Genomic DNA, 115,343 nt, shown 5'->3' with positions numbered 1-115,343 from the left:
CATCATAGTTAAAAGCCATATTACATTCCTTTTACTTTTTCTATTATTTCAAGTGGTGAGAGTGGTCTTCCGTTTGCTTTTAAGAGTCTATCAAAATCTCTTCTTCCACTTACTCTTTCAATCTCTTGAGAGTATTGTCCCATATTAAGTTCAGCAACTAGTACTTTTTTAAATTTATTTACTAGTTCATTCAATCTTTTTTCAGGGCTTGGCCAAATAGTTTTTGGTCTAAATAATCCAGCTTTTATTCCCTCTTTTCTAAGACGATTTACTGCCTCTTTTGCTCCTAAAGATACAGAACCATAAGCTATTATTAAAATTTCTGCATCATCTATCATATACTCTTCATTTAACTCTAACTCATCTGTATGGTTTTCAACTTTTTTAAATAATCTATCCATTAAAGCGCTACAAGTTGCAGCATCTTCTGTTGGATGACCAGTTGGTCCATGGTGAAGTCCAGTAAAGTGGTATCTATAACCTTCAAACATTGGGTTTAAAATAGCCGGCTCATCAGCTTTTGTACCATAAGGAAGATAATCTTTTTTATCTCCATCAAATCTTTTTCTAAAAACTAAACTTTTTTTAACATCTTCTAAAGATGGAATTACAACTTTTCCAGCCATATGACCAATAGTTTCATCTAAAAGTACAAATATTGGTTGCATAAATCTATCTGCTAGATTAAATGCACGAACTACTTCTGTGTAACATTCTGTTAAGTTTCCTGGCATTAGAGTGATTGATTTTACATCTCCATGAGTTGGATTTTTTGCTTGAAGAATATCACCTTGTGCAACTCTTGTAGGAAGTCCAGTTGAAGGACCACCTCTCATTACATTTACAACTACTAGAGGAACCTCTGCAATATAACCTAATCCTAAATTTTCTGATTTTAGTGAAATTCCAGGTCCAGATGATGCAGTCATTGCTCTTTTACCACTCATCGAAGCACCAAGACTGGCACAAATTCCAGAAATTTCATCTTCCATTTGCATACAAACTCCACCAATACTAGGTAGTTTTGATGATAATACATGCATAATTTCACTTGAAGGTGTTATTGGATAACCACCAAAAAACTCACACTTTGAATCAATTGCAGCTAATGCAGCTAACTCATTTCCTGTAGATATTAACTCTCTTGACATAATCAAACCTTTTTATCTTCATCTAATATTTTATAATTATTACTTATTATTCTTTCTTGTCTCTCTTTTGCTTCATCACTTAATTTTGCAAATTTATACTCTTTTTTATCAGCAACAAAAATAGCAAAATCGGGGCAAGATAATTCACAATCATTACATCCAATACAAGCAGTAGGATGAATAACAGTTGCCATAGAACCTAAAGTTGAGTGAATATCTTGTCTCATTGCAAGAACTCCAGCTGGACAAACAGATACACATCTATCACAAGCTTTACATCTACTCTCATCAACCCATACTGGTGTATTTAAAGGAGCTTCAACATTTGACATAATTTTCCTTTATTAAAATATAATAAAAATTTATAAAATTTATAATTTTGGTGACAATACTACAATAATTTAGCTTATTTTATTAAAAGAAAACTATAAATATTTTAGATATAATCCAAAGAATTTAAAAAAGGAAGCTTTTTGGTACTATATCAACCGCAAAATGGGTATTGTTATAATAGTGATACACATTTTTTATATAATTTTATTTGCAAATCATTAGAAAAATATAAAAATATTAGTGGAGAAGTTCTAGATATTGGAAGCGGAAGTGGTATTTTGGGTCTTTTATTTGCAAAAAGATATAGTAAAATAAACCTAAATCAAGTTGAAATTCAAGAGACCTTTCAGTTTTTTTCAACAAAAAATGCAATTACAAATAAAATCAATTCAAAAATGAATAAGGGTTCATTTTTAGAAATAGAATTTGATATGAAATTTGATATTTGCCTATCGAATCCACCTTTTTATCATAGTGATGTAATAAAAAGTGAAATAGAAAATCTTAAAATTGCAAGATATAATGATTATATGCCTTTAAGAGATTTTATAAAAAGGGCTTCAGAAGTTTTAAAAAATGGTGGAAAGTTTTTTTTCTGCTACGATTGTAAGCAGTTAGATGATATTATATTGTATTTAAAAGAGTTTAAATTTAATATTGAAACCCTTCAATTTGTCTATCCAAGCACTTCAAAAGATGCTACTTTAGTTATGATTTATGCAAAAAAAGACTCTAAATCTTTACTTAAAGTTTTAACTCCTTTGATTGTTTTTGATGAAAAGAATGAGTTTACAAAAACAGTAAAAAACATTTATAATGAAGCACAAACGCATAGTATAAAGGCTTTGATTGAGTAGATTAATAAAAAAAAGTGGATATAATTTTTCATTTGATCCAAAAGCATGTGAAAGTTGTTCTGGAAATTGTTGCATTGGTGAGAGTGGATACATATGGATAAATATTGTAGAAATAGAGGCTTTAGCAAAGTATTTGGGACTTACTTTAGATAGTTTTAGAGAGAAGTATCTTTTTAAAGTAGGGTATAAATATAGTATAAAAGAGATAGAATTAGAGGATAATAGTTTTGCTTGTTCTTTTTTTGATTTAGAGAAAAGAAGATGTTCTATTTATGAGTATAGACCAATGCAATGTAGAACTTTTCCTTTTTGGGAATATTTTAAAAATAATGAAAAAGAGGTATACAAAGAGTGCCCAGCTATAAAAAATATCTAATATTATTAGTGATTATAAGCTTTTTTGTTTCATGTAGCTTAAAAGAGTTTAGTTTAGAAAATAAAGAAACTAGAAATTATGTAAAGGTTGAAGAGAAAAGTTTTGAACTAGAAGATTACTATATAATTTATGCTTTGGAGTTGGAGAATGTAAGAGTATATGATAGTGCAAAAGATGTATATTTAAAACTATTTATAAATACAAATAAATATGAATATCTAGTTGCTTATGTAACTCTAGCTACTCAACTGCAAGATTTTGTATCTATAAAAGAGCAAGTTTCTAAATATTTTATACCAAATATAAAAGAGGAAGAGATTCTTTTAAGATTATATAGTTTTGCACTTTTAAAGCTTCAAGAGTTTGATTTATCTTTGGAAACTGCTATTAAACTCACAGATTTATATAAAAGTAGTATAAATTATGAACTTTTAGGAACAGTTTATATTTCAAAAAATGAGTTTTTAGAGGCTTATGATAGTTTTAAGAAAGCTTTAAAATATGGTGTTTCTAACTCTTTAGTACAAGCAAAAGCTAGTTTAGAGTTTTTTCAACTTAATAGACAAAAACAAGCAATAGCAGATTTAAAAGAGTACATTTTAAAAAGTGATTATGATTTTAATATTGCACTTCAACTTCTAACTTTTTATAATAGTTTAGAAGATAAAGAAAATATAAAAGAGCTACTAAAAGAGATGTTTTTATACTACAAAAATAGTGAAGATGCTTTACAAATAAATAAGACTATAAGCTTAATGTTTCAAAATTTTGAAGTAAATGAGATTATTCTTTTTTTGGAAAAGAATCATATTGAAGATGATTTTTTATTAGAACTTTATAAAAATACAAAACAAGCAGAAAAGGCTTATAATTTACTTAAAAAACTATATACAAATAGTTCAAACCCTGATTATTTAGCACAACAAGCTATTATTGAGTTTGAATTAGCGGATAATAAAAATAGTATTTTAGCAAGTGTAATTGAGAAATTTAATATCTCTTTAAAAACATCTACAAACCCAATTTATCAAAATTTCTTGGCTTATTTATTGATTGATTATGATATTGATATTTCAAAAGGTCTAATTTTGGTGAAAAAAGCATTAGAACAAGATCCTACAAATATTGCATTTATTGATACTTTAGCATGGGGTCAATATAAGATTAATAATTGTAAAGAAGCATACAAAAATATGAAACTAATTGTAGATGAGATAGGATTAAATGATGAAGAGATAAAGCTTCATTGGGAAAAAATAAAGGAGTGTAGAGATGCAAATACTAGAAAAAATAAATAATAAAACTCTTATAGATGTAAAAGAGAGAGAAAGAGAGTTATCTTTAGATGAACTTGAAAACTTAATAGCAGATGGAAATTTTTCTACAAAAGATGTAAAAAAATTTTTAAAATCTTCAGAAAATGAACCTATACGAATAATTGCAGAAGTTAAAAAAGCAAGTCCTAGTAAAGGGGTGATTAAAGAGATTTTTAATCATTTAGAAATTGCTAAAGAGTATAATACTTTTGGTGCAAATGCAATATCTATTTTAACAGAACCACACTTTTTTTTAGGAAATTTAGAGTATTTAAAAGAGATAAGAGATATTACAGATATTCCTCTTTTAAGAAAAGATTTTATTCTTACAAAGTATCAAATTGCTGAAGCTTTAGTTTATGGAGCTGATTTTATACTTTTAATAGCTGCTTCTTTGGAACAAGAGCTTTTAAATGAACTTTATACTTATGCAAGAGGCTTAGATTTAGAGGTTTTAGTTGAAGTTCATGATAAAGAAGATTTGGAAAAAGCATTAAAAAGTGGTGCAACTATAATTGGAATAAATCATAGAAATTTAAAAACTTTTGAAATGGACATGAAATTATGTGAAACACTAATTCCACTCATTCCAAAAGATAAAATAATTGTTGCAGAATCTGGAGTTAGTGATATCGAAGTTATAAAAAGACTTCATAGTGTTGGAGCAGATGCTTTTTTAATTGGAGAGCATTTTATGAGAGTTCCTAGTATAAAAGAGGAACTTAAAAAGTTTAAAAACTCTCTAAACTAAAAGAATCTTAGAATTTAAAGTTTTCTAAGTAATCTTTAATTCTAGGAGTATAATCTCTTCTACAAACTAAAAAAGTTGGTATATTTACTACACTTTTTGCTATTTTTGTAATCTTTAAATCTTTTTCATAATTTAATTTTTCTATTATGCTAAGTGGCAAAATACTCCTTCCCATACCAGCTTTTATACAACCTAAAATTGTCTCATAGTTTCCAAATTCAAGATGTTTGAAATCTTCATTTAATATATTTTTTAAATAGTTTTGTCCAAATTCATTGTATGAACAACCATTTTTAAAAGATAAAAAAGTATTTGAACAGATTTTATCTTTTGGTTCAACTAAAACTATATCTTCATCTATTTTATTTAAAATGAGTAACTCTTCATTTTTTGGCTTTCCACTAATAAAAGCAATATCAACTTTATAATCTAGCAAATTTTTAATAGTATCTTTTGTTGTATTTGTGACTAGTTCTAAACTCATATTTGGGAAATCTTTATTTAGTTGTAGTAAAAAAGGGATTAATCTCGTACTTGCATTTGACTCTGTTGAGCCAATTATTAAATGTGTTTGTTGATTTAGATTTTGCATTTCATAAAGTGCAAGTTCTAACTCTTTTACAATTCTTATGGCATAAGCGTATAGTTTTTCTCCCTCTTTACTCAAAATAACACCTTTGGGCACTCTATGAAATAGTTGTGTTCCAATAGAGTTCTCTAACTGTTTTACTCTTGAAGTTACATTTGATTGGGCAAAACCTAAATTTATAGCTGCTTTTGAGATACTTTTTTCGTTTGCAACTTCAACAAAAACTTTTAGTAAATCTGAATTCATATCACTTCTCCTTATATCACTAATCTTTATTTTATATTTGACTTAGTATCATTTTTAATGATAATATAATTAAAATTTAAAAGGAGTAAAAATGCCAGTAATAAATGTAAAAATGACAAAAGAGGACGGTGGAGCAACTCTAAAGCAAAAAGAGGAGTTAGCAAAAGGAATAACAGAACTTTTTAGTAAAATATTTAATCGTTCTTCTTCAAATGCAGTAGTTTTAATTGAAGAGATAAATACAGACAACTATTATATAGGAGGAGAATCTATTACAAAATTACGTAAAAAGAAGTAAAATACTTCTTTTTATTTTCTAAAGTTCCATTCCATTATCTAGTAAAATCTTATTTCTTCCACTCTCTTTTGCTTTATAAAGTAAGGTATCTGCCTTCTGAAGAGCTATATCATATGTTGGATATTTATCTCTTATTGTAACACCTGCACTAAAAGTGATTTTTAACTTTTTATCTTTATATATAAAGTTATTTTCAGTTACTATTGTTTTTACTCTTTTAAGAAATTGTAAAAGTTCTCTATCTAAATTAAAGTGTATAGCGGCGATAAACTCTTCTCCACCATATCTTGCAACTAAATCTACTTCTCTAATGCTTTTATCTAGAATTTTTCCAAAAGTAGATAATATGACATCTCCACACTCATGTCCATAAGTATCATTTACTTTTTTAAAGTGATCTATATCAAAAAATATTATTGCATATTGAGTTTTTAATCTACTATATGAGTTTTCAATTTTGATTAGCTCTTCATTGAAAGCTTTTCTTGTAAGAACTTGAGTTAAAAAATCTTTTTTATTCTCTTGTTTCTCTTTATTTAACTCATTTTCTAGGCTAGTTATCTTCTCTTCTAGCTCTTCAACCTTTGATTTTCCATTTTCAAGTTTATTTGTAACATTTTTTATCTCTTGTTCTATAGAAGCTGCTGCAACAACTAGCTCTTTTTGTAAATTAGTTAAACTCTCAACTCCACCATTTGCTACATCAATTTTTTCTATTTTTTCTTTTATATTTAGAACTTTTTTAGAACCATTTCCACTACTAAAAATAGCTTCATTGAAGTACTCTTCCATAAGTAAAACAAGTTTTGATATATCTTCAGTTTTTTGAATAACTATTTTTTTGTCTTTTTCAAATCTTTCAAAAATTAATTTCTCTATTTTTGTTTGTATAGATTTTTCAAAAATATCTTTTGGATTTTTCTTAAGTTGTTCAAATAAAACATCTGTAGCACTATTTAGTTCAGAACTAATAGATGGCATAATAGAGTGCTTTAATATATCAATAATAACTTCAACATTTTTTGGATGAACTCTTTTTAATAATAGTTGTATCAATTTTTCAGGAGTATCTAATTTATTTGAAATTGCTTCACTATACTCTGTATCGTTTAATTGGCTTAAAAAATTTTTCATAGTTCTCTTTTTTAAAAATATTTTGGTTCGGATTATATCCAAAAAAATAATATAATATTTTTTATATCTTCTCTTCTTCTACTTTATCTAAGTCAATTTTGATATCTTCACTCTTAAGTGTCTCTTCAGATAAGTTTGTTTTTACTAAACTATTTCCTTCAAAAATTCCTTTTGCCTCAATTACAAGTTCTTCAGATTCAATCAAACCTGTAATCTTCCCTTTCTCTTTTATATCAACTCTTGAAGCACAAATTGAACCCTCTATTAATCCTTGAACAATAACTCTTTGAGCTGTTATTTCACCTTTTACTTTTCCATTCTTTCCAATATTTACCTCTTTTTCAGAGTTAATATTTCCTACAAAACAACCATCTATATAGAGATTACAAGATAGATTTATATCTCCTATTATTTTTGTTCCTGAAGTGATAATTGTGGTTGAGGAGTCGGATCTTGAACTTTGATATGACTTATTGCTGTTATTAAAGAATCCCATGATATTTCTGTTTCCTTTTCAAATATTTCTGTATAATTTTTCATACCCCACATCACAAAAGTAAGAGGGTCAAGTGATTTTGATAAAAATCTAATCTCATAGTGCAAATGAGGTCCACTACTTATGCCAGTATTTCCACTATATGCTATTAAATCCCCTTTTTTAACAAAAGAGCCTGATTTTACCATAGTTTTATTTAAGTGGGCATAATAAGATTTAAAGCCATAAATGTGCTGAATGATTACTAGATTTCCATTAAATCTATCAAAACTAGCTGTTTCAATAATCCCATCAGCAGTAGCATAAACAGGAGTTCCAATAGTTGCTTTTAAATCAACACCCATATGTAGAGCTTTTCTTTTTAAAACAGGGTGATGTCTATATCCAAAATAGCTATTTATAATACTATCTTCAAGTGGGGAACCACTTGGAATTAGTTGTAAAAGAGTTGTTCTTTGTTCTGTATCTAGTCTTGCAATATCAACTCTTTGTTTTAGAGGAAGCTCATTTTCAGTTGGAATTCCTATTATATTTTCTACTTTGTTAAAATAATCAGTAGCTTCACTTATCTCTTCATTTTTTTCATGTAGTTCTAGCTGAGTTTGACTAAGTAGATTATTTAACTCTTCATTTATTCTTTTTGTTTCTACAAGCTCAAGTTCAATATCTAATCTATCTTTGTCCATTTGAATTAATGAGAGATTTATAAAAACAAATGCTATAGAAAAAGCAAAAAATAGACCTAAAAGAGTATATAAAATATAAAATAGAGGTTTTTTTGAAACTCTTAGTTGTTTTATACCATTATCGTTATTTATAGTAAAGGTTATATATCTATTTGTATATTTATCCACTATTTCTCTTTGAAACTTTAGAAAATAGCTTTTAAGCTAAAAGTTTTTTTACCATTTCATTTATTCTTTTTCCATCTGCAACACCTGCAAATTTTTTTGAAGCTGCTCCCATTACTTTCCCCATATCTTTTATGCTTGTTGCTCCTACTTCACTTATAATCTCTTGCATTCCTTTTTCAAGCTCATCATTGCTTAATTGTTTTGGCAAATATTGTACAAATATATCGATTTGGCTTTGCTCTTTTTCTACTAAATCAGTTCTTCCTGCTGCACTATATTGAGAAATTGCCTCTTCTCTTTGTTTTATACCTCTTTGAACTAGCTTTATAATTTCACTATCATCAAGCTCTCTTCTTTCATCTACTTCTATTTGTTTTATCATAGTATTTATTGCTCTAATAGAGTCTCTTTTTACTACTTCTTTATCTCTCATAGCTTGTTTTAAATCTTCGTTTAATTTATCTTTTAAGTTCATATAAACTCCTTTTATTATTTTTTTGAAATAGATTATACTTTTTTAAGAGTTAAAACTCTCCACTAGAAGTTCTAGTTCCAAAAATCTATCTACTTTTTCGTTATAAAATTTTTGTTTCTCTTCAAGTTCACTTGAAAGTGTAATAATTCCTATTTTCTCATAGCAACTAGGGTTTGCTAAACAATCATTTAGCTCTTCTATTTTCTTTTCTAAATCTTCTATCTCTTTTGGCAAAGTGTCATACTCTCTTTGCTCTTTATATGATAGTTTTGTCTGTTTTTTTGTCTCTTTTTGCTCTGTTTTGGAACTTATATTTTTCTCTTTTTCAATCTCAACTTCTAAAGAGTTAAGCTCTTTTAACTCTTTTTCAATCTCTAAATATTCGCTATATGGCTGGAAACTCTCCATAATTTCGCCATTTCCTTTAAAAACAAAGAGTTTTTTTGCAATTTTATCTACAAAATATCTATCATGAGATACAAAAATTAGGGCTCCTTGAAAATTTTGTAAATACTCTTCTAAAATATTTATTGTAGGAATATCTAAGTCGTTTGTAGGTTCATCTAATATCATACAATCAACTCTTTTAGTAAATAAAAGGGCTAGTGCAACTCTATTTTTCTCTCCACCACTTAAAACAGCAACTTTTTTATCTAGATACTCTTTTGGGAATAAAAAGTTTTTTAAATATCCATAAACATGCATATTCCTTCCATCATCAAGGACTACTCTATCTCCACCATTTGGGCAAAAAATCTCCATAATTGTTTTATCATCATCAAGCATCTCTCTTTGTTGGTCAAAATATCCTATTTGAAAGTCCCCTTTTTTGAAACTTCCACTATCTATTTTCATTTTTTCCATAAAGATTTTAAGAAGAGTTGATTTTCCACTACCATTTGGACCAACTATTGCAATAGTATCTTTTTGTAAAATTCTAGTTGTAAAATTACAAATAAGCTCTTTTTCTCCTAAAGATTTATAAATATTATCTAGTTCATAAAGCATTTTCTTTCTATTTTGTTGATTCTCTTCACTATTAAAACTTTTTTGCTCTCTTTGAAGCTCTAAGCTCATTTTTTTAATATATGCTGGATTTGTTTTTGCTCTGTTTTTTAAATCAAAATATTCAGCTTTTCTTCTTTCATTTCTTTTTCTTCTTGCAGTTACACCATGTTGCATCCAGTGAGCTTCTTGTTTTACAAGTCTTAGAAGATTTTCATGCTCTTTTTGAAGATTTGATAATATTTGTGCTTTTTGCTCCAAATACATAGAATAGCCACCATTAAACTTTCTAAGTTCTCCACCATCAACTTCTATAACATTTGTAGCAATATTATCAATAAAATATCTATCATGTGAGATAAAAAGTAGGGTAAAGTTGTTTTTTAGTAAAAGCTCTTCTAAAAACTCGACCATATATACATCTAAGTGATTTGTAGGTTCATCAAGAAGTAAAACATCTGGTTTTTTCAAAATTAATCCAGCTAAGCTAACTCGTCTTTGCTCTCCACCACTAAGCAAATTTACATCTTTAAACTCATACTGTTTTAAATCAAACTCTTTTAGAACTCTCTCTATCATATTGTCTAAATCCCAAGCATTATGAAAATCTATAAATGTAGCAAGTTCACTCTGTCTTCTTAAAAGTTCTTTGTTTTCATACTCTGTTGCTAGACGATTTGTAATGTTTTCATACTCAGTTTTTGCAGCTTTTATCTCTACTAGTTGATTCTCAATTGCATTTCGTACATTTAAATTATCTTCAAATTTTGGTTGTTGGTCTAGCATCTCTATTTTTATGGATTTATCTATAGCTAGTTCACCACTATCTGGTTCTGTTAAACCCATTATTATTTTAAAAAGTGTAGATTTTCCTTGCCCATTTTGCCCAATTACCGCAACTCTTTGCCCCTCTTGTAGGGTAAAATTTGCATCTTTTAAAATAACTTTTATATCATATTGTTTTGAAATATTCTGAAGGTCTATTAGTGCCAATTAAAAATCCTTTAAATTTAAAAGCATATAGTGTATCAAAAAACCTTTTAATTTATTTAATATAAAGATTTGAATATAATCCCAAAATGAATAGAGAGTTAGAAAAATTTTATGAATTAGTAGAGGCTTTCGAATCTTTACCAACTATTGGGAAAAAATCGGCTTTAAGACTTGCTTATCACATTGTAATGAATGACAACTATTGCGGAATAAAACTATCTCATAGTATAGAAAATGCTTTGAAAACTATTAAAAAATGCAAAAGATGTAGAAGTATGAGTGAAAATGAGATTTGTGAGTATTGCTTAGATGAGAGTCGTGATGGTAGCAAACTTTGTATTGTTCAAAGTGCCAAAGATATTTTTATAATAGAAGATTCAAAAGAGTTTGATGGAAGATATTTTGTAATAGATGAATTGGAGTTAGATTTAATAATAAAACTTCAAGAGTATATAAAAAATAGTGGGGTAAGAAATATATTGTTTGCAATTACCCCTTCTATTGCAAATGATGCTTTTATTTTATATATTGAAGATAAACTAAAAGAGTTTGATATAATTTTTACAAAAATAGCTCAAGGAGTACCAACTGGAGTTAGTTTGGAAAATGTAGATTTACTCTCTTTATCAAAAGCTATTCAGAGCCAAGTTGGAGTTTAGTGTGGAGAAAAAAGTAATTTGCCAGAAATGTGTAAACTATTTTGTTACTTGGGAGCCAAATAAACCACATGGTTGTAAAGCATATGGTTTTAAGTCAATGATGATACCTAGTATTGTTGTAAAAAATAGTAGCGGTGAAGATTGTAGGCTTTTTGTTGAGAAAAAATTTGAAAATAGGAGTTAGTTTTGTTATATAAAGATTTTAAAGAGGCTGTAAAAGTTGTAGGTTTTGCTTCAGTTGATGAGTTTGTGAAATATGCAAAAATAAACTCTAGTGATGTTTTAAAATGGGAAGAAAAAGAGGAAATTCCATATTTAGTATCTTTACTTTTACATATTTTAAAAGGAGACAAAGAGGTTTTACCATCTAGTTTAAGCTTACAAAATATTGTAGAGGAGTGTTTACCACTTGCTAGTTTACTTGAAGAGGCTTCATCTTTTCCAGCTAAATTAGAAGAGATGTTTTTGCTACAAAAGCAACTAAACGATAGCACAAATGGTAAAAATTGGGAGCTAGGATTAAATAAATTTAATAAAGAGATAAATTGGCTTAGATGTATTCATATGGAAGTAGCAGAGTTAATAGATTCAACTCCATGGAAACACTGGAAAGATATAAATTCAAACCCAGATATGAACAATATTCATGTTGAACTTGTAGATATTTGGCACTTTTTAATGAGTTATATTTTACAAGAGACAAATGTTCCAAAAGCTGTATCTTTAGTAAATACTCACTGTATTTATGAAGCAGCACAAAATGTAGATATAAAACTTGTGGTAAAAGAGGCTGAAAAATTATCATACATAGCCTTAGCTATTGAGACAAAAAATATGCCAACTTTTAGTGGAATAGAAAGATTCATTGAGCAATTCTTTAGAGCTTGTAAAAGTGCTGGTTTATCTTTTCCTTGGCTTCAAAAACTATATATTGGAAAAAACTGTTTAAATCAATTTAGACAAGACAATGGATATAAAGAGGGAACATATAAAAAGGTATGGAATGGTAATGAAGACAATGTTGTGATGGTCGAATTGTTAAGAGAGATTGAAGATGTAAGCTTTGAAGAGCTTTATGCTCAATTGAAATTAAAATATAACTAAAACTAATTAAATAGTATAAGCTCATCTTATTTAATAATAGAGATAGATTAAATCTTTTTTGGCTAAGATTTTGTTTTAGGATTTAGTTTTGCCTTTAAGCTTTTTGGAAGATGAGCAAAAACCATAGAGCTATTTTTTACAAATTCTTTATTTTTGAAAATAGCTATCTCTAAACTCATCTTCTCTTTATCAAAACTTAGTAGTTTAATTGTTTCATCTTTTTGTGAGAACTCAAAATTTTGCTCTTTTAAATCTACTATTTTTCTATTTTTCAAAATTAAATCCTAAATATTTTTTAAAATTTTACTAAAATAGGATTAAAAATATGAATGAAGAAGAGATAAAAGCAATTCCTTCAAATAGATTGCAGTTTTTCCCGATTATGATGTTTGCTACAGTTATGGGACTTGGTGGACTTACTTTGGTTTTTGAAAGATTAAGCCATATCTTCTCTTTCCCTAGCTTTTTTGCTACAACTTTAATAGCTATTTCAACATTTATGTTTTTTTTAATAACACTTACATATTTATTTAAAATAGTAAAATATAAAGATGAAGTAAAAAAAGAGCTAAATCACCCAATAAGAATAAACTTTTTTGCAGCTTGTTCTATATCTATGCTTATTTTATCGGCTGCATTTAAAGAGTATAGTTTAGAAGTTTCTAGCTATTTTTTCTATTTTGGAGCTGCTTTACATATTTTTCTTACCTTTTATACTATAAGATTTTGGATAAATAATAATTTAGAGATAGTTCACTCAAACCCTGCTTGGTTTATTCCAATAGTTGGAAATTTGATAGTTCCAATTGCTGGAGTTGGATTTTTTGATAACTCTATTTTGACTTTTTATTTTGCAGTTGGGCTATTTTTTTGGATAATTTTATTTTCTATTATTCTAAATAGAGTTATTTTTCACAATCCATTTGCTCCAAAATTTATGCCTACAATGTTTATTTTAATTGCTCCACCAGCAATTGGATTTATCTCATATATAAAATTGACTGAAAGCTTAGATTTTTTTGCTCAGATTTTGTTTAGTTTAGGGCTATTTTTTACAATATTAGTTGCATTTTTATATAAAAACTTTTTAAAGATTAAGTTTTTTATCTCTTGGTGGGCTTTTACCTTTCCTATGGCTTCTATTACTCTTAGTGCTATTTTGATGTTTGAACTTACAAAAAATAGTTTTTATATGTTTTTGAGCTATATTTTGGCAACAATTACAAGCTTAATAGTACTTTTGGTTGCAATACAAACTGTGAAGCATATGTTTAAGAAAGAGATTTGTATAATGGAATAAACTTTTTTTAAAGGCTAAAAATGGAATACAGATATATTGGAAAAACGGGACTTAGAGTTAGCTCAATTTGTATGGGAACTATGACTTTTGGAAGTAGTACAGATAAGGTTGAGGCTTTTAAAATTCTTGATATGGCTTATGATAGAGGAATAAACTTTTTTGATACAGCAGAGCTTTATCCTGTTAGCCCAAAAAAAGAGACTATAGGAAATACAGAGATAATTGTAGGGGAGTGGCTTAAGACAAAACCACGAGATAGTGTAATAATAGCTTCAAAAATAGCAGGAGCTGCTTCTGGATGGTTTGTGCCACCTGTACGTCATGGACTTACAGCCATTGATAGTTTTCATATAAAAAGAGCTATTGAAGATAGTTTAAGAAGACTTCAGACTGAATATATAGACCTTTATCAGATGCATTGGCCAGATACTATTGTACCAATAGAAGAGAGTTTAAAAGCTTTCGATGAGCTTGTAAAAGAGGGAAAAGTAAGATATATTGGAACTTCAAATGATAGTGCATATGGTCTTACAAAGGCAAATGAAACAAGTAAAAATAAGAATCTTGCAAGATTTGAGTCTATTCAAAATAACTTTTCACTTTTAAATCCTAGATTTTTTGATGAATTAGCAAATGTATGTAGAAGAGAAAATATCTCACTTTTACCTTATAGTCCAATGGCTGGTGGGGTTTTGAGTGGAAAATATAATAACGATTTTGTTAGTGATGATGTGAGATTTTCTATATATTTAAAAGAGAAAAGTAAAAGAGTCCAAGCTATGGCTCATAGGTTTGTAAATAGTAAAACTTTAGAAGCAACTTCAAAATATATAGAGCTTGCAAAGGAGTATGGAGTAAGCCCAGTTACTTTAGCTGTTTCATACTCAAAACATTTTGATTTTGTTGCTTCAACTATTATTGGAGCTAGAAAACATGAGCAACTAGAAGAGAGCTTTAAAGCTTTTGATTTCAAAATAGATGATGAGCTTCTAAAAAAAATTGAAGTTATTCAAAAAGAGATTTTATACCCTATGGGGTGATATGATAGAGTTTTTTAAATTATGTATAATGAAGTCAATCAAGAGATATAACAAATGCACTTATAAAAAATAGTGCATTTAAAGAAATATTTGAACAAGCTGAAAATTTTAAGAAATATAGAGATATTTAAAGCTTTATTAATAGTTACTATATTTTGATTAATTACAATTTTTGTTCTATTTTGATAAAATCTTCACCTTATAAAGAATTGGGAGCAAAAGATGTTTGGATTTGGAATTAGTGAAATTTTTTTGATTGCAATTGTAGCAGTTATTGCACTTGGACCTGAAAAGCTTCCAGATGCTATGGTAAAAATAGCAAAAATGTTTAGTAGTGTAAAAAAAGGCTTAAATGATGCAAAAACAACTCTTGATAATGAGCTAAATATTGCTGAATTAAAAGAGGAAGCAAATAAATTTAAGGCTCAAATTGAAGATACAAAAGCATCTTTATCTATTGAAAACAAATTTGATTTAGGGCTTGATGATATTTTAAAAGATGACTTAGAACCTTCAAAAAAAGATAATGAAGTTGAAAAAATCAAAGAAAAATTTGCAAAAGTAAATGAAGAAAAAGAGAAAAAAAAAGATGAAAAATTCTCTTTAAAAAATAGTGAGGATATATAGTAATGTTTGAAGATTTAAAACCGCATATTGCAGACCTTAGAAAAAGGTTAGTTATATCTGCTATTACAATTACTGCTATGTTTTTTGTATGTTTTGCTTTTTATGAACCAATTTTAGAGTGGATGATGGCTCCTGTAAAACATGCACTACCAGCTGGAACTTCAATGATTGCAGTTGAAATTCAAGAGACATTTTTTACAGCTATGAAAGTTGCATTTTTTGCAGGATTTATTCTATCTTTACCAGTTATCTTTTGGCAATTATGGTTGTTTTTAGCTCCTGGATTATATGACCATGAGAAAAAACTTGTTGTTCCTTTTGTATTTTTTGCAACTTTAATGTTTTTGATGGGTGCCTCATTTGCTTACTATATAGTTGTTCCTATTGGATTTGATTTTTTAATTGCTTTTGGTAATAGTGTTGTTAGTGTATTACCTAGTATTGGTAAATATGTTGGGTTTTTTACAAAACTTATGATTGGGTTTGGTATCGCTTTTGAGTTGCCTGTAATTACTTTTTTCTTAGCAAAAATTGGTCTTGTAACAGATGAAACTCTAAAAGGGTTTTTTAGATATGCAGTTGTTTTAATCTTTGTTGTTGCTGCTGTTTTAACTCCACCAGATGTAATAAGTCAAGTTTTAATGGCATTACCACTTCTATTTTTATATGGAGTATCTATTTATATAGCAAAGGTATTTAATCCAGCAAAAAAAGAGGAAGAGGAAGAAGAGTAGTTTGAGAGATGTTTTAAAGACTTCCAGTTATGATTTTGAACTTCCTTCTAGTCAAATTGCAACTTTTCCAATAACTCCAGCAGATAGTGCAAAAATGCTTGTTTTTTGTAGAGAAAAAAATGAGATTTTTCACTCTACTTTTAGAGATATTTTGGAATTTCTTCCAGAAGAGTTATCTATATTTTTAAATGATACAAAGGTTGTAAAAGCTAGGGTTTTTGGTAAAAAATCTACAGGTGCTAATATAGAACTTCTTTTAAATAAACCTCTTTTTATGGATAGATATTTGGTTTTAATAAAAGGAAAAGTGAAAGTTGGGACTAAAATATTTTTTGATGAAGGTTTAATAGCTGAAGTTTTAGAGTTAAATGAAGATGGTACAAGAGTTGTAGAGTTTTTCCAAGATGAAAATAGTAAAAAGAGACTAAATTTTCTATCTTTGGTTGATATTTTAAATAAAATAGGGCATATTCCTCTTCCTCCATATATGAATAGAGATGATGAAAAAGATGATGAGACAAATTATCAAACACTATTTGCAAAAAACTATGGAGCAGTAGCGGCTCCTACAGCATCTTTACACTTCACTCCTTTGTTATTAAAAAAGCTAGAAGAGAGATATGGTTTAAATTATCTTACTTTACATGTAGGAGCTGGAACATTTAAACCTGTTGATGTTGAAGATATTTTATCTCATCCTATGCATAGTGAATATTTTGAGATAGGAATAGAGGCAAAAAAAAATTTGGATAATGCAAAAAAAGTTCTAGCTGTTGGAACAACTGTTACACGAACTATTGAGTATTATGAAAGAACAAATAAAATTCAAGGAGAGTGTGATTTATTTTTAAATCCTATGAATAAACCTATAAAAGTTGATTATCTACTTACAAATTTTCATCTTCCAAAATCTACTTTAATTATGTTGGTTGCTTCATTTATTGGATTAGAAAAGACTTTAGAGCTTTATGACATTGCTATAAAAGAGAACTATAGATTTTACTCTTATGGCGATGGAATGCTTATTATTTAAGGAGAAAAGATGATACATTATATACTTTTTGATACAGAAACTACAGGTGCACAAGAGGAGGATAGAGTTATTCAATTTGGAAGTATGATTTTAAATCAAAAAGGAGATTTAGAAGTTTTTGATGAACTTTGTATTAATCCAATCCCAATAAAGCTTGAAGCTATGGAAGTTCACAATATCACACCAGATTTGCTAAAAAATAAGCCAAATGCAGTTGATACAAACTTCTATAAAAGATTACAAGAGTTAAATAGAAGTGAAAACTTTTTGATAGCTCATAATATAAATTTTGATTTAGAGATGATAAAAAAAGAGGGGTTTGTAAATAATTATCAATTAATAGATACTCTAAGATGTGCTAGACATATTTTTAGTGAACTCCCATATCATAGATTACAATATTTAAGATATGCTCTTGAGCTATACAAAGATGAAGTTGCAGAGGCAAAAAAACTAAATATAACAATAAAAGCTCATGATGCAATAGGAGATGTGCTGGTTATGAAACTATTTTTATCAAAACTTGTGGCACAAGTAAAGATGAGTTTTCCAGATATAAACCCTATGAAAAAGCTGGTTGAACTAACTTTAACTCCTGTTTTTGTTCAAACTTTTAAATTTGGAAAATATAAAGGTGAAAGTATAGAAGATGTAGCAAAAAAAGATGCAAACTATCTAAACTGGATGATGAAAAATATGGATCTAGATGAAGATATGCAATATACTTTAAATAGAGTTTTGGAAAGATAATTTTTTACAAAAGAGATTGAAATTTATACTCTCAGTCTAAATTTGATAAAATAAAAGCTCAAATATATAAATCAAAATAGGAAATCTATGGAGTTAGTAGTTTTAGCTATAGTAATAGCAATACTGTTTTTTATAGGGAAAAATTATAAAACAGAAGAGTTTAAAAATATAAATTTAAATAAAAAAGAGTTTTTTCGTGGAGATTTATTAGGGCATGAAGCTGGTCTTTTAGTGGCTTTAATGTCAAAAGTAGCAAAGGCAGATGGCAAAGTAGGAGAGCTTGAAGCAGAGCTTATAAAACATACTTTAAATGATATTTCAAGTCATTTTGAAAATAATGAAGAGTTAAGAGAAAAACTTAAAAACCTATATAATCAAGAAAAAGAGAATTTCTCAAATCTAATTACTATTTGTGATAGATTATATCTTTTAACAAAAAATAATTATGAAAAAAGATTAAAATATATGGAGTATTTGCTAAATCTTGCATTTATAGATGGTGATTTTTCAAAACAAGAGCAAGAGATTACTGAAGATATTGCACAAGCTTTGAAAGTAGATCAAAAGGATTATTTTAATCTTATATCAAATTTTGAAAACTTCTACAAAAATAGAGCAAATGAAAAAGCTTTATCTCTTGAAAAAGCTTATGAAGTATTAGAAACAAATCAAAATGATAGTGATGAAATTTTAAAGAAAAACTATAGAAATTTGGTAAAGAAATACCATCCTGATATTATTACAGGGCAGGGTGCTACTCAAAATATTATAGATGAAGCTACAAAAAAACTTCAAGAGTTAAATGAAGCTTATGAGATTATAAAGAAACAAAGAGGTTTATAGTGGCAAGAAGTTTTTCTCACTCATATATAGTTTGTGAGTGTAAGCAAGTAAGTCTTGGTGAAATAATTTTTGCGATTAAAGAAAAAGGTGCAAAAACACTAGAAGATATCGAAGATATGACGGATGCAGGTGGTTCTTGTGGATGTTGTAAAAGTGCAAAAAATGATATAGGTGAACAAAAAATGCAACTTTATATAGAAGATATATTAAAAAAATTTAATAAAGAGTAAAATTGGTAGATATAAAAAAAGAGCTAATAGAAGAGATTAAATCTCTTCTAAAAATTGATGAAAATGAGAAGATAGATATTAATCCAAATTATCTAAACTATTTTGATGAAGATGAGTTAAAAGATATTGTTTTTAGATTAATTGATAAAAAAGTTGAGCAAAAAGAAGGAAACTCTACTTATTTAGATGAGATTTATCAAAAAACAAAGAAAGATGATATATAATCTTAAATTAAGGTTTAGGTATGAATGACTATAAAAATATTAAGCAAGAATTAATAAAGTTTCTAAAAGATGAACTTTTAAAAACTGGATTAAAAAGAGCTACTTTGGGACTTTCTGGTGGGCTTGATTCAGCAGTTGTTGCAGTTTTATGTAAAGAGTCCTTTGGTGATAATTTAAATTGTGTTTTAATGCCATCACAATTTTCTTCAAAATCATCTATTGATGATGCAGTAGAGCTTTGTGAGAAATTTGATATAAAATATGAGATAGTTAGTATAGAACCTATGCTTAGTGCTTATTTGGGAAATATGCAAGGTAGTAATTTACGAATTGGGAATTTTAGTGCAAGGCTTAGAATGTCAGTTTTATATGACATTAGTGCAAGAGAAAGCTCTTTAGTAATTGGAACCTCAAACAAGAGTGAACTGCTTTTAGGATATGGGACTATTTTTGGAGATTTAGCTTGTGCTTTAAATCCAATTGGAGATATTTATAAGAGTGACTTATTTGATTTTGCTAAGTATTTAGAAGTTACAAAAAATATTATAGAAAAAAAACCTAGTGCAGATTTTTATGAAGGTCAAAGCGATGAGGATGATTTGGGATATAGTTATAGTCAAATTGATGCTTTATTAAAAGATATGATAGATGAAAATAAGAGCAAAGACGAGTTATTAAAACATGGTTTTGAAGCCTCTTTTATAGATAAAATTTCAAAAAGAGTAAAACTAAATGAGTTTAAAAGAAGATTACCAATAATTGCCAAAATATAGAAAATATGGAGTTTAAGATGAGTAAAAAGATAGCAATATATAAAGCAACTTTAGATAGCGAAGAGATAAATCAATTAAAATCTGTTTTAGAGTCAAAAGATGATTTATCAAAGGTATTAGAGTTTGAAGAGAGAATTTGCGACTACATTGGTGCAAAATATGCTATAGCCACTGCTACATCAACAGCAGCTATTCATTTGGCTCTTAGTTCTATGAAGTTAAAAAGAGGAGATAAGATTTTAATGTCTGTAAACTCTTTTGTAAATCTCCCTGAAACTGTAAGACACTTTGATGCAGAGCCTATTTTTGTTGATATAAATTTAGAAAATATGAATTTAGATATTGAAAAGTTTGAAGAGACAATAATTGCTAATAAATCAAAAAAATTAAGAGCTGCAATTATCACTTTTATTGGAGGCCTAGCTCCAAACTTAGATAAGATTTATGAAATAGCAAAAAAACATAATATCTTAATAATTGAAGATTGTAGAGCAGCTTTAGGAAGTAGATATAAAGGAGAGAAAGTTGGAAATTTGACTGCTGATATGACAATATTTTCAACAAATCCATCTCCATCTAGATATGCTATTAGTCGTTCAGGAGTTTTAGTTACAAATAATGAAGAGTTAGCTTCAAGAGCAAAGCTTTTAAGAAATCATGCAATTACAACTGCTTATGATAGTTATGGAAACTTAGATTATGTTTATGATGTTGATGATATAGGACATAAATTTGATATTTCTGAGCTAGATGCTGCTTATGCAATAGCCCAACTTAAAAAAACAGATAGTTTTATAAAAAGAAGACAAGAGATAGCAAAACTATATGAAGATAGATTAAAAAATATAAAACATATAACTATTTTACCATATAATAATGAGCATATTTATACACAATATATTATAAAAATTCAAAGAAATAGAGATGCTTTTGCTAGAGCTTTAAAAGAGAGAGGAGTTTCAACTGCTTTAAATTATATTCCACTTCATCTTTTAACATACTATAAGAATAAATACTCTATAAAAATAACAGCATTTCCAAATGCTCTAAATAACTATCAACAAATTTTATCACTTCCTATTTATGCTGGGCTTACAAATGAAGAGGTAAATTATGTTTGCGATCAAGTTGTTCAAATTGCAAGTGATTGGATTTAATATTGAAGCAAAGAGTTATTTTATGGATTGAAGATTATCTATTTTTTCCAAATCCTTTTCAAAGAATAGTCTCTTTTTTACTTTTACCCTTTAGTTTTATATATATACTTGTTGTTCTTATAAAAAGAGCTACTTCTTCAAAAATAGATTTTGGTATTCCTATAATATCTATTGGAAATCTAACAATTGGAGGAAGTGGAAAAACCCCAATTACTATTTTGTTAGCAAAAAACTATGATGATGTTTGCATAGTTTTAAGAGGATATGGAAGAGCTTCGAAGGGACTTTTTATAGTTAGCTTAAAAGGTGTTATAAAAGAAGATATAAATATAAGTGGTGATGAGGCTATGCTTTTAGCTAAATCTTTAAAAAATGCAACTGTAATAGTTAGTGAAGATAGAGTAAAAGCTATCTATAAAGCTAAAGATTTAGGCTGTAAAGTTGTTTTTTTGGATGATGGATTTTCAAAATACAATATAAAAAAATTTGATATTTTGCTAAAACCAAAGGATGAACCAACAAATAATTTTTGTATTCCAAGTGGAGCATATAGAGAGCCAAAAAGTTTTTATAATAAAGCAAATATAGTTTTAAAAGAGGGGCTTGATTTTAAAAGAGTTGTAGAGATAAAAAAAGATGAAAAGAAGGTAGAACTTCCACAAAATATACTTCTTTTAACTGCAATCTCAAAGCCAAAAAGGCTCTTAGAGTTTTTACCAAAAAATATAGAGACTATTTTTTTTGAAGACCACCATACTTTTACAAAGTTTGAAATAGATACTATTTTAGAAAAATATAGAGATTTTGCAATAGTTACTACACAAAAAGATTTTGTAAAGCTAGAGAAGTTTGATTTAAATAATATTTATATTATGGATTTAAGTATAAAATTAGATAAAAAACTAAACTTAGAAGAAATGTATCTTTATATAGCCACAAATAGCTAATATTTATTAATTTTAGATATAATCCCAAAAAATTTATAAATCAAGGGTTTGTATTGAAACAAAAACCTCTCATATCTTATTTTTACAGTTTTTTTGCTGTTTGGCTTATAGCTTCTGTGTTACTTTTTATTTATGGTGGCTTTTTTGCTCTTTATCAAGGAACTATTTTATCTGTTTTAGAGCTTAGTTTATCTTTTGATAATGCTGTTGTAAATGCAACTATTTTGGCAACAATGGCTCTTGTTTGGAGAAGAAGATTCCTTATTTGGGGAATGATTATTGCTGTTTTTGGAGTTAGATTTGTATTTCCTATTTTAATAGTATATTTTTCAACATCTATGGGTTTTATTGACTCTTTCAATTTAGCAGTAAGTGATCCAGATAAGTATGAAAAAATTATCCAAAGTTCTCATCATGTAATTATGTCATTTGGTGGAATGTTTCTTTTAATGCTATTTTTAAAATTTATTTTTGATGAAAATAAAGATACACACTGGGTAAAATATATAGAAAAATTTGCTACAAAACTATCAAAAATAGGTGATATTAAAGCACTATTTATTATGTTTTTAATTTTAGCTATCACATATATTGCACCAAATGAGGTTGTAATGGGTGATAATATGGTAAAAGTTGATAAGCTTGAAATTATAGTTCCTATGATTATTGGAGTTATTGCTTTTTATCTTTTAGAGCTTTTAAAAGGGGCAATTGAGCTTAAAACTGAAACAAATTCTGATTTAAAAGTTACAGAGCTAAGTGGTGGACTTATATCTTTTTTATATCTTGAAGTAATTGATATGAGTTTCTCTTTAGATGGAGTTTTAGGAGCATTTGCTATTACTCAAAATGTTGTAATAATTATGTTGGGACTTGGAATTGGTGCTATGGCAGTACGAAGTCTTACTATTTTTATGGTTGAAAGAGAAGTTGTTTCAAAATATATTTATTTAGAACATGGTGCAATGTGGTCAATTGGACTATTGTCTCTATCTATGTTGATACAGATTTTTTATCATTTACCACCCATGCTGATTACTACTTTTGCAATAGTTCCTATATGTTTGGCTTTTATTCACTCTATTTATAAAAATAGAGAGTTTATAACTGATCCAAAATAGTTAACTTTGGGGAGTTTATCTCCCCAAAGCTTAATCTTCCTCTTTTACTATAACTAACTCTAAAGAACTTTTTTGTATTACTAATGCCTTTTTATCTGGAACAACAGATAGATTATCTAAATGTTGATTTTTATTTTTGTAAGTAGCTATTATGTTTTCAAGCTCATTTATCTTCTCATTTAGCTGTAAAATAATATCAACACCAGCTAGATTTACACCTATCTCTTTTGTTAGTGTTAAAACATACTTTATATGATTTATATCCTTTTGAGAATAAAGTCTTATTTTTCCATTTGTTCTTGATGGTTTAATTAATCCTTCCCTCTCATATTGTCTCAATGTTTGTGGATGAACTCCCAAAATATCAGCAACTACAGATATTAAATAGACAGGCTCTATATAGCTATTTTTTTCCATAAAACCCCTTTAACTCTCTTTTAACTCTTCTTTTAGAAGTTTAATAAGCTCTGGACTTAACTCTTCTATTTTTGGTAAAACAATATTTGCTTTAAGATATAAATCACCTTTTGTCTTTGTTTTTCTATTTAAAACTCCTAGCTCTTTTACTCTAAATTTTTGATTTTGTTTTGTATCTTGTGGAACTTTTAAAGTTATATCTTTGTGTATAGTTTTAATTTCAACTTTACCACCAAATAAAGCTGTTTTTAGAGGTAAATCAAAATATTTAGTAAGATTATCAAACTCTCTTTCATATTCATTGCTAGGAGATATATTTATCTTTAAAATTAAATCTCCTCTTTGTCCTTGATATGATTTTCCTTTCCCTTTTGCTCTTATTCTTTGACCATCCTCAATACCTTCTGGAATTTTTACATCAAAAGAATCATTACTTAAAGATATAAACTGTTTTCCACCTAAAACAGCGACATCAAAAGGGATTGTAACTTGTGCATTTGTATCTAAATCAGGAGTGTCAAATCCAAATCCACCACCAAAATTATTTCTTCCAAACCCACCACTAAAACCAGCTGCTCCACCACCAAACATCTGTCTTAAAATCTCATCTAAATCAACTCCCCCTCCTTGATTTCTAGCAAAATCACTAAAATTTTGCCCACCAAACATAGAGTCACCATATTGGTCATATTGCTGTTTTTTTTGTGGATCGCTTAAAACCTCATAAGCTGCATTTATCTCTTTAAATTTATCTTCAGCTTTTGGATCTTTATTTACATCAGGATGATACTTTCTTGCTAATTTTCTATAAGCTTTTTTAATCTCATCAGCTGTTGCATTTTCATTTACTTCTAATGTTTCATATAAACTTTTTGCCATTTAATTAATCCTATATTATTAAAAATTTTAATTAGAATTATATCACAAACCTTGAGTCAAAGTCAATCAAGGTTTGTTGGAAGTGTGATAGTAAACTTTGCTCCAAAGTATTGTTGATTTTTATAGTTTAGATAAGAGTTTTCTACTTTAATATCACCTTTTAAGCTAGATGTTATAATTTGTCTAGTCATATAAAGTCCAAGCCCTGTTCCTTGATATTGATGTTTTGTAGTAAAGTATGGCTCGAATATTTTATTTATAATATCTTTATTTATTCCTAGTGCATTATCTTTTATCTGTATCTCTATATTATTGTGATTTATAGTTGAAGATATTTTAACAATTTTTAGTTCATCTTCATCTAGATTTTGAACTAAAGCATCTTTTGCATTGTTTAAAATATTAATAAAAGCTTGTGAGAACTCGTTTGCTATACCAAAAATATAGATATCATTTTCTAAATCAAGAGAAATCTCTATATTAAAATCTTTAAAACATGGGGTTACTATTAAAATATTATTTTCAATGTTTTCTTTTAAATTGAATAAAGATTGTTCTTTATCAGTTTTTAAGAAGTTATTGAATGTATCAATAGTTGAAGATAGATACTCTGTTGTTTTTGTAATTAGTTGAAGATTTTCATTCATCTCATTTGCATCTAGTTTTCCCATAGATTTTTTTAGTTTCATATTTGAAGAGAGCATAGAGATAACATTTAGAGGTTGTCTCCATTGATGAGCTATATTTCCAATCATCTCTCCCATAGCTGCTAATTTTGTCTGCTCAGCTAGAAGAGACTCTTTTCTTTTTATCTCTTCAATATTTATAATAGTTAATATTTTTACCATTTGATTATTGATAAGAGTATTTTTTATATTTAGAATTGCACTAAATATACTACCATCATCTCTTGTAATTGTTGTTTCAAAAGGTTCATTCTCATCTGAATTTTTATCAATAAATAAATCTTTATACTTTTTATTTATTAACTCATCTTTTGTTTGTTTATTAAATAGTTCAATAGCTATTTTATTGCAATCAAAAACCATATTATCTTTGAAAATAATTATAGCTTCCATTGTTGCATCTAAAATAAGCCTCAACTCCTCATTTTTTTCACTTAACTTCTTTTTCGCAACCTCAAGTTTATAGTTTGTTTCACTCAAAAAAGTTATATCATAAATATATAAAATAACTAAATCTTCTTCAAGATCTAAGGGAGTGATAGTGATACTTTGTTGCATTTGATTAAATACTCTATCTGAAATATTATTTATTTCAATATTTATCAGAAAATTATCTGTTTGTGGAGTGTAAAATGTTGGAGTTTTTAGTTTTAGAGCTGTTACTATTTTTCTTTGTAATCTTTTTTCATCTATAGTTGGATAAAAATCTAAAATATTTTTTCCAACTATCAAGTTTGATTCAATACCAGTTCTAGTCTCAAGCCATCTATTCCAAAAAAATACTTCTAAGTTTTTATTTAGAACAATAATCCCATTATCTACAGTATTGCAAATAATATCAAATTTATTTTTTGTTTTATTACTACTCATAGCTCATCCAGTATTTTGTTTAATTTCTCTTTTATAAACAAAATAGAGTTATCTGTTGTTAAAATAAATAGCTCAGCATGAATATTTAAGTCATCAAACTCTAGTTTTGTAGAGATTATAATGACTTTTTTGTAGTTGCTTATAAATAGATTATTTAATTGATTTATTGAGCTTATAGTTTTAATTGTAGGTGCAGAAAAAGATACATTTGTTTTTATATCTTCTGCTAATTTACTAATGGTTGAAGATGATAAGATATTTGTAATTTCTAAAGTAATATCACAAATATCCTCATTTGAAATCTCATCATCGCTAAATCCAAATTTAATAGACATATTAGCAGCAGATTTTTTGTTTATAATAAACATATTTTCACCATTTAAAGGTCCATTTATCTGTTGAGATGCTACAAAGTGTTCCTCTTTAAAATTTAACTCATGTGATAAATAATCTTTTAAATACAAAGCATCTATTATTTTAATAGTTGGAATACTAAGTTTTGCAAAAGCATCGAATATTTCAGTAATAGCAGCAGTAGCACTTCCATAAGCTACATTCATTAACTCTTGAAGGCAATCTTTTTCATCTTCTGTTAGTTCTATATTGCACATTTTGTATCCTTTAAGAGATTAAATTAACTAGAATTTGTTGCATTTTTTTTAAATCAATAGGTTTTTTTACAAAGTTTAAAGCTCCAAGCTCTCTTACTCTATCCATAGCCTGTTTTTGAATATCAGCAGAAATTACAATAACTTTGGCACTATTATCAAACTCTTTTATCCTTTTTAATGCTTCAAAACCATCCATTACAGGCATTGTTAGATCCATAAAAACAATATTTGGCTTATGCTCTTTATATAAATTTAAACTCTCTTCTCCATTTTGAGCTTCTAAAACTTCATAATTTATATTATTTATTGCATCTTGAAGCGTTTTTATCACCATTTTCCTAGCCATTTTAGAATCATCTGTTACTAAAATTTTCATAAACTACCTTTTATAAATAATCTTGTATTTTAGCTACTTAAATTTAAAATATACTTTGATTTTTTTTGATATACTCTTTCTTATGAAAAAATTTGATTATATAATTATTGGAAGTGGTATAGTTGGCTGTTCTTTGGCATATTTTTTAAAAAAACATTCAAATAGTGTTTTATTAATAGATAAAAATAGTGATGTTTGTTTGGGAGCTAGTGGTGCAGCTGGTGCTTTTTTATCTCCACTTTTGGGTATAGATAATAGTTTTAAAGATTTAGTAAATAAAGCTTTAAAATTTTCAACAAGTTTTTATAATAATAATTTTCCAAAATCCTTTGTACAAGCAGGAACAATACGAATTCCAAAGAATAAAATAGATAAAGAGAAATTTGAAAGTTACATACCTTATATGAGCTTCCCTTTTGAAGAGAAAGAGGGCGGATACTATTTTACTGTTGGAAGTACAATTAAGCCAGAAGATATCTGCAAAGAGCTTAGCTTTGATATTGAAAAGCTATTTAATTATGATGTTAAATCTATAAAAGAGAGTGAAAATAGTTGGATTTTAAATGATGAAATAAAAGCTAGAAAGCTTTTTTTGTGTACAGGTGCAAATCTCTCTTTAATAAATGAGGAATATTTCAAATTAAGAGCTGTTTGGGGACAAAAGATAGATATTTTAAGCTCTACAGAGATATTTAATAATTATCATAAAGAGTGTTCAATTTCAAAAAGTATAGAAGAAAATGGAAAATATAAAATCTCAATAGGAGCAACACATAATAGATTTGAAGATGATATGAGTGATAGTTCTTTTAATTTAGAGTTAAAAGATATAAATTATATAAAGCACAATGAAAAAACTTTAGAGATAATACAAAATGATACAAAAAAACTTTTAGAAAGAGCAAATGATATTTTAACACTTAAAGAGATAGAGCTAATTAATGTAAAAATAGGTGCTAGAGCTTCAAGTGTTGATTATTTTCCAATGGTTGGAGCATTAATAAATAGTAAAAAGAGTTTTGAAGTATATCCACATATTAAAAAAGGAGCTTTTATAAAAGATGAACAGTTAATTTTGTATAAAAATTTATATACATTAAATGGTGTTGGTGGAAGAGGTTTTGTTTTGGCTCCATATTTGGCTAAAGTTTTATCTGAATTTATAATAAATGGTTCTGAGATAGAAAAAGATGTTTTAAATTTTAGGTTATTTAAAAGATGGGCAAGAAAAGAGGGGAAAAGCTTATGAAAAAATTTTTTAAAATGGTTATATTCTTTGTTGTTTGTTTTGGCTTTTTAATATATTTTACTATACCAAGAAGTATAAAAGAGGATAAAGTTCAAAAGGAGCTGAATTTTACAAATCTTCCTAGTTTTTTTGATGTTGTTAATCAAAATAGCTATACAAAAAAAGATGAGTTTTTTAAGAAATTCCCACTATATTTGATAGTTTTAAATCATGATAGTTTAGCAGTTTTCAGTGAACTTTATAAAAAGAATATAGATAAAGATTTAGTTTTAATAGCAAATATATCAAATACTCCTTGGCTTATAAAACAAATAGCAGTAAATGGTGAGCTTGAAAAACTGTTTAAGGATTCAACAATCTCTTTAATAAACGATTCAAATGGTTTATTTACAAGTAGTTTAGATTTAAACAACAATTCACAAAATGAGTATTTTGTCTATGAGGTTTTTGAAAATGGAAAAATATCTAAACTTTTTCAAGGTAGTGTAAAAAAAGGTGCATTACAAAATGGAATAAGTAAAGATGAAATAAATAGTGAACTAGAAAATTTCTCAAATGAGTTTAAAAAATATATAAATTAGTAATAATCTAAAGTGGTAGCCCTGATCGGAATCGAACCGATACTCCAGTGGAATACGATTTTGAATCGCACGCGTCTACCAATTCCGCCACAGAGCCATATAGTTTATAAATATAGAGTATTAATCTAAAATTACCTTATATTAAAGACAAGTTAATGTTATTTAAATTGTGAAATATAGATAGAAATAAAAAAGAGTTTATCCAAATTAAGGATAAACTCTTTTAATAAGTTTTAAAACTTATTTAGCAACAGCCTCTTTTAAAGCTTTTCCAACTTTAAATTTAGCAACTGTTGTAGCAGGAACTTTTACAGTTTTGTCAGTTCCTGGAACTCTAGCCTCTCTAGCAGCTCTAGCAGCTGTTTGGAACGTACCAAACCCTATAAAACTAACAGAATCTTTTTTTACTAAAGCCTCTGTAATAGTTTCTAATACTGCATCAACTGCACCTTTTGCATCTTTTTTTGATAAACCTGCTTTTGCAGCAACTGCATCAATAAATTCAGCTTTGTTCATGGATAACTCCTCGTATAAAATAAATTGTGAAAACTTTATTATACTTAAACTTTAAGTTTCCTAAAATTTTTACTATTTTCTGGCAAATTTTGTAAAAAAGTCATCTAAAGGTACTTTTGATACTTAAAAGCCTACAAGAGTTTTCCAAAATTGCTATTTTTTTAACAAGTTCATGAATATCTCTATCATAAATATATGTACCAATCCCTTTAATTACAAGTAGATTATGTTCTGTATTTTTTATAGATTTTGTAATTTCCAAAGCACTTCTTGCTTTCCATGTTGATAAATCTCCAGGATTATATATTGGAACTTCTCCAAAAAACGTTTTCCCAAAATAATCTTCAAAAATTATATTATCATGACCTAGAGTATATGCTGTTGTATAAATTGGCATTCCAAATGCAATATATTTTGCTTCATGAATATTTGTATATATAGCTGAATGAGTATATGCATCTTTACTTGCTATATTCCATCTATAGTCTGGTTTGTTCATATTTAAAGTACAAAAAGACTTTTCATCTAAATTATCAAAAACTGCATCTTTTGCATTTATCATAAAGTGTTCATGATCTAGCTTAGCAGAAATAGCACCTTGAAAGATACCAAAGAAATTTTTTGTAAACATTGATAGTGATAGTTCTGATAGTAGTTTTACTGTATCTTGATTTAACATTTTAAGCCTTAAATAAAATTTTGATATTATATAGGAATTTTAATAAAAGGTTTAATTTGCAAGATATACCACATATTCCTGTTTTATATTATGAAGTTTTAAATAGTTTTAAAGATATAAAAGGTGGATACATTATAGATTGTACTACTGGATATGCAGGACATAGTAGTGGCTTATTGGAGCAAAATAGTGAAGTAAAGTTAATTTGCAACGATCAAGATGATGAGGCTTTAGAATTTAGTAAAAAAAGATTAAACGAGTTTGAAAGTAGAGTCAAGTTTAATAAAGGAAATTTTGATAGTGTTATAACTACATACAAAAGTTATGATATAAGGGGAATTTTAGCAGATATTGGAGTATCATCTTTACAACTTGATAAACTTGATAGAGGTTTTAGTTTTAATTCACAAAATCTAGATATGAGAATGGATCAAAATCAAAGTTTAGATGCTGCAACTGTTATAAATTCTTATTCTCAGCTGGAACTTGAACATATTTTTAAAGAGTATGGAGAGATAAGAGAGTATAAAAGAATTGCCTCTTTAATCGTTCAAAATAGACCATTTTATAGTGCAAAAGAGCTTGCAGAGTTTTTTTATAATAAACTTCCTAAAGGAAAAATTCACCCAGCTACTTTAATTTTTCAAGCAATTAGAATTGAAGTAAATGATGAATTAGGTGTTTTAGATAGATTATTCAAATCTATTGAAGAAATAAAACCAAAAGATTGTATTGTTGCAATAATATCTTTTCACTCTTTAGAAGATAGAGTTGTAAAAAATTATTTTAAAAAATGGAGTGAAAGTTGTATTTGTCCAAAAGAAGCTTTTAGATGTGAGTGTGGAAACAGTCACTCTTTAGGTAAAATTATTACAAAAAAGCCTATAATAGCAACTTCTTTTGAGATAAAACAAAATCCAAGAAGCAGAAGTGCAAAGTTAAGGGTATTTAGATTTGTTTAAATTAAACCAAAAAAATTCATTAAGATTTGTCATTATTATGCTATTTTTAGCACTTGTTATGTATATACCAAAAATATATGTGAGTAATAATATTTATTATACAAGTAAAGATGTAAATAGATTATACTCGCATTATATTTCACTAAATGAAGAGAACACTTTTTTAAGCAAACAATTAGAAGATATGAAGTTTAAAAATCAGGTCTTAGACTCTCTTTTATTTAATCCACTAATTAGACTTGAGAATAAATAAGCTATAAAATTGTTATTCCCAAAACTTTATTTAATATATTACTATCTTGTGTAAACCCCTCTTGCTCCTTTGCTGGTTCAAGTGTGGTAATAGCAGTTTTCCCTATTATATATCTAAACTCTTTATTGTCTTTATCTTTTAATTTTACACTCCAAACATTATGAACAACCAAAGGTTCATTATTTTCTATACCCATGTATAGCATTATATGCCCTTTTAAATATACTAAAGTTGAGAAAGGGACACCATTTTTTCTTATAAACTCTTTTTTCTCATCCAAATTTAGTTGAGAAATATCATAATACTTTCCATTCGTTGTTTGTGCTTTAGAGTTTCTATGAAGATATTTTCCAAAAACACTAAAATAATCTTGTGTAAAGCTAGAGCAATCTCTATTGTTTAAAAGCCCAGCCCAACCATATGGTTCATCTATAAACTCTTTTAAAATTTTAGTACGATTTTCGTAAGTATAAGCCAAAGGCATTTGCTCTACATACATATCTTCTATATTAATATATGCTATTTTTGCATTTAAACTATCATCTTTCTTTGCAACAATATAGCTTTCATCTTTTTTTGGAAAAATTGTACCAACTTTTATATACTCTCTAAAAATAGGGTCATAAATAGCAAATTTCTCTTTTGTAGCTATAAAATAATCATTTGATGTAAACTCTTTTATAAAATCATCATCTACAAAGGCTATACTATTTATCTCAACCCAACCACCTACAAAATGGGACTCAACAAATGCCCAAGCTCTATCTTTTGATAGATGAGAAACCAATAATGGAGTATTGATTTTAAGGAGTGAATTTTGATTATAATCAAAAGGAAAACCCTCTCCTGGCAAACTAGGATTATAAAACATTGGAGAATTTGTCGGTAATACTCTTACATTTGTATTTTTTAAAGTTATTGCTTTTTTAGGCTCTTTGTTATAGTTTTCAAAATTTGCATTATCAATCTTTTTATCAAACCACTCTGTTGTAGCCAATTGGTGATTTTCAAGATATACTTTTTTATATCTATATGAAAATCCCCATTTTGCTTCTAGTTCTTTGTAAGATAATCTTTCTTGTTTCCAAGGTTTAAAATAATTATTAAAATAGGCATCTTTCTCTATGTAAATAGAGGTATCATCTACTTTTTTTGATAGTTTTTCAATAATATCTTGTTTTTCTTCAAAAATTGTTGGTTTTTCTATTGGCTTTTTTTGACTACAAGCAGTAAATAAAAGAGATATTGCTAAAATAGTAGCAAAATATCTAAAAATATTTAACATAATTATCCTTTGGAATTTTTAAAGGATTGTACCATTTTATCATTGAAAGTAATTTCATTTAAACTTTAGGAAAAAATATATGTATAAATTATCAATAAGTAAAGAGTTGTTTGAAAATATATTGTTAAAAAATATAAAAGTTATAGAAAAAGAGGCTAGTAAATATTGGAAAAAAGAGTTTTTAGAACCAAAAATAATAGAAGATAACATATATTATGATATAAAAAGTATTGATAAAATAGTTTTTGTTAATACTTTTGGTGAAGATAAACCACAAATTATTGTAGAGTGCAGAAAAATAGAGTATTTAAAGGATAAAAATCTATTTAAAATATACCTTGGTAAAGTTTTGGAACAAAAAAATATAGATTTATTTAAAGATGAAAAAGATATTTTGATTAAAAAATTACTTGACGAAAAACAGGAACTTATAAAGATTTTAGAAGATATAAAAAGAAATAGCTTAAGATAGCTAGGAGTTCCTAACTATCTTAAAAGTGACTATTTATTTTACTATTTTATCTGCAAGTTCTTGCATTGTAGCTTCTGACATACCTTTTACTTGACCTGTCATCATACCTTTCATAGGACCACCATAAGTTCCATCTTGATAACCTTTTAAAGCAGCTACAAATTCAGCTTTTGTTAGATCTTTGATAATTTTAGATTTACCTAAAGCTACTTTTTCTCCATTTGCACCATGACATGCTACACATGCTGCGTAAGGATTTGCAAATGCAAAAGTTGCTGCTAAAAGTGTTGTTGCTAAAACTATTTTCTTCATATTATTTCCCTTTTTAATTAAGATGGAGAATTATAGGAAATGTAAGTTTAAAACAAATTGATTTTGGTCAAGTTTTAAAATTATTTTTTTTTATTTTGAAAATATTAATACTATTTTCAACAGTTTTAGCAGATATTTCTAGTTCTTCTTTCTCTTTGCTACTTAAATCTAGTTCTATAATCTTTTCAATACCATTTTTACCAATTATAGCAGGTACTCCTAGAGTTATATCTTCATAACCATAATCTTTTATAAGTAAAGTTGAAACTTGAAAAATATTTTTACTATCTTCTATAATAGCTTTACAAAGTAAAAAGCAAGAATAAGAAGGTGCAAAATAAGCTGAGCCTGTTTTTAATAACTCTACTACTTTAGCCCCACCATTTTTTGTACTATCTAAAATATAATCTAAATCATCTTTTTTTAAAATATCAACTATCTTCTTACCATCAATTTTTGCATGGTTTATCAAAGGAAGCATTGTATTTGAATGTGCACCTATTACCATAGCTTCTATCTTTTCATAAGGAAAATCTATTTTTTCATCGATATAGTATTTAAATCTTGCACTATCTAAAGTTCCAGCCATTCCAAAAACTCTATTTCTAGGAAGTTTTGTCTTTTTTAAAGCTACATAAACCATTGCATCTAGTGGATTTGAGACAATTAAAAATATAGCCTTTGGATTATTTTCTAAAATGTCATCAAATATTGAGTTTATGATTTTTTCATTTGTATAAAGCAACTCTTCTCTACTCATATTTGGTTTTCTTGCTACTCCTGCTGTTATTACAACAATATCACAATCTTTAAATTCACTATTTTCTATACAAGCTTTTATTTTTGTTTTATTATTTGTAGTTTTACAAGCTTGTGAAATATCAAGAGCCATAGCTTTTGTATAATCTTCTCTTATATCTTTTAATAAGATTTTATTACATAAACTACTCAAAGCTAAGCTAAAAGCCAAACTAGAGCCAACATTTCCAACTCCTACTATTCCAATAGTTTTATTATTCAAAATATTATACCTTTTAAAAATTTTATGGATTATAGCTGTTTATTGATTAGAGAATTTTTGAAGAGTGAAAAGTATGAGAAGATTTATCTTCTCATACTCTTAAAATTAACCAATTATTTTATTTAGTGTAGTAGATGGTCTCATAACTTTTGAAGTTAATTCATCATCAAATAAATAATATCCACCAGTATTTGCGCTCTTTCCTTGAACTTCTGTAAGTTCTTTTAAAATTTGTGCTTCATTTTCATTTAAAGCTTTTGCAATTGGTGCAAACTCAGCTTTAAGCTCAGCATCATCATTTTGAGATGCTAACTCATCTGCCCAGTACATTGCAAGATAGAAATGGCTTCCTCTATTATCTATACTTCCAATTTTTCTAGCTGGAGATTTATCATTTATTAAAAATGTTCCTGTTGCTTTATCTAAAGTTTTAGATAAAACAGCAGCTTTTTTATTATTTTGAGTATTTGATAAGTGGTCAAATGAAGCAGCAAGTGCCATAAATTCACCTAAACTATCCCATCTTAAGTAGTTCTCTTCTTGAAGTTGTTGAACATGTTTTGGTGCAGAACCACCAGCTCCTGTTTCAAATAACCCTCCACCTTGCATTAATGGAACAATAGAAAGCATTTTTGCAGATGTTCCTAGCTCTAAAATTGGGAATAGGTCAGTATTGTAATCTCTAAATACATTTCCAGTAACACTAATAGTATCAAGACCTTTTCTCATTCTATCAAGTGAATATTGCATTGCATCATCTGGAGATTTTATAGATATTTCAAGACCTGTTAAATCAAAATCTTTTAAATATTTCTCAACCTTAGCTATCATTTGTGCATCATGGCCTCTATTTTTATCTAACCAGAATACTGCAGGAGTATTTGATAATTTTGCTCTATTAACAGCTAGTTTTACCCAATCTTTAATTGGTTCATCTTTAGTTTGACACATTCTAAAGATATCATCTTTATCAACATCAAGACTAAATACAGACTCTCCTGCACTATTTGTAACAACAATTTTTCCATCACCTATAGCTTGGAAAGTTTTATCGTGGCTTCCATACTCTTCAGCTTTTTTTGCCATTAAACCAACATTTGGAACTGTTCCCATCGTTTTTGGATCCAAAGCTCCATGTTTTTTACAATCATCAATAATAATTTGATATGTTGTAGCATAACATCTATCTGGAATCATTGCTAAAGTATCTTCTTCTTTATCCTCTATATTCCACATTTTTCCACCACCTCTAATCATAGCAGGCATTGAAGCATCTATAATAACATCAGAAGGTACATGTAAATTTGTGATACCTTTTGCAGAGTTTACCATTGCAAGTCTTGGTTGTTTTGCATAAACAGCATCAATATCAGCTAAAATTTCAGCTCTTTTTGCATCATCAACTTGGTCTAGTTTAGAGTATAAATCTCCTAATCCATTGTTGAAATTTACTCCTAATTTATCAAAAGTTGTTCCATGTTTTGCTATTAAATCTTTAAAATATACTTTTACAGCAAATCCAAACATAATAGGATCTGATACTTTCATCATTGTTGCTTTTAGGTGTAAAGATAATAGAACATCAGCTTTCTTCGCTTCATCTATTCCTTTTTGATAGAACTCTTGAAGAGCTTTTGCACTCATTTTTGTAGCATCTACAACTTCACCATTTTCAAGTTTTAAGCTCTCTTTTAAAACAGCCTCTTTCCCATCTTTACCTATAAATGTAACTTTAAAGTTATCAGCATTATTCAAAGTAGTTGAAACTTCATTTCCAAAAAAGTCATTTGAATACATATGCGCTACATTTGTTTTTGAATCTTTTTTCCACTCTCCCATTTTATGAGGGTTATTTTTTGCATAGTTTTTAACAGCTCCAGGGGCTCTTCTATCACTATTTCCTTCTCTTAATACAGGGTTTACAGCTGAACCCAAGATTTTTGAATATTTTGCAGTAGTCTCTGGGCTCTCATCATAATTTGGAACATTATAACCTTTTGATTGAAGCTCAGCAATAGCAGCTTTTAATTGAGGAATTGAAGCAGATATATTTGGTAGCTTAATAATATTTGCTTTTGGGTCTTGTGTCATGTCTCCTAATTCACTTAAAGCATCACCAATTTTTTGTTCTGCTTTTAATTTTTCAGGAAAAGTCGAAATAATTCTTCCAGCTAGTGAAATATCTTTTTGAACCATTTCAATACCAGAACTTTTTGTAAAAGCTTGTACGATTGGTAAAAATGAGTATGTTGCAAGTGCAGGTGCCTCATCAACTTTTGTGTAAATAATTTGTGCCATTTTCTTATCCTAAATTTTAAATTTGATATGGCAAGATTGTAACTAGATTTATATTTAAAGATATTTAATTTAGTTATATTTTAGGATGTGAGTATTTGATTGTTTCAAATATTCACATCTTAATTTACACTATTAAATAAATCTTTTATTGAAGGTGCCTTTTGATTTGAAATATCATTTTTCATAATATCCATAGCTTCATTATCTATATCACTTGGTTTATCATTTACTTTTGTATAAGTTTTTGCCACTCCTACATTCGCATTTATATTATTTTGATGTGTTTCATAATCATTTGAAAATTTATGGAGCCCTGTTTTATTGTCTCTTACAAAATATAAATAGTTACTTTTTACAGGAAAAATTGCAGCTTTTATTGAATCTAAACTAACCGCACAAACAGGATCTTTTGGTAAACCTCTATTTTTGTAAGTATTGTAAGAACTCTCATCATTTCTTATTCTATCAGCAGTTACAACACTGTTTGAGTATTTTCCATAGTTTAGTGTTCCATCCATTTGAAGTGCCATATTTTTTTTAAGTCTATTGTGAATTACACTGGCAACTATTGGCATCTCATTTATTGTTGCTGCTTCTTTTTGTATAACTGAAGCTAAAGTTATATATCTATACCATTTCTCTTTGTCATATTGTCCAAATATTTTTTTAGAGAACTCTTCATATTTTTTGTTTGTTTGAGAAAATAGATAAAATAATATATACTCCTCGCTCATTCCAACTGGTAAAGAGTAGCTATCTGCTAAAATATTTCCATCTAGTTTATAAGAGTGTTCATTGTAAATTTTTTGAAGTCTATTCTCATCTAAAGCAAATTCTGTTGAAATTTTTTTTAAGAAAAAGTGTGAAGTTTCACCAGGAATTAAAGTAACTGTTTTTAAAGCAGCCTTTGATGTAAGAAGTTTTATTAAAAAATCCATTTTAGTTAATTTTGTTTGTTCAACATCAATCCAACCACTTTGAATAAAACCACCAGATTTTAAAATAACCTCATCAATTATATTCATTTCATAACCATTTTTGTTTAGGTGTGATACAATACTAGTTGTACTACCTTTGGGAATAAATAATATTTTATTTGTAACTACTGGTAAATTTAAATAATAAAGCACAACAATACAAAAGATAAGGGATAAATATAAAGTGTTAAAAAAAATTAGAATTTTTGTATTGTTACTCTTATCATCTATTTTATTGTTGATATTTTCTCTTCTATTTTCAGGTATCAAAATAAGCTCTTTTCAGTTATTAAATTTTAAAATTTCGCAATTCTATATCAAATTGGATAAAAAACTGATTTTGGATATTAAAAATATTGAATATAAATCAGAAAAAAAGTCGACAAATAGTTCAATAGAGGATATAAAAAATAATTTAGAGATTTTACCAAATGTATTAAAATGGTTCCAAAATATTAATATAGAAAAACTTTCAATCAATGATAATGTAGTTAAAGTAGTATTTAATGAAGATGTTTTAAGTGTCGAAAATAAGTTTTTTTTACTTGACTCAAAAATAGATGTTTTATCCAAAGAGGTTTCACTAGATATTATTAATTTATACCTAAAAGATTACAATATTTTATTTAAGGGAAAAGCTAGAATTGACTATTTTTATGAAGAGTTAAAATATTTTGGTGATATTTACTATGAAGATTTAATAATTAATGGAAATGTTGATATTTCAAAAGGAGTAGTTAAATTTTTTATAAAAAGTGACTACTTTAAAGATATACATTTCTTAAAAAAATATCTTGATTTACCAGATATTGCAAACTCTTGGATGTATGATAATGTAAGAGGAGATTTCAAATTAGATTGGTTTTATGGGGAATTTGATTTAAATAAAAATGAGATAATAGAGAAAACTCTTCAAGGTGAAGCTTTTATTCAAAATGCAAAAATAAGGTTTGAAAATAGTTTAGATGAGATAGAAACAAGTAGAGTTGATGTAAATTTCAAAAATAGCACTTTACATTTTAATTTAATCAATGCAATATATAAAGGGAAAAATCTTAAAAATAGTTTTGTGACAATAAAAGATATTGCAGATGAAAACAGTGGTTTGGTTTTGGTAAATATAGAGACTAAGAGCTCTTTAGATAGAGATATTTTAGATATTTTAAAGGCTTATAATGTAGTTGTTCCTGTTTTGCAAAAAAATGGAGAAACAGAGGCTAAACTTCTTCTATCTTTTCCTTATGCAGAAGATAAGCCTATAGGTTATAATGGAGTTTTTATAGCAGAAAAATCAAATATTTCAATTTCTGGTTTTGATTTTCAAACAGATGGTGCAAAAGTTATTTTAGATAATAATTTGTTGTATATCAAAGATGCTAGTTTTGTTTTTCAAGATATTGTAGATGCAAAAACAGATTTAAAATTGGACTTAAATAGTCTAAAAGCAGATGGAAATGCATATATAAATAGAGTTTTAATAAAAGATAATAATGGCTCAAAAGTTTTAGATATTAACAATAAAAATAGTTTTATTCTTATGGATTTTAGTAAAAATGTAGATATTTTATTAAAAGATTTAAGTACAACTATAAAATATGATAAGTTTTTAACTATAGATATAGGTGATATTTCAAAAATATATAACTACTCAGATATTTTAAAACAAAATAGTATAAAAAATGGAAATATATCTTTAAAAATTATAGATAAGGATAAAATTGATTTTAAAGGTTTTGTTGGTGGCTTTTCAAGCATTATAAAAAAAGAGAATAAAGATGTAAATAGTTTAGAATTTTATGGAAGCATTGATAAAGAAGGAACAGAAATCTCTTCTCAAGACAACTCTATAAAATTGAATTTAAGAGATAATATAGCGCTATTTTTAGATGGATATGAGATATATTTTGATAGTAATCTAACTAAAAATAGTAAGCTTGATTTTGATGCAAATATTGATTTGAAAAATTGTAAATTGTTTATCGATGAAGAAGAGTATAAAATAAAAGTTGCCGATTTATTTATAAAAAAAGATTTAATATCTTTTAATGCAACTTTATCTGATTTAAATATACCTATAAAAAAAGATAATCAAGAGCTAAAAGAGTTAAATATTGTAGGAAAATATAAAAACAATATTTTGGATATAAATACAAAAACGGATGATATTTTTTTAAGAGTTAAAGATGGACAAATAACTATAAAATTAGATGGTTATGATATATATTATGATACAAAATATATTAATATACATGAGAATACTGAAAATATAGGTATTATAGGAACAAAATCAAATATAGTTATAGATAATAGAAACAAAATTTTAGCAGATTTTTATGAGTTAAATATCAATAAAGATAGAAAATTCTTCTATTTAGAGTTTGAAGATAGTAAAGTAAGTTTTACAAATATAGGAGAAAATATAGATATTTATATAGCAAAACTAAATGAAAAATTTATAAACTCCTTTGCAAATAGTAATATTTTAGATGGAGGGAGTATAAATCTTTATGCAAATGGAACTACAAAAAGCATAAAAGGAAAATTACTAGTAGAAGATAGTAGTCTAAAAAATGTGAGTGTTTTAAATAATATTATGTTTTTTATTGAAAGTTCACCAGCTTTTATAAATCCTCTTTTAGCAATTCCTGCTGTTTTTGGTCTAAATAAGTTGGGAATTTATAAGATAAAAGAGGGTGTAGTTGAGTTTGATTATGATAGTGATAAAAATGTAATTAATATAAAAGATTTGCAAACAGTTGGAAATGGTATGGATTTTGAAGGAGAAGGAGTATTAGATTTAGGTAATAAAGAGTTAAATGTAAAATTAAATCTAATATTTCTAAAGACCTACTCATCTATATTTGAATATATTCCAATAGTAAATTATATTTTATTAGGAGATGAAAAAAGAGTTGAAACACAAATTCAATTAACTGGAGATTTAAATGATCCAGTAATTACTACAAATCTCTTTAAAGATGGTTTTAATGCACCTTTGAATATATTTAAAAGAGTATTCACTACTCCTTCAAATTTAATAGATAATTTTAATAAAGTAAATCAAACAGGTGATGAAAAGTAGAATTTTTCATAAAATCCTTATAGCTATTTTGATATAATTTTTGCTATGGAAAATTTAATAAAAAAACTAGACTTAAGCGATTATATAGCAAACTTTTCAAAACTTTTTGCAAGAGAAAAATCTATAATTTTAGAGGGTGATATAAATATTCACTATAAAATCATAAGTGAACTTTCAAACTACAATATAAATCAACCATTAAACATACAAAATCTTGATACACAACTTGTGCATATTCAAAAGCAGGGTGTTTTAAGAGTTTATGAAATTTATGAATTTATAAAGATAATAAACTATTTTTTATATTTAAAAAAGTTCAATTTTGAAGGAAAACTTTTTGAATGGATAGATAAAATTATAATTCCAGCTGATATTTTAAAGATTTGTGAATATTTTGATGATAAAGCAAATCTAAAAGAGGGCATAAATGAGGATTATGACAATATTAAACAAGCAATTTATAAAAATAAAGAAGAGATAAAACATAGTCTCTTTAAACTTATAAACTCTTCAAAAATAAAACCATATTTAGTTGATATGCAGGTTCATTTTATAAATCAAGAAGAGTGTTTACTTGTTCGTGGTGGATTTAATCATACTCTTAGTGGAAGTGTAATTGAAAGATCCAATTCAGGATTTTTTTATGTAGTTCCTCATAGTGTTAGTGATTTAAAAGAGAAACAGAGTGATTTAAAAAATAGACAAGAGGAGATTTTATTTAAACTTTGTAAAGAAATTTCTCATATTTTTGAGAAAAATCTTCTATTTCTGAAGTTTATAAATAAAGAGTTTGATAGATTTGATCACTATCAAGCTAGGGTATTCTTTGCAAAAATAGGGGACAAAAACTTTATTTTGCCATCAAAAAAAGATGAAAATAGACTTGTTGATTTTTGTCATCCAGCTTTAAGCAATCCAAAACCGATAACTATTGACTTTTCAAAAAGTGTTATTATGATAACAGGAGTTAATGCTGGTGGAAAAACAATGATGTTAAAATCAATTTTAAGTGCGATTTTTTTATCAAAATATCTTATTCCTTATAATACTCATAAAAGTACAGTTGTAAGTAACTTTAAATCTATAAATGCAGTTTTAGATGACCCACAAAGTGTAAAAAATGACATTTCAACTTTTGCTGGAAGAATGTTAGAATTTTCTAAACTTTTTGAGGTTAAAAATGCAATAGTTGGAGTTGATGAGATAGAGTTAGGAACTGATTCAGATGAAGCTTCTAGCTTATTTAAGGTAATTATTGAAGATTTAATTAAAAATGATATAAAAATTATAATCACAACACACCACAAAAGATTGGCAGCATTAATGGCTTCAAACCCAAATGTTGAGTTAATAGCAGCACTTTATGATGAAGAGAATCAAAGACCAACTTATGAATTTTTGCAAGGTACTATTGGAAGATCTTATGCTTTTGAAACAGCTTTGAGATATAAAATTCCAGCTGGTGTTGTAAAAAGAGCAAAAGAGGTTTATGGAGAAGATAAAGATAGATTAAATGAGTTAATAGAAAGAAGTAGTGAATTAGAAAGAGATTATAAACAGAAGATAGCAATTTTAGATAGCGAAATAGAGAACTATAAAAGATTAACAAACAATTTAAAAGAGCAAAAAGAGAGTTTAGATTTACATATTTATAGCGAAAAATCAAAGCTTCATAAAGAGTATAAAGATGCAAGAGATGAAGCAAAAAGAGCTATAAAAGCTAAGCTAGTTAGTCAATCTCATCAACACTTAAATATTTCACATAAAATGGCAAAAGAGATAGAAGTTGAAAAAGTTCAAGAAAAAGTGGAGTTAAAAGTTGGGGATAGGGTAAAATATAGAAATACCAAAGGAGCTATTGTTTCAATAAAAGGAGCTAAAGCTTTTATTGAAAATGATATGGGAATGAAAGTTCAAGTTATGCTTAGTGATTTAAGTAGAAGTGGAAATCCTCCACCAAAAATACCTACAAAAAAAGCAGTTGTAACTATACAAAAACCAGAAACTGGAAATATAAAGCTTGATTTACATGGTCAAAGAGCAGAAGAGGCTATTGAAAATCTTGATAAATTTTTAAGTGATGCACTACTTGCTGGATTTGAAGAGGTTTTGGTTTATCACGGAATTGGTACAGGAAAACTTGCGTTTGCAGTAAAAGAGTTCTTAAAAAAGCATCCTAGAGTAAAAAACTTTGAAGATGCACATCCAAGTAGTGGTGGATTTGGGGCTAAAGTTATAAAACTTTAGCTCTATTGATTTACTACTCTTGAATCTTTTTTTCGCATAATATTCTTTTTATACGATTACTTCCTACTTCTAGAATTTTGTAAGTACAATCTTTGTCTTCTATTAGTTCACCCTCAAATGGCAATCTTCCTATTAGATTAAAAACTCTTCCTCCAATTGTTACAGATGTTTCAGGTTCTTCAAAAGTTATATTTAAAATCTCTTCAACTTTTTCAATATTAACCATTCCATCTAGTTCATAACTATTTTCATCTATTTTTTTAATAGTTTCATTTTTTGGGTCATGTTCATCTCTTGTTTCACCAATAATCTCTTCAATAATATCATCTAAAGTAATAAGACCTGAAGTCCCTCCATACTCATCAACAACTAATGCTAAATGTATTCGACTTTTATTCATTCTTGTTAGAATTGCAGATATTGAAGTGTTTTCAGGCACCATAATAATTGGTCTTACAAGTTTTGAAATATCAATCTCTTTATTTTCAAGAGCATTATTTAATAAATCTCTAGTATGAACCATACCTACAATATTATCTTTTCCTCCATGGCAATATGGATATCTTGTATGCTTTGTTGATGTAACTCTTTGAATATTCTCTTCAAAACTTTTTTCAGAGTTTAAGCACATCATATCTTTACGTGGTGTCATAATCTCTTTTGCAACAGTTTCTGAAAAATCAACTGCATTTTTGATTATTTCACTTTCAACTGAATCAATATGCCCGCCTTTAAAGCTCTCATTTACAATAATTCTAAGCTCTTCTTCTGAATGAGCTAATTCGTGCTCTGTTGCAGCCTTAACTCCCAATCCTTTAAGAACAGAAGCAGCAACAATATCAAAAAACCTAATAAGTGGATAGAAAACTAACCAAAATAGATATAAAGGACGAGCTATATATAAAACCATAACTTCAGCTTTTGCAATAGCTATAGATTTTGGAACAATCTCACCAAAAACAACATGCAAAAATGTAACAATTGAAAAGGCAATAGTAAAGCTTATTGTATGAAGCAATACGGGATTATTCTCAAAAAAAGATACATTTGACTCAATTAATCTAGCAAGAGCGGGTTCTCCAATCCAACCTAAAGCTAAAGATGAAAAAGTAATTCCAAGTTGAGTTGCACTTAAATAAGTATCAAGAGAGTTTGACATCTTTAATGCCAAAGAGGCACTTTTTTTGCCTTGTTTTACAAATTCCTCAAGTTTTGTTCGCCTGACTTTTACAATAGCAAATTCTGACAGAACGAAAAATCCATTCATTAGCACTAAGATAAGTGCGGTAAAAAGCATAACATAGGACTGTATATCGGAATCCAAATTTTTCCTTTAATTTAAATTTATTTATGGCTAGAAATATAAACCATATTGACTTAATTTTAGCTTTTAAATCACTGTTTTATTGCTTTTAAATTTAGCTCAATAATTGGGGATGATTTTTTAATATCTTTTTCCAAAATAACCTGTTTTTTGTCTATTGATTTATCATTTAAAAGATATTGTTCAATATTTAAAGCTCTTTGTTTAGCAATTGCCTCTTTTTCATTTTTCTCATCAAATGATGGAGAAAAACTAATTGCAAACTCTTTTTTACTTTTTAAAATAATTGCTATTTTATCTAAAGTCTCTTTTTGAACAGGAGTTATCTCACTCTCTTTTAAATTAAAATCTACACTATTTATCTCATCTTCACTAAAATTAAATAAACTTCCAATAAGTGAGAATGGTGCTGTAATTGCTTTTGTAATAAGATTTATAAATGCTTTCCAAACTATTGCTGCAATAGAGAATTGTGGGTCATCAACATTCCCAGAAACAGGAAGATTAATATCAATTGTTTTTGAACTATCTTCAAGAAGAGTAATTGCTAAATCTAAAGGCAAAGAGATAGCTTCAGGGTCTTCCACCTTATCACCTAAAACTAGCTTTTTAATTACAATATTATTTTTTGCTTTTAAATTAGATTGGCTAATATTGTAGTTTAAATCAAGTTCCAATTTTCCATCTTTTATTGTTCTACCAACAAATTTTGCAGTATATGGTGTAAAATTCTTCATAGAGATATTATTAAACTTCATATTTATATCAGTTAGAATTTTTATATTATTTGGATTTACTATACCTGTTATTTTAGCAACTCCATATTCATCTACAATACCATTTATTTCAAGTTCTGAACTACTTTTATTTTTATTTTTTATTTCTGATATTTCACCTTTTAATTTTGAAATTGTTGTTTTAAAAGGAATTGCTAGATTTTTATCTTCAAAATCTAAAGTCATATTGTTTATATTAATAGGTCCTAGATTAAATCTCGTTTTTTTTCTATTATTAATCTCTTCTTGCTCTTCTTTCTCTTTTATCTCACCATTTTTTTGAGTAGTTTTTGCTAAAACTATAGAGATATGTGGATTATTTAAATTTGTTTTTTCAATTTTAAAAAAACTATTTTTGCTAATTAATTTTCTTAGGTCAAGATCTATATTTTTAGCTTCTATTTTGAGTTTACTAGCTACATTTAAAATATCTATTTTAGGCTCTTTTAATAAGATTTGACCAAAGATTATTGAATCTTTTTTTAGATTAAAGTTTGATATTTTTAAGTTTGTATTTTTTGTACTTATATCAAAAGAGCTATTTGTATCAAAAAAATTAACATTTGTATCATACAGTTCACTTTTATCTATAGAAATATTGTTTTGTTTATCCAATAAAAAGTTATTTACTTTTAGTTTACTACTTTTAGAACTAATTGAGAAGTTGTTATTTTTATCTTCTAGTAGGAGATCATTTAAAATTATATTTGATAAATCGAAAGATATTTCATCAAAAATCGATAGCTTTGATAATTTTAATTCTATATTATTTGTAGCAATTTTCATTTTTAATTTCTCATCTTCAAATATTATTTTATCTTTCTTTAAAGCTGAATTTACTACTTCAATTTTTGAACCATTTATAAAAATATCATCACTTTTTAAATCTGTTTTATTTGAGCTAATATTTAATTTATTCTTTTTATCAAGGTATTTTGTAATAGAAGTAACTAAATTAGCACCTTTAATATTTATCTTATTATTAATAATATTTATATTTGAAGTTTTTACTTTTATATCTTTAATATTTAACTTTGAATTATTTAAAATATCATCAAAATCATAGTTTGCATTTAGATTTATATTATCTAAATTTATTTTCCACGGTTTGCTATCATTATTACTATTTTCTTTACTATTTTTTATCTCTTCTTCATCTTTTTGGACTTTTAAAAGGTTTGCAAAATTAACTCCTGCTTTATCCAAAATCATATTTGCATACAAATCTTTTATATATAAATCTTTAAAATTTAACTCTTGATTGTTTAAATCAAATGAAAAATATTTTAAATCTAGCTTATTTAACCTAGCTATCTCTTTTTGATTTTGCTTCAACTGTAAATTATTTATCTCAAAAATATCACTATTTAAAAATAGTTTAAAATTATCTGTTGTATCAATATTATAGTTTAAATCAAGATTTATATTTGCCTCAGGATTTAATTCAAAATTAAAAAGAGATTTATCAAAATCTAAAAGCTCTTTTATCTTTAAATTTGAGATATTAATCTTTCCATAAGCTATAAATGGGTCAATTTTTAGACCACCAGATATTTTAATATCTGTATTCTCATTTAATTTAAACTCTAAATTATTTGAAGATAAAGAGTTCTTAAATGTTCCAAAATCATATATAGTATAGTTTATATCTTTTAGGTATAGATTGTATTTTTTACTATCTGTAAAACTTGTAAAATCAATATTTGCATCTTTTAAAACTATTTTAGAAACTAAAAAATCAATTAATTTTTCAGTTTCTGTAGTTTTTGTCTCTTCTTTTATTGTATCTGTTGGTTTAAGTAAATTTGCTAGATTAAAAAAACCTTTTTTCTCTTCAATAATATTTAGATAAATTCCTTCAAGTACAACATCTTTTATGTGAATATGTTTTTTTTCTATTGACTTTAAAGCTCTAAAATCTATAAATAAGCTTTTCAAACCTAGAACTTTTTGCTCTTTATCATCTAAAAGTGTAAAATCTTTTATCTCCAAATTTAGAGTTAGTGGATTAAAATAAATATCTTCTATTTTTGTTTTTGTAATTAAAATTTCATCTAAATTTTTAATAATCTCTTTTTTTGCAATATAAGGAAGTAGAAAAAAACCACTTAAAATATATAAAAATAGTAGTGTTATTATTATATAAGATGTGATTTTTAGAGCTTTCATTTTTCTTTTCCTTTAAGTGTGTTTATTTTTTGAGATTATAGCATAGTAATAAATCAATTTATTGTAAAGCAGTTTCAATATAGTATCTTTTATTTTTCTCTTTTACTTCAAGTTTTATATCAAAAATAGTGCTTAGGTTTTCACTATTTAAGATTTCCTCTTTTTTACCAATTTTAAATATAGTTTGATTATAAATCAAAGCTACATTCTTTATTTCAGAAAATATCTCTTCAAGATGGTGAGTTACTAAAATAATTGTTGCTTTTAGTGATAGCTTTTGTAGTAGTTTTATAAAATTTATTTGTGCTTTTATATCAAGCCCAACGGTTGGTTCGTCCAAAACAAAGGCTTTTGGCTCATGTATTAAAGCCCTTCCAACTATACATTTTCGTAGTTGTCCTGTACTCATAGAGGATACTTTTTTATCTTTTAAATCAAAAATCTCTAAAAATTTCATAACTTCAAGAGCTTTTTTTATCTGTTGTTTTGTAAAATCTTGATGTGTAAAAATCCCTATAGAACCATAAAAACCACTTAAAACTACTTCAAATCCACTCATATATGAAGCCTCTTTTTCGAAGTAATTATGTAAATCATTTGTTATAATTCCTAGCTCTTTCCTTAGTTCAAATATAGAGTAATTCTTTTTTCCAAAAATCTCTTTTTTAAAATTTTTAGTATGTCTTGGGTGAATTTGTGACTGGATTAGTTTCATTAAAGTTGATTTTCCACTCCCATTTGCTCCTAAAATTGCAAAATGCTCTCCACTTTTTATTTTTAAATTTATATCTTTTAAAATAATATTTTCATCATATCCAACATCGATATTTTCGAATTCTATTATATACATACTTGCTCCTAAGATTGGATAATAGCCATTTTACAATAAGAGTACTAACTATTTTATTAAGTTTTTTAATAGTACAATATTGCCGAAATTTTTTGATATATATAAAAATCAAAAAAACTTACAACTTCTAAAGGAGCGTTTAGCATGAATAATCAGATTAAAGTTGCAATTGTTGGATATGGAAATTTAGGAAGAGGTGTTGAACTTTCTATTTTAAAAAATCCTGATATAAGTTTGGTGGCGGTTTTTTCAAGAAGAGACCCAAAAAGTGTAACTACAATAAATACTCCAGTGTTTTCGTTAGATAATATATTAGATTATAAAGATAAAGTAGATGTTTTAATTTTATGTGGTGGCTCAAAAGATGATTTACCTATACAAGGACCTCTTTTTGCAGAACATTTTAATATAGTTGATAGCTACGATAATCATGCAAAAATTCCTGAATATTTTGAAAATGTTGATAAATCTTGCCAAAAAAATAAAAAAATAGGGATGATTTCTGTTGGCTGGGATCCTGGAATGTTCTCAATAAATAGATTATATGGAGAAGCTCTTTTACCAGATGGAGATACTTATACATTTTGGGGAAAAGGATTAAGCCAAGGACACTCAGATGCAATTAGAAGAGTAAATGGTGTTAAAGCAGGAGTTCAATATACTATTCCTTCAAATGATGCTATTACTAAAGTGAGAAGTGGAGTAAGACCTACTTTAAGTACAAAAGATAAACATACAAGAGAGTGTTTTGTAGTTTTAAATGATGATGCAGATGCAAAAAAAGTAGAAAATGAGATAAAAACTATGCCAAACTATTTTGAGCCATATGATACAACTGTAAATTTTATAAGCCAAGAAGAGTTTGATAAAAATCACAACACTATGCCTCATGGAGGATTTGTAATACGAAGTGGGAAATCAAGTGATAGTGTAAATCAAGTAATTGAATATGCTTTAAAACTAGATAGTAATCCTGAGTTTACAGCAAGTGTACTTGTAGCTTATGCTAGAGCTACACACAAAATGGCTTTAAAAGGTGAATTTGGAGCTAAAACAGTATTTGATGTAGCACCAATTTTACTATCATCTAAATCACCTATTCAATTAGTAAAAGAGCTTTTATAAGCTCTTTTACATTGCAATACTTTGAGTCTTTGTATATATTTGATTATCTATCTCATCTAATTTAAACTCTTTTTGTCTTATTATCAAAGATAGATTGTTAATTGTCTCATTTTTTATATAAATATCTTGGCTTAAACTATCTAAAGTATCGTTTTTTGTAAGAACTTGAACTATTAAATCATTTAGTTCACTCTCTTTTTTTGTAACTTTATCTATAATATCATTTAAAATATAGTATTGTTTCGCTAATTTTGAATTTAGCTCTTCAAGCTCTAGCTCTTTTTTGGCAACTTGATTATTTATATAAGATAAATTCTTATTTTGTAGATATATTTGATTATCAAAACCTTTTAAGTCCTCTTCATTCTCAAATGTATTATCACTGTTTATGGCTGAATATATTTTTTGAGGAGCATAATCCATTTTTAAATTAATAGCTACGAATTTCAATCTTTCCATCATATCTTTTTTTTGCATTCTTGCATTTCTTCCTAATGAGAAGTCAAACATAGAGAAAATTGCATGAGCATGAGGAGTTAAAATAGTTGAGAACTCAGAAATATCTACCTTTATAGAAAAATCCTCATCTTTTTTTCCATTTAATCCATCTTTAGTTATATACCAGTTATTATCATCTTTTTTTAATATATTTTTGTGAGGATAAAAATCTTTATTGTTTTTTGTAAAATATCCTTCATCTTTATGAATTGTCAGATTTATTAGTTCATGTCCACCAAACTCTTGTTTTAACTCAAAAAAGAGATCTAAAATATCATTTGAATTATGGTGCATATCTATTGAGATTATAGCCTCTTGGAAAATATTTTCCACCGCACTTTTTTGCATATTTTGTTTTACATGCTCTTTGTATCTAGTTTGTGCTTTTTGTAAGAACTCATCATATTCATAATATTTATTAAAACTATTAGTATTTGAATTATCTACTACTTTATAGTTTAAACCATTTTCTCTGTTTATGTGTGATTGTGAAATTTGTGTTAGTTTTTCTACACTAAATGAAGCTTTTCCCATATTTTCCCCTATATGATATGGTGCTACAGCACCAAAAAAATCGCATATAAGATTAAACTTGATTTTTCTTGAAAGTTTGCTTAAAAAAATAGGCAAAAAGCCCATTTTTCCAACAATTGCTGCTAAATAGTTTTAGAAAATCTTCTTTTATCTTCAGGTATTTTGTTTAAATAAGCATCAAAAGGCATGCAGATATTTCTAATAAGCATAGAGCCAGTTTGAGAAACTTCAATTTTATCATCTGAAATCTCTATTAAATTAGCATTTTCAAACTCTTTTAAAGCTAAAAGGGCATCTTTAAAATACTCTTTAAAAGATATTTTAAACTCATTCTCTACTTTTTTCATATTTAATGAGAAGTTACTCATAAGTTCCATAATTACAAACTGTCTAAGAATATCATCATCACTTAATTTATAACCTTTAAATATAGGCAAATCTCCATTATCAATAGCTTTTTCCCAATCTTCTAAATCTTTAAAATTTTGCGCATAATAATCAACACCATTTCCAATAGATGTAACACCAATACCTATTAAATCAGCTCCACCTTTTGTTGTATATCCTTGGAAATTTCTATGAAGTTCACCTTTTTCTATAGCTTTAAAAAGTTCATCTTCTGGTTTTGCGAAGTGGTCCATTCCTACCATTTTATAGCCATTTTGTGTAAAAAAATCTATTGTGTCTTTTAGCATTTCAAGTTTTTCATGCGGAGATGGAAAAGTTGTTTCATCAAACTTTCTCATAGTTTTCATAAGCCATGGAACATGGGCATAGTTAAATACTGCAAATCTATCAACATCTAAAGTTAACATTTTTTCTAAAGTTTTTTTGAAACTCTCTTTTGTTTGATGTGGTAAACCATATATTAAATCAGTATTTATTGATTTAATTCCAGCATCTCTGGCTATCTTTATAACATTCTGTGTTAACTCAAAAGGTTGAATTCTATGAATTGTTTTTTGAACAGTCTCATCTAAATCTTGTACTCCAAAACTAAGTCTATTTACTCCACCAGCTTTTAAAACATCCATATGCTCTTTTGTAAAGTATCTAGGATCTACTTCACAAGATAGCTCTGCATCGCTACTAAAATTTGGGAAAATACTTTTTATAGTTTTTATTACATCTTCAAGTTGAATAGGCGAAAAAAAAGTTGGAGTTCCACCACCAAAGTGCATCTGTGTTACAACTCTTTTTGTATCTAAATATTTTTTTAAAATATTTAACTCTTTTTTTAAATACTCAATATATCTTGTTTTTTTATCCTCTTTAGATGTAAAAATAGTGTTACATCCACAAAAATAACAAGCACTTCTACAAAATGGAAGATGAATATATAAAGATAGACTTCTATTTTTATCCTGATTTTTGAAGTAAGTTTTTAAATCTTCTTGTGTAAATTTTTCACTAAACTCAGGTGCCGTTGGATATGAAGTATATCTAGGTCCTGGTTTTGAATATTTTACAAATTTAGCAAAATCTATCATCTATTTTTTATCACTTTTTTTTGTTTTTTTACTACTTATTATCTTTTCATCTCTTTTCTTATCTAACCAAACCATAATTCCTTTTTGTGCATGAAGTCTATTTTCAGCCTCTTCAAATACTCTACTTTGTTTTCCTTCAAGAACTGCTTCACTTACTTCATAATCTCTATATGCTGGTAAACAGTGTAAAAATATAGCTTTTTTGTCTGCAAGATTCATTAAGTTTTCATCTACGATAAAACCACTAAAATCTTTTATTCTCATATTTTTTTCACTCTCTTGACCCATTGATATCCAAGTATCAGTTGTAACAACTGTTGCATTTTTTACAGCAACTTTTGGATCAAAACTAGTTGTAATTTTTGCACCAGATTTTTTTGCTTCTTTTAAAGCTTCTTCTAAAACATCTCTATCAACTTGATAGTTTTTTGGAGTTGCAACTCTTAGTTCAAATCCTAATTTTGCTGCCATATTTAGCCATGAATGGGCCATATTGTTTCCATCTCCAATATATGCAACAACTAAATTTTTATCAAGACCTTCTTCCATAATTGTTAGATAGTCTGCCATTAGTTGAATTGGATGAAGTTTATCTGTAAGACCATTTATTACAGGAACTTTTGAATATTTTGCAAACTCTTCTAACTTTTCTTGCTCAAAAGTTCTAATCATTACCATATCTACCATTCTTGAAATAACTCTTGAAGTGTCTTTCATAGGCTCACCTCGACCTAGTTGTATATCATTTGATGATAAAAATAGTCCAACACCACCAAGCTCATAAATACCAGCTTCAAATGAAACTCTAGTTCTTGTTGAGCTTTTTTCAAAAATCATTCCTAATATTTTTTTTGGCATATAATCTTTGTGAATTCCAGCCTTTGCTCTATCTTTTATCTTTTTTGCAAGATTTAAAATCTCTAAAATCTCCTCTTTTGAGAAGTCCATTAAACTTAAAAAGTGTCTCATAATATTTTCCTTATATGGATTAAAAGCCAATATTTTAGTTAATTTTTCTTTATAAAAACTTAATATTTAGTTTAAATAGAGATTTAAATTATCTATTCATCTTTGTTTTAGCTGAAATAGTACTTTTTATACTAGAAAATATAGATTGAAATATAGTATATTTTTATGAAATAATAACACTTTTGTGACTTTTTAGCTTACAAGCTATTAAGATAAACTTTTTTAAACTTCCACCTTGAATATAAAGGATAAATATATGCAAATAGAGATTTTAAAAAGAGATGGAAAAAAAGAGAAATTTGAAGCTTTTAAGATTGAAGATGCAATTAAAAAAGCTTTCAAGAGTGTAAATATCAATTATGATAAATCAATCTATTTTTCAGTTTTATTTGAGATAAAGAGTAAAAATATAAATGCTGTTGAGGATATTCAAGATTTAATAGAAAAAGAGCTATTTAAAAGTGAATATTTCACTGTAATGAAAAGTTTTATGCTTTATAGACACCTTCATAAAATCCAAAGAGAGCAAATTTTAGGATTAAATGAGGATACAACTTATGTAAACTCAACTCAAACAATACAAGAGTATATAGATGGCGAAGATTGGAGAATAAAAGCAAATTCAAACACAGGCTACTCACATGCTGGACTTATAAACAATAGTGCAGGAAAACTAATAGCAAACTACTGGCTAGATAAAATATATACAAAAGAGCAAGGATATGCTCATAGAAATGCAGATATTCATATTCACGATTTAGATTGTCTAAGTGCATATTGTGCAGGTTGGAGTTTGAGAGTTTTACTTGATGAAGGATTTAATGAAGTAAGAGGAAGGGTTGAAAGTAAAGCTCCAAATCACTTTAGAGAAGCTTTGGGTCAAATGGCAAATTTTTTAGGAATACTTCAAAGTGAGTGGGCTGGGGCTCAAGCTTTTAGCTCTTTTGATACATATTTGGCTCCTTATGTTTTTAAAGATAAACTAGAGTTTAATGAGATTAAAAAAGCCATTAGAAGCTTTATTTATAACTTAAATGTTCCAGCACGTTGGGGGCAAAGCCCATTTACAAATATTACAATAGATTGGACTGTTCCAGAGGATTTAAAAGAGCAAATTCCTACACGAAATCAAAAACATCTTTTAAGAGATTTAGAAGATAGTGAGCTTTTAACAGAGGCAAAAAATAGAGGTGCTGATAGTTTTGAGAAGCTTACATATAAACATTTTCAAAAAGAGATGAATGCTATAAATAGAGCTTATTATGAAATTATGACAGAGGGTGATAAAACAGGACAACCATTCACTTTTCCAATTCCAACAGTAAATATCACGGAAGATTTTGATTGGGATGGAGAGAATACAGATATTTTATTTGAAAATACTGCAAAAGTAGGGAGTAGTTACTTTCAAAATTTTGTAGGAAGTCAATATAAAAAAGATATAAATGGGAATTTAATAGCAAATGAAGAAGCCTATAAACCAGGACATGTAAGAAGTATGTGTTGTCGTCTTCAATTAGATTTAAGAGAGCTCTTAAAAAGAGGTGGTGGACTTTTCGGAAGTGCTGAGATGACTGGAAGTATTGGAGTTGTTACAATTAATATGGCAAGGCTTGGATATTTATATAAAAATAATACAAAAGGATTATATGCACGAATTGAAGAGCTAATGGATTTGGCAAAAGATAGTTTAGAAAAAAAGAGAGTTTTTGTACAAGAGATGTATGATAGAGGGCTTTATCCTTATACAAAAAGATATTTACCACACTTTAATAACCATTTTTCAACTATTGGAGTAAATGGAATAAATGAAATGCTTAAAAACCTTTTTGATGAAGATTTTGATTTATCAACACAAAAAGGTATAGAATTTACCACAGAGATTTTAGATTTTATGAGAGCAAAGATGGTTGAGTACCAAGAACGAACTGGAAACTTATACAATCTTGAAGCAACTCCAGCAGAGGGAACTACATATAGGTTTGCAAAAGAAGATATAAAAAGATACCCAGATATTATTCAAGCTGGAGAGCAAAAAAATATCTATTATACGAACTCTTCACAGTTACCAGTTGATTTTACAGATGATCCTTTTGAAGCTTTAGAACTACAAGATAACTTACAGTGTAAATATACAGGTGGAACAGTACTTCACTTATATATGAAAGAGAAAATCTCAAGCCCAAATGCTTGTAAAAAACTTGTAAAAAATGTGATAAGTAGCTTTAGATTGCCATATATTACGATTACGCCACTTTTTAGTGTATGCCCAATTCATGGCTATTTGGTGGGTGAACATGAGTATTGCCCAAAATGTGATGATGAAATTTTAAAAAAGGAGTTAAAAAATGGAAAAAATAAAATTGCTTGAAAAAAATATGGAAAAGAGAACAAAATGTATAGTATATACTAGGGTTATGGGTTACCATAGACCAGTTGAAAGTTTTAATATAGGGAAAAAAGGTGAACATAGACAAAGAGTTAAATTTATTGAACAAAAAGATTGTTTATAGTTTCACAAAATTCTCTACGAGTGACTATATAGGCGAAATTGCCTGTATAGTTTGGCATATTTCTTGTAATCTCAGATGCAGTTACTGTTATAATGATAATATTGTTTTTAGCAAACAAGGTAGTTTTTCTCATAATGATATTTTAGAATTTTTAAGAAAGAGAACTGGTTTATTAACAGCGGTTGTATTAAGTGGTGGAGAAGCTACTATGCATGATTTAAAACCATTTTGTGTAGAGCTTAAAAAACTGGGATTTAAAATAAAACTTGATACAAATGGAGTAAACTTTAAACATATAAAAGAGCTTTTAACTGAAGATTTAATAGATTTTATAGCTCTTGATTTTAAGGCTACAAAAGATAAATATGAAAATATTACTCAAAAAAACTCTTATCATAAGTTTTTTGAAACTTTAACTTATCTTATAAAAATATCTTTTCCTTTTGAGTTAAGAGCTACTATAAATGCAGATTTACTAGATTCTAAAGATATAAATATTATGATAGAAACGGCATATAATGTGGGATATAAAGGGATTTTTTATATTCAAAACTTTTTAATAACCCCTTCAAATATTGGGAATATTACTCAAAAAAAAGTACTAGAAAAAGAGAAAATAAGAGAAGATTTATTAAAAATCGAGTTTAGAAATTAGAATTTTAATTTATCTCATTTATAGCTTCAAAAACTCTTATTGCTTGAAAGTGCTCTTTTACATCATGACATCTTATTATACTAGCACCATTTTTTAAAGCTTCAAGATGAATAGCTAAAGTTCCACTAAGTCTATCTTCAATAGCTGATTTAGTAATCATATCTATCATAGACTTTCTACTAGCTCCAATTAAAAGAGGGTAGCCAAAATGATTAAAGTGTTCAAGATTTTTAAGAAGTTTTAAATTATGCTCTAAAGTTTTTCCAAATCCAATTCCTACGTCTAAAACAATATCTTCTATTCCAAAACTCTTTGCTTTTTCAACTCTTTGTTTAAAAAAATCATCAATATCAAGCATAATATCTTCATAATATGGCTTTTCTTGCATATTTGTTTGATTGTTTTGCATATGCATAATAACTGCTTGAGCTTTATATTTTGCTACTAAGCTACAAACTTCGTCATTTTGTAAACCTGTAATATCATTTACAATTTTAAAACCATTTTCTAAAACATACTCTATAACCTTTGGAGAAAAGGAATCAATAGAGAAATCAACCTTTTCAAAAAACCTATTCTTATAAATAGTTTGTACAATATCTTTTACTCTATTTAGCTCTTCATCACAGCTTATTGGCAAACTTCCAGGTCTGCTTGAAGCTGCACCAATATCTATGATATTTGCACCATCTTCAATCATTTTCTCTATTCTTTGAGAAGCATTTGAGTTATCAAATCTACTATTTTTAAAAAATGAGTCCTCATTTGCATTTAAAACACCCATTATTTTTGTAGAAAACTTTTGCTCTTTTACAAAATCTTTTAAATTCTTTGCTAACTCTTTAAGCCCAAATGGTTGTGCTAACTCTTTTCTACTCAAAATTTCAAAATGTTTTGTAGTACCTAGGAGTAGGGCATTTACATATCTCTCTTTTGCAACTATAACCCCCTCAGGAACTGCTAAATCAGCTCCAATACTAAGGGCATCTTGCTTAAGTATATTTGCAGCTCCAACATGTAAGTCTTTTATAAAAAGTGTATGAATTTTTGCTTTTTTTGACATAATAGCAATACCACTTTTATCACAATCTAAGCTGTATAAAAATTTTTTAATATCATTTAAAGCTAATTTATATATCTTCATTTTTTACTCTTTTTCCAAAATAGATAGAAGAAGATAGCTTAAAACTGTAGTTGGTTTTGAATTTAACTCCAAAAGTTTTATAGATTTAAAAAATACATCTAACTCTTTTTGGTTAAATTTGACTTTTTCTCTATTTGCTTTTATTAAAATAGTTTCAACAATATTTATGGCTTCATTTTTTGTAATTTTTTGACTATTTTTTATAAAACTATATATATCTTTTAAATCTAATTTCTTTATATTTAGTTCAATATCCTCTTTTTCTATGCTTTTTTTTAGATTTATATATGGCAATCTTGAATAGATAGTTGGAAGTAAAGAGTTTTTTGAAGAAATCAAAAGAATAAAAACTATATTCGCTGGGGGTTCTTCTAAAAGCTTCAAAAGAGCATTTTGAGCTTCAACTCTAAATGTAGCACCACATAAAAATATATATTTAGTCTCATTTGAAGCAATATATGCCTCTTTTAGAGCTTTATTAGCTTGTTCTATTTGAAACTCATCTTTCTCTTCATTTTTTATAACTCTTGTTTGATGAGTAGGATAGATAGCTAAAATTTTACTTAAGCTCTCTTCAACATTGTTTACAATTAAGATTGAAGATTTTGTAGCTATTTCCAAATTAATTCTCTACATTTATATTTGCAAAAAGTGCTGCACTTAAAGTTTTATTATATAATCTAAATAGTTCTAAAAGCTTCATATCAAGTGCTATATCATTTGATTTTAAGTTTAAAGAACCTTGTCTCTCTTCATCAAAAATCCATAAAAAAGAGCTTTTTGTAATTTTTGCAAGAGTAGATCTATTATCTTGGCTTTTACCGATATACCAAAAACAGTATCCGTTTGGAAAAGAGATTTGTAGCATATCTTTAATATTTGAAATATCATCTTCTGATTTTATATGATCAAGATTTTTAAAAAATGAACTAAAATCATAAAATGGTAAAAATGGCCTATTGAGCTTAGAAGAGTTTATATTTGACAAAATATAGTTTAAAAACCAATCTCTCTCTTTATCTGTGATAATTAAAACAGAGTAGCTTTTATCCAAAATATTTGTGATATTTTTTGATACTAATGGTGCCCATTCAAACTTTTTCTCTTCCAACCAAGGAGACAAAAGCTTATCTTCTCGGATTGTCTCAACTGTCCAATTTAAAAACTCTTGCAAATTATTTGTCCAGCTCGTATGCATCATGTAAAGCTCGAACTGCTAACTCTGCATATTTTTCTTCAATAATCATAGATATTTTTATCTCACTTGTAGAGATAATTCTTATATTAATATTTTCACTCGCCATAGCAGTAAATGCTTTTGAAGCAACCCCTGTGTTTGATTTCATACCAACACCAACTATTGAAACTTTACAAATTGCTTCATTGTAATCTATATTTTTTGCTTGTGCTCTAAATTGATCCATAACTTTTTTACAAATTTCTAAATCTGTTGTAGGAATTGTAAAGTCTAAATCTGTTGTTCCATCAAGCCCTCTTGTTTGAACAATCATATCAACATTGATGTTTGCATCTGCAAGAGCTGTAAAAATAGCACTAGCAACTCCTGGCTTATCAACAACACCATACATTCCAACTCTTACTTGATTTTTATCTAAAGCTATTCCACTTACTATAGGTTTTTCCATTATTTCCTCTTCATTTGTTATTAAAGTCCCTTCTATATCGGGTGTAAAACTACTTCTTGATACTAAATTTACATTTAGTTTTTTTGCCATTTCTACTGATCTGTTTTGTAAAACTTTTGCACCTAAACTTGCAAGTTCTAACATCTCATCATAAGATATTTTTTCTAACTTTTTAGCTTTTGGTTCAATTCTAGGATCAGTTGTATAAATTCCATCAACATCAGTATAAATCTCACAAACATCAGCTTTTATTGCTCCAGCAATTGCAACTGCACTTAAATCACTTCCACCTCGACCCAAAGTTGTTACTCTTGAGCCATCAATAGTAACTCCTTGAAATCCAGCAACAATTATTATATTTCCATCATTTAAAGCTTGTTTCATCTTTGTTGTATCTATTTTTTCAATCTTTGCTTTTGTATGACTGTCTGTTGTCATAATTCCAGCTTCACGTCCTGTCATAGAGATAGTTTTATATCCAATACTATTTAAAGCAATAGATAAAAGAGCTGAAGTCACTCTCTCTCCTGAACTTAAAAGCATATCCATCTCTTTTAATTCTGGTGTTTTTGTGTAGTATTCAGCATACTCTATTAACTTGTTTGTTTCACCACTCATAGCTGAAACAATAGCTATAACATCGTGACCTTCATCTCTTATTTTTTTAATAATTTGTGCAACATTCGCAATTCTATCAAGTGTTCCAACACTTGTTCCACCAAACTTCAAAACTTTTAACATCTATATTTTTATCCTTTTTTTAAATATAACCCTCATCTTTAAAATACTTCAAAACTCTTTTATAAACAGTTCTTTTGAAAAAAGTTATATGCTCATAAACCTCTTTTGTGCTTACAAATTTATATTCACTAAACTCTGGAACTTCAGTGTTTATATTTATTTTTGCATCTTTTTTTAGTTTTACTAAATAGTATTTTTGCTTTTGACCATCATAAGGATACATCTTTTGAGCAATTATAGGTGGAAAAAGATATGAGACCCAAGTTGGGTATTCTGCTATTATCTCTATATCTTTTGTACCAATTTCCTCTTCAAGCTCTCTTAAAAGTGCCTCTTTTGTATTCTCTCCCTCATCAATTCCACCTTGAGGAAACTGCCAAGCATTTGGAATATCAGTTCTTGAAGCAATAAAAATTTCACACTTTGCTGGATATTTAGATGATAATATAATAGCTGCAACATTTGGTCTTAATTTTTTTTTCTCTTTTTCAAACTCTTTTTTATCGTCCATAAATCTATTTTTCCTTATAATTAGCCGATATTTTATAAAATATAGGATTAAAAATTGCTTTTATATATACATATTCCTTTTTGTGATAGTAAATGTTTTTACTGTGCATTTAACTCATATACAAACAAAAATAGTCAAAAAGAGGCATATATGAGAGCCTTGAAAATTGATTTAGAACACAATTTAGACTATTTTAATGATAAAGAACTAAAACTAAATACTGTTTTTATAGGAGGAGGAACTCCATCAACTGTTGATGCCTCTTTATATAATGATATTTTTGAATTGATTAATCCATATATTTTAGAAGATTGTGAAATTACAACAGAAGCAAATCCAAATAGTGCCACAAAAGATTGGTTAGAAAAAATGTATAGTTTAGGTGTAAACAGAGTTAGTTTTGGAGTACAAAGTTTTGATGATGAAAAACTTAAATTTCTAGGTAGAAACCATAATAGGCTTAATGCTATTAAAGCAATACAGAATGCAAAACGTATAGGCTTTAACAGTATTAATTGCGATATAATATATGGAGTTACAAATGATACTTTTGAGTTACTTAAAAAAGATTTTGACACTTTAAAAGAGCTAGAAGTTGAACATTTAAGTGCATATAGTTTAATAATTGAAGAGGATACAAAATTTTTTTTAAATGAAAAAGAGCTTCAAAAAAGTAAAAAAAGTTTAAAAATTGATGATGAAGAGTTGAGTTATGAGATTTTTAGATATTTAAAAAAACTGGGGTTTAATCAATATGAAATAGCAAATTTTAGTACAAATGAAAATTTTGAATCAAAACATAACTATGGATATTGGTGTAAGGATGATTATATAGGGGTTGGAGCTGGAGCTGTTGCTTGTATTGACAACAAGAGAATGTATAAACAAAAAAGTATAGAAAAATATATACAAAATCCAAGTTATGTAGATATTGAAGAGTTAAGTTGTGATGATATAAAGGCAGAAAAAGTACTTTTAGGTTTTAGATGCAAGTTTGGAGTTGATTTGAATATTCTATCTTCAAATGAGCTTAAAAGAATAGATGATTTAATAGTTGAAAATAGAGTTTATATAAAAAAAGGTAGAGTTTATAATGATAATTTTCTACTTGCAGATGAGATAGCTCTATATATCCTAGATTAAAAGAGGTAAAAATGACAATAAAAGAGTGTGTAAAGAAATATGCTATATATTTAAAAGATATTACACATATTCCAGCAAAAGAGGTTGAGATATTAATTATGTATTTAATTGAAAAAAACATAATTTGGTTACATCTTAACTATGATAAGCCATTTACAAAAGAGATTGAATTAGAAAAATTAGTAAAAAAAAGAGCAACAAATTTTCCCCTAGAGTATATTATTAAAAAAGCATCTTTTTATGGAGAGCAGTTTTTTGTAGAAGAAGAAGTTTTAATACCAAGACCAGAGACTGAGCTTTTAGTTGAAAATGCTTTTGAAATTTTAAAAAAAGAAGACAAAGCTATAAAAGTTTTAGAAATAGGTACAGGAAGTGGGATTATTTCTGTTATGTTAGCACTACTTTTAAAAGATAAGAAAATAGATTTTATAGCTGTTGATATAAATCCAAAAGCTATAGAACTAGCAAAAAAGAATGCAAAAAAGTTTGAAGTTTTAGAAAAAATAGATTTTAGACTTAGTAATTTATTTGAAAATGTAAAGGATGATGATATCTTTATGCTCATTTCAAACCCACCATATATTGCTAATGCCTATAAACTACCAAAGAATGTTAAATTTGAGCCTTCAAATGCACTTTTTGGAGGAGTTGTAGGAGATGAACTTTTAAAAGAAATTATAGATGGTGCAAATAGTAAAAAAATACCGTTTTTACTTTGTGAGATGGGATTTGATCAAAAAAATAGTTTAGAAGAGTATTTTAAAGAGTTTAATGTAGAATTCTACTCTTTTTATAAAGATTATGAAAATTTTGATAGAGGATTTACTCTAAAATTTAAAGAAAATAAAAAATAAAGGATTAAATAGATGTTTAAAGAGTTTAATATAGAGAATTTTGAGGATTCAAGCAAGATTTTAGAAGAGATTTTAAATAAAAGTAGAGTTGAAGTTCAAGAACTATTAAAAATAGAGAATAAAACATACAAAAACTTTGTATTACCATTTTCAGAAATAGGGGAGGCTATCAATGAATTTATTACTCCAGTATTTCATTTAGATTCAGTAAAGAACTCAAAAATAACTTCAAAAGTATATGAAGAGTGTCTTCCAATTATCTCGAAATATGAAAGTGAGATAAGTCGAAATGAAGATATTTATAGTGCTTTAAAAGATATACAATATAATGAAAATAGTACTTTAAATAATATACAAAAAAAGGTTCTTGAAAATGAAATAAGAGAGTTTGAATTATCAGGTTGTCAACTAGAAAATAATAAAAAACAAAGACTTGAGGAGATAGATTTAGCTTTAGGAGAACTATCTCATAAATTCTCTCAAAATATTTTAGAGGCAACAAACTCTTTTTCTCTTATAGTTGAGGATTTTGAAGATGTCAAAGAGATACCAAAATCCGATTTAGAATTAGCAAAATTTGAAGAAAATGGTAAAACTAAATATAAATTTACTCTTCAAATGCCATCTTATATAGCTTATATGACATATGGAACAAATAGAGAAAAAAGAGAAGAACTATATAAAGCATACACAACAAGAGCACCACAAAATGGAGAAATAATAGAGAAAATCTTAGCTTTAAAGAGTGAAAAAGTAGAAATTTTGGGATTTAAAAACTATGCTTCATACTCTTTAGCTACAAAAATGGCAAATAGCGAAGAAGATGTTATAAGTTTTTTAGAAGAGTTAGGAAACAAAGCAAAGAAAAAAGCAGAAAAAGAGCTAGAAGAAATTAAACAAATAGCAAAAGAAGATGGTATTAATAATTTTAGAGCAAGTGATATTAGTTTTTATAGTGAAAAACTAAAAAAGGCACAATATGAGATTGATGAGGAGTATTATAGACCATATTTTGAGCAAAACTCTGTTTTATATGGTTTTTTTGCTACTTTAAAAGAGCTATTTAATATTGAGTTTAAACTCTCAAATGCTAAAGCTTGGGATGATAAAGTAAAAGTGTATGATATCTTTGAAGATGGCAAAATAATAGCTAGAATTTATATAGATTTAGAAGCAAGAGATGATAAAAGAGGTGGTGCTTGGATGAATAACTGGCACTCATATTATAAAGATTCAAAAAGTAATATACAACTACCAACAGCTTTTATTGTAGGAAATTTTCCAAAATCAACAAAAGATATTCCTTCTTTATTAAGACATAGCGATGTTGTAACACTTTTTCATGAAATGGGTCATGCACTTCATCATCTTTTGAGTAAAGTTGAGGAAGCAAATGTAAGTGGAATCTCTGGAGTTGCGTGGGATGTTGTAGAGTTTCCATCACAATTTTTAGAGTATTTCTCATACGATAGAGATATTTTAAAACTATTTGCAAAACATTATAAAACAGGGCAAGTTCTTGATGACGAAGCAATAAATAAATTGATAAAAGCTAAGAATTTTCAATCATCAATGGCAACAGTTAGGCAAATAGAGTTTGCTTTGTTTGATTTTAAACTACATCAAAAGCTATACAAAACTGAAGTTGAAGTTCAAGAGTTACTAAATAGTATTAGAGATAGATTTTCTGTTGTACAAATACCTTCTTATAATAAGTTTCAAAATAGTTTTTCTCATATATTCTCTGGTGGATATAGTGCTGGATACTACTCTTATAAATGGGCAGAAGTCTTGAGTGCAGATGCTTTTTATATGTTTTTGGATTCAAAAAATGTATTAAATAAAGAGTTAGGTTTGAAATATAGAAATTGTGTATTAAGTAAAGGTGGAAGTGAAAATATGGATAAACTATTTTTTGATTTTGCACAAAGAGAACCAAAAATTGACTCTCTTTTAAAGCTAGATGGAATTATTTAGCTAAATTTTGTAATAATACTATTTAAATAAATTTTTATATAAGCGATAAAGGATTAAAAACTATGACAAATGCAGAAACAATTTTAAAACTAAATGAAGCCTTAACAAGCTTAATCAAGGCCTATGAAGAGCTTCAAGGAGAGAATGGAGATCTTAAGCAAAGAGTAAATGAGCTAGAGGACGAAGTTTTAAATTTAGAGTTAATAAAAGAGGATTTAGAGAAAAGTGTTAATGAGCTTAAGAGTAATACAGAAGATGATAAAAATACTATTTACAGTATGCTGGGGCAAATAGAAGTAATTTTAAATAAAAGTGCCCCTTCTATTACAACAGTAAAAGAAGAAGAGAAAGAGGATGATAATAGAACTTTTAATCCAGCACTTTCTCAAAATCTTTTAGATAACTCTTTTGAGAAAAACAGTAATCAAAGTGTTGAAGATGAGAAACAAGAGGAAGATAATATTTTTGCTTATGAGCAAGGAAATAATGATTTAGAAAATGAAGAAGAGGTTTTTGAAAAAACTGAAGATGACAACAAAATTGATTTAACAGATGGAAGACTAGACTCCATTCTTGGAATAAAACAGTAGCTTAAAATTTATGTTGGTTTTAGTAGATAAAAATAGTATTTTAAACCTTTTTGGAGTGGATACTTTTGGAGACTTAGAGAGTATTTTAGACACTATGTCTCCATCTTTGGTAGAGTACCATCTATCTAATTTTTTAAATAGTGAAGATTTGGGATATTTTAATAAAAAAGATATTGAAAATAGTTTTTATATTGGTGATTATAGCTTATATCTTGATTATAATAAAAATATATTTCTTGAGACAAATGAGCTAAAAGAAGATACTCAAACTCTATCTTTATGGTAGATTATCAAATTAAGTTAGAAAATTAATCAACGATAATTTAAGATTAATTTACTCTATTAAATCAATCTTAATAAAAAAATAGAATAATGCTCTAAATTTATCTACAAAGAATATAGAAAAAAAGAGTTAATTTCAAGGAGCTTTAAAGATGAAAATAAGAGTCTATTACGAAGATACAGATTGTGGAGATATGGTTTATCACTCAAACTATTTAAACTTTTGTGAAAGAGCGAGAAGTGAACTATTTTTTCAAAAAGGTATGCTTCCACACTCAAAAGATGAGTTTTTTGTAGTAAAAGAGTGCAAAGCAAACTGGATAAAATCTGCAAAATTTGCAGATATTTTAGAAGTTAAAACAAAACTTTTAGAGAAAAAACTGGCTTCAATTATTATGAAACAAGAGATATATAAAGAAGATGAGTTGATTTTTGAAGCAGAGTTTAAATTGGCATTTTTAAAATATAAAAAACCATCAAAAATACCAACTCATATATTTGAAATATTGGAGAATTAATATGAAAAAACTAATACTTTTACTAATTTTTATTATAAATTTGTATTCAAATCAAAACTTTACTCAAAGTCAAACTTTTATTTTGCCAGATGAATCTGGCTACTTAAAAGAAAAAATAAGATATGAGATTTTAAGTTCAAGGGATACAATATTTTTGGCAATGTATAACTTTTCATATAAAAGTATTGCAAAAGATTTGATAAAAGCCTCAAAAAATGGGGTTAAAATAACTGTTTTACTTGATAAAGAAAAAGTAGAAAGTCAAGATGAGATTTATAATATGCTAAAAGATGCAAAAATAAATGTAATTTTAGCAGATAAAAAGATGCACCTAAAAATGATGTTAATTGATAAAAAACAAGCAATGATAGGAAGCTTAAACTTCACAAAAAAATCTTTTGAAGATAATTATGAGATTGTATATTTTAGCAAAGATAGATCAATAATAAATAGATTAAATGAGTTTGTAGCAAAATTTGAATAAAATATATACTAATTTTTAAAAAGGATTTGAATTGTTACAATTTTTTATAGTTTTATACTGTTTTTATCTCTTCTTTTCACTATATACATCTTTTATGCAAATTGGATTTGTAAAAGAGAATATGAAAAAAAGAGCTATTATTTTAGACACAAAAAGATATTACGAAGCTGCAAATTATAGTATTGAAAAGGAAAAACTAGCAATTGTTAGCTCTTTTTTTGATTTTATAATTTTTGTTTTTTGGATTGGATTTGGACTTAAATTTTTAGATAGTTTTTTGAGTTTTGAGTCACAAATTTTAAAAGCTGTTGTTTTTATAAATATATTTTTAATTTTAAACTATATATTTACTCTTCCATTTTCTATTTATCAAACTTTTAAACTAGATAAGAAGTATGGGTTTTCAAATATTACTAGCTCTTTATATATAAAAGATTCAATAAAAACTGCACTCCTTACAATAGTTTTTGGCTCAATTGTAATTGCAATAGTCTCTTATATTATTTTATCATTTTCATATTGGTGGATTTGGGCATTTGCTTTTATTTTTGCTGTTATTATTTTAATAAATATGCTTTATCCAGTTATTAGAGATAAGATGTTTGATAAATTTGAAAAGTTAAAGGATAGTGAACTTGAAGAGAAAATAAACACTCTTTTAAAAGATGTTGGATTTAAAAGTAGTGGAGTTTTTAGTGTAGATGCAAGTAAGAGAGATAATAGATTAAATGCATATTTTGGAGGGCTTGGAAGAACAAAAAGAGTGGTGCTTTTTGATACTTTAGTTGAGAAATTAACTCATGGAGAATTGTTGGCTGTTTTAGGGCATGAGTTAGGGCATTTTAAAAATGGAGATATTCTAAAAAATATTGGTATTATGGGATTTATTATGTTTATTTTCTTCGCTATTTTTGGAAATCTAAATGAGGAACTATTTTTAAGACTTGGATTAAACAGTGAACCAGCTTCAATCATTGCACTGTTTTTAATCTTTTCACCAGCTTTGAGCTTTTTTTTAATGCCTTTAATCTCTCTTATTTCAAGACATAACGAATATGCTGCTGATAGTTTTGGATCAAAGCTTACAAGAAAGGTTGATTTAGTAAGTGCTTTATTAAAACTTGCAAATGAGAATAAATCATTTCCATATTCGCACAAAATTTATATCTTTTTCTACTTCTCTCATCCACCTTTAATTGAGCGATTTAAGGAGCTAGGATATGATGTTGAAAAAGAGAGCTTTGTATGATATATAGCTTTGAAGCTATAAACTTTTATTTAATAGTTGCAATAGTTTTTATACTATTTGTAACTATTTTGTTTTATATAGTAGAAAAATATAGATCAAAAATAAAAAGTTTAGAACTAGAAAAAGAGTTTTTAGAGGTTTCTATTGTACAAAATAGAGAAAATCAAACTTTATTAAAAGCTGAGATTGAAAATATCACTTCAAAAATCTTTGAAGATAACTCAAAAAAGTCAAACCAAAATATTAATCAGATTTTAGAACCTTTTAAAACTCAATTAAATCTATTTGGGAATAGGGTAAATGAAGTTTTTACAGAAGAGACAAAACAAAGAAGTTCTCTTTTAGGAGAGATAAAAAATTTAAAAGAGCTAAATAATCAAATCTCAAATGATGCTTTAAATCTTACAAAGGCTCTAAAAGGTCAAAGTAAAATACAAGGTGATTGGGGTGAGATGATTTTAGAATCAATTTTAAATCAATCAGGACTTAGAAAAGATATAGAGTATAAGGTTCAAAATTCATACAAAAATAGTTCTGGAAACATTTTAAGACCTGATGTAGTAGTTCATCTACCAAGCAATAAAGATATTATAATAGACTCAAAACTATCTTTAAACTCTTATGTTGATTATTTCAATAGTGAAAATGAAATAGAGAAAAATGAAGCAATTACAAAGCTTATAAACTCAATAAAAAACCATATAAAAGATTTAAGCTCAAAAGATTATGCAAAATTAGAAGAGCTTAGAACTTTAGATTTTGTTTTAATGTTTATTCCTATAGAAGGGGCTTTTACTATTGCACTATCACAGAATAAGACTCTTTTTGAAACTGCCTTAAAGTCAAATATAGTTTTGGTTTCACCAACAACACTATACTCAAGCCTAAAAGTTATTGAAAATCTTTGGCAAGATAGCAGACAAAATGAAAATGCAAAAGAGATTTCTAAACAAGCTGCCGATTTATATGATAAATTTGTTGGTTTTTTAACTGATTTTGAAGAGATTGGAAAAAGTATAGATAAAAGTAAAAACTCTTATGAAAATGCAATAAATAAACTAAGCTCAGGAAGAGGAAATCTTATTTCAAGAGCAGAAAAATTTTTAGACTTAGGAGTAAAACCAAATAAAACTATAAATAGTAAGTTTATAAAAGAGGATTAATAAGATGAAGTGGGAAGATAATAGAAGAAGCTCAAATATAGAAGATAGAAGAGGTGAGTCTCAAAGCTTTGGAACTAAAACAAGAAGTGGTTCTATAGTATCACTACTACCTATTATAAAAACTCTTTTTGGAACAACAATTGGAAGAATAATTTTGGTAGTTGGAGCTGTTTTATACTTTGGTTTTGGAATAAATCCTTTGGCACTTTTAGATAGTGAGGTAAGCTCTCAATCACAAACTAAACAAGTTTTAAACAAAGAGTATGATGATAGACAAGCTAGTTTTGTAAGTGCTGTTTTGGCTCAAACAGAGGATATTTGGAGAGATGTTTTAAGAGAGAATGGTTATTCATATAAAGATGCAAAACTTGTACTTTTTAGAGGAGGAATAAATAGTGGATGTGGTTTTGCATCTTCTCAAGTTGGACCTTTTTATTGTCCTGTTGATAAAAAGGTATATTTAGATTTATCCTTTTTTGATGAGTTAGCAAAAAAATACAAAGCTCCTGGAGATTTTGCACAAGCTTATGTAGTAGCCCATGAAATAGGGCATCATGTACAAAATCTTTTAGGAACTTTAAATAGTATTCAAAATCAAAAACAAAAGCTTTCAAAAACAGAACAAAATGCTCTACAAGTAAAAGTAGAACTTCAAGCTGATTGTTATGCTGGAATTTGGGCATATTACTCAAAATCTATATTTGGTTCAATACAAGAGGGTGATTTAGAAGCTGGGCTTAGAGCTGCTAGTGCTATTGGAGATGATACTTTGCAAAAACGATCTCTTGGTTATGTAGTTCCTGATTCATTTACTCATGGAAGCTCATTTCAAAGAATGGAGGCACTAAAAAAAGGTTTTTATAGTGGAGATTTAAAAACTTGTTCGTTAAATTAATAGTTTTAAGTTTTCTTAAATATTTTAGGAAATCTTAAATTATTTAAAATATATATAGCAATCATTGCAAACAAAACTCCAATTATTGTAGAAAACTCTATTTTTTCATCTAAAAATATATTTCCAATTAAAATAGCACTTGCTGGAACTAAAAATACAAAACTTGAAACCTCTTTTGCTCCATATTTAGCAGCTCCAAAAAAATATATAGAAGTTGCAAAAGTTGTGCTTAAAAGTGTTACTACAAATATATTAAACCAGAAAATAGAATCAAACTCCAAAGTTCTTTGGAATATTGAATTATCAATAAATAAAATATATAAAACAGAACTAGAGATTAAATATGTATATGTTGTAAATACAAAGGCGTTTATTTTTGTTGACTTTGATGTAATTATTGTAAGTATTGCCCAAAGGCTAGATGCTACTATAAAATAGATATTATATTTACTAAAAATTATAGAGCTATCAAATTGATAGATATTTATCATATTTAAAACACCAAAACCACCTAAAACCAAAGCAAAAGAGTGTTTTAAACTAATTGTTTTCTTATTTAAAATTGCTACAAATATATAGGTAATTATTGGGATCATAGAAGGAACCATAGCTCCACCTAAACTTCCTGTTCCATGTTCAACGCCTAAAAACATAAAAACAGAGTATAAAACCAAAAACAAAGAGGCAAAAAGAACTAAAATAAGAGTTTTAAAATTAAGTTTATAACTCATTTTAAAGATAAAAATAAATGGTAACATAGATAAAAAACATATTCCCATTCTTAAAAATACCATTTCATAGGCATTTATATAGTTTGTAAGTACTTTTGTACTAATCCAAGATGCTCCCCAAAAAATCATAGATACTACAATAAGGAGAAAAAAGATATTTTTATTTTCCACTTTTTTAGCTATTTCAAAATTATTTCAAATGGTTTAGTAAAAGAATATCTACTAACTCTCCACTCTTATAAGAACTATTTTCATCTTCTACAAGTAAAGCAGGATTTCCTAGCATATTTGTTAAAATTGCACTAGTTCCCTCTTTTTTCCCTATAAAATCTATCTCATATAATCCATCTTTATACTCTACATTACAGGCTTTAAATACTTTTTTATTTGTTGTATTTTTTATATCCTCTTTTATTCTTGCTTTTACAAATGGTAGTTTTTCATCACTATTTCTAAATTTAAATATTAGAGGTAACACATATAAAATAGCTGTAATAGTTGAAGAGTAGGCAAAGCCTGGAAGAGCAACTATTATTTTATCACTCTTTGTAGCTACTAAAATATGCATTCCTGGTTTTACTAAAACTCCATGGAATAGAACTTTTGCTTTTAGTTTATCTTTAATTACATCTTGAACCAAATCATAATCCCCAACACTAACACCACCCGTTGTTACAACAATATCAGCTTTTTTTAGGGCATTTACAAAGAAGTTTGTGATATTTTCAAAATCATCATCAACTGGACCCATTTGTAAAACTTCTGCACCATTTTTTCTAAAGAGTGCCTCAAGAGTTAAATGATTTGAGCTTCTTATTTGTGAAGCATTTGTTTTTTCAACTCCTAAATCTAAAATCTCACTACCTGTACTAGCAACTGCAATAGTTGGGTTTAAAAAAATATCAATTTGAGGAATATTCAATGATGCCATAACACCAATTTCACTAAATCCAATAACTGTACCTTTTTTTATAAGTACTTCATCTTTTTTGTAGTTTTCCCCCACATTTCTAACTGCAAAACCTTTTTGTACAGGTTTTAATATTTTAATTTTATCTTCAAAAACCTCTACATTTTCAATAGGAACTAAAGTATCACTTCCATTTGGCATTAATGCACCAGTAAATGTTTTTATACAAGTGCTATTTAGTACCTCTTTTTCTACAATAAAACCAGCTGGATTTTTATCTATAATTTTTAACTCATTTTCTATATCTTCAAACTTTATAGCATATCCATCCATACCAGATGTTGGAAACTCTGGACTATTTTCAAAAGCAACTATATCAGAAGCTAAAACTTGCCCCAAAGAGTTTGATATAAAAACTTTTTTCGTACCTAAACTATCAATTTTTAAATTATCTAAAATCTCTATAGATTTTTGAAAAGTTATAAAATCTCTCATCTATTTTCCTAATCTATTATATTTTAAAATTATAATCTCTTCAAAAAGCATATCACCAAAACCTTTTGGAAGGGTTTCATTTAGCTCTTCTACATTTTTAATTATCTTTTTTATAGACTCATCATCAAGATAGATAGCTATTGGTAAAATTGTCTCTTTTATTTTATCTATAAATATTTGCTCTTCTTCTAGTGTCATTTTAAATCTTTTTATTAAATTTTAAAGGCAAATATTATATAACAATTTAGTAAAATAGTTTATTAAAACTTTTTCGATATAATCGCAAAAAATATTTAGGATAAGATAAATTGATAGAAATAAGTAAAAAAATAACTTCTAATGTAGCAAAGGTAAATGCAACTTATGGATTAATAAAAGATGGCGACCGAATTATGGTTGGATTTAGTGGTGGTAAAGATTCACTTACACTACTGCACACTTTAAATAGAATGAAGAAAAAAGCACCTTTTAAATTTGATTTTAAAGCAGTAACAATAACTTATGGTATGGGTGAGCAAATAGAGTTTTTAAGTAATCACTGTAAAGAACATGGTATAGAGCATGAAATAATTGATACTCAAATTTTTGACCTAGCAGGTGAAAAGATAAGAAAGAACTCATCTTTTTGTTCATTTTTCTCAAGAATGAGAAGAGGTTATTTATATACAACAGCACTAGAGCAGGGATTTAATAAAGTAGCATTAGGACACCATTTAGATGATGCAATGGAGTCATATTTTATGAATCTTTTTTATAATGGAACTATGAGAACAATGCCTCCAAAATATAAAGCAAACAATGGTTTGGAGGTAATTCGTCCTTTAATTTTTTGTAGAGAGAGACAGTTACGTGCTTTTGCAAGTTCAAATGAAATTAGAGTTATTGGAGATGAAGCCTGTCCAGGACTTAGATTTGATGTAAAAATGCCTCATGCAAGAGCGACTACAAAAGAGCTTTTAGCAAAGCTAGAGGAACAAAATCCAAAAATTTTTGTATCTATGAAAGCAGCATTTTCAAATATTCAGTTTCCAACATTTTTTTATAAAGATTTAAATGATATTAAGTTAAATATTGAAGAAGATGAGAGTATATGAAAATCTTAGTTTCATCTTGCCTTTTAGGAGAAGATACTAGATATGATGGTGCAAACTCTAGTGTTGCACTAAATCCTAGGTTTAGATTTGCACAAAAAGAGCTTTTTATGGATATTATGTGCGAAAATGAGATATTCTCAATTTGTCCAGAAGTTGCTGGTGGATTAGGAGTTCCTAGAAATAAAGCAGAGATTCAAAGCCATAAAAAACCATTTTTAGTTTTAGATGAAAAACAAAATGATGTTACAATAAACTTTTTGTTGGGAGCTAAAAAAGCTTTGGATATTTGTCTTGGAAATGGTATAAAAGTTGCACTTTTAAAATCAAAATCTCCATCTTGTGGGAATAAACAAGTTTATGATGGAACATTTTTAGGAAACTTAATAGATGAAAAAGGCTTAACTGCAAGATTACTAGAGGAAAATAGTATAAAAGTCTTTAATGAATATGAAATAGAAGAGTTAAATAAATTTATAAAAGATAATAAATAAGTCGGAATGTATAGATTTAAAAGCTTAAGCTTTTAAATCTAAAAGTCTTTCCATAGCAATTGACTGGACTTCTATACTTTTTGCTTGTGCATTATAAGCAACTATCTCAGGAATTTGTGCTACTAACTCACTAGCTATATCCCCTGCATACTCTTGAAACTCTCCATCTCCTAATGTATTTGCAACTTTTGCAATATTAGAAGCACTCTCTTGAATTTGTAGTGCAGAACCAATCATTGCACCTAAATTATTATCAATTCTCATAATATAGCTCCCTCTTGAATAGATTGTAATAACATTTTATTAAGATTTGCAGAGTGTGCAATTCCTAAATCAGCTCTACTTAAACCATCTGGTGAAGAAGCTGCTTTTTGTAATTCATCTAGTTTTTGCATAGCTCCTGCTTCATCTTTTGGAATAGAAGTATCAAATCTTACACTTCCTCCAGTTGCATAGAGCTTTCCATCTGGTCCCATTTGATAATCATATCTAATCGGAGTTGTAGTTGTTCCCATACTAGCATGAAGTTGTTCATGGTTTTTTACTTCGCTATCACTAGATTTAAATCTATTTAAAACTCTTTCATAATCTTTTTCATCATATTTAGAGTACTCATTCACACTATCACTTTTCTCAAAATATGATTTTTCTAACTCTTTTTTATCAATATTTGCCAACTCGCTCTTTTTTAAAGCAAGTTCTGAATATATTGTGGAAGCACTCAAATAATTATTCTTCAATTCCATATATTTTGCCTCTTTATAATTTAATAAATATTATATCATATAATAGTAAACGAAATATTGAGCAAAGATATAGTAAAATTATCGTTATCTAATTTTAAAAGAGGAAAAATGAATTTTTTATTTAATAAGCATAGTCACTTTAACCTAGCAAATATTGTAACTTTTTTTAATATAACTTGCGGAATCTTTGCAATATATTTTTTAACTCATAATGAGTTTATGGGGGCTGCATTGTTTGCTTGGTTAGCTGGTGCCTTTGATATTTTTGATGGAAAAATAGCTAGAAAATACAATCTTTCTACAGAGTTTGGAATCCAACTTGACTCGTATGCAGATTTTTTATCTTTTGTTATTGTTCCTGCTATGTTTATCTATTTTGCTATTTTTGATGGAAAAGAGTGGTTTTATAGTATGGCATTAATAGCTTTTGTTTTTATATATTATGTTATTTCTGGACTTAGAAGACTTATTCAGTTTAATATAAATGCAAACGAAGGAGAAGTTGAGAAATATTTTACAGGAATTCCTACTCCTTTAGGAGCAATTCTTCTTTGGATTGTATATTTGATTTATCTAACTGGATATATAAATGAATATTTTGTATTGGGTTCTATGGTAATTATTGGATTTTTGCTAAACTCTAAAATAAAAATTAAACACTTATGAAAAATGAAGTTATAACTATTGATTTAGGCTCAAACTCTTTTAGAGTTTTAAAGTATGATTATTTAAATTTTAAAATTATTGATGAATATCATCAAGTAACTGGCTTGGCTGATGGTTTAATAGATAGTGGAATTATAAGCTTTGAAGCTCTAAATAGAGTTGTAGAAGCACTCTGTATTGCAAAGGATAAACTAAATTTTAATCCAAATAATGCAGTTTGTGTAACAACAGCAGCTATGAGAAAAGCAAAAAATTCTAATGAGGCATTAGAGTATATAGTAAAAAATAGTGGTGCAAAATTTAAAATAATAGATGCAGAAGAAGAGGCAAGACTTACTTTACTTGCAATCAAATATGCTTTAAAAAGAGAAAAAATAGATACTCAAAACTTTACACTACTTGATATTGGTGGTGGTTCAACAGAACTTACAATTAGTTTTGAAGATAAAATATATACAAAAAGTTTCGATTTTGGAATAGTTACAATGACACAAAAAGCTCTAAAAGATGGAAAACTATTTGAAGATTTAAGAAATCAAGAAATAGTAATAAAAGAGTTTTTAGCTACTCTTGATTTTTCAATCAAAGATTTCCCATTTATAGCAACAGCTGGAACTCCAACAACAATCGCTTCTATAAAACTAGGGTATAGCTATTTTAATTACGATAAAAATGTAGTAAATGGAACTATTTTAGATATTGAAGATTTAGAAAATAGCTTAAAACTTCTAAAAGAGAAATCACTTGAAGAGTTAGTTGCCTTAGTAGGAAAAGGAAGAGTTGAGTATTTAGAAATAGGTACTTATATATATAAACTATTTTTTAATGTTTTAGAAAAATCAAAATCTATTGTTTTAGATGATGGCTTAAGAGAAGGTGTTGCTATAGATTATGCTTTAAGTTTAAAGTAAGACTCTCTTAAGAAAGAAGTCTTACACTTTGTTCTTGAATTACATTTGCTTGAGAAGCTGCTAAATACCCAGCATTTATATTAATATTTGCTTTTGAAAAGTTACTTGACTCTCTTCCAAAATCTATAGTTTGATTATAGTTTTGCTCCATAATTTTATTTTTTGCATCAGCTTGTAACTGTTTTGAGAAATCTACAAATGAACTTGATAAATCTTGCAGTTGTTTTGATGTATTTGCAACTTTATTTAGGGCATTCTCTACATTCTTTGAATTATTTAGGTCGTTATTATTTACAACATCAAAAATCTCATTTGTAAAATTCGCAACATTTGGTTTCTCTATTGAAAATATGTTGTTACTAGAACTTATTTGAATACTCTCTTTTTGGTCATTGTATCTATTTGCAATAAGATTTTCTTCTTTATATTTTGTATCAAAAGCTTGTTGATTGAAATTTCTAAGCTCCTGATTTATCTCTTGTTTTAAGTCACTCTTATTTTCATAATTTTGACTATTTTCAAGTTTATTTTGAATATTTTTCATAAAATCTTGAAGCTTATCCATTGAAGCTTGTGAAATTTGAGATTTTGCAATTCCATCATTTATAGATTGAATATCTTGTGAAAACTCACTTTTTAAAATTGAACTTCTACTTACTGCTAGTGCATCAGAGGAGTTACTTTTAAAATCATCTATACTATATTTTAATTGTGCCTTATTTAAAGCAACATTTGAGTTATTGTTTAAATTATTTAAATTTTGAATACTATTTGTACTATTTATTGAACTTATATCCATAATAATCTCCTTGTAAAGATTTTATGGCTTATTATATCAGAAAAATAATAAAATATTTTAAATTCTAAAAAAATAGATATATTTTCTTTTAAAAACGATAATTTAATCAAAAATTGAGTAAAATCTAAACCTAATTTTTAAATATTGGAGTAAGACATGAGAATGAGTGGCGCAAAAATGGTTATTGAATCATTACACAAAGAGGGGGTAGAAGTTGTATTTGGATACCCAGGTGGTGCCATCATGAACGTCTATGATGAGATTTACAAGCAAAATTATTTTGAACATATTTTAAATAGACATGAACAAGCCTGTGTAATTGCAGCTGAAGGGTATGCAAGAAGCACAGGAAAAACTGGAGTTGCAATAGTTACTTCTGGACCTGGATTTACAAATGCTATTACAGGAATTGCAGATGCTTATATGGATTCAATTCCTATAGTAATAATTTCAGGGCAAGTTCCTACAACAATTATAGGGACAGATGGTTTTCAAGAAATAGATGCAGTTGGAATTTCAAGACCTTGCACAAAACATAACTATTTGGTAAATAAAATAGAAGATTTACCAAGAATAATTAAAGAGGCTTTTCATTTAGCAAGTACTGGAAGACCTGGTCCTGTGCATGTTGATATTCCAAAAGATATTACAGCACAAATAGGAGATTTTATTTATCCAAGTGAGGTGAATATGCCAACATATAAACCTACTATGAATTACAATAAAAAACAATTAAAAAGAGCTATGGAAGCTATTTCAAATGCTAAAAAACCTCTTTTATATGTTGGTGGTGGAGCAATATTATCAAATTGTGGATATGAAATAAGAGATTTGGCAAAAAAGCTAAATATTCCAGCTGTTGAAACATTAATGGCAAGAGGAGTTATGGGAGACGAAAATCCACTTTTCTTTGGAATGTTAGGAATGCATGGTGAATATTCTGCAAATATGGCAGCTCATGAGACTGATTTACTTATCTCTTTAGGTGCTAGATTTGATGATAGAGTTACTGGAAGGCTTGATGAATTTGCATCTAAAGCAAAAGTTATTCATATCGATATTGATCCAACAAGTATTGCTAAACTTGTAGTTGCTGATTATCCAATTGTTGGTGATTTAAGACTTACAGTTCAAGCTATGATTGAAGATATTGAAAATCATGAGATAAATGATTTTTCAAATTGGGTTGAATTACTCAAAGAGTACAGAGAAAAAGAACCTTTAAGATATATTGATACAGATGATTTAATAAAACCTCAATGGCCTATAGAAAGAGTTGGAAAAATATTAGGAGATAATGCAATTATTTCAACAGATGTTGGACAACACCAAATGTGGACGGCCCAATTTTTCCCATTTTCACACCCTAGACAATGGATAACTAGTGGTGGTTTAGGAACTATGGGATTTGGTCTTCCAGCAGCACTAGGAGCTGCTAGAGCATTTAAAGGTACAAATAAAGTAGTTGTAAACTTTACAGGAGATGGTTCTATTTTAATGAATATCCAAGAGCTTATGACTTGTAGTGAATATGAGTTACCTGTAATAAATATTGTTTTAAATAACAACTATTTAGGAATGGTTAGACAATGGCAAACTATGTTTTATGAAAATAGATTAGCAGAGACTGATCTAACTGCTCAACCAAAGTTTAAAATGTTAGCAGAAGCCTTTAACTGTTTAGGATATACAGTTTCAACTAAAAAAGAGTTTGACGAAGCATTTAAAGATGCGGTGGAAAAAAGAAAACCAGCGATGATTGAAGTAATTGTTGCAAGAAATGAAGAGGTATTACCGATGGTTCCAAATGGACACTCACTAAATGAGATGACTTTATTAAAAGGAGATAAATAATATGAGTAATTTCAATAGCTATTATAATAGTGAAACAATAAGACAAGTTATCTCTGTAGTTGTTTTAAATGAACATAATGTTTTATCAAGAATTGTTGGGCTTTTTTCAGCAAGAGGTTATAATATAGACTCTTTAACAGTCGCTCCAATGGAAGATAGCCCATACTCAAGAATGACAATAGTAACAACTGGTGACAAAAGAGTGATTGATCAAATTGTAAAGCAGTTAAACAAATTAATTCCTGTTTTAAAAGTAAATGAGCATAAAAATGTAATTGAAAAAGATACAGTTTTAATGAAGTTCTCAATAGATAATAATCTTGCAGATATTGATGTAATTGCAAGAGCATATCATGGAGCAATTCAAAATGTAACTCATGATTCAATCATAGTATCTGCAACAGATTCAAGTGATAGAATTATCAATTTTATAAAAGTTATGGAAAAATTCAATCCACTTGAAGTTGTAAGAAGTGGTATAGTTGCTATGGAGAGATAATTCATGAAATTAAAAGAGATATTGGATTATTTAAATATTTCTCAAGATAGTAATATTGAGATTAGTGGTTTAAATGGTCTAAAAGAGGCAACAAATAGTGAACTTAGCTTTTTAGAAAGTTCAAAATATATAAGTAGCTTAAAAGATACAAAAGCAGCAGCTGTTTTTGTAAACAAAGAGTTTAAAGAGGATGTTCCAGCTGGAACTCTTGCAATAGTATGTGATGAGCCATATATAAATTTAGCAAAAGCTAGTAAACTTTTTGCACCAAAACTTATTGAAAATAGTGGTAATGAAGCAATAATTGGAGAAAATACAACAATCATGCCAAATGTGCATTTAGGTAAAAATGTAGTTATTGGCAAAAATTGTACTATTATGCACGGAAGCTTTATTGGGGATTATGTAAAAATTGGAGATAACACAATAATTTATCCAAATATAACAATCTATAGAGATTGTAAAATTGGAGATAATTGTATTATTCACTCAGGAACTATTATTGGAAGTGATGGGTTTGGCTTTGCACATACAAAAGAGGGAAAATATATAAAAATCTATCAAAATGGAAATGTAATAATTGGCTCTGATGTAGAAATTGGGGCAAATTGTACAATAGATAGAGCTGTTTTCTCTTCTACAATTATTGAAGATGGGGTTAGAATTGATAATTTAGTTCACATAGCGCATAATTGTAAAATTGGTCGAGGTTCTATTTTAGTTACTCAAGTAGGGCTTTCAGGTTCTACAACTTTACAGCCTTATGTTATTATGGGTGGACAAAGTGCAACTTCTGGACATCTTGAAATAGCTGCATTTTCTACTATTGCTGCACGTGGTGGAGTTACAAAATCTATAAAAGAGCCTAAAAAGACTTGGGCTGGGTTTCCTTTGATTGAGCATAGAGAATGGCTCAAACTTCAAGGAAAAATATCAAAACTACTTAAATAAAAGGATTTATTATCGCTAAAAAGGTCGTTTCCTTAATTATTCTATTTATAATTTTATATTTTCAGTTTACAACTTTAATTAGTACAAAAGATGTTGTAGGAGATGTTGGAGCTAGTTTTGCTAGTTTCTCATTTAAATATTTTTCATATTTATCTTATATTTATTTACTTTTTCTAATTTATCCTTTATATCTTATAAATTTTAAAAAAGGGCTTGATTATAGAGATTTAATTTTAAATATATCTGTTGTATTTCTATTTTTATTTATCTCTTTAATTTTTCAAACTCTTTTAGTTGACAATCCTTATGAAAGAGGAGAGATAGGTAATATTTTAGTAGATGCATTTACACCTTTTATTGGACAGGCTGGATTATATATTTTTGTTTTAATAGGCTTTAGCATTTGTATTTTAATCCTTTTTGAAACTTTAAATATAACAATTGATGATTTAAAGAAATTTAAAAATAGAATAAAATTAAAACAAAATAAAATAAAAAATGTAAATGAACAAAAGATAAACAATCAAAGAGTTGAACAAAAAACATATCAAGAGAAACAAAAATCTCTTCCAAAACCAAAAGAAGAGAAAATAATTCTTGAAAATAAAGAAACATTACAAGATGATGAGATTTTTGAGGCTGATATTATTGAAATTTCGAAAAAAGAGGAAGATGGTTTCTATGAAATTCCAAATAATATTCAAAATAATAACTTAATTGTTGATGAGCTAGAAGAGAATGCAAAACTTTTAAGTGAGTTAGAGTTTGGAAAAACTGAAAAACCAAAAGATTTTATGCTCCCACCTACAAACTTCTTTCAAGATGCTCCAAAAGAGAATAAAACAAAGGTAAATGAAGCCTTTATTGATAAGAAAATTGCTGATTTACTTGATAAACTTGCTATGTTTAAAATTGATGGTGATGTAGTAAGAACTTATACAGGACCAGTTGTTACAACATTTGAGTTTAAACCAGCACCAAATGTAAAAGTTTCAAAGATTTTAAGCCTTCAAGATGATTTAGCAATGGCTTTAAAAGCACAAACAATAAGAATTCAAGCTCCAATTCCAGGAAAAGATGTAGTTGGAATTGAAGTTCCAAATGAAGATACACAAACAATATATCTAAAAGAGATGCTAGATAGTGATATTTTCCAAAATTCAAAATCTCCACTTACTATGATTTTAGGTAAAGATATTGTAGGAAAACCATTTGTAACAGACCTTAAAAAACTTCCTCATCTTTTAATAGCAGGAACAACAGGAAGTGGAAAATCTGTTGGAATAAACTCAATGATTTTATCTCTACTATATAAAAACTCTCCAGATAATTTAAGATTAGTAATGATTGATCCAAAAATGCTAGAGTTTTCTATGTACAACGATATTCCACATCTTTTAACACCTGTTATTACAAAAGCAGTTGATGCTATAAATGCTTTGTCAAATATGGTTGCTGAAATGGAAAGAAGATACTCTTTGATGGCAAAAACAAAGACAAAAAATATTGAGAATTTTAATGAGAAGGCAGTAAAAGAAGGACTTCCTACTATGCCTTACATTGTTGTAGTAATAGATGAGTTGGCTGATTTAATGATGACAAGTGGAAAGGATGTTGAATACTCTATTGCAAGACTTGCACAAATGGCAAGAGCTAGTGGAATTCACTTAATTGTGGCAACTCAAAGACCATCAGTTGATGTTGTAACAGGGCTTATAAAAGCAAATTTACCTAGTAGATTATCTTATAAAGTAGGGCAAAAAATAGACTCAAAAATAATTTTAGATTCTATGGGAGCTGAGTCACTTCTTGGAAAGGGAGATATGCTATTTACTCCTCCTGGAACTCCTGGAATTGTAAGAATTCATGCTCCTTGGAGTACAGAAACTGAGATAGAAAAAGTTGTAGATTTTTTAAAATCTCAAAGAGAAGTTGAGTATGATATGAACTTTATAAAAGACAAAAATATAAGCTCTAATTCAAACTCTTCTAAAGGTGCTACTAGTAACAATAATGGTGATATAGTTCTAGATGAACTTTATGAAGATGCAAAAGAGGTGATAATCACAGATAAAAAAACTTCAATATCTTATCTACAAAGAAGATTAAAAATTGGATATAACAGAGCTGCAAGTCTAATAGAACAACTAGAACAAACAGGAGTTTTAAGTGAAGTTGATGCTAGAGGGAATAGAGAGATTTTAATATAAACTTTAAATTTTTCTAAAATAATTATACTTAGATATAGAATTAATATTCAAAGATACTGCAATAAAAGAAAACTTATGCTAGAATTTAGAATTTATAAATAAGGAGTAATTATGAATACAAGTATAGTTGGAAGAGATATAAAACTAACAGATTCAATAAAAGAGTATGTAAATGGCTCAATCGAGACATTTAAAAAATATAATTTAGATATTATTTCGGTTACTTCTACGATTGTTGGGGATGATAAAGCTAAAAGTTTTACTTTTGAATTCTCTTTAAATATTGCAAATATAGATACTGTTGTTGTAAAACAAAAAGATAAAGATTTGTATGCAGCAATTGATATTGCAACTGATAGAGTATCAAAAGTTTTACGAAGACATAATGACAAAATAACTGCTCATAAAGCTACAAAATTTAGTGAAGCTATAGAGGTTGAGGACAAAATTGCAAAAGAGCTTGAAAAATTTGAGGAAGAGATTATTCCTCAAAGATTAGTTTCTTACAAACCAATAGATATTGAAGAAGCTTTGGAGGAGTTAAAAAAATCAACTGCTCAGTTTAAAGTTTTCTATGATAAAGATGACAATATGAGAGTTCTTTATAAGGCAAATGTTGCTGGAAAATTTGGACTTTATTAAGATAAAGAGATGTACGCAAAAAGGTATTAGCTTTTGCTAGTACCTTTTTTAATTTATACAAATAGGATTAGATAATATTTATGAAAAAAGATTTAAAAAAAATTGCACTAATAGGGCAACCAAATGTTGGAAAATCATCACTTTTTAACAGATTAGCAAATAAAAGAATAGCTATAGTATCAGATGTATCTGGAACAACAAGAGATGTAAGAAGACATGAAATAGAGATAGTTGATAGAAGTGCAATAATTCTTGATACAGGTGGTATCGATGATACAAATGATGAGATTTTTTCAAATGTGAAAAAGAAAGCTATTAAAACTGCAAAAGAGGCTGATATAATACTTTTTATTGTAGATGGAAAAAATATCCCAGATGATAAAGATAAAGAACTATTTTATGAGCTTCAAAGAGTTGGAAAAGAGTTAGCTTTAGTTGTAAATAAAATTGATAATGACAAAGAGTTAGAAAGACTTTGGGAATTTTTTGAGTTTGGAATAAGTGATGAAAATCTTTTTGGAATATCAGTTTCACATAATCGTGGTACAAAAACACTTTATGAGTGGATTTATAAACATCTTCCAGAGAACCCTGAAACAGTTGCAAGAATGGAAGAAGAGAGAAGAAAAAAAGAGCTAGAAGATGAGTTTTTTGACGATGAGTTTGATAATGATGAAGATTTTTCTGCTGAAGGATTGGAAAATATAGAAGAAGATATTATTATTGATGATACTTCAATAAATGTTGCTATTATTGGTAGAGTTAATGTTGGAAAATCATCTATTTTAAACTCTCTTGTGGGAATAGAAAGATCAGTTGTTTCAAGTATTGCAGGAACAACTATAGATCCTGTTGATGAGACTTTCTCTTATAAAGACAAAGAGATAACTTTTGTTGACACAGCAGGACTTAGAAGAAGAGGAAGTATTGAAGGAATAGAAAAATTCGCTTTAATGCGAACAAAAGAGATGTTAGAGAAAGCAAATGTTGCTTTAGTTATTCTTGATGCATCAAGAGAACTTACTGATTTAGATGAAAAAATTGCTGGTTTGGTTGATGAATATGGACTTGGAACAATTATAGTTTTAAATAAATGGGATGAGAATATGGATACATTTCAGAAAATGGAAGAAGAAGTAAGAAGAAGATTTAGATTTTTATCTTATGCCCCTATTATTGCTGTTTCTGCGAAAACTGGAAGAAGTATAGATAGATTAAAAGATAAAATAATAGAGATTTTTGAAAACTATATTCAAAGAATTCCAACATCTCAACTAAATAAAGTAATAGAAGAAGCTGTAATTAGACACTCTCTTCCTAGTCCAAATGGAGCATATTTAAGAATTTATTACTCTACACAATTTAGTTCAAGACCTCCTAGAATTGCTTTAGTTATGAATAAACCACAACTTCTACACTACTCTTATAAAAGATATTTAATTAACTTTTTAAGAGAAAAGTTTAATTTTGAAGGGACTCCAATTCATGTTATTGCTAGAGGGAAAAATGACAAAATGGGCGATGAAGAGTATTTAGAAAGATAACAAAATAAATAAAAAGAGTTAAAATGAGTAAGATTTATCTATTAAATGACCAAAAATTTGAAGGTATTGAAAATCTTGAAGTTTTTGAAATTGAGTATTTAAAATTTAATTTGGATTTAAACAAATATAATGCCTTAGTTTTTACATCTAAAAACGCCATCTTTTCTCTTGAAGAAAATAACATAAATTGGAAAAACATACCATCTTATTTAATAGCTCCAAAAACAGCAGATATAGCAAAAAAATTTAAAGCAAATATAGCTTTTATAGGTTCTAGTGGTCATGGAAATGATTTTGCAAATGAGTTAATTCCACACTTAAAGGATAAAAAAGTTTTATATATAAGAGCATTAAAGACTGTATCAAATCTTACAAACATTTTAATTGAAAATGGTGTAGATATAGATGAAATAGTTGCTTACAAAACATCTTGCAATAAAAAAAGTATAGAAATTTTAGAAAAAAACTCAACTATTATTTTTACTTCACCTTCAAGTGTTGAGTGCTTTTTTCAAAAATATAGTTGGGATGATAGCTTCAAAGCAATATCTATAGGAAGAACAACAGCTTTGTATCTTCCAGAAAATATTAAGTGTGAAATAAGTTCAATTACCAGTGTAGAAGAGTGCATTAAACTAGCCATAAAAAATTAAGTTTAATCACATTTTTAAAGTTTTTTAGATAAAATCATCAATTCTAAGTAGTACGGGATTTCCATTACTTGCGGGTCCGATAATATTTTATTTTATACAAATTTGTAGTTTATACTGTGTGCAGCATCTCCTTTGGTTTTTGCTCCTAAAGTATTTCTCTTGTATATAATCTTGGCTTTTAGGGCCACTTTATGGTTATCGGCTACTTGGATTTTATAATTTAAAGGGAAAATAATGAATATATTAATACTAGGAAGTGGTGGTAGAGAGTACTCTATAGCACTTGCACTACAAAATGAAAAAAATCATAACTTATACTTTATGCCTGGAAATGGTGCAACTTCTAATTTAGGAAAAAATATTAATATTACTGATTATAAAGAGTTGGCAATTTTTGCGAAAGAGAATAGTATAGATTTAACAATTGTTGGACCTGAAGCTCCACTTGTAGATGGTGTTGTTGATATATTTAAAGAAGAAGGCCTAACTATTTTTGGACCTTCAAAAGCTGCAGCTCAACTTGAAGGTTCAAAAGCTTATATGAAAAATATATTAAAAAAGTATAATATACCAACAGCAGCATTTATAGAGACTTCAAGCAAAGAAGAAGCCTATAAATTTATAGATAGTATGCAAAATCTTCCAATAGTTGTAAAAGCGGATGGACTTTGTGGAGGAAAAGGTGTAATTATTGCTCAAAGTAAAGATGAAGCAAAAAGTACAGTCAATGATATGTTAAATGGTGAATCATTTGGAGAAGCTGGAGAGGTAGTAATTGTAGAAGAGTTCTTAGATGGTTATGAATTATCTGTTTTTGCTATTTGTGATGGAACTAACTACAAAATTCTTCCAGCTGCACAAGACCATAAAAGAGTAGGAGATGGTGATACTGGACCAAACACTGGTGGAATGGGAGCTTATGCACCAACTCCTCTTATAAATGATGAATTATATAAAAAAATTGAAGAGAGAGTTATAAAACCAACGCTAAAAGGGATGCAAGAAGAAAATGCTCCTTTTGAAGGAGTTTTATTTATTGGAGTTATGGTTGTAAAAAATGAACCAATAGTTTTGGAGTATAATGTTAGATTTGGGGATCCAGAGTGTGAAATTCTAATGCCTCTAATTGAATCAAAAGTATCAGAACTTTTCTATTTTGGAGCTACAAAACAACTAGATAAACTTGATATTAAAATTAAAAATAAATTTGCTGTTGGTGTTGTAATGGCTAGTGAAAACTACCCATATAGCGCTTCAGCACACTCAATTATTGAACTATCAAATATTGTAGACAGTGAACTTTTGGAAAATAGCCATATCTCTTTTGCAGGAGTTGAAGAAAAAGATGGTGTTCTTTTAGCAACTGGAGGAAGAGTTGCTGTTTGCGTTGGTATTGGAGATACAGTAAAAGAGGCAAGAGATAGAGCATATTTATTAAGTTCAGAGATAACTTTTGATGGTAAAAAGTTTAGAAGCGATATTGCATACCAAGCTTTAAAGAACTAAAATGCAAGAGCAAAATAGTACCTCAGATTTACAGTTAGCATCTCTTAGAAATAGGGGGATTGCTTTTGTTATTGATGATTTGATTGTAACTTTACTAATTTGTCTTATTTATTGGGATAGTATATCTTTGGTAAGCGATAATCAAGAGGCTTTAATAAATCTAATGCAAACTACTTTTGTAGTACCCTTAATACTATTAAAGATTATATATCATACATTTTTTATTTGGTATTATGGACAAACTTTAGGTAAAAAAATATTGAAAATCAGAGTAATAGATGCTAATTCTTGGGAAAGAGTAAACTTTTTTTCATCTTTTTTAAGAAGTATAGGTAGAGTTGTATCTGAAATGTTTTTTTATATAGGATTTATAATAGGATTTTTTAATGAAGGTAGAAAAACTTTTCATGATTTTGCTGGTAAAACGTTGGTAGTAAATGCATAAGGTAATAATCTCTTTAACTTTAGCATCATGTTTATTTCAGATAAATGCTCAAGAATTAAGTATGGAAAAACTGCAATTAGTTGCAAAAAATGTTGATGCACAAGATAATATCATAACTGCAACAGGTGATGTTGTCGCATACTCTCCTACATACTATTTAAGCGCTAATAAATTAATTTATAACAAAGACAAAGAGATTTTAGAGCTTTTTGATAATGTATTAATAATAAAAGATAATAATATTCAAACACAAAGTAATTATGCCTATGTGGATATGAAAAATGATATTATAAATCAAGACCCAGCCTTTTTGATGGATAATAGCTCTAATATTTGGTCAAATTCAAAAGAGGCAAATAAAGATAAAGAGATAATAACTCTTGAAAACTCTATTTTATCATCTTGTGACTGTATTGACCCAATTTGGAGCATTAGGTCTTCAAGTAGTGATTATGATACAGAAGCCATGTGGATTAATACTTATAATCCTAGGCTTTATATAAAAGATGTTCCAGTTTTTTATCTTCCTTATTTTGGTTTTCCAACAGATACAACAAGAAGAACTGGACTTTTACTCCCAACTATTGGTTATGGGAAAAGTGAAGGTTTTTTATACTCTCAACCAATATTTATAGCCCCTGCAGATAATTATGATATTGAACTAATACCACAAATTAGAACAAATAGAGGGTATGGAAGTTATGTTAATTTTAGATATGCAGATAGTCCTGATAGTATTTTAAAGATAAAAACTGGGTATTTTAAAGAGTTTGATAGTTATATGAAAGATGAAAAACTTGAAAATAGTGAACATTATGGTTTCAATATTGACTATGAGAGAAAAAATATATTTGCAACACAAAAAGAGCATCAAGATGGAATTTTCTCTTCTATTAAATACCTAAATGATATTGAATATGTCACTTTAGAACAGGGAGAAGATGATTTTAGTACAGACAAAAAAGTAGAATCAAAACTTAACTATTTTTATAATACTCCAAACTATTATGGTGGTGCTTATGGTAAATACTATATAGACACATCAAAAAATACAAATAAAAATACTCTACAAGAGTTACCACAAATTCAGCTTCACTCTTATAATAAAGAGCTATTTTTAGAGAATCTTATCTACTCAATAGATGCAAAAGCTCAAAATTTCACTAGAAGAGAAGGCTTAAATGCAAAAATATATGATATTAATATTCCTATTAGTTATACAAAAAATATTTTAGATGACTATATGTATTTAGGAGTTGAAAATAGAACAGTTTTAACACAATACGACTATAGTAACTCAATATATAAAAATCTAAATTATGATGATGGAACTTTAATACAAAATAGAACCTCTTTTATAGTAGGAAGTGACCTATTAAGACCTTATGAGGACTATATACATACTATAAACTTAAATGCTAGTTATGAGATTCCTAAAAATCTAAAAGAGCATGGAGACCTATATAATATAACTGTAAAAAATGATAATCCAAGAAAATATAGTGAATTAAATGTTTTTCCAACTCTTCAAGATAATAAGGTAATAAATTTAAATTTAAATCAATCTTTATATGATAAGGAGAGTTTAAAACAATTTATAAACCATAAAATGTCGCAATCTATAATGTATGATACTTTAGATAATCCAAAACTACAAGATTTTAGTAACTATGTAAAACTTAATCATGAATATGGTTCTATATCTGGAAAAGTTGTTTACAATATGGATGATAATAAAATAGTTGAGGGAAGTTTTGATGGTTCACTTAGCTATGAAGATTTTACACTAAGTGCTGGTTATTACTACACTAAAAAAACAGACAATGAATTTAATACAAGAGATGATTTAGAATCATATAGAGTATCAACTTCTTATAGGTTAGCAAAAGATTACTCTATAAAATATTATGAAAACTATGATTTACAAGAGAAGATTAGAAATAGACAAGGAATTGGTTTAAATATTGATGATAGTTGTTGGAATTTAGACTTAAGAGTTGAGAGAGAGATTACTCCTAGAAGTAGATATATAGAGGGTACTAATAGATATGGTAGTGAAGATCAAACTATTCTTTATGCAGTTTTAATGCTAAAACCAATAGGTGGTTTAAGACAAAAATATAAAGTAAAAGAAAATGATTAAACAAGATAGTATATTTTTTAAAAATAGAGAGGAAGCGGCCTATAAACTTATAGAAGTATTACCTATAGATAGTATGAGGTTAGAAGAGTGGACTGTAATCGCTGCTTCATATGGTGGATATGAGATAGCAAAAATTGTAGCGAATGAACTAAATGCAAGCTTTGATATTTTATTTAATGAAAAAATATTTGCTCCACAAAATGATGATTGTGAAATAGCAGTTGTTACAGAACTTGAAGAGGTGTTAATACATGAAGAGTTGGTTAAATCATTTGATATAAATCTTGATTCAATTTATATAAAATCAAAAGATATTTATAAAGATAAAATAAAACCTATTGCTAATAGATTTAGAAATGGTGATAATTTTCAAAATTTAGCTGGTAAAAATGTATTAATAGTGGATGAAGATATAAATGTTGGCTTGGTTATGATGGCTTGTATAAAAACTATTATAAATCAAAAAGTAAAATCAATTAGTGTTGCAACTCCTATATTATCAACTGCAAGCATAAAGGCCATAGATAGTATTACAGATGATTTATATTATATAAAACACTTAGAACATTTTATTGAAGCTTATTACTACTATGATAGTTTAGAAGAGTTAACTTATGAAGATATAGAAAGAATTAAAAACGAAGGAAAAGAAAAAGAATGATAATAAAATGTGAATTAGAGCTAAATCAACAAAAAGAGATTTTTGAATTTAATAAAGTTGCTAAACAAGCAAATGGTTCTGTGTTAGCACAAATGGGAAATGCAGTTGTAATGGCAGCTGTAGCTTGTGAATTTGACAATCCAGTAAGTGAAGATTTTACTCCACTTACTGTTCAATATATTGAAAAAACTTATGCTAGTGCAAAGCTTCCTGGAGGATTTATAAAAAGAGAAGGAAAGCCTAGTGATTTTGAAACATTAACTTCAAGAGTAATAGACAGAAGTTTAAGACCACTTTTCCCAAAGGGCTTTGTTTATCCAACAACAATTACTGTAATGGTTTTAAGTGCTGATAAAAATATAGATTTACAAACATTAGCTTTAAATGCAGCAAATGCAGCTCTTTATACATCAAATTTACCTATTAAAAAATCTGTTTGTGGTGTAAGAGTTGGAAAAATTGCCAATAATCTTGTTATAAATCCAGCAAAGGATGATTTAGAAAATTCTACTTTGGATTTATATGTAGCTGGTTCAAAAGATGAACTACTTATGATTGAGATGAAAACAATTTCATCTTTAAATGATTCTCTTCACCATACAAATGAGATGGAAGAAGAAACTTTAATAGAAGCGATAGCTTTTGCACAAGAAGCTTTAAAAAAGGCAAATTTATCTTATGAAGAGAATTTTGAAAAAGCTTGTAAGATAGAAGCAAAAGTAGAATTAATTGAGTTTTCAATAGATAAGGAAGTTATTAATTATATAAGAGATAATTTTTCAAATGATATAAAAGATGCTATTAAAAAACTGGCAAAAAGTGAAAGAGCAGTTGAGTTAAAAGAATTAGCAAAAAGCATAACAAAAAATGAGTATTGCACAAAAAATAATATAGATTTTAATACAATTTTTGAAGCTGTTAATATAGTAAAAAAAGAACTTGTTCGTACAATGATTGTAGATGAAAAAGTAAGAGCAGATGGAAGAGGTCTTAAAGATGTAAGAGCAATATCTATAGAAACAAATATTTTACCATCGGCTCACTCATCTTGTCTATTTACAAGGGGTGAAACTCAAGCTTTAGTTGTTGGAACTCTAGCTGGTGCAAAAGATGGACAAATGTATGAAGTTTTAACAGATAAATCAACATCTATGGAAAACTTTATGGTTCACTACAATTTTCCAGGATTTAGTGTGGGAGAGGCAAAACCCATTTTTGGAGTAGGAAGAAGAGAGCTAGGGCATGGAAATTTAGCTAGAAAAGCACTTGAATCTACAATAGATAAAAAATTTAAAGATACTTTTAGAATAGTATCTGAAATTTTAGAATCAAATGGTTCTTCTTCTATGGCAACTGTTTGTGGTGGTTCATTAGCTCTTAAAGCTGCAAATATTCCAATATCAAACTTGGTAGCTGGTGTTGCTATGGGAATGGTTGTTGAAGGTAATAAATATTCAATCCTTACTGATATTATGGGGCTTGAAGATCATGATGGAGATATGGATTTTAAAGTTGCTGGAACAAAAGAGGGGATTACAGCTTTACAAATGGATATAAAACTTGGAGGGATTGAATTAGATGTCTTAAAAGAGGCTCTTTTACAAGCAAAAGAGGGGAGAGTTCATATTTTAAGTATTATGGAAGAAGCCAGTAAGAATATAGTTTCAAGTCCAGCCTTACCAAAAATTGAAGAGTTTTCTATAGATAGTTCAAAGATGATGGTTATTATTGGAAAAGGTGGAGCTACTATTAAAGAAATTATTGAAAAATATGGTGTAAATATAGATTTAGATAGAGACAATGGAGTTGTAAAAGTAAGTGGAGAAGATAGTTCTAAAATAATAGAAGCTAGTAATTTTATAAAAGATCTAGTAAATAACTCAAACTCATACAAATCACCGGCAAAAATTGATTTTGAAAAGCTATATAGTACAGATGAGATTGTTTCTGGGAAAGTTGAAAGAATAGTTGATTTTGGTGCATTTATACTTCTTTCAAAAGGAGGAGAAGGGCTTTTACATATATCTAAAATTTCAAAACAGAGAGTAGAAAAAGTAAGCGATATTTTGTCTATAGGACAAGAGATAGAGGTAAAAGTTCTGAAGATCCAAAGGGATAAAATAGAGCTAGGTTTAAATTAATATTAATTAATTCTGTGTTAGGATAGTAAAATTTTTAAAATGAATAAAATCAAGGGGCTTATATGGCTAAACTTTTAATAGTAGATGATTCTACAATGCTCAGAGATATGTTAAACTATGCTTTGAATGAAGGTGGGTACACAGATGTTACTGAAGCAGTTGATGGTGTAGATGGTCTAGCTAAGGCAAAAAATACAAGTTTTGATTTAATTATTACAGATGTTAATATGCCAAATATGGATGGCTTAACTCTAATTGGTGAGCTAAGAAAAGTTCCTCAATATTCTAAAACACCAATTTTAGTTTTAACAACTGAAAGAAGTGATGAAATGAAGGCTAAAGGTAAATTTGCAGGAGCCACTGGTTGGATAGTTAAGCCTTTTGTTCCTGACCAGCTTTTAAAAGCTGTTAATATTGTGCTAAGTAGATAAATCAAAATAGGGAGACTTAAAATTATGTCATTTGATATTTCAAAATATAGAGAGATGTTTCTAGAAGAAGCTATAGAGCTTTTTGAGTCTGCTGATAATGTTCTATTGGCAGCTGAGAACAATGGTAGTTTAACTGATGATGAAATGGGACAATTGTTTCGTGATGTTCATACATTAAAAGGTAGTGGAGCTTCTGTTGAGTTAGCTTTCTTTGCTGAATTTACACATGATGTTGAAAATCTAATGGATAAGCTAAGAAGTCACAAAATAGAGTATCAACCAGAGATGGCTGAAACTCTAATTGATGGACTTGATGTTATGAAAGAGATTTTGGAACTAGAGGTATCAAATCAGATAACTAGAGAAAAATTCACGGAGCTTACTTCCTCTTTGTTAGATGAAATTAGAGCATATTCAAATGGTGGAAGTACTACTAAGGTAGAGACAAAACCAAATCCAGTTGTTCAAGCTCCAAAAGCAGTATCTCAAACAACAGATGAAAAAGAACAATTTGGTTTTTTCAATGATGATTTAAATGAGCAAAGAGATAGAAAAGATATGCCTTTTGGTATTTTTGTAGATGACGATATAGACGATAAGAATATTGGATTTTATGATGATGAGCTTGAAAACAGATCAAATAATATGGATGACAATAAGTTTAAAATAGATGAAAATAAAGAGAATTTTGGTTTTTTTGATGGTATGGAAAAAATTTCACCAAATTCAGTTATGATGACAAACGATATTGAAAAAGAGGTATCTAATCAAGCTGATAATCCATCTCAACGAACTAATGAACAAACAACAACTCCTGTAGCTAGAAGAGCTAGAGAAAATAGTGAAGATGGTGAGAAAAAATCTATTTCAAATAATAATAATAGTATTAGAGTAAACCTAGATAAAATTGATTTACTTATGAATAATGTTGGAGATTTAGTTATTACAAATGCTATGCTTACTCAATTCTCATCAACAATTGAGGAGACAAAAATAAGAGGTTCTGTATTAGAAAGATTAGAACTTCTTGAAAGACATATAAGAGATATGCAAGATAGTATTATGAGTATTAGAATGGTTCCTATGGATTCAATTTACTCAAAATTTCCAAAAGTAGTACGTGATATTTCTAAAAAGCTTGGTAAAAAAGTTGAATTCAAGCACTATGGAGATAATGTTGAAATTGATAAAGCGATGATTGAAGGTTTAACAGATCCTTTAATGCATATTATTAGAAACTCTTTAGACCATGGAATTGAGATGCCAGAAGATAGAGTTAACTCTGGGAAAAGTGATACAGGAACTATTAGTATTTCAGCAGAACAAGCAAATGGTCAAATGATAATTACTATAGAGGATGATGGAAAAGGTGTTGATAGTGAAAGAGTCGCACAAAAAGCTTTAGAAAAAGGTCAAATTGATGAAAATCAATTTGCTAGTATGTCACACAACGATAAAGCTCTTCTAATTTTTGGGGCAGGACTTTCAACTGCTGATCAAATCACTGATATCTCTGGACGAGGTGTTGGAATGGATGTTGTTAAAACAAATATTCACAAACTAGGTGGAATAATTAAACTAGATACAGAACTAGGGAAAGGAACAGTTATTACAATTATGTTACCTTTAACTCTTGCAATTCTTGATGGTTTAGATATTAGAGTTGGAGACCAAAAATATATTTTACCACTTAGTTCTATAGTTGAATCACTACAACCAACTGCCGAGATGATTAAAAAAATTGGAGATGGAACTCAGGATCTATTAATGCTAAGAGAAGAGTTTATTCCTGTAGTTAAACTTCATCAATTATTTGGACTTAAAAAGAGTTTTGAGAATCTTGAAGATGGTATGTTAATAGTTGTAAAATCTGGAAATACTAAAGTTGCTCTATCTATTGATGAATTCCTAAACCAACATCAAGTAGTTGTTAAACCTCTTGATAAAAACTTTAGAAGTGTTCAAGGTATTGGAGCAGCAACAGTAAGAGGAGATGGAAGTATTGGACTAATTCTTGATGTTTTAGGAATAATTGATGCTCAAATCAAAATAGAAAAAGATATGAATGCAGTAAAAAGAGCCTCTTAAGAAATAGATATGGCATACACAACACAAGATGTTCATGATAAAATAAAAAAACTTCTTTATTCTCTTACAGGTATTACTCTTACAGAGAATAAAGATATTATGATTTCAAATCGTATAGATAAACTAAAAAGAAATTGTAATAATTATGGTGATATTATGGAACTTTTAGACTCTATTGAAAAAGGCTCTAATGTCACAGAATTTATAAATACATTCACTACAAATAAAACTCATTTTTTTAGAGAAGAGTTTCATTTTGAAGATTTAAGAGATAGAGTTCTTCCTTTTTTTGCTAAAAAACAAGAGAATATATCTATTTGGTGTTCTGCATCTTCAACAGGAGAAGAGCCTTATTCAATAGCCATGACTATATCTGAAGCAAATAAAATGCTTTCATCAAATATTAAAGCAAATATTATAGCTACAGATATTGATACTAATGTTTTACAGTATGGAGCTGACGGGATTTATCGATATTCTAAATCATCAAAAGAGTTTCCAGATTGGATTAGACCTCAAAACTACTTCAAAAGAAGAATACAAAAAAGCTTATCTGGAGAAGAGGTTTTAATAAAGGTAAATGATGATTTAAAAAGAATGATAACTTTTCATATAATGAACCTAAATAATGATAGTTATCCATTTTCAAACAATCAATTTGATGTAATTTTTTGTAGAAATGTTTTGATATATTTTTCAGTAGAAGATCAAAATGATATATTGAAAAAACTATTTAGATATTTAAAAATTGGAGGAACTCTATATTTAGGACACTCTGAAAATCCTCAAGATTTAATACATTATGTAAAAAGAGTAGGGCAAAATATTTTTGTAAAAGAGAACGAGTTATGTTAACTATTGGTAGAAAAGATGGTAAGATTGAGAAACTATCTTTAGCAAAAATAACTCAAAAAACAAAAGGTTTTCCAACACATACTGTTATTGGTGGTGAATTTGCTGTTGCACTAGATGGAGAGGATGTTGCTTTAAAAACACTACTTGGCTCTTGTGTAGCTTTGATGTTTTATGATAGAAAAAGAAAAATAAAAGCTATGAATCACTTTTTATTGCCTGAGACTAGTGATAATTCTAATGATATGAAATATGGGCTATATTCAGTTGAGGCTATGTTAAATGAGATGTATAAACAAGGTTGTTCAAAGTCTGATATAGTAGCAAAAATATCTGGTGGTGCTGATATTATGAATTTAAATTTAAAAAACTCTATTGGTGCTAGAAATGTTGAATTTGCCAAAGAATTTTGTCAAAAAGAGGGGTTTAGAATAATATCAGAGCATGTAAGGGGAGAGCATGGAAGATTAATTCTTCTTGCTGATAACTTTGAGACATTTATTAAAGTAACTCAAAAAAGTGAAACTGATAGTAAAATTCTATCAAATGAGAAATCATTACAAATTGAAATCTCTAAATCTCCAGTTATTAAAGAGTATGCAGGAGCAGTTGAACTATTTGGTACTAATAAGAAAATCGAAGAGACAATGGAAATAGAACTTTTTTAAAAATTATTTAGGATAAATTATGTATACGGTATTGGTTATTGATGATTCTGCTTCTATGAGAAGAATATTAAAAGATATGATAGGCTCTATAGATGAGTTTGAAGTTGTTGCAGTTGCAAATGATGCCTATGAAGCTAGAGAAAAAATCAAAGAGTATGAACCTGATCTTGTAACAATTGATATAAATATGCCAAAAATGGATGGAGTTACTTTTTTACGAAATTTAATGAGACTTCATCCTATGCCAGCTGTTGTAATATCTGGAGAGAGCGTAAGAGGAAGTGATATTTTTGATGATGGTGCTGTTGGATTTATTCCAAAGCCTGATAATGGTGAAACTATGCAATCTTTTGAAGCGAGGATAAAAGATACTCTTTTAAGTCTTACTTTTTTACTAAAAAGATATACACTAAAAAAGCCTGCTTCACAAAAAAAAGATTATAGACCTACAGTTTCTCCTGATTATAAAGTTCATCCAGATGAAGTAATTCCACTTAAACCAGCTAGTTTTGGAGGACAAAAACTAATAGCTATTGGCTCATCAACAGGTGGAGTTGAGAGTTTACTTAAAGTATTTAGCAAATTACCAAATAATTTACCACCAATTGTTATGACACAACATATTCCATATGGGTTTTCAAGCTCTTTTGCTCAAAGATTAAATGATTACTCAGAAGTAAATGTTTGTGAAGCAGTTGATGGTCAAATCTTAGAGTTTGGTCATGCCTATTTAGCACCTGGAAATATGCATTTAACTATAGAAAAAGTAGGAAATGTATTAAAAACAAAACTCCTAGATGCAAAAAAAGTAAGCCAACATAAACCAAGTGTTGATGTACTTTTTAGATCTGTAAATAATAGTGTAGGGGGTTCTGCTATGGCTGTTATGATGACAGGAATGGGAGATGATGGAACTATTGCTATGAAAGAACTATTTGATAATGGAGCATACACAATAGCTCAAAATGAAGCTAGTTGTGTAGTTTTTGGAATGCCTATGAAAGCGATACAAGCAGGTGCAGTAAAAGAGATAGTTCATCTAGATGAAATTTCTGATTATATAATAGCTTTTTCAAGAGGAAAAGTTAGATAGTTAAAAATAGCTATTTGATAAACAATTAGCTACATTTTTTTATAAATAGAAAAAATATATTAGTTTAGTATTGAAAACTATAATTTTCAAATTAAAATTAATATATCTTTTGATATACTCTTTTATAAATTAATAGCAATATTTAGAGGTTTTTATGAGATATGATTTAGACTTTAAAGATAGTTTTAAAGATAGTATGCTTTTTTGGATAGAGAGATTTATAAGGTATAAACTAACAAGTTTATCAAATAGACAAGTATCTAATAAAGATAAACTAGCCTTTATTATTCAAAGCCTAGTAAAAGGTACAAAAAATATAAAAGAGCTTGAAGTTTTAGTAAAGGATGCTAGGAATATAGGCTTAAGCGGAATAAATACATATTTTAATCCCCTTTTAAAGCTATACAACTATACAACCAACTTAGGGCTTGCTTCTTTAAAAGAGATTGATGAAGAGTTATTGAGTGATTTTTTAGCTAGCCAAACTAGTTCTCTATCAGATGCAACTAAAAAAAATCATCGTATAGCCCTACTATCCCTATTCTCATATATAGATAAACAAAATGAAAATATAGATGGAAGCTCATACTTATTTAAAATTGAATTAAAGAACTGGGGTGGATTAAGTGGAAAAAGTGGTACAAAACTACCCTCTTTTATGAATAAAGATGAGATTAATAGATTTCTAAGTGCTATTGATAATTTTGAATTTTCTGAGAATACAGCTTATAGAAATAGACTTATAATAAAAATTATCATTTATACAGGAATAAGAGTTGGCGAAATGTTAAATCTAAAACTAAAAGATATTTTTCCTGAAAAAGATATATATATGCTTCAAATAAGGGGAAAAGGAAATAAACCAAGAGTTGTAATGATAAAAAAACATATTATTGATAATGAGCTACAAAATTGGCTAGATCAAAGGGTTTGTAACAGTGATATTTTAGTTTGTAATCAAAAGGGAGATAGATTAACACAAGCATATGTTAGCCGTATTGTTGAAAATATTTTAATGAGTGTTGGTATTAGAAAAGAAAAAAATGGAGCACATATGCTAAGACACTCATTTGCAACCCTACTTTACTCAAAGCATCATGATTTAATTTTAGTTCAAGAGGCTTTGGGACATGCAGATATAAATACAAGCAGAATTTATACTCACTTTGATAAAGAGAGATTGAGAAAAACTACAGATATTTTTTAACTCAATCTTTTTTTATCAATAATTAGATAAAATAATAACTTTATTATAAAATTAACATATTTTTGGAGATTAAATTTGATTGAAATTGATTATTATGAACTTTTAGAGGTTGAAAAAACATCAGATAAAGCAACTATAAAAAAAGCATATAGAAAATTAGCTATGAAGTATCATCCTGACAAAAATCCAAATGATAAAGAGGCTGAAGAGAAGTTTAAAACTATAAGTGAAGCTTATGAGGTTTTAAGTAATGATGAAAAAAGAGCTTTATATGATAGATATGGGAAAGCTGGTTTAGAAGGAAATGGTGGACGAAGCTCTGGTTTTGGTGGTTTTGATGATTTAGGTTCTATTTTTGAAGAGATGTTCGGTTTCTCAAGAAATCATAGCAAAAAAGAGAGAAAATCTTATAACTATAGTCTAGATACTGCTATTGAAGTAAAGTTAGAATTTAATGAAGCAGTATTTGGTTGTAAAAAAGAGATAAATTACAAATATAAAACAGCTTGTAAGCCTTGTAACGGAACTGGTGCAAAAGATAGTAAATTTGAAAATTGTAAAACTTGTGCAGGTGTTGGACAAGTTCACACAAGACAAGGTTTTATGACATATGCTCAAACTTGTCCAACTTGTAGTGGGAGTGGTCAATCAAAAGCAAATCCTTGTAAATCTTGCTCTGGAGAAGGTTATGAAGAGATAAAAGGAAACTTTACTGTTGATATTCCAGAAGGTGTAAATGATGGAATGAGAATAAGAGTTTCAAATAGAGGGAATATAGCACCAAATGGGCAAAGAGGAGATTTATATCTTCAAACGAAAGTAAAAGAGGATAGTCATTTTATAAGACATGATGATGATATATATTTTGAAGCCCCTATTTTCTTTACTCAAGTAGCATTGGGAGCAAAAATAAAAGTTCCTAGCCTAAAAGGTGAATTAGAACTAGAAATACCAAAAAATGCAAAAGATAAACAACAATTTACATTTAGAAATGAGGGTGTAAAAAGTGTTCAAGGATATGGTAAAGGGGACTTGATTGTTCAAATCAAGATAGAATATCCAAAAACTTTAACAGAAGAACAAAAAGAGCTTTTAGAAAAGCTTCAAGAGAGCTTTGGGGTAGAGAGCACTCCTTCTGAAGTAAAATTTGAAGGAATGTTTGATAAAGTTAAAAAATGGTTCTCTTAAAAATTTAAATATACTCAAGGAGTTAATATGAAGTTTGAATATATTGGGTTTAGACCTATAATAAGTCAACATGGAATTACTTTTAAGCAAGGGAAAGATGATAAATTTATCTATTTCCCTTATGCATATGGAATTTTAAATGCTTTAAATCATGACTACACAGCAAACAATAGTAGATTTTCAGATAATATAAAAATAGAAGATACAAATATTGATAAGCTATATAAAATTGTTGAAAAATATTTTCCAAACATTGATAAAGCTATAGAAGATAAATTAAAAATTTACAATAAACATTTAGAAGAAGAGAAAGAAAATATAAAATTAAGACCTCACTTAAATGATATAGAAAAAAATACATATCTTTCAAATCTTGATTTAATGAGAAATTATAGAGTAAATAGAGCAAAAAATAAGATTTTCTACTATTTTGTAATAGCAACTATTGCAGAAGTTATAAAAGAGAAAAGAATTAAAGAGATAGATATTCCGTATAATAATAAATTTTGGCATGTATTAAATACTCTTCAAGGAGTTTTAAGTTCTGAAAAAATATCTAGCAACATTAAAGTGACATATATAGATACACAATTAGAACTTAAATTCACTACATCTTTAGTTTAAAACAGCATTTATAGTATCAAGATTTTTCTTATCTAAATCTTGATACTTATCCATTATCTTGTTATATAAAAAATAGTTAGAACCAAATTTGTCTATCTTTGTTAAAATAAAAAAATAAAAAAGGTTGCCATACTTGAAAATAAAATTGCTAAAAGTATCGATATTTTCGTAGAATTAGCTTCTATAAAAGCAACTTTATTTGATAATTTATTTGTTAAATAAATAGCAGGAGATAGAGAAAATGCAATTAATGCTAAAATAAAAACAAGATATACAATAAAATCTATCATAAAAAATCCTTTAAAACCGTAGGTATTAAAAATATAACAAAATTAAAAATAAATTCAGTTAATTTATATCAAGTCAAACACAGTCATCTTTTTTTGATAAAATTTTCAACTCATCACAAGAGAACCCTGCTTCTTTTCTAGCTTCAAAGTTTAAATCCATTTTCCTTTTTGTACTACCTGGAAAAACTTTTTCTATAGCCTCAAAATAAGTAGTTTCAGGATCACACCCTACTCTTTCGCACTCATATTTAAACCAAGAATCTCCTTTTTTCACATGATCAACCTCTTCTTTTAGTATAATTTTTAAAGCTTCAATTAGTTTTACATTAAATGCATCTCTATTTGAGTTTAGTTTCTCCATAATCTTTGGATTTTGGTCTAATCCATTTGCCTCTAAATATCTAGGAACACATGCCATTCTACTTAATAAATCAGGAGTTTGTTGCATAGCTTCAAAAAGATTCTTATGTACTTCAAACTCCCCATAAAATCCACCTAACTCTTTTAATAACTCTTCTAGCATTAAAAAATGTCTAATCTCATCACTAGCAACCTCTAGCCAATCTTTATAAAATGAAAAAGGCATATTTTGGTATCTTAAAGCAGCATCTAAAGCTAAATCAACAGCGCTATATTCAATGTGTAGAATTGTATGTATTAAATATTTTTTTCCATCATCTGTTTTGAAGTTCTTTATTGGTGGAAGTTCTGTTGGCTTTATAATAGTTAAAAAATCGCAATAAGATGGATTTTTTAACTCCAAAGCTCTATAATCATGGTTAAATTCTAGCTTATCTTCCAAAAAAAGTTTATAAAAATTATTAAACTTAAGAAATTTCTCTTTTGGTAGTTTTGTAAGCAAAATATCTTCTAAAATTATGTAATAATCCATATAAATTAACCTTTTTTTAGATATAATCAAAGAATTTTAACAAATTAAGGTTTAAAATGGAGATTAAAGTTCACCCTATGGGTGATTATGCTACAAATTGTTATATTGTTACTATAGATAATAAAGATTTTATAATTGATCCAGGAGTAAATGCAACTCCTTGGATTAAGCAAAATGTTACAAATCCTGTTGCAATTTTAAACACTCATGGTCATTTTGACCATATCTGGTCAAATCAAGAGATTAAAGAGCTTTTTAATATTAAGCTTTATACACCAAAAGATGATGAGTTTATGCTAACTTTAAACCCATATAATCTAGGAATGCCTCATTCAAAAGCAGATATCTTAGTAAATCCTGATGAAGAGCTTGAAATTGAAGGGATAAAAATAAAATTTCATCATTTCCCTGGTCATACTCCAGGATGTAGTATGATTGAGATAGAGAAAACTCTTTTCAGTGGAGACTTTATTTTTAAAGGTACTATTGGTAGATTTGATTTCCCAAACTCAAGTTCTGTAGAGATGAAAAAGAGTTTAAATAAAATTTTAGAATGGAAAGACAATTACAATATCTATCCAGGACATGGTGATAAAACAACTCTTCTAAATGAAATTGATAATATTACTCTATGGGAAAAACATATTAGATGAGTAACTTTTATGAAACCATCACAGAGTTATCTCTCAAACTATCTACAAGTGAAAAAACAGAAATTTTTGATGATATTTTTGAATTTTTAGAACTAAATTTTAATGTAGCTTTTCTAAAAGTGTTTCTTAGGAAAAATGGAATTTCTAGTAGTGTTTTTGATAATTCTAATGAAGCGAATTCTCAGTTTTTTTATACATATAAAACAAAACTTACAAATAGCCTTGAGCTTACTTTTGGTCTTATTTTTGAAAATCAAAAAAAGCTTGATAGTTTTAAAAAAGATACTACAAATATAAATATCGCATTAGATATTTTATCTATGAATATCTATACAAAACACCTAGAAAATACTATATCAGATATTTTGATTATTGATTTATTAACAGGGTGCTACAATAGAACATATTTAAACCACTATATAAGGTCAATTTTTAGTCTAGCCTCAAGAGAGGGTAAAAAAATAGCATTTTTAAAAGTTGGAGTAGATCACTTTAAGGCAGTATTAGATGAGTTTAACTATGAAATTGGTGATAGAGTAATAAAAAGATTAGCAACTGTTTTACAAAATGGAGTTAGAGATTCTGATTTAGTAATAAGAGTTTCAAATGATGCTTTTTTGGTTTTACTTCAAAATATACAAGAAGAGGAGAATGCCATTCTTGTAGCAAACAAATTAATAGATAACTTTAAAAAAGAGAAAATAGTTGTAAATCATGATACAAACCAGATTTTAATGAAAACAATTTGTGTTGGAATAACATTTTATCCAAAAGATGGAACCAATTTAGATACTATTATCAAAAAATCTGATATTGCAATTAGAGAAGCTAAAAATAGAGGAAGAAGTATGGCATTTGTGTTTAGTGAAGATGAGACGTCTAAGATTGAGCTTTTTTAGGTAATTTATGAGAAATAGTATTATAGAATTAATAAAACAATCAGCATTTGATAGTGAAGCACTCAAAACACTAGAGAGTATATTTAAACTATATGAGCAACTTCAATACTCATCAAACTTAAACCAAATAGCAAATGATATTTTTTTATGGCTAGAAGAAGAGTTTCATATAAAAAATATGGTCTTTTCTCTATTTGATATAAATAAAAACAATAAAAGTAATATTTTATCAAAGGGAGATACATTTTATTTAGATGATGATTTATCTCAATTTTTTATTATAAATACACATACAAATCTAAATGCAACAATCTCTTTTTGTGCTTCATCGCAAGAACATTCTTTATTTTTGGAAGATAAATACAACTCTATAGAGGCTACATTTTTTATAATTTCAACAATTGTTCAAAATGCAATTTTAAAGAAAAACTTTATAGATTCAGCCTCTCTTGATTCAGTTACAAATGTATTTTCAAGCCACTATTTTATTGAAAACTTATCTTCATATCTTAAGCTATCAAATAACAAACAGAGTGAGATTTTCCTACTTATGATAGGAATAGATAGATTTAAAGCTGTTGTTGATGAGTTTAATTATGAGATTGCTGATAAAGTTTTAATTGAATTAGCAAGAGTTATTCACTCAAATATAAATGAGTTTGATATAGTAGGAAGACTTGAAACTGATACTTTTTTGGTATCTATTTTAAGTAATGATGATGAAAACCAAGCTTGTGAAGTTGCAAAAAGGATTATCAGTGATTTTGCTAAAACTAGAGTAATTGTAAATGAAGAGACTAGACAAACTCTACAAAAAACAGTTAGTATTGGCTTTGAAAAATTTATACCAAACTCAAATATCTCTCTTGATGATGCTATAAAAAACTCTGATATAGCACTTGTTGAAGCAAAAAACAAAGGTAGAGGAGAGTTTATGAAATTCTCAAATATAGATAAATCTGATAATTTCAAACTCTTTTAAATCTATTAGTTTATAAAACCTTTTTAGCTTTTATATAGACTCTTTTTGGAGCTGGGTAACCTTCAACTGTTTTGTTAATATCATTTGGATCTAAAAACTCTTCCAAACTCTCATCAAAACTCCATGAAGTAGCTCTTTGTTCCTCTTTTGTAGTTATAACAGTAGCAAGTACCTCTATATTCTCAAATCCAGCACGGATAAGCCAATTCTTAAGTGCAGGAATCGTAGGAATAAAGTATATATTTGGAATTTTTGAATATCTTTGGTTTGGAGTTAAGCAAATCTCATCTTCTCCATCTATCATAAAAGTATCAATTATAATCTCACCTTTACTATTTAATCCTCTATTTAATGCCTTTAAAGTCCCAACAGGGTCAGCTCTATGGTATAAAACTCCTAGCATAAAAATAAAATCAAATTTATGATTATAAAATTCAAGATGCTCAACTCCTAACATCTCATAAATAATCTCTGACTTTACAAAGTGATTTATAAACTCAAATTGATGAAGAGTTAGTGGAGAAGGGTCAAAACCAACTACTCTTTTTGGATTATCTTCTAACATTCTAAACATATAGTATCCATTATTACAACCAATATCTGCAACAATTTTATCTTTTAGATTGAAATGTGGTCTTAGAAGATTATATTTAAGATTACTTTGCCATTCACTATCTATTTCAAGGTCAAATATTTTAAATGGTCCTTTTCTCCATGGAATTAAAGACTTTGCAGTTTTTAAAATAGTCTCATACTCAGTATCATTTATATCAGCCCTATTTCCAATACCAAACCAGTCGCCATAATCAACTTTTAGATTAGTTTTTTCAATTTTTTGTGTATTTTGTAACTCCTTATACCAAGGCTCTACATTTTTCCAAGTTCTACACTCTTCTTTTTTCTTTTTTAATTTTTCAATATTCATGAGTGGAATTATAGATATTTAAACTTAAAATTTAAACAATAATCAAAAAACTTCAACTCTATCTCTTCCTTCCTTTTTAGCTCTATATAGTGCTGTATCTGCATTTGAGATTATATCATCATAGCTTGAATCCTTTAAACCACATGAAGCAACACCAACACTAATAGTTACATTATTTGTGTAAGTACTAAATTTATGAAATTTAATAACTCTATTTAGTTTTAATGCCAACTCTTTTGCACTCTCTTTTAAAGTTTCTGGGCAAACTACTAAAAACTCCTCACCACCCCATCTTCCTAATGTATCCACATCTCTTATATTTTTGTTTAAGATAGTTGCAACTTCTTTTAAAACATCATCTCCTACTTGATGACCAAAATTATCATTTATCTTTTTAAAAAAGTCTATATCTATAATAATTACAGAAAAAATATTCTCATATCTTAAAGATAGACTCATATTCTCTTGCAAAACCTTATCTAGTTTTACTCTATTATAAAGTCCTGTTAATTTATCTGTTATTGATATTTTAAAAAGTTCTTCATTTTTTAAATTTAACTCTTTTGTTCTTTGCTCAACCTTTTCTTCTAGAGATTGCTGATACTCATAAATAGATTTTGACATATCTAAAAACGAGTTTGATAAAATTGAGACTTCTAAAATAGAGCTATCAACTTTTAAAATATTTCCATATTTTCTATCTTTTATCTTTTTACTTTCTTGAACCAGTTTAAAAATAGGAGCTACAATAATTTTTGAAAAATATACTATTAAAAGTATCATAATAAGACAAATAATCACTAAACTCAATATTATCTGAAAAGTTTGAGAAAAATATGGGGCAATTATCTTCTTATAGTCTGCAAAAAATATAATATACTCATCTATATTTGGATTATGGAGTTTAGCAATTTGTACAATATATTTTTTGCCTTTTATATCTATAACATTTGCATTCTCAAACTCTTTTAACTCCTTATTTTCTTCAAAAAAATCCAAGAGCAAATTATTATCTTTTGTGATAGCAAATATTGTACTTCTATCTTCTTTAAATAAAAACATATCAATATTTTCTTGATTTAGATTATTCTTAAATATATTTTTAAAATCTTCAATCAAAAAATCCACAGACACAACATTTTTACTACCATTTAACTCTTTTGAAAATGTAAGTCCATATGAATTAATGTGTGAAAATTTATAAGGTGGTGTTTTTATAGATTTATTTTCACTAGATATTGCCATTTCATACCATGGTCTTTTTGTTGGATCATAACTATTCTCTTCGACTATTTTTGAAGTTTCATTTAAATTTTCATCATATAGTATTACCTCTTTTTTATCTATATTTTGTCCATCTATTTTTATCAAAAGCCATTTATCAAGCTCACTTGCATTATAGTCTTCTTTTAATTTTTCATCGATATCTAGATTAATAACTTCATAAAAACTCCCATCTTCATAGCCTGTATGTATAGCAGAAAAATTTTTTTGCCTACTTAATATTTGTGTATATATTTCAAAATTCTTATCTTGGTCTGCTTTATCTTTTTGGTTTATAATACTTAATATTTCAATAGTACTATAGTTTAAATTATCACTATTTCTAACTAACTCATCCATTCTGTTCGATAGATTTTTTAATTTTTCATTTATATCTTTTTTTGATTGATTATGATCAGTGTATAAAAGTTGGGCACAAAAAACAACCAAAAGTAGAAGCATAATAGATATAAAAAGAGATAATACAGTTGTTTTAAGTGATTTTTCTCTACTTAAAATTTTTAAAATAAAATTATTTTTTTTTCATAATTACCTCCACATTTTTAAATTTAGTCTATAATAATATCTTAGTGAAATAGACTTTATTACTTAGCTTTAATTTTACATATATTTTTTACTATATTTATTAAGATATCTTAGCTATTAGGTTATATCAATATTTTTATACCCATTTTCGAATAATTTACATTAGCAATTTTGCCAGAAGTAAGAGTTAAAAAATATTATCTTTTTTTTAGATTCTTCTATATTATTTGATAGATTAAGAAAAAACTTATTAGCTATTATTGTGCTAACAATAATAACTAAAGATAATAGTTTCAATAACTTAATTAAAAATACCTCTTTTATATAGGTATTTCGATATCCACTTATATTTTCACTTAACCATAATTTTGCCTTGTTTAAATTTTAATTCTCTTAAAGTTTTTCAAGAAAATCTTTTTATTAGCAATTTTTATAGAAATTAATAGTATCAAAATAGAACTTTTATAAAGGTAAAGTTATATTTACTTAACTCAACTTTCGCACATAAAAAATCATTAATTTCTTATATGTAAAAGCTTTTAAAAGCCCATAAATAGACACTTTTTGATATAATTTCATCACCACAAATCAATTATAAAAGGTATTTTTATGGGTATTGACAATTTTATCCAAACTGCTATGAACAATGTATTAAAAAATCCTATTCTTTCTATTTTAAGAGATATAAATTTTAGTTCTATTCTAAAACAAAGCAATTTCATAAAAAAAGATATTGGCAAATCTCCATATATGATAATTTTACATTTTTTATATATGTTTATTATCAATAAAAAAATATCTACATTTATGAAATATAGCAATGATAGTTATAAAAAAGATGTTTACTACAGATTACTAAAAAGTAGTAAGTACAATTGGAGAAAATTACTATTACTGACATCTATAAAACTTATTAGCAAATTGCATAAACTTCAAAAAACTACTGATACAAAAGTATTGATTATAGATGATACTGTTGAAATTAAAAGAGGTAAATTTATAGAAGGTAGTTGTAAAAATCTTTGGAGCAATAAAGAACATAGAACTGTAAAAGGTTTGAATATTGTATCACTTAATTATAGCGATTGTTATACGGATATGATGTTGGATTTTTCTATAAATTATAATAAAAATCAAATTGTAAATGTTGATGAAAATAGTTTTCATCATAAAAGCAATGCTTATAAAAGAAGAGTTGAAGGTAATGATGGTAAAAATATTTTAGCTCTTGATATGTTGAAACGTGTTTTAAAATCTGGAATATATTCAGATTATCTTCTTGTTGATAGCTGGTATGCTAAACCAAATTTTATAAATGAAGTAAAAGAAAATGGTCTTGATGTAATTACAAGAATTGCAAACAATCCTAAAATCTGGCAATTTACAGGTAAATTTAAAACACTTGAAACACTTTACAATTATGCAAAACAAAATAAAGCTTCAAGACTTGGAAACTATAACTCTATAAAATACAATTATGTTTCAACTACAACTACACATAAAACACTTGGTAGATTAAAAATTGTATTTATTAAAACCAAAGATAATCTAATTCCAATAATATCAACAAATACAAATTTATCTGATATTGAAATAATCAATACATATAAAAAACGATGGAATATTGAACAAGGATATAAAGATTTAAGAGAATACTTTCAATTTGGTAAAGAAGAAAATCGTATCTTTGAAGCTTTAATAGCTCGTATTACACTTTCATTTTTAGCTTATAATCTTACAAGCTATATTAATAGAGTTCAAAATGAACCACAAACCTTAGGTAATCTTTTTAGAGATTTAGAATGCCAGCTTGAAACTCTAGCAATATCTATGGAATTATTTGTAAAAATCCTAGAACAATTGATACAATCTGCACAAATAGTCAAGAGAAATAAAGATTTAGAGCAAATCATTCATGTACTCAGAGTTTACACTAAAAAACAGTTAGGTTTTATGTGCGAAAGTTGAGTTACTTAAAACTATATAAAAAAATTTATTTTACAATTATAAGCTCATAAGTACTTTCAAATATATAACCTTGACTATATTCATTAACTAAAGGTTAATTTCATAATAATAGAATTTTGCAAAAATGAATACAAAAAAGGATATTTTTGAAGCTTTTTAACTTTCTATTCTCTTTTAAAGCAACACTGCTGTTATTGGCAGTTTTAGCTATTGGTGCTGGAGTTGCTACTTTTATTGAAAATGATTTTGGAACTTCAAGTGCCAGAGTTTTAGTTTATAACAACATTTGGTATGAAGTAGCTTTAGTCTTAACTACAATAAATTTAATAGGTATAATCTATAAGTTTAAGATGTGGAAAAATCTTCCTAGGTTTTTATTTCACTTCTCTTTTGTTGTTATACTTTTAGGAGCTATAATTACTAGATATGTTGGCTATGAAGGTATTATGCAAATACCACAAGGAACAACAACAAATGAGATGATTTCATTAGAACCATACTTACAAGTTACAGTTAAAGATGGTGAAAATATAATTGTCCATAAAGAGTGGCAAAAAGAGTTCACCTCTTTACTTCCTGAGTTAAATAATTTTTCATATAAAGTTGATTTTGACAACAATAATTTAACTATAGATTATAAAAGATTTCAATTTGAAAAAAAAGAACAAGCAAAAATGGGACTCCTTACTATTGATGTAACTTTAAATGGTAAAAAAGAGACTCTAAGATTACCTGGTCTAAGCGGTCAAATAGGAGTTCCAAGAGAGATTCAATTTGATAAATATGTTGTTGTTTTAGAGTATGGGTCAAAATTTATAAATCTTCCTTTTGCAATTAGATTAAATGAGTTTCAACTAGAAAGATACCCTGGAAGCATGGCACCATCATCGTATGCTAGTGAAGTTACAGTTATAAAAGATAACAAAACTTATGACTATAGGATTTTTATGAACAGAACTTTAAATGAAGGTAACTTTCTATTCTTTCAAAGCTCATATTTCCCAGATGAGACAGGAACTGTATTATCTGTAAACAATGACCCTGGTAAATGGCCAACATATTTAGGATATTTTTTATTAACTCTTGGACTATTTTTAAACTTCTTTGATAAAAAATCAAGATTTAGAAAACTTACAAAATATGTTGCAAATAAAAATTTAGCTATGTTTATTCTAGCTTTAACTCTTATTTCTACATCAAATTTAAATGCAAATGAAAATAACAATACGGAAATACAAGTAGTTGATGATATTAATAGTAGAGTTGATTATTTAAACAAATTAAAAGATGAATCAAAATTAACTGCTGATAAATTTGGACATTTAAGTGTACAAGGAAATGGTGGAAGAATGAAACCACTTGCAACTTTAAATAGAGAAATAGTTCAAAAATTAAGCGGAAGAGCTACATTCTTAGGTATGGATGCAGACCAAATTGTTTTAGGGATGGTTACAAGACCTGATATTTGGAAAGATGTAAAAATAATCAAAATAAATACTCCAAAATTAAAGAAATTTTTAGGAGTACCTGAGAATGAAAAATATATATCTTTTTCAGAAGCATTTGGTGAAAAAAATGATTACTTACTCACAAAAGAGTCTGAAAAAGCTCTTCTTACAAAGCCTATTGAAAGAGGAACTTATGAAAAAGACATTATAAAAGTTGATGAAAAACTAAATATTATATATAGTGTATTTAATGGTGCTTTACTTAATATTTTTCCAAGAGTTTATGATGAAAATAGTATAAATGATAACCAAAAATGGTACTCTCCTCTTGAAGCTATGCAAGAGTTTACAGGACAAAATCAAGCTGCAATTAACTCTGTTGTAAGAGGATTTTTTAACTCAATTATAGAAAATGATTGGGATAGTGCAAACAACTATCTTGATATGATAGCTTTATATCAAGAAAAAGTAGGAAGCGATATAAAACCAACAAATTCAAAAATTAGTGCTGAAATTCTATTTAATAAACTGGATATTTTCTTTAATCTTACACTAGCTTATGTTCTTTTAGGTTTTGTTATGGTTGTTTTAGCCTTTATTATTATATTTAAACCCACTTTTAAACCTGAAAAAACTACAAAAATAATTTTTACTATTTTAGCTATTTTATTTGCTACACAAACTTTTGGTATGGGTTATAGATGGTATCTTTCAGGTCATGCCCCATGGAGTGATATTTATGAAACTTTGATTTATATCTCATGGTCAGCAGTTTTTGCAGGAGTTGTTTTCTTTAGAAACTCTCTTTTAGCTTTAGGAGCTGCTACTATTATTGCTGGAATTTTTATGTTTACAGCTCACTTAACAGATGTTGATCCACAAATTACAAATTTAGTTCCTGTTCTAAAATCGTACTGGCTAACTATCCATGTATCTATTCTTACAGCATCTTATGGATTCTTTGGGCTTAGTGCAATATTAGGATTTTTAACTCTTATTATGTTTATTTTTAGAAAAAATAGAGACCATTTAGATGATATTATTAAACAAATTAGTGCTATAAATGAAATATCTTTAATTATTGGTCTAGCATTCATTACAATTGGAAATTTTTTAGGTGGTGTTTGGGCAAATGAGTCTTGGGGAAGATATTGGGGATGGGATCCAAAAGAGACTTGGGCTTATGTTTCAATAGTTGTTTATGCAATTGTTGTACATTTAAGATTTGTAAAAGTTCTAAATACTCCTTATGTTTTAGCGACTGCTTCTCTTCTTGCCTTTAGTTCGATTATGATGACTTATTTAGGAGTAAACTTCTATCTGTCTGGAATGCACTCATACGCTACAGGTGATCCTGTACCTATTCCAACTTGGGCTTATTTGACAGTTGCAACTGCATTTATAGCTATTTTCTTAGCTTATAAAAATAGAGATTTAAAAAATATAGAGTAAAAAAGGGCGAAAGCCCTTTTTTTATAAAGAGTGGTAAAAGTTAATAAAAAATATCTCTAATAAAGTAAATTTTAAACAGTAAAACTAAAACCTCAAAAGGAAAAGAAATGTCAACAATTATAGATATCTTTAAAGAGATAACAAAACTTCAAAGATGCTCTGGAAATCATAATGAGTTTATAAAATATATGCAAGATTTATCAAAAAACCTAGGATATATCTGTTTAATTGATAGTGCAAATAATATTTTATGCAAAAAAGAAAATGGCAAAGCAAAAATAGTTTTCCAATCTCACTATGACATTGTTTGTTTAAATGAAAATTGTATTCCACAAATTATTGAGGATGATGAAACATTAAAAGCTTTAAACTCAACTTTGGGTGCTGATAATGGAATTGGTTGTTCATATATGATAGCTTTGATGTATCAAAATTTTGATGGAGAGTTTTTGTTTACAAGTGATGAAGAGATAGGACTTATTGGTGCAAATAGTTTAACTCTTTCTATAGAATCAAAATATATGCTAAATCTTGACAGTGAAGAAGAGGCAGAGATATGTATTGGTTGTGCTGGTGGAGTCGATATAAAAGCCTTATTTAATGATAAAAAAATAGTGGAAAATAGAGATAACTTAGATTTATATGAAATATCTATAGAAAATTTAGCTGGTGGTCACAGTGGAGTTGATATTGATAAAGATATTCCAAATGCTATTAAACTTTTAATAAAATCTATAAAAGAGTGTGATGGGAAAATTCTTGATATCAATGGTGGAGAGAGAATAAACTCAATTCCTGCAAATGCAAAGGCAATAATTGCTTCAAATAAAGAACCCAAAAAATCAAATGAAAATATGAAAATTGAGAAAATCAATACAAAAAGTGACCATTTTGTTGTTTACAACAATAAATTAAGAGACTTTTTATACTCTTTCGAGAATGGAGTAAGAGAGATAAATAAAGAGATAGAAGTAGTTCAAAGCTCTATAAATTTGGCTTTAATAAAAACAAGCATAGATGATATTTCTATTGAGTTTAGTGCAAGAGCAATGGATAATAAAGATTTAAAAGAGCTAAAAGAGAAGACAAAAAAAGAGCTAGAAAATATCTCTTGTAAAGTTGAAACTTATGGTAAATATCCTGCTTGGAGTGTAGATATAAATAGTTTTACAAATAAAGTTTTAGAGATTTATAAAAACTATAATAAAAATGCAAAACTAAAAGCTATCCATGCTGGTTTAGAGTGTGCAATTTTTAAAGATAAGTTTCCAGATTTAAAAATTGCTTCAATTGGACCAACAATCAAATATCCTCACTCTAAAAATGAGTTTGTATATAAGAAATCTATTGAAAATGTTTTTGAAGTAGTTAAAAATATTGCAAATAGTATATAATTTAAAAAAGGTAGATTATAAGCCGTGTTCTGTATTTGACAATAATTTATCTAGGCTTTAAATCACTTTAAAGCTCTTGCGAAGATGAGAAATGTGAAGCTAAATACCATATCTTCTTACTGCAAGTTGGGTTTACAAAGCTGTTAAGATTACTCAAAACACTGGTAGGCTCTTACTCTACCGTTTCACCATCACCAAAAAATTGGCTGTTTACTTTCTGTTGCACTATCCCTTAGATTACTCTAGCCATCCGTTAGATGGAACCTTGCTTCACTGCAGCACGGACTTTCCTCTTGAAAATCAAGCTATTATCTATCTACCTTTGGCGGGAATTGTATCTATTTTTTTATTAAATCGTAATTATTAGGAGCTACAAATAGAAAAATATTATCATCAATTGGCTCATCTTGAACAGAATTTGAGAAAATTATTTCAACACTATTATCAAGAGAGTCTTTATAAGATATTTTTTTGATTTTACTCTCTTTTGTAGATATCTGATATTTTATTCCATCAATTATTGAGAGATAGTTTTCACTATCAAGCTTTTTTGCCTCTTTTAAAAGTTTTAAAATATTTATCTCATTTTCAAGCTTTGTAAAAATTGCTTGTTCTAATTCTGGTTCATCTACTATCGCCACATTATTATCAATATATACATTTTTTACAACTGGAGTTTGGTATTTCCATAAGATTTTTCCACTATTTTTAATAAAAACCTCACCTATATAATTAATTTTATTGTTTGAGTCCGAAGTTATAGTTTGAGTAAATTTTGACTGAAAAGTTTTTAGATTTTTAATATCACTTGAAGCAAAACTAAAATTTAAAAAAAGAAGAGGAGTAAATATAAGCTTATAAAACATTTTTTAACCTTTTTTTGTATATAATCGTAGCTTCATTATAACGAAAAGGAACTAATTTTATGTTAAATGTTTTTTCAAAAGTTTTTGGTACAAAAAATGATAGAGTTGTAAAAAAATATAAAGCAGTAGCAAACGAAATAACAAATTTGGAAGAGATATATTCAAAATTAAGTGATGACGAACTTAAAGCCAAATTTGATGAGCTAAAAAAAGCAGTACAAAACAGTGAAAAATCATTAGATAGTGTTTTAAAAGATAGCTTTGCAATAACAAGAGAGGCTAGTATTAGAAGTTTGGGATTAAGACCTTATGATGTACAACTAGTTGGTGCTATGGTTTTACATAAAGGTGATATTGCAGAGATGAAAACAGGAGAAGGAAAAACTCTTGTTGGTGCAATTGCTGTTTGTCTAAATGCACTTAGTGGGAAAGGGGTTCATGTTGTAACTGTAAATGATTATCTAGCATCAAGAGATGCAAATGAACTAAAACCTCTATATGAATTTTTAGGATTTAGTGTTGGAGCTTTAAGCGATGCTATAAAAGAGGATGAATATAGAAGAATTCAATATAGTTGCGATATTACTTATGGAACAAATAGCTCTTATGGATTTGATTTTTTAAGAGATAATATGGTTTATGACTTAAAAGATAAAGTTCAAAGAGGTCATCACTTTGTAATTGTAGATGAAGTGGACTCAATTTTAATAGATGAAGCTAGAACTCCTCTAATTATTAGTGGTCCAACAAACCATAAAAACTCAAACTATGTAAAAGCAAATGAGATTGCTCTAAAGCTTGAAAGAGGAGAGCTAATTGAGCCAAAAAATCCAGCTGAAAAACCAACAACAACTGGAGATTTTATAGTTGATGAGAAAAATAGATCTGTAACTTTAACAGAGGATGGACATATAAAAGCTGAGAAACTTTTTGAAGTAGATAATCTTTATTCTATTGAAAATGCAATGCTTTCTCACTCTTTAGATCAGGCTTTAAAAGCAAACTATATTTTCCAAAAAGATGTTGATTATGTTGTAAAAGATGATCAGATTATAATTGTAGATGAGTTTACAGGAAGATTAAGTGAAGGAAGAAGGTTTAGTGAAGGACTTCACCAAGCTCTTGAAGCAAAAGAGAAAGTTGCAATTCAAGATGAGAGCCAGACTTTAGCAGATACAACTTATCAAAACTACTTTAGAATGTATGAAAAACTTTCTGGAATGACAGGAACAGCACAAACAGAAGCAACAGAGTTTGCACAAATTTATAATCTTGATGTTGTATCAATACCAACAAATATCCCTATAAAAAGAGTAGATAAAAGTGATTTAATCTACAAAAGTGAAAGAGAAAAATTTAATGCAGTTTGTGAAAAAATCAAATATTATCATGAAAAAGGACAACCTGTACTTGTAGGAACAGCAAGTATTGAAAAAAGTGAACTTTTACATAAAACATTAAGTGAAAAGAAAATTCCACACACAGTTTTGAATGCAAAACAACATGAGAAAGAGGGAAAAATTATTGCAGATGCTGGACAAAAAGGTGCTGTGACAATTGCTACAAATATGGCTGGACGGGGAGTTGATATTAAACTTACACCTGAAATATTATCTCTTGGAGGATTAGCAATAATTGGAACGGAGAGACACGAAAGTAGAAGAATAGATAACCAGCTTCGAGGAAGAAGTGGAAGACAAGGTGATGTTGGGGAGTCTCAATTTTACCTAAGTTTAGAAGATAATCTTTTAAGAATATTTGGAAGTGATAAAATAAAATCTATTATGGAGCGACTAGGTATTAAAGAAGGAGAGTATATTGAGTCAAAAATGGTAACAAGAGCCGTTGAAAACTCTCAAAAAAAAGTTGAAGCAATGCACTTTGAAAGCAGAAAACATCTTTTAGAGTATGATGATGTTGCAAATGAGCAAAGAAAGGTAATCTATGCTTTTAGAAATGATCTATTAAAAGAAGATTATGATATATCTTCTAAGATAGATGAGAATAGAATTGATTATGTACAAAACCTTTTAGCTGAAGTAAATATTTTCCAAACTATGAGTGAAGATGAGTTCGACTATGAATCACTAATTGCAAAATTAAAAGAGGATTTACATTTTATTGTAAAAGTTGAAGATATAAAAAGTGAAGATTATGAAGCTTTAGAAAATAGATTAACAACTATCTTAAAAGATGTTTATCTTCAAAAAATGAGTTCTGTAGATGAGAAACA

The 115,343-nt window shown here is 27.6% G+C and carries 117 protein-coding genes, 1 tRNA gene and 1 other RNA gene (2 of these 119 running past the window's edge); 73 read left to right on the top strand and 46 right to left on the bottom strand.

The features are described 5' to 3' along the window. The 3 genes in view from ATR_RS05355 to ATR_RS05345 are tightly spaced (at most 2 nt apart) and all read right to left on the bottom strand, a layout consistent with a single transcriptional unit that may run on beyond the window. On the bottom strand, positions 1 to 19 hold the beginning of the coding sequence (locus tag ATR_RS05355) for a 2-oxoglutarate ferredoxin oxidoreductase subunit beta (protein ID WP_115428447.1). It extends 815 nt beyond the left edge of the window; 19 of the gene's 834 nt are visible here — the first part of the coding sequence; the start codon lies at positions 17 to 19; its stop codon lies off the left edge, out of view. Between the two features lies 1 nt (position 20). Then, positions 21 to 1,151 carry a 2-oxoglutarate synthase subunit alpha gene (locus ATR_RS05350; protein WP_115428446.1) on the bottom strand — a complete coding sequence of 377 codons (1,131 nt, stop codon included), beginning with the start codon at positions 1,149 to 1,151 and terminating at the stop codon, positions 21 to 23. Positions 1,152 to 1,153: 2 nt separating this feature from the next. Then, positions 1,154 to 1,483, bottom strand: coding sequence for a 4Fe-4S dicluster domain-containing protein (locus tag ATR_RS05345; RefSeq protein WP_115428445.1), 330 nt, complete (start codon positions 1,481 to 1,483; stop codon positions 1,154 to 1,156). A 141-nt stretch (positions 1,484 to 1,624) separates the two neighbouring features. Between ATR_RS05345 and ATR_RS05340 the strand changes: the two genes are divergently transcribed. The 4 genes from ATR_RS05340 to trpC are packed head-to-tail and all read left to right on the top strand — an operon-like array spanning position 1,625 to position 4,784. Beyond that, entirely contained in the window at positions 1,625 to 2,341 is a 717-nt protein-coding gene (locus ATR_RS05340; protein ID WP_115428444.1) for a tRNA1(Val) (adenine(37)-N6)-methyltransferase, read from the top strand. Beyond that, positions 2,334 to 2,717, top strand: a complete 384-nt coding sequence (locus ATR_RS05335) for a YkgJ family cysteine cluster protein (RefSeq protein WP_115428443.1) — start codon at positions 2,334 to 2,336, stop codon at positions 2,715 to 2,717. Before ATR_RS05340 ends, ATR_RS05335 begins: the two co-directional genes overlap by 8 nt. 8 nt (positions 2,718 to 2,725) lie before the next feature. Next, positions 2,726 to 4,015, top strand: a complete 1,290-nt coding sequence (locus ATR_RS05330; RefSeq protein WP_170126883.1) for a tetratricopeptide repeat protein — start codon at positions 2,726 to 2,728, stop codon at positions 4,013 to 4,015. After that, positions 3,990 to 4,784 carry an indole-3-glycerol phosphate synthase TrpC gene (gene trpC / locus ATR_RS05325; protein ID WP_115428441.1) on the top strand — a complete coding sequence of 265 codons (795 nt, stop codon included), beginning with the start codon at positions 3,990 to 3,992 and terminating at the stop codon, positions 4,782 to 4,784. The genes ATR_RS05330 and trpC overlap by 26 nt, the downstream gene beginning before the upstream one ends. 7 nt (positions 4,785 to 4,791) lie before the next feature. On the opposite strand, the gene ATR_RS05320 is transcribed toward trpC, so the two are convergent. Then, positions 4,792 to 5,619: a LysR family transcriptional regulator gene (locus ATR_RS05320; RefSeq protein WP_115428440.1), complete on the bottom strand. Its 828-nt coding sequence runs from the start codon at positions 5,617 to 5,619 to the stop codon at positions 4,792 to 4,794. A gap of 91 nt (positions 5,620 to 5,710) precedes the next feature. Here ATR_RS05320 and ATR_RS05315 point away from each other — a divergent pair, with 91 nt between their 5' ends. Further along, positions 5,711 to 5,917 carry a tautomerase family protein gene (locus tag ATR_RS05315; RefSeq protein ID WP_115428439.1) on the top strand — a complete coding sequence of 69 codons (207 nt, stop codon included), beginning with the start codon at positions 5,711 to 5,713 and terminating at the stop codon, positions 5,915 to 5,917. 18 nt (positions 5,918 to 5,935) lie between these two features. Here ATR_RS05315 and ATR_RS05310 read toward each other — a convergent pair whose 3' ends face one another. From ATR_RS05310 to abc-f, 5 genes are all read right to left on the bottom strand, one after another. Next, positions 5,936 to 7,051, bottom strand: coding sequence for a GGDEF domain-containing protein (locus ATR_RS05310; protein WP_115428438.1), 1,116 nt, complete (start codon positions 7,049 to 7,051; stop codon positions 5,936 to 5,938). 61 nt (positions 7,052 to 7,112) lie between these two features. Then, the gene (locus ATR_RS05305; RefSeq protein WP_115428437.1) at positions 7,113 to 7,547 is read right to left on the bottom strand and encodes a bactofilin family protein; all 435 of its coding nucleotides are present in this window, start codon (positions 7,545 to 7,547) and stop codon (positions 7,113 to 7,115) included. Beyond that, positions 7,460 to 8,401 (bottom strand): M23 family metallopeptidase, encoded by a 942-nt coding sequence (locus ATR_RS05300; RefSeq protein WP_115428436.1) that lies wholly within the window; start codon positions 8,399 to 8,401, stop codon positions 7,460 to 7,462. The genes ATR_RS05305 and ATR_RS05300 overlap by 88 nt, the downstream gene beginning before the upstream one ends. 31 nt (positions 8,402 to 8,432) lie before the next feature. After that, on the bottom strand, positions 8,433 to 8,876 hold the full coding sequence (locus ATR_RS05295; RefSeq protein ID WP_115428435.1) for a GatB/YqeY domain-containing protein: 444 nt from the start codon (positions 8,874 to 8,876) through the stop codon (positions 8,433 to 8,435). 42 nt (positions 8,877 to 8,918) lie between these two features. After that, positions 8,919 to 10,874, bottom strand: a complete 1,956-nt coding sequence (gene abc-f / locus ATR_RS05290) for a ribosomal protection-like ABC-F family protein (RefSeq protein ID WP_115428434.1) — start codon at positions 10,872 to 10,874, stop codon at positions 8,919 to 8,921. Between the two features lie 86 nt (positions 10,875 to 10,960). Here abc-f and recR point away from each other — a divergent pair, with 86 nt between their 5' ends. Genes recR through ATR_RS05275 form a run of 3 tightly spaced genes read left to right on the top strand, consistent with a single transcriptional unit; the run spans position 10,961 to position 12,637 of the window. Next, positions 10,961 to 11,533 (top strand): recombination mediator RecR, encoded by a 573-nt coding sequence (recR, locus tag ATR_RS05285; RefSeq protein ID WP_115428433.1) that lies wholly within the window; start codon positions 10,961 to 10,963, stop codon positions 11,531 to 11,533. 1 nt (position 11,534) lies between these two features. Then, on the top strand, positions 11,535 to 11,717 hold the full coding sequence (locus ATR_RS05280) for a uracil-DNA glycosylase (RefSeq protein WP_115428432.1): 183 nt from the start codon (positions 11,535 to 11,537) through the stop codon (positions 11,715 to 11,717). Between the two features lie 2 nt (positions 11,718 to 11,719). Further along, on the top strand, positions 11,720 to 12,637 hold the full coding sequence (locus ATR_RS05275) for a dUTP diphosphatase (protein ID WP_115428431.1): 918 nt from the start codon (positions 11,720 to 11,722) through the stop codon (positions 12,635 to 12,637). Between the two features lie 62 nt (positions 12,638 to 12,699). Here the strand turns inward: ATR_RS05275 and ATR_RS05270 are convergent, their stop codons facing one another. Further along, a complete protein-coding gene (locus tag ATR_RS05270; protein WP_228254197.1) occupies positions 12,700 to 12,912 on the bottom strand; it encodes a malate dehydrogenase in 213 nt (70 codons plus the stop codon). A 50-nt stretch (positions 12,913 to 12,962) separates the two neighbouring features. On the opposite strand from ATR_RS05270, the gene ATR_RS05265 reads away from it, so the two are divergent. From ATR_RS05265 to ATR_RS05205, 13 genes are all read left to right on the top strand, one after another. After that, positions 12,963 to 13,937 carry an SLAC1 anion channel family protein gene (locus ATR_RS05265; protein ID WP_115428429.1) on the top strand — a complete coding sequence of 325 codons (975 nt, stop codon included), beginning with the start codon at positions 12,963 to 12,965 and terminating at the stop codon, positions 13,935 to 13,937. A 20-nt stretch (positions 13,938 to 13,957) separates the two neighbouring features. Then, on the top strand, positions 13,958 to 14,977 hold the full coding sequence (locus tag ATR_RS05260) for an aldo/keto reductase (protein ID WP_115428428.1): 1,020 nt from the start codon (positions 13,958 to 13,960) through the stop codon (positions 14,975 to 14,977). A gap of 222 nt (positions 14,978 to 15,199) precedes the next feature. After that, positions 15,200 to 15,604 carry a Sec-independent protein translocase protein TatB gene (gene tatB, locus ATR_RS05255; RefSeq protein ID WP_115428427.1) on the top strand — a complete coding sequence of 135 codons (405 nt, stop codon included), beginning with the start codon at positions 15,200 to 15,202 and terminating at the stop codon, positions 15,602 to 15,604. Positions 15,605 to 15,606: 2 nt separating this feature from the next. Further along, positions 15,607 to 16,338 (top strand): twin-arginine translocase subunit TatC, encoded by a 732-nt coding sequence (tatC, locus tag ATR_RS05250; protein ID WP_115428426.1) that lies wholly within the window; start codon positions 15,607 to 15,609, stop codon positions 16,336 to 16,338. Between the two features lies 1 nt (position 16,339). Further along, a complete protein-coding gene (gene queA, locus ATR_RS05245) occupies positions 16,340 to 17,371 on the top strand; it encodes a tRNA preQ1(34) S-adenosylmethionine ribosyltransferase-isomerase QueA (RefSeq protein ID WP_115428425.1) in 1,032 nt (343 codons plus the stop codon). 9 nt (positions 17,372 to 17,380) lie between these two features. Beyond that, positions 17,381 to 18,121 (top strand): exonuclease domain-containing protein, encoded by a 741-nt coding sequence (locus ATR_RS05240; protein ID WP_115428424.1) that lies wholly within the window; start codon positions 17,381 to 17,383, stop codon positions 18,119 to 18,121. A gap of 87 nt (positions 18,122 to 18,208) precedes the next feature. After that, positions 18,209 to 18,964 carry a TerB family tellurite resistance protein gene (locus ATR_RS05235; protein ID WP_115428423.1) on the top strand — a complete coding sequence of 252 codons (756 nt, stop codon included), beginning with the start codon at positions 18,209 to 18,211 and terminating at the stop codon, positions 18,962 to 18,964. Next, positions 18,964 to 19,194: a (2Fe-2S)-binding protein gene (locus ATR_RS05230; protein ID WP_115428422.1), complete on the top strand. Its 231-nt coding sequence runs from the start codon at positions 18,964 to 18,966 to the stop codon at positions 19,192 to 19,194. The genes ATR_RS05235 and ATR_RS05230 overlap by 1 nt, the downstream gene beginning before the upstream one ends. 2 nt (positions 19,195 to 19,196) lie before the next feature. Next, a complete protein-coding gene (locus tag ATR_RS05225) occupies positions 19,197 to 19,418 on the top strand; it encodes a hypothetical protein (RefSeq protein ID WP_170126882.1) in 222 nt (73 codons plus the stop codon). Between the two features lie 20 nt (positions 19,419 to 19,438). Beyond that, positions 19,439 to 20,191, top strand: a complete 753-nt coding sequence (locus ATR_RS05220; RefSeq protein WP_115428421.1) for an NAD+ synthase — start codon at positions 19,439 to 19,441, stop codon at positions 20,189 to 20,191. Between the two features lie 17 nt (positions 20,192 to 20,208). Next, complete coding sequence (locus ATR_RS05215; RefSeq protein WP_115428420.1) at positions 20,209 to 21,348, top strand: DegT/DnrJ/EryC1/StrS family aminotransferase; 1,140 nt, start codon at positions 20,209 to 20,211, stop codon at positions 21,346 to 21,348. A gap of 2 nt (positions 21,349 to 21,350) precedes the next feature. Next, positions 21,351 to 22,295, top strand: coding sequence for a tetraacyldisaccharide 4'-kinase (locus ATR_RS05210; protein ID WP_115428419.1), 945 nt, complete (start codon positions 21,351 to 21,353; stop codon positions 22,293 to 22,295). 53 nt (positions 22,296 to 22,348) lie between these two features. After that, positions 22,349 to 23,416, top strand: coding sequence for a DUF475 domain-containing protein (locus ATR_RS05205; RefSeq protein WP_115428418.1), 1,068 nt, complete (start codon positions 22,349 to 22,351; stop codon positions 23,414 to 23,416). Between the two features lie 30 nt (positions 23,417 to 23,446). On the opposite strand, the gene ATR_RS05200 is transcribed toward ATR_RS05205, so the two are convergent. The 5 genes from ATR_RS05200 to ATR_RS05180 form a co-directional block, all read right to left on the bottom strand. Then, the gene (locus ATR_RS05200; RefSeq protein WP_115428417.1) at positions 23,447 to 23,833 is read right to left on the bottom strand and encodes a heat shock protein transcriptional repressor HspR; all 387 of its coding nucleotides are present in this window, start codon (positions 23,831 to 23,833) and stop codon (positions 23,447 to 23,449) included. A gap of 9 nt (positions 23,834 to 23,842) precedes the next feature. After that, entirely contained in the window at positions 23,843 to 24,712 is an 870-nt protein-coding gene (locus tag ATR_RS05195) for a DnaJ C-terminal domain-containing protein (protein ID WP_115428416.1), read from the bottom strand. 62 nt (positions 24,713 to 24,774) lie between these two features. Next, positions 24,775 to 26,268 (bottom strand): PAS domain-containing sensor histidine kinase, encoded by a 1,494-nt coding sequence (locus ATR_RS05190; RefSeq protein WP_115428415.1) that lies wholly within the window; start codon positions 26,266 to 26,268, stop codon positions 24,775 to 24,777. Continuing rightward, positions 26,265 to 26,879 carry a chemotaxis protein CheC gene (locus tag ATR_RS05185; protein ID WP_115428414.1) on the bottom strand — a complete coding sequence of 205 codons (615 nt, stop codon included), beginning with the start codon at positions 26,877 to 26,879 and terminating at the stop codon, positions 26,265 to 26,267. Before ATR_RS05185 ends, ATR_RS05190 begins: the two co-directional genes overlap by 4 nt. 10 nt (positions 26,880 to 26,889) lie before the next feature. Beyond that, entirely contained in the window at positions 26,890 to 27,255 is a 366-nt protein-coding gene (locus ATR_RS05180; RefSeq protein WP_115428413.1) for a response regulator, read from the bottom strand. An 82-nt stretch (positions 27,256 to 27,337) separates the two neighbouring features. Here ATR_RS05180 and ATR_RS05175 point away from each other — a divergent pair, with 82 nt between their 5' ends. Beyond that, complete coding sequence (locus ATR_RS05175; protein ID WP_115429424.1) at positions 27,338 to 28,504, top strand: FAD-dependent oxidoreductase; 1,167 nt, start codon at positions 27,338 to 27,340, stop codon at positions 28,502 to 28,504. Then, entirely contained in the window at positions 28,501 to 29,085 is a 585-nt protein-coding gene (locus ATR_RS05170) for a hypothetical protein (RefSeq protein ID WP_115428412.1), read from the top strand. The genes ATR_RS05175 and ATR_RS05170 overlap by 4 nt, the downstream gene beginning before the upstream one ends. A gap of 13 nt (positions 29,086 to 29,098) precedes the next feature. On the opposite strand, the gene ATR_RS05165 is transcribed toward ATR_RS05170, so the two are convergent. The 3 genes from ATR_RS05165 to ATR_RS05155 all read right to left on the bottom strand — a co-directional run bounded on the left by ATR_RS05165 (position 29,099) and on the right by ATR_RS05155 (position 30,280). Beyond that, a tRNA-Leu gene (locus ATR_RS05165) sits at positions 29,099 to 29,182 on the bottom strand. Positions 29,183 to 29,325: 143 nt separating this feature from the next. Then, the gene (locus ATR_RS05160; RefSeq protein WP_115428411.1) at positions 29,326 to 29,601 is read right to left on the bottom strand and encodes an HU family DNA-binding protein; all 276 of its coding nucleotides are present in this window, start codon (positions 29,599 to 29,601) and stop codon (positions 29,326 to 29,328) included. A 100-nt stretch (positions 29,602 to 29,701) separates the two neighbouring features. Then, positions 29,702 to 30,280: a class II aldolase and adducin N-terminal domain-containing protein gene (locus ATR_RS05155; RefSeq protein ID WP_115428410.1), complete on the bottom strand. Its 579-nt coding sequence runs from the start codon at positions 30,278 to 30,280 to the stop codon at positions 29,702 to 29,704. 56 nt (positions 30,281 to 30,336) lie between these two features. Here ATR_RS05155 and rsmH point away from each other — a divergent pair, with 56 nt between their 5' ends. Both rsmH and ATR_RS05145 read left to right on the top strand, forming a co-directional pair. Then, complete coding sequence (gene rsmH / locus ATR_RS05150; RefSeq protein ID WP_115428409.1) at positions 30,337 to 31,242, top strand: 16S rRNA (cytosine(1402)-N(4))-methyltransferase RsmH; 906 nt, start codon at positions 30,337 to 30,339, stop codon at positions 31,240 to 31,242. After that, on the top strand, positions 31,235 to 31,495 hold the full coding sequence (locus ATR_RS05145) for a hypothetical protein (protein WP_115428408.1): 261 nt from the start codon (positions 31,235 to 31,237) through the stop codon (positions 31,493 to 31,495). Before rsmH ends, ATR_RS05145 begins: the two co-directional genes overlap by 8 nt. Before the next feature lies 1 nt (position 31,496). Here the strand turns inward: ATR_RS05145 and ATR_RS05140 are convergent, their stop codons facing one another. Continuing rightward, on the bottom strand, positions 31,497 to 32,780 hold the full coding sequence (locus tag ATR_RS05140) for a C40 family peptidase (RefSeq protein WP_115428407.1): 1,284 nt from the start codon (positions 32,778 to 32,780) through the stop codon (positions 31,497 to 31,499). 79 nt (positions 32,781 to 32,859) lie between these two features. Here ATR_RS05140 and ATR_RS05135 point away from each other — a divergent pair, with 79 nt between their 5' ends. Next, positions 32,860 to 33,252 (top strand): hypothetical protein, encoded by a 393-nt coding sequence (locus tag ATR_RS05135; protein ID WP_115428406.1) that lies wholly within the window; start codon positions 32,860 to 32,862, stop codon positions 33,250 to 33,252. A gap of 33 nt (positions 33,253 to 33,285) precedes the next feature. Here ATR_RS05135 and ATR_RS05130 read toward each other — a convergent pair whose 3' ends face one another. From ATR_RS05130 to mltG, 4 genes are all read right to left on the bottom strand, one after another. After that, positions 33,286 to 33,564, bottom strand: a complete 279-nt coding sequence (locus tag ATR_RS05130) for a c-type cytochrome (RefSeq protein WP_115428405.1) — start codon at positions 33,562 to 33,564, stop codon at positions 33,286 to 33,288. A gap of 67 nt (positions 33,565 to 33,631) precedes the next feature. After that, positions 33,632 to 34,585: a malate dehydrogenase gene (locus ATR_RS05125; protein ID WP_115428404.1), complete on the bottom strand. Its 954-nt coding sequence runs from the start codon at positions 34,583 to 34,585 to the stop codon at positions 33,632 to 33,634. A 105-nt stretch (positions 34,586 to 34,690) separates the two neighbouring features. Continuing rightward, positions 34,691 to 36,883: an NADP-dependent isocitrate dehydrogenase gene (locus tag ATR_RS05120; RefSeq protein WP_115428403.1), complete on the bottom strand. Its 2,193-nt coding sequence runs from the start codon at positions 36,881 to 36,883 to the stop codon at positions 34,691 to 34,693. Between the two features lie 119 nt (positions 36,884 to 37,002). Next, on the bottom strand, positions 37,003 to 37,908 hold the full coding sequence (gene mltG / locus ATR_RS05115) for an endolytic transglycosylase MltG (RefSeq protein ID WP_235657210.1): 906 nt from the start codon (positions 37,906 to 37,908) through the stop codon (positions 37,003 to 37,005). Positions 37,909 to 38,200: 292 nt separating this feature from the next. Here mltG and ATR_RS05110 point away from each other — a divergent pair, with 292 nt between their 5' ends. Next, the gene (locus ATR_RS05110; protein ID WP_128997249.1) at positions 38,201 to 40,942 is read left to right on the top strand and encodes a YhdP family protein; all 2,742 of its coding nucleotides are present in this window, start codon (positions 38,201 to 38,203) and stop codon (positions 40,940 to 40,942) included. A 45-nt stretch (positions 40,943 to 40,987) separates the two neighbouring features. Continuing rightward, positions 40,988 to 43,189, top strand: a complete 2,202-nt coding sequence (locus ATR_RS05105) for an endonuclease MutS2 (RefSeq protein ID WP_115428401.1) — start codon at positions 40,988 to 40,990, stop codon at positions 43,187 to 43,189. A gap of 13 nt (positions 43,190 to 43,202) precedes the next feature. Here the strand turns inward: ATR_RS05105 and ATR_RS05100 are convergent, their stop codons facing one another. From ATR_RS05100 to ATR_RS05090, 3 genes are all read right to left on the bottom strand, one after another. Beyond that, positions 43,203 to 44,486: a hemolysin family protein gene (locus ATR_RS05100; protein ID WP_115428400.1), complete on the bottom strand. Its 1,284-nt coding sequence runs from the start codon at positions 44,484 to 44,486 to the stop codon at positions 43,203 to 43,205. 98 nt (positions 44,487 to 44,584) lie between these two features. After that, on the bottom strand, positions 44,585 to 47,458 hold the full coding sequence (locus ATR_RS05095) for a DUF748 domain-containing protein (protein ID WP_115428399.1): 2,874 nt from the start codon (positions 47,456 to 47,458) through the stop codon (positions 44,585 to 44,587). A gap of 58 nt (positions 47,459 to 47,516) precedes the next feature. Then, positions 47,517 to 48,308 (bottom strand): ABC transporter ATP-binding protein, encoded by a 792-nt coding sequence (locus tag ATR_RS05090; protein ID WP_115428398.1) that lies wholly within the window; start codon positions 48,306 to 48,308, stop codon positions 47,517 to 47,519. 144 nt (positions 48,309 to 48,452) lie between these two features. Between ATR_RS05090 and ATR_RS05085 the strand changes: the two genes are divergently transcribed. Further along, entirely contained in the window at positions 48,453 to 49,433 is a 981-nt protein-coding gene (locus tag ATR_RS05085) for a diaminopimelate dehydrogenase (RefSeq protein WP_115428397.1), read from the top strand. Positions 49,434 to 49,439: 6 nt separating this feature from the next. Here ATR_RS05085 and ATR_RS05080 read toward each other — a convergent pair whose 3' ends face one another. Genes ATR_RS05080 through argF form a run of 3 tightly spaced genes read right to left on the bottom strand, consistent with a single transcriptional unit; the run spans position 49,440 to position 52,924 of the window. Further along, complete coding sequence (locus tag ATR_RS05080) at positions 49,440 to 50,561, bottom strand: hypothetical protein (RefSeq protein WP_152031131.1); 1,122 nt, start codon at positions 50,559 to 50,561, stop codon at positions 49,440 to 49,442. A 26-nt stretch (positions 50,562 to 50,587) separates the two neighbouring features. Beyond that, on the bottom strand, positions 50,588 to 51,955 hold the full coding sequence (hemN, locus tag ATR_RS05075) for an oxygen-independent coproporphyrinogen III oxidase (RefSeq protein WP_115428395.1): 1,368 nt from the start codon (positions 51,953 to 51,955) through the stop codon (positions 50,588 to 50,590). Further along, the gene (gene argF, locus ATR_RS05070; RefSeq protein ID WP_115428394.1) at positions 51,956 to 52,924 is read right to left on the bottom strand and encodes an ornithine carbamoyltransferase; all 969 of its coding nucleotides are present in this window, start codon (positions 52,922 to 52,924) and stop codon (positions 51,956 to 51,958) included. A 256-nt stretch (positions 52,925 to 53,180) separates the two neighbouring features. Between argF and ATR_RS05065 the strand changes: the two genes are divergently transcribed. Genes ATR_RS05065 through ATR_RS05055 form a run of 3 tightly spaced genes read left to right on the top strand, consistent with a single transcriptional unit; the run spans position 53,181 to position 56,092 of the window. Beyond that, positions 53,181 to 55,295 (top strand): ribonucleoside triphosphate reductase, encoded by a 2,115-nt coding sequence (locus ATR_RS05065; protein ID WP_115428393.1) that lies wholly within the window; start codon positions 53,181 to 53,183, stop codon positions 55,293 to 55,295. Continuing rightward, entirely contained in the window at positions 55,273 to 55,437 is a 165-nt protein-coding gene (gene nrdD, locus ATR_RS09935; protein ID WP_115428392.1) for an anaerobic ribonucleoside-triphosphate reductase, read from the top strand. The genes ATR_RS05065 and nrdD overlap by 23 nt, the downstream gene beginning before the upstream one ends. Beyond that, positions 55,388 to 56,092, top strand: a complete 705-nt coding sequence (locus ATR_RS05055) for an anaerobic ribonucleoside-triphosphate reductase activating protein (protein WP_235657209.1) — start codon at positions 55,388 to 55,390, stop codon at positions 56,090 to 56,092. The genes nrdD and ATR_RS05055 overlap by 50 nt, the downstream gene beginning before the upstream one ends. Before the next feature lie 4 nt (positions 56,093 to 56,096). Here the strand turns inward: ATR_RS05055 and folP are convergent, their stop codons facing one another. Genes folP through ATR_RS05030 form a run of 5 tightly spaced genes read right to left on the bottom strand, consistent with a single transcriptional unit; the run spans position 56,097 to position 60,134 of the window. Further along, positions 56,097 to 57,236, bottom strand: a complete 1,140-nt coding sequence (gene folP / locus ATR_RS05050) for a dihydropteroate synthase (RefSeq protein ID WP_115428390.1) — start codon at positions 57,234 to 57,236, stop codon at positions 56,097 to 56,099. A gap of 3 nt (positions 57,237 to 57,239) precedes the next feature. Further along, positions 57,240 to 57,857, bottom strand: a complete 618-nt coding sequence (locus ATR_RS05045; protein WP_179948449.1) for a DNA polymerase III subunit delta' — start codon at positions 57,855 to 57,857, stop codon at positions 57,240 to 57,242. A gap of 1 nt (position 57,858) precedes the next feature. Next, positions 57,859 to 58,434: a HobA family DNA replication regulator gene (locus ATR_RS05040; RefSeq protein ID WP_228254196.1), complete on the bottom strand. Its 576-nt coding sequence runs from the start codon at positions 58,432 to 58,434 to the stop codon at positions 57,859 to 57,861. After that, positions 58,412 to 59,623: an aspartate kinase gene (locus tag ATR_RS05035; RefSeq protein ID WP_115428387.1), complete on the bottom strand. Its 1,212-nt coding sequence runs from the start codon at positions 59,621 to 59,623 to the stop codon at positions 58,412 to 58,414. Before ATR_RS05035 ends, ATR_RS05040 begins: the two co-directional genes overlap by 23 nt. A 19-nt stretch (positions 59,624 to 59,642) precedes the next feature. Beyond that, positions 59,643 to 60,134 (bottom strand): RNA pyrophosphohydrolase, encoded by a 492-nt coding sequence (locus ATR_RS05030; protein ID WP_115428386.1) that lies wholly within the window; start codon positions 60,132 to 60,134, stop codon positions 59,643 to 59,645. A 54-nt stretch (positions 60,135 to 60,188) separates the two neighbouring features. Here ATR_RS05030 and hemW point away from each other — a divergent pair, with 54 nt between their 5' ends. The 10 genes from hemW (at position 60,189) to ypfJ (ending at position 69,289) form a co-directional block, all read left to right on the top strand. Further along, positions 60,189 to 61,277, top strand: coding sequence for a radical SAM family heme chaperone HemW (gene hemW, locus ATR_RS05025; protein WP_115428385.1), 1,089 nt, complete (start codon positions 60,189 to 60,191; stop codon positions 61,275 to 61,277). An 11-nt stretch (positions 61,278 to 61,288) separates the two neighbouring features. After that, on the top strand, positions 61,289 to 62,131 hold the full coding sequence (gene prmC, locus ATR_RS05020; RefSeq protein WP_115428384.1) for a peptide chain release factor N(5)-glutamine methyltransferase: 843 nt from the start codon (positions 61,289 to 61,291) through the stop codon (positions 62,129 to 62,131). Positions 62,132 to 62,143: 12 nt separating this feature from the next. Further along, positions 62,144 to 64,108, top strand: coding sequence for a M3 family metallopeptidase (locus ATR_RS05015; RefSeq protein WP_115428383.1), 1,965 nt, complete (start codon positions 62,144 to 62,146; stop codon positions 64,106 to 64,108). 62 nt (positions 64,109 to 64,170) lie between these two features. Next, positions 64,171 to 64,698 (top strand): hypothetical protein, encoded by a 528-nt coding sequence (locus tag ATR_RS05010; protein WP_115428382.1) that lies wholly within the window; start codon positions 64,171 to 64,173, stop codon positions 64,696 to 64,698. A 10-nt stretch (positions 64,699 to 64,708) separates the two neighbouring features. Further along, a complete protein-coding gene (locus ATR_RS05005) occupies positions 64,709 to 64,984 on the top strand; it encodes a hypothetical protein (RefSeq protein WP_115428381.1) in 276 nt (91 codons plus the stop codon). 148 nt (positions 64,985 to 65,132) lie between these two features. Beyond that, positions 65,133 to 65,498, top strand: coding sequence for a YbgC/FadM family acyl-CoA thioesterase (locus ATR_RS05000; protein WP_115428380.1), 366 nt, complete (start codon positions 65,133 to 65,135; stop codon positions 65,496 to 65,498). Between the two features lies 1 nt (position 65,499). Beyond that, positions 65,500 to 65,982 (top strand): phospholipase D-like domain-containing protein, encoded by a 483-nt coding sequence (locus ATR_RS04995; RefSeq protein WP_115428379.1) that lies wholly within the window; start codon positions 65,500 to 65,502, stop codon positions 65,980 to 65,982. Between the two features lie 31 nt (positions 65,983 to 66,013). Beyond that, complete coding sequence (locus tag ATR_RS04990) at positions 66,014 to 67,231, top strand: M48 family metallopeptidase (protein WP_115428378.1); 1,218 nt, start codon at positions 66,014 to 66,016, stop codon at positions 67,229 to 67,231. Beyond that, positions 67,228 to 68,394, top strand: coding sequence for a DNA recombination protein RmuC (locus ATR_RS04985; RefSeq protein WP_115428377.1), 1,167 nt, complete (start codon positions 67,228 to 67,230; stop codon positions 68,392 to 68,394). Before ATR_RS04990 ends, ATR_RS04985 begins: the two co-directional genes overlap by 4 nt. A 4-nt stretch (positions 68,395 to 68,398) precedes the next feature. Further along, on the top strand, positions 68,399 to 69,289 hold the full coding sequence (ypfJ, locus tag ATR_RS04980) for a KPN_02809 family neutral zinc metallopeptidase (protein ID WP_115428376.1): 891 nt from the start codon (positions 68,399 to 68,401) through the stop codon (positions 69,287 to 69,289). A 5-nt stretch (positions 69,290 to 69,294) separates the two neighbouring features. Here the strand turns inward: ypfJ and ATR_RS04975 are convergent, their stop codons facing one another. The 3 genes from ATR_RS04975 to ATR_RS04965 form a co-directional block, all read right to left on the bottom strand. After that, the gene (locus ATR_RS04975) at positions 69,295 to 70,149 is read right to left on the bottom strand and encodes a DMT family transporter (RefSeq protein ID WP_115429420.1); all 855 of its coding nucleotides are present in this window, start codon (positions 70,147 to 70,149) and stop codon (positions 69,295 to 69,297) included. Positions 70,150 to 70,210: 61 nt separating this feature from the next. Then, entirely contained in the window at positions 70,211 to 71,425 is a 1,215-nt protein-coding gene (locus ATR_RS04970) for a molybdopterin molybdotransferase MoeA (RefSeq protein WP_115428375.1), read from the bottom strand. Next, positions 71,426 to 71,623: a hypothetical protein gene (locus tag ATR_RS04965; protein WP_115428374.1), complete on the bottom strand. Its 198-nt coding sequence runs from the start codon at positions 71,621 to 71,623 to the stop codon at positions 71,426 to 71,428. 110 nt (positions 71,624 to 71,733) lie between these two features. Here ATR_RS04965 and ATR_RS04960 point away from each other — a divergent pair, with 110 nt between their 5' ends. Further along, the gene (locus ATR_RS04960) at positions 71,734 to 72,519 is read left to right on the top strand and encodes an ATP-binding protein (protein WP_115428373.1); all 786 of its coding nucleotides are present in this window, start codon (positions 71,734 to 71,736) and stop codon (positions 72,517 to 72,519) included. Continuing rightward, the gene (locus ATR_RS04955; protein WP_115428372.1) at positions 72,516 to 73,010 is read left to right on the top strand and encodes a DUF523 domain-containing protein; all 495 of its coding nucleotides are present in this window, start codon (positions 72,516 to 72,518) and stop codon (positions 73,008 to 73,010) included. The genes ATR_RS04960 and ATR_RS04955 overlap by 4 nt, the downstream gene beginning before the upstream one ends. A 24-nt stretch (positions 73,011 to 73,034) precedes the next feature. Here ATR_RS04955 and ATR_RS04950 read toward each other — a convergent pair whose 3' ends face one another. Then, positions 73,035 to 73,274 carry a hypothetical protein gene (locus ATR_RS04950; RefSeq protein WP_115428371.1) on the bottom strand — a complete coding sequence of 80 codons (240 nt, stop codon included), beginning with the start codon at positions 73,272 to 73,274 and terminating at the stop codon, positions 73,035 to 73,037. Continuing rightward, positions 73,271 to 73,687: a putative metalloprotease CJM1_0395 family protein gene (locus tag ATR_RS04945; RefSeq protein WP_170126881.1), complete on the bottom strand. Its 417-nt coding sequence runs from the start codon at positions 73,685 to 73,687 to the stop codon at positions 73,271 to 73,273. Before ATR_RS04945 ends, ATR_RS04950 begins: the two co-directional genes overlap by 4 nt. A 177-nt stretch (positions 73,688 to 73,864) precedes the next feature. On the opposite strand from ATR_RS04945, the gene ATR_RS04940 reads away from it, so the two are divergent. Further along, positions 73,865 to 74,422, top strand: a complete 558-nt coding sequence (locus ATR_RS04940; RefSeq protein ID WP_115428369.1) for a CDP-alcohol phosphatidyltransferase family protein — start codon at positions 73,865 to 73,867, stop codon at positions 74,420 to 74,422. Next, the gene (locus tag ATR_RS04935) at positions 74,419 to 75,333 is read left to right on the top strand and encodes a Ppx/GppA phosphatase family protein (protein WP_115428368.1); all 915 of its coding nucleotides are present in this window, start codon (positions 74,419 to 74,421) and stop codon (positions 75,331 to 75,333) included. Before ATR_RS04940 ends, ATR_RS04935 begins: the two co-directional genes overlap by 4 nt. 7 nt (positions 75,334 to 75,340) lie before the next feature. Here ATR_RS04935 and ATR_RS04930 read toward each other — a convergent pair whose 3' ends face one another. Then, on the bottom strand, positions 75,341 to 76,132 hold the full coding sequence (locus tag ATR_RS04930; RefSeq protein WP_115428367.1) for a hypothetical protein: 792 nt from the start codon (positions 76,130 to 76,132) through the stop codon (positions 75,341 to 75,343). A gap of 156 nt (positions 76,133 to 76,288) precedes the next feature. Here ATR_RS04930 and ATR_RS04925 point away from each other — a divergent pair, with 156 nt between their 5' ends. From ATR_RS04925 to ATR_RS04830, 20 genes are all read left to right on the top strand, one after another. Then, positions 76,289 to 77,986, top strand: coding sequence for an acetolactate synthase large subunit (locus tag ATR_RS04925; RefSeq protein ID WP_115428366.1), 1,698 nt, complete (start codon positions 76,289 to 76,291; stop codon positions 77,984 to 77,986). A 1-nt stretch (position 77,987) separates the two neighbouring features. Beyond that, the gene (gene ilvN, locus ATR_RS04920; protein ID WP_115428365.1) at positions 77,988 to 78,485 is read left to right on the top strand and encodes an acetolactate synthase small subunit; all 498 of its coding nucleotides are present in this window, start codon (positions 77,988 to 77,990) and stop codon (positions 78,483 to 78,485) included. A gap of 3 nt (positions 78,486 to 78,488) precedes the next feature. After that, on the top strand, positions 78,489 to 79,436 hold the full coding sequence (gene lpxD, locus ATR_RS04915) for a UDP-3-O-(3-hydroxymyristoyl)glucosamine N-acyltransferase (RefSeq protein WP_115428364.1): 948 nt from the start codon (positions 78,489 to 78,491) through the stop codon (positions 79,434 to 79,436). An 11-nt stretch (positions 79,437 to 79,447) separates the two neighbouring features. Next, complete coding sequence (locus ATR_RS04910; protein WP_115428363.1) at positions 79,448 to 81,646, top strand: DNA translocase FtsK; 2,199 nt, start codon at positions 79,448 to 79,450, stop codon at positions 81,644 to 81,646. A 111-nt stretch (positions 81,647 to 81,757) separates the two neighbouring features. Continuing rightward, complete coding sequence (gene hpf / locus ATR_RS04905) at positions 81,758 to 82,288, top strand: ribosome hibernation-promoting factor, HPF/YfiA family (protein ID WP_115428362.1); 531 nt, start codon at positions 81,758 to 81,760, stop codon at positions 82,286 to 82,288. Between the two features lie 80 nt (positions 82,289 to 82,368). Beyond that, complete coding sequence (gene der / locus ATR_RS04900) at positions 82,369 to 83,832, top strand: ribosome biogenesis GTPase Der (RefSeq protein WP_115428361.1); 1,464 nt, start codon at positions 82,369 to 82,371, stop codon at positions 83,830 to 83,832. A gap of 23 nt (positions 83,833 to 83,855) precedes the next feature. Continuing rightward, the gene (locus ATR_RS04895; RefSeq protein WP_115428360.1) at positions 83,856 to 84,485 is read left to right on the top strand and encodes a uroporphyrinogen-III synthase; all 630 of its coding nucleotides are present in this window, start codon (positions 83,856 to 83,858) and stop codon (positions 84,483 to 84,485) included. Positions 84,486 to 84,719: 234 nt separating this feature from the next. Beyond that, a complete protein-coding gene (gene purD / locus ATR_RS04890) occupies positions 84,720 to 85,991 on the top strand; it encodes a phosphoribosylamine--glycine ligase (RefSeq protein WP_115428359.1) in 1,272 nt (423 codons plus the stop codon). Between the two features lies 1 nt (position 85,992). Further along, a complete protein-coding gene (locus ATR_RS04885) occupies positions 85,993 to 86,436 on the top strand; it encodes an RDD family protein (protein WP_115428358.1) in 444 nt (147 codons plus the stop codon). Beyond that, positions 86,429 to 88,579: an LPS-assembly protein LptD gene (locus tag ATR_RS04880; protein WP_115428357.1), complete on the top strand. Its 2,151-nt coding sequence runs from the start codon at positions 86,429 to 86,431 to the stop codon at positions 88,577 to 88,579. The genes ATR_RS04885 and ATR_RS04880 overlap by 8 nt, the downstream gene beginning before the upstream one ends. Next, positions 88,572 to 89,240 (top strand): phosphoribosyltransferase family protein, encoded by a 669-nt coding sequence (locus ATR_RS04875; protein WP_228254255.1) that lies wholly within the window; start codon positions 88,572 to 88,574, stop codon positions 89,238 to 89,240. The genes ATR_RS04880 and ATR_RS04875 overlap by 8 nt, the downstream gene beginning before the upstream one ends. Then, entirely contained in the window at positions 89,237 to 91,381 is a 2,145-nt protein-coding gene (locus ATR_RS04870) for a polyribonucleotide nucleotidyltransferase (RefSeq protein WP_115428356.1), read from the top strand. The genes ATR_RS04875 and ATR_RS04870 overlap by 4 nt, the downstream gene beginning before the upstream one ends. Before the next feature lie 62 nt (positions 91,382 to 91,443). Beyond that, positions 91,444 to 91,812 (top strand): response regulator, encoded by a 369-nt coding sequence (locus tag ATR_RS04865; protein ID WP_115428355.1) that lies wholly within the window; start codon positions 91,444 to 91,446, stop codon positions 91,810 to 91,812. A gap of 24 nt (positions 91,813 to 91,836) precedes the next feature. Then, positions 91,837 to 93,900, top strand: coding sequence for a chemotaxis protein CheA (locus ATR_RS04860; protein WP_115428354.1), 2,064 nt, complete (start codon positions 91,837 to 91,839; stop codon positions 93,898 to 93,900). A 9-nt stretch (positions 93,901 to 93,909) separates the two neighbouring features. Beyond that, positions 93,910 to 94,755, top strand: coding sequence for a CheR family methyltransferase (locus ATR_RS04855; RefSeq protein ID WP_115428353.1), 846 nt, complete (start codon positions 93,910 to 93,912; stop codon positions 94,753 to 94,755). Further along, complete coding sequence (locus ATR_RS04850) at positions 94,749 to 95,420, top strand: chemotaxis protein CheD (protein WP_115428352.1); 672 nt, start codon at positions 94,749 to 94,751, stop codon at positions 95,418 to 95,420. The genes ATR_RS04855 and ATR_RS04850 overlap by 7 nt, the downstream gene beginning before the upstream one ends. Positions 95,421 to 95,439: 19 nt before the next feature. Next, positions 95,440 to 96,513 carry a protein-glutamate methylesterase/protein-glutamine glutaminase gene (locus tag ATR_RS04845; protein ID WP_115428351.1) on the top strand — a complete coding sequence of 358 codons (1,074 nt, stop codon included), beginning with the start codon at positions 95,440 to 95,442 and terminating at the stop codon, positions 96,511 to 96,513. Positions 96,514 to 96,667: 154 nt separating this feature from the next. After that, positions 96,668 to 97,720, top strand: coding sequence for a tyrosine-type recombinase/integrase (locus tag ATR_RS04840; RefSeq protein ID WP_115428350.1), 1,053 nt, complete (start codon positions 96,668 to 96,670; stop codon positions 97,718 to 97,720). Between the two features lie 75 nt (positions 97,721 to 97,795). Next, complete coding sequence (gene dnaJ / locus ATR_RS04835) at positions 97,796 to 98,908, top strand: molecular chaperone DnaJ (protein WP_115428349.1); 1,113 nt, start codon at positions 97,796 to 97,798, stop codon at positions 98,906 to 98,908. Between the two features lie 27 nt (positions 98,909 to 98,935). Next, positions 98,936 to 99,532 carry a hypothetical protein gene (locus ATR_RS04830; protein WP_115428348.1) on the top strand — a complete coding sequence of 199 codons (597 nt, stop codon included), beginning with the start codon at positions 98,936 to 98,938 and terminating at the stop codon, positions 99,530 to 99,532. 101 nt (positions 99,533 to 99,633) lie between these two features. Here ATR_RS04830 and ATR_RS04825 read toward each other — a convergent pair whose 3' ends face one another. Together ATR_RS04825 and ATR_RS04820 are read right to left on the bottom strand one after the other, a co-directional pair. Then, positions 99,634 to 99,822, bottom strand: a complete 189-nt coding sequence (locus ATR_RS04825; RefSeq protein ID WP_115428347.1) for a hypothetical protein — start codon at positions 99,820 to 99,822, stop codon at positions 99,634 to 99,636. Between the two features lie 73 nt (positions 99,823 to 99,895). Then, positions 99,896 to 100,714: a ferritin-like domain-containing protein gene (locus ATR_RS04820; protein ID WP_115428346.1), complete on the bottom strand. Its 819-nt coding sequence runs from the start codon at positions 100,712 to 100,714 to the stop codon at positions 99,896 to 99,898. Between the two features lie 56 nt (positions 100,715 to 100,770). On the opposite strand from ATR_RS04820, the gene ATR_RS04815 reads away from it, so the two are divergent. From ATR_RS04815 to ATR_RS04805, 3 genes are read left to right on the top strand one after another with little or no spacing between them, the layout of a single operon-like run. Further along, entirely contained in the window at positions 100,771 to 101,367 is a 597-nt protein-coding gene (locus ATR_RS04815; RefSeq protein ID WP_115428345.1) for an MBL fold metallo-hydrolase, read from the top strand. Continuing rightward, positions 101,364 to 102,266 carry a GGDEF domain-containing protein gene (locus tag ATR_RS04810; protein ID WP_115428344.1) on the top strand — a complete coding sequence of 301 codons (903 nt, stop codon included), beginning with the start codon at positions 101,364 to 101,366 and terminating at the stop codon, positions 102,264 to 102,266. Before ATR_RS04815 ends, ATR_RS04810 begins: the two co-directional genes overlap by 4 nt. Positions 102,267 to 102,273: 7 nt before the next feature. Next, a complete protein-coding gene (locus ATR_RS04805; protein WP_115428343.1) occupies positions 102,274 to 103,248 on the top strand; it encodes a GGDEF domain-containing protein in 975 nt (324 codons plus the stop codon). A gap of 10 nt (positions 103,249 to 103,258) precedes the next feature. Here ATR_RS04805 and cmoB read toward each other — a convergent pair whose 3' ends face one another. After that, positions 103,259 to 104,173 (bottom strand): tRNA 5-methoxyuridine(34)/uridine 5-oxyacetic acid(34) synthase CmoB, encoded by a 915-nt coding sequence (gene cmoB, locus ATR_RS04800; protein WP_115428342.1) that lies wholly within the window; start codon positions 104,171 to 104,173, stop codon positions 103,259 to 103,261. Between the two features lie 42 nt (positions 104,174 to 104,215). Further along, on the bottom strand, positions 104,216 to 105,796 hold the full coding sequence (locus ATR_RS04795) for a GGDEF domain-containing protein (protein ID WP_170126880.1): 1,581 nt from the start codon (positions 105,794 to 105,796) through the stop codon (positions 104,216 to 104,218). A gap of 795 nt (positions 105,797 to 106,591) precedes the next feature. Between ATR_RS04795 and ATR_RS04790 the strand changes: the two genes are divergently transcribed. The 3 genes from ATR_RS04790 (at position 106,592) to ATR_RS04780 (ending at position 112,244) form a co-directional block, all read left to right on the top strand. After that, positions 106,592 to 107,950 carry an IS4 family transposase gene (locus tag ATR_RS04790; protein WP_115427525.1) on the top strand — a complete coding sequence of 453 codons (1,359 nt, stop codon included), beginning with the start codon at positions 106,592 to 106,594 and terminating at the stop codon, positions 107,948 to 107,950. 146 nt (positions 107,951 to 108,096) lie between these two features. Then, positions 108,097 to 110,850: a cytochrome c biogenesis protein CcsA gene (gene ccsA, locus ATR_RS04785; RefSeq protein WP_115428340.1), complete on the top strand. Its 2,754-nt coding sequence runs from the start codon at positions 108,097 to 108,099 to the stop codon at positions 110,848 to 110,850. 107 nt (positions 110,851 to 110,957) lie between these two features. Then, complete coding sequence (locus ATR_RS04780) at positions 110,958 to 112,244, top strand: M20/M25/M40 family metallo-hydrolase (RefSeq protein ID WP_115428339.1); 1,287 nt, start codon at positions 110,958 to 110,960, stop codon at positions 112,242 to 112,244. A gap of 2 nt (positions 112,245 to 112,246) precedes the next feature. Here the strand turns inward: ATR_RS04780 and rnpB are convergent. After that, an RNA gene (gene rnpB, locus ATR_RS04775) (RNase P RNA component class A) lies at positions 112,247 to 112,568 on the bottom strand. A 14-nt stretch (positions 112,569 to 112,582) separates the two neighbouring features. Further along, a complete protein-coding gene (gene lolA / locus ATR_RS04770; RefSeq protein WP_115428338.1) occupies positions 112,583 to 113,110 on the bottom strand; it encodes a LolA-like outer membrane lipoprotein chaperone in 528 nt (175 codons plus the stop codon). A 59-nt stretch (positions 113,111 to 113,169) separates the two neighbouring features. Between lolA and secA the strand changes: the two genes are divergently transcribed. Then, a protein-coding gene (gene secA, locus ATR_RS04765) for a preprotein translocase subunit SecA (RefSeq protein ID WP_115428337.1) crosses the window boundary here: on the top strand, positions 113,170 to 115,343 show its 5' portion. The gene runs 445 nt beyond the window's last position; 2,174 of the gene's 2,619 nt are visible here — the first part of the coding sequence; the start codon lies at positions 113,170 to 113,172; its stop codon lies off the right edge, out of view.

Source organism: Aliarcobacter trophiarum LMG 25534 (assembly GCF_003355515.1).
GTDB classification, from domain to species: domain Bacteria; phylum Campylobacterota; class Campylobacteria; order Campylobacterales; family Arcobacteraceae; genus Aliarcobacter; species Aliarcobacter trophiarum.
The sequence above is the reverse complement of the archived record's forward strand: the minus strand, read 5'-3'. Positions and strand labels throughout refer to the sequence as shown.

Excerpts from the sequence above, each read along its gene's own strand:
- ATR_RS05350 (WP_115428446.1), bottom strand. The coding sequence starts at position 1,151 with ATGTCAAGAGAGTTAATATCTACAGGAAATGAGTTAGCTGCATTAGCT.
- ATR_RS05345 (WP_115428445.1), bottom strand. The coding sequence starts at position 1,483 with ATGTCAAATGTTGAAGCTCCTTTAAATACACCAGTATGGGTTGATGAG.
- trpC (WP_115428441.1), top strand. The coding sequence starts at position 3,990 with ATGCAAATACTAGAAAAAATAAATAATAAAACTCTTATAGATGTAAAA.
- ATR_RS05320 (WP_115428440.1), bottom strand. The coding sequence starts at position 5,619 with ATGAATTCAGATTTACTAAAAGTTTTTGTTGAAGTTGCAAACGAAAAA.
- ATR_RS05315 (WP_115428439.1), top strand. The coding sequence starts at position 5,711 with ATGCCAGTAATAAATGTAAAAATGACAAAAGAGGACGGTGGAGCAACT.
- ATR_RS05310 (WP_115428438.1), bottom strand. The coding sequence starts at position 7,051 with ATGAAAAATTTTTTAAGCCAATTAAACGATACAGAGTATAGTGAAGCA.
- ATR_RS05305 (WP_115428437.1), bottom strand. The coding sequence starts at position 7,547 with ATGGGATTCTTTAATAACAGCAATAAGTCATATCAAAGTTCAAGATCC.
- ATR_RS05295 (WP_115428435.1), bottom strand. The coding sequence starts at position 8,876 with ATGAACTTAAAAGATAAATTAAACGAAGATTTAAAACAAGCTATGAGA.
- recR (WP_115428433.1), top strand. The coding sequence starts at position 10,961 with ATGAATAGAGAGTTAGAAAAATTTTATGAATTAGTAGAGGCTTTCGAA.
- ATR_RS05265 (WP_115428429.1), top strand. The coding sequence starts at position 12,963 with ATGAATGAAGAAGAGATAAAAGCAATTCCTTCAAATAGATTGCAGTTT.
- ATR_RS05260 (WP_115428428.1), top strand. The coding sequence starts at position 13,958 with ATGGAATACAGATATATTGGAAAAACGGGACTTAGAGTTAGCTCAATT.
- tatB (WP_115428427.1), top strand. The coding sequence starts at position 15,200 with ATGTTTGGATTTGGAATTAGTGAAATTTTTTTGATTGCAATTGTAGCA.
- tatC (WP_115428426.1), top strand. The coding sequence starts at position 15,607 with ATGTTTGAAGATTTAAAACCGCATATTGCAGACCTTAGAAAAAGGTTA.
- ATR_RS05240 (WP_115428424.1), top strand. The coding sequence starts at position 17,381 with ATGATACATTATATACTTTTTGATACAGAAACTACAGGTGCACAAGAG.
- ATR_RS05235 (WP_115428423.1), top strand. The coding sequence starts at position 18,209 with ATGGAGTTAGTAGTTTTAGCTATAGTAATAGCAATACTGTTTTTTATA.
- ATR_RS05220 (WP_115428421.1), top strand. The coding sequence starts at position 19,439 with ATGAATGACTATAAAAATATTAAGCAAGAATTAATAAAGTTTCTAAAA.
- ATR_RS05215 (WP_115428420.1), top strand. The coding sequence starts at position 20,209 with ATGAGTAAAAAGATAGCAATATATAAAGCAACTTTAGATAGCGAAGAG.
- ATR_RS05200 (WP_115428417.1), bottom strand. The coding sequence starts at position 23,833 with ATGGAAAAAAATAGCTATATAGAGCCTGTCTATTTAATATCTGTAGTT.
- ATR_RS05195 (WP_115428416.1), bottom strand. The coding sequence starts at position 24,712 with ATGGCAAAAAGTTTATATGAAACATTAGAAGTAAATGAAAATGCAACA.
- ATR_RS05190 (WP_115428415.1), bottom strand. The coding sequence starts at position 26,268 with ATGAGTAGTAATAAAACAAAAAATAAATTTGATATTATTTGCAATACT.
- ATR_RS05185 (WP_115428414.1), bottom strand. The coding sequence starts at position 26,879 with ATGTGCAATATAGAACTAACAGAAGATGAAAAAGATTGCCTTCAAGAG.
- ATR_RS05180 (WP_115428413.1), bottom strand. The coding sequence starts at position 27,255 with ATGAAAATTTTAGTAACAGATGATTCTAAAATGGCTAGGAAAATGGTG.
- ATR_RS05175 (WP_115429424.1), top strand. The coding sequence starts at position 27,338 with ATGAAAAAATTTGATTATATAATTATTGGAAGTGGTATAGTTGGCTGT.
- ATR_RS05170 (WP_115428412.1), top strand. The coding sequence starts at position 28,501 with ATGAAAAAATTTTTTAAAATGGTTATATTCTTTGTTGTTTGTTTTGGC.
- ATR_RS05160 (WP_115428411.1), bottom strand. The coding sequence starts at position 29,601 with ATGAACAAAGCTGAATTTATTGATGCAGTTGCTGCAAAAGCAGGTTTA.
- ATR_RS05155 (WP_115428410.1), bottom strand. The coding sequence starts at position 30,280 with ATGTTAAATCAAGATACAGTAAAACTACTATCAGAACTATCACTATCA.
- ATR_RS05140 (WP_115428407.1), bottom strand. The coding sequence starts at position 32,780 with ATGTTAAATATTTTTAGATATTTTGCTACTATTTTAGCAATATCTCTT.
- ATR_RS05135 (WP_115428406.1), top strand. The coding sequence starts at position 32,860 with ATGTATAAATTATCAATAAGTAAAGAGTTGTTTGAAAATATATTGTTA.
- ATR_RS05130 (WP_115428405.1), bottom strand. The coding sequence starts at position 33,564 with ATGAAGAAAATAGTTTTAGCAACAACACTTTTAGCAGCAACTTTTGCA.
- ATR_RS05120 (WP_115428403.1), bottom strand. The coding sequence starts at position 36,883 with ATGGCACAAATTATTTACACAAAAGTTGATGAGGCACCTGCACTTGCA.
- mltG (WP_235657210.1), bottom strand. The coding sequence starts at position 37,908 with ATGAATATAATTGATGAGGTTATTTTAAAATCTGGTGGTTTTATTCAA.
- ATR_RS05105 (WP_115428401.1), top strand. The coding sequence starts at position 40,988 with ATGGAAAATTTAATAAAAAAACTAGACTTAAGCGATTATATAGCAAAC.
- ATR_RS05100 (WP_115428400.1), bottom strand. The coding sequence starts at position 44,486 with ATGCTTTTTACCGCACTTATCTTAGTGCTAATGAATGGATTTTTCGTT.
- ATR_RS05095 (WP_115428399.1), bottom strand. The coding sequence starts at position 47,458 with ATGAAAGCTCTAAAAATCACATCTTATATAATAATAACACTACTATTT.
- ATR_RS05090 (WP_115428398.1), bottom strand. The coding sequence starts at position 48,308 with ATGTATATAATAGAATTCGAAAATATCGATGTTGGATATGATGAAAAT.
- ATR_RS05085 (WP_115428397.1), top strand. The coding sequence starts at position 48,453 with ATGAATAATCAGATTAAAGTTGCAATTGTTGGATATGGAAATTTAGGA.
- hemN (WP_115428395.1), bottom strand. The coding sequence starts at position 51,955 with ATGATAGATTTTGCTAAATTTGTAAAATATTCAAAACCAGGACCTAGA.
- argF (WP_115428394.1), bottom strand. The coding sequence starts at position 52,924 with ATGAGACACTTTTTAAGTTTAATGGACTTCTCAAAAGAGGAGATTTTA.
- ATR_RS05065 (WP_115428393.1), top strand. The coding sequence starts at position 53,181 with ATGCAAATAGAGATTTTAAAAAGAGATGGAAAAAAAGAGAAATTTGAA.
- nrdD (WP_115428392.1), top strand. The coding sequence starts at position 55,273 with ATGGAAAAAATAAAATTGCTTGAAAAAAATATGGAAAAGAGAACAAAA.
- folP (WP_115428390.1), bottom strand. The coding sequence starts at position 57,236 with ATGAAGATATATAAATTAGCTTTAAATGATATTAAAAAATTTTTATAC.
- ATR_RS05040 (WP_228254196.1), bottom strand. The coding sequence starts at position 58,434 with ATGCATACGAGCTGGACAAATAATTTGCAAGAGTTTTTAAATTGGACA.
- ATR_RS05035 (WP_115428387.1), bottom strand. The coding sequence starts at position 59,623 with ATGTTAAAAGTTTTGAAGTTTGGTGGAACAAGTGTTGGAACACTTGAT.
- ATR_RS05030 (WP_115428386.1), bottom strand. The coding sequence starts at position 60,134 with ATGGACGATAAAAAAGAGTTTGAAAAAGAGAAAAAAAAATTAAGACCA.
- prmC (WP_115428384.1), top strand. The coding sequence starts at position 61,289 with ATGACAATAAAAGAGTGTGTAAAGAAATATGCTATATATTTAAAAGAT.
- ATR_RS05015 (WP_115428383.1), top strand. The coding sequence starts at position 62,144 with ATGTTTAAAGAGTTTAATATAGAGAATTTTGAGGATTCAAGCAAGATT.
- ATR_RS05010 (WP_115428382.1), top strand. The coding sequence starts at position 64,171 with ATGACAAATGCAGAAACAATTTTAAAACTAAATGAAGCCTTAACAAGC.
- ATR_RS05005 (WP_115428381.1), top strand. The coding sequence starts at position 64,709 with ATGTTGGTTTTAGTAGATAAAAATAGTATTTTAAACCTTTTTGGAGTG.
- ATR_RS05000 (WP_115428380.1), top strand. The coding sequence starts at position 65,133 with ATGAAAATAAGAGTCTATTACGAAGATACAGATTGTGGAGATATGGTT.
- ATR_RS04995 (WP_115428379.1), top strand. The coding sequence starts at position 65,500 with ATGAAAAAACTAATACTTTTACTAATTTTTATTATAAATTTGTATTCA.
- ATR_RS04985 (WP_115428377.1), top strand. The coding sequence starts at position 67,228 with ATGATATATAGCTTTGAAGCTATAAACTTTTATTTAATAGTTGCAATA.
- ypfJ (WP_115428376.1), top strand. The coding sequence starts at position 68,399 with ATGAAGTGGGAAGATAATAGAAGAAGCTCAAATATAGAAGATAGAAGA.
- ATR_RS04975 (WP_115429420.1), bottom strand. The coding sequence starts at position 70,149 with ATGATTTTTTGGGGAGCATCTTGGATTAGTACAAAAGTACTTACAAAC.
- ATR_RS04970 (WP_115428375.1), bottom strand. The coding sequence starts at position 71,425 with ATGAGAGATTTTATAACTTTTCAAAAATCTATAGAGATTTTAGATAAT.
- ATR_RS04965 (WP_115428374.1), bottom strand. The coding sequence starts at position 71,623 with ATGACACTAGAAGAAGAGCAAATATTTATAGATAAAATAAAAGAGACA.
- ATR_RS04955 (WP_115428372.1), top strand. The coding sequence starts at position 72,516 with ATGAAAATCTTAGTTTCATCTTGCCTTTTAGGAGAAGATACTAGATAT.
- ATR_RS04950 (WP_115428371.1), bottom strand. The coding sequence starts at position 73,274 with ATGAGAATTGATAATAATTTAGGTGCAATGATTGGTTCTGCACTACAA.
- ATR_RS04940 (WP_115428369.1), top strand. The coding sequence starts at position 73,865 with ATGAATTTTTTATTTAATAAGCATAGTCACTTTAACCTAGCAAATATT.
- ATR_RS04935 (WP_115428368.1), top strand. The coding sequence starts at position 74,419 with ATGAAAAATGAAGTTATAACTATTGATTTAGGCTCAAACTCTTTTAGA.
- ATR_RS04930 (WP_115428367.1), bottom strand. The coding sequence starts at position 76,132 with ATGGATATAAGTTCAATAAATAGTACAAATAGTATTCAAAATTTAAAT.
- ATR_RS04925 (WP_115428366.1), top strand. The coding sequence starts at position 76,289 with ATGAGAATGAGTGGCGCAAAAATGGTTATTGAATCATTACACAAAGAG.
- ilvN (WP_115428365.1), top strand. The coding sequence starts at position 77,988 with ATGAGTAATTTCAATAGCTATTATAATAGTGAAACAATAAGACAAGTT.
- lpxD (WP_115428364.1), top strand. The coding sequence starts at position 78,489 with ATGAAATTAAAAGAGATATTGGATTATTTAAATATTTCTCAAGATAGT.
- hpf (WP_115428362.1), top strand. The coding sequence starts at position 81,758 with ATGAATACAAGTATAGTTGGAAGAGATATAAAACTAACAGATTCAATA.
- der (WP_115428361.1), top strand. The coding sequence starts at position 82,369 with ATGAAAAAAGATTTAAAAAAAATTGCACTAATAGGGCAACCAAATGTT.
- ATR_RS04895 (WP_115428360.1), top strand. The coding sequence starts at position 83,856 with ATGAGTAAGATTTATCTATTAAATGACCAAAAATTTGAAGGTATTGAA.
- purD (WP_115428359.1), top strand. The coding sequence starts at position 84,720 with ATGAATATATTAATACTAGGAAGTGGTGGTAGAGAGTACTCTATAGCA.
- ATR_RS04885 (WP_115428358.1), top strand. The coding sequence starts at position 85,993 with ATGCAAGAGCAAAATAGTACCTCAGATTTACAGTTAGCATCTCTTAGA.
- ATR_RS04880 (WP_115428357.1), top strand. The coding sequence starts at position 86,429 with ATGCATAAGGTAATAATCTCTTTAACTTTAGCATCATGTTTATTTCAG.
- ATR_RS04875 (WP_228254255.1), top strand. The coding sequence starts at position 88,572 with ATGATTAAACAAGATAGTATATTTTTTAAAAATAGAGAGGAAGCGGCC.
- ATR_RS04870 (WP_115428356.1), top strand. The coding sequence starts at position 89,237 with ATGATAATAAAATGTGAATTAGAGCTAAATCAACAAAAAGAGATTTTT.
- ATR_RS04865 (WP_115428355.1), top strand. The coding sequence starts at position 91,444 with ATGGCTAAACTTTTAATAGTAGATGATTCTACAATGCTCAGAGATATG.
- ATR_RS04860 (WP_115428354.1), top strand. The coding sequence starts at position 91,837 with ATGTCATTTGATATTTCAAAATATAGAGAGATGTTTCTAGAAGAAGCT.
- ATR_RS04855 (WP_115428353.1), top strand. The coding sequence starts at position 93,910 with ATGGCATACACAACACAAGATGTTCATGATAAAATAAAAAAACTTCTT.
- ATR_RS04850 (WP_115428352.1), top strand. The coding sequence starts at position 94,749 with ATGTTAACTATTGGTAGAAAAGATGGTAAGATTGAGAAACTATCTTTA.
- ATR_RS04845 (WP_115428351.1), top strand. The coding sequence starts at position 95,440 with ATGTATACGGTATTGGTTATTGATGATTCTGCTTCTATGAGAAGAATA.
- ATR_RS04840 (WP_115428350.1), top strand. The coding sequence starts at position 96,668 with ATGAGATATGATTTAGACTTTAAAGATAGTTTTAAAGATAGTATGCTT.
- ATR_RS04830 (WP_115428348.1), top strand. The coding sequence starts at position 98,936 with ATGAAGTTTGAATATATTGGGTTTAGACCTATAATAAGTCAACATGGA.
- ATR_RS04825 (WP_115428347.1), bottom strand. The coding sequence starts at position 99,822 with ATGATAGATTTTATTGTATATCTTGTTTTTATTTTAGCATTAATTGCA.
- ATR_RS04820 (WP_115428346.1), bottom strand. The coding sequence starts at position 100,714 with ATGGATTATTACATAATTTTAGAAGATATTTTGCTTACAAAACTACCA.
- ATR_RS04815 (WP_115428345.1), top strand. The coding sequence starts at position 100,771 with ATGGAGATTAAAGTTCACCCTATGGGTGATTATGCTACAAATTGTTAT.
- ATR_RS04810 (WP_115428344.1), top strand. The coding sequence starts at position 101,364 with ATGAGTAACTTTTATGAAACCATCACAGAGTTATCTCTCAAACTATCT.
- ATR_RS04805 (WP_115428343.1), top strand. The coding sequence starts at position 102,274 with ATGAGAAATAGTATTATAGAATTAATAAAACAATCAGCATTTGATAGT.
- cmoB (WP_115428342.1), bottom strand. The coding sequence starts at position 104,173 with ATGAATATTGAAAAATTAAAAAAGAAAAAAGAAGAGTGTAGAACTTGG.
- ATR_RS04795 (WP_170126880.1), bottom strand. The coding sequence starts at position 105,796 with ATGGATGAGTTAGTTAGAAATAGTGATAATTTAAACTATAGTACTATT.
- ATR_RS04790 (WP_115427525.1), top strand. The coding sequence starts at position 106,592 with ATGGGTATTGACAATTTTATCCAAACTGCTATGAACAATGTATTAAAA.
- ATR_RS04780 (WP_115428339.1), top strand. The coding sequence starts at position 110,958 with ATGTCAACAATTATAGATATCTTTAAAGAGATAACAAAACTTCAAAGA.
- lolA (WP_115428338.1), bottom strand. The coding sequence starts at position 113,110 with ATGTTTTATAAGCTTATATTTACTCCTCTTCTTTTTTTAAATTTTAGT.